This is a genomic window from Algoriphagus sp. (assembly GCF_039969895.1).
GTDB lineage: Bacteria > Bacteroidota > Bacteroidia > Cytophagales > Cyclobacteriaceae > Algoriphagus.
This window is the reverse complement of sequence record NZ_JBDVMZ010000010.1, coordinates 1-115343: the sequence shown is the minus strand read 5'-3', so window position 1 is coordinate 115343 and position 115343 is coordinate 1. Positions and strand designations below refer to the sequence as shown.

The 115343-nt window shown below is 41.2% G+C and carries 104 protein-coding genes, 2 tRNA genes, 1 other RNA gene and 1 pseudogene (1 of these 108 running past the window's edge); 30 read left to right on the top strand and 78 right to left on the bottom strand.

What is annotated here, in order from left to right; genetic code table 11:
- The 4 genes from ABJH64_RS05865 to ABJH64_RS05850 form a co-directional block, all read left to right on the top strand.
- On the top strand, positions 1 to 194 hold the 3' end of the coding sequence (locus ABJH64_RS05865; protein ID WP_348276995.1) for a glycosyltransferase family 4 protein. It extends 832 nt beyond the left edge of the window; the window shows 194 of its 1026 coding nt (coding positions 833-1026); the start codon falls outside the window, past its left edge; the stop codon is at positions 192 to 194.
- Between the two features lie 566 nt (positions 195 to 760).
- A complete protein-coding gene (locus tag ABJH64_RS05860; protein ID WP_348276994.1) occupies positions 761 to 1924 on the top strand; it encodes a dipeptidase in 1164 nt (387 codons plus the stop codon).
- The gene (locus ABJH64_RS05855) at positions 1925 to 2650 is read left to right on the top strand and encodes a VIT1/CCC1 transporter family protein (RefSeq protein WP_348276993.1); all 726 of its coding nucleotides are present in this window, start codon (positions 1925 to 1927) and stop codon (positions 2648 to 2650) included.
- A 4-nt stretch (positions 2651 to 2654) separates the two neighbouring features.
- A complete protein-coding gene (locus ABJH64_RS05850; RefSeq protein ID WP_348276992.1) occupies positions 2655 to 3416 on the top strand; it encodes a DUF5995 family protein in 762 nt (253 codons plus the stop codon).
- A gap of 278 nt (positions 3417 to 3694) precedes the next feature.
- On the opposite strand, the gene ABJH64_RS05845 is transcribed toward ABJH64_RS05850, so the two are convergent.
- Complete coding sequence (locus ABJH64_RS05845; RefSeq protein ID WP_348276991.1) at positions 3695 to 4810, bottom strand: DUF4407 domain-containing protein; 1116 nt, start codon at positions 4808 to 4810, stop codon at positions 3695 to 3697.
- Between the two features lie 303 nt (positions 4811 to 5113).
- Here ABJH64_RS05845 and ABJH64_RS05840 point away from each other — a divergent pair, with 303 nt between their 5' ends.
- A complete protein-coding gene (locus ABJH64_RS05840) occupies positions 5114 to 5770 on the top strand; it encodes a GDSL-type esterase/lipase family protein (protein ID WP_348276990.1) in 657 nt (218 codons plus the stop codon).
- A gap of 10 nt (positions 5771 to 5780) precedes the next feature.
- On the opposite strand, the gene ABJH64_RS05835 is transcribed toward ABJH64_RS05840, so the two are convergent.
- Positions 5781 to 6398 carry an outer membrane beta-barrel protein gene (locus ABJH64_RS05835; protein ID WP_348276989.1) on the bottom strand — a complete coding sequence of 206 codons (618 nt, stop codon included), beginning with the start codon at positions 6396 to 6398 and terminating at the stop codon, positions 5781 to 5783.
- Positions 6399 to 6572: 174 nt separating this feature from the next.
- On the opposite strand from ABJH64_RS05835, the gene msrA reads away from it, so the two are divergent.
- Positions 6573 to 7643, top strand: a complete 1071-nt coding sequence (gene msrA, locus ABJH64_RS05830) for a peptide-methionine (S)-S-oxide reductase MsrA (protein ID WP_348299795.1) — start codon at positions 6573 to 6575, stop codon at positions 7641 to 7643.
- 123 nt (positions 7644 to 7766) lie between these two features.
- A complete protein-coding gene (locus tag ABJH64_RS05825) occupies positions 7767 to 8174 on the top strand; it encodes a hypothetical protein (RefSeq protein ID WP_348276987.1) in 408 nt (135 codons plus the stop codon).
- On the opposite strand, the gene ABJH64_RS05820 is transcribed toward ABJH64_RS05825, so the two are convergent.
- Complete coding sequence (locus ABJH64_RS05820; RefSeq protein WP_348276986.1) at positions 8175 to 8606, bottom strand: Dabb family protein; 432 nt, start codon at positions 8604 to 8606, stop codon at positions 8175 to 8177. It abuts the gene before it with no gap.
- A gap of 397 nt (positions 8607 to 9003) precedes the next feature.
- On the opposite strand from ABJH64_RS05820, the gene ABJH64_RS05815 reads away from it, so the two are divergent.
- Positions 9004 to 10005, top strand: a complete 1002-nt coding sequence (locus ABJH64_RS05815; protein ID WP_348276985.1) for a 2-hydroxyacid dehydrogenase — start codon at positions 9004 to 9006, stop codon at positions 10003 to 10005.
- A 158-nt stretch (positions 10006 to 10163) separates the two neighbouring features.
- Here the strand turns inward: ABJH64_RS05815 and ABJH64_RS05810 are convergent, their stop codons facing one another.
- The 12 genes from ABJH64_RS05810 to trxA all read right to left on the bottom strand — a co-directional run bounded on the left by ABJH64_RS05810 (position 10164) and on the right by trxA (position 21150).
- Entirely contained in the window at positions 10164 to 10358 is a 195-nt protein-coding gene (locus ABJH64_RS05810; RefSeq protein ID WP_086501652.1) for a cold-shock protein, read from the bottom strand.
- A gap of 2 nt (positions 10359 to 10360) precedes the next feature.
- On the bottom strand, positions 10361 to 10651 hold the full coding sequence (locus ABJH64_RS05805) for a cold-shock protein (RefSeq protein ID WP_348276984.1): 291 nt from the start codon (positions 10649 to 10651) through the stop codon (positions 10361 to 10363).
- Positions 10652 to 10660: 9 nt separating this feature from the next.
- Positions 10661 to 11863 carry a DEAD/DEAH box helicase gene (locus tag ABJH64_RS05800; protein ID WP_348276983.1) on the bottom strand — a complete coding sequence of 401 codons (1203 nt, stop codon included), beginning with the start codon at positions 11861 to 11863 and terminating at the stop codon, positions 10661 to 10663.
- 7 nt (positions 11864 to 11870) lie between these two features.
- Positions 11871 to 12863: an acyl-CoA desaturase gene (locus tag ABJH64_RS05795; protein ID WP_348276982.1), complete on the bottom strand. Its 993-nt coding sequence runs from the start codon at positions 12861 to 12863 to the stop codon at positions 11871 to 11873.
- Positions 12864 to 13377: 514 nt separating this feature from the next.
- Complete coding sequence (locus ABJH64_RS05790) at positions 13378 to 14724, bottom strand: hypothetical protein (protein ID WP_348276981.1); 1347 nt, start codon at positions 14722 to 14724, stop codon at positions 13378 to 13380.
- Complete coding sequence (locus tag ABJH64_RS05785; protein ID WP_348276980.1) at positions 14721 to 15767, bottom strand: c-type cytochrome; 1047 nt, start codon at positions 15765 to 15767, stop codon at positions 14721 to 14723. Before ABJH64_RS05785 ends, ABJH64_RS05790 begins: the two co-directional genes overlap by 4 nt.
- Positions 15768 to 15875: 108 nt before the next feature.
- Positions 15876 to 16592, bottom strand: coding sequence for an acyl-ACP thioesterase domain-containing protein (locus tag ABJH64_RS05780; RefSeq protein WP_348276979.1), 717 nt, complete (start codon positions 16590 to 16592; stop codon positions 15876 to 15878).
- Positions 16589 to 17764, bottom strand: a complete 1176-nt coding sequence (locus ABJH64_RS05775; RefSeq protein WP_348276978.1) for an MFS transporter — start codon at positions 17762 to 17764, stop codon at positions 16589 to 16591. Before ABJH64_RS05775 ends, ABJH64_RS05780 begins: the two co-directional genes overlap by 4 nt.
- 262 nt (positions 17765 to 18026) lie before the next feature.
- Positions 18027 to 18512, bottom strand: a complete 486-nt coding sequence (locus tag ABJH64_RS05770) for a DUF6691 family protein (protein ID WP_348276977.1) — start codon at positions 18510 to 18512, stop codon at positions 18027 to 18029.
- Positions 18513 to 18523: 11 nt separating this feature from the next.
- The gene (locus ABJH64_RS05765) at positions 18524 to 19105 is read right to left on the bottom strand and encodes a YeeE/YedE thiosulfate transporter family protein (RefSeq protein ID WP_348276976.1); all 582 of its coding nucleotides are present in this window, start codon (positions 19103 to 19105) and stop codon (positions 18524 to 18526) included.
- A gap of 127 nt (positions 19106 to 19232) precedes the next feature.
- On the bottom strand, positions 19233 to 20654 hold the full coding sequence (locus ABJH64_RS05760; protein WP_348276975.1) for an MBL fold metallo-hydrolase: 1422 nt from the start codon (positions 20652 to 20654) through the stop codon (positions 19233 to 19235).
- Positions 20655 to 20829: 175 nt separating this feature from the next.
- On the bottom strand, positions 20830 to 21150 hold the full coding sequence (gene trxA / locus ABJH64_RS05755) for a thioredoxin (protein WP_348276974.1): 321 nt from the start codon (positions 21148 to 21150) through the stop codon (positions 20830 to 20832).
- A 168-nt stretch (positions 21151 to 21318) separates the two neighbouring features.
- Between trxA and ABJH64_RS05750 the strand changes: the two genes are divergently transcribed.
- Complete coding sequence (locus ABJH64_RS05750) at positions 21319 to 24300, top strand: DUF2723 domain-containing protein (RefSeq protein WP_348276973.1); 2982 nt, start codon at positions 21319 to 21321, stop codon at positions 24298 to 24300.
- Between the two features lie 559 nt (positions 24301 to 24859).
- On the opposite strand, the gene ABJH64_RS05745 is transcribed toward ABJH64_RS05750, so the two are convergent.
- The 21 genes from ABJH64_RS05745 to ABJH64_RS05645 all read right to left on the bottom strand — a co-directional run bounded on the left by ABJH64_RS05745 (position 24860) and on the right by ABJH64_RS05645 (position 51747).
- Positions 24860 to 25054, bottom strand: a complete 195-nt coding sequence (locus ABJH64_RS05745) for a DUF6728 family protein (RefSeq protein WP_348276972.1) — start codon at positions 25052 to 25054, stop codon at positions 24860 to 24862.
- A gap of 121 nt (positions 25055 to 25175) precedes the next feature.
- On the bottom strand, positions 25176 to 27158 hold the full coding sequence (gene ispG, locus ABJH64_RS05740) for a (E)-4-hydroxy-3-methylbut-2-enyl-diphosphate synthase (protein ID WP_348276971.1): 1983 nt from the start codon (positions 27156 to 27158) through the stop codon (positions 25176 to 25178).
- Positions 27159 to 27163: 5 nt separating this feature from the next.
- Positions 27164 to 27868: an SDR family oxidoreductase gene (locus ABJH64_RS05735; RefSeq protein WP_348276970.1), complete on the bottom strand. Its 705-nt coding sequence runs from the start codon at positions 27866 to 27868 to the stop codon at positions 27164 to 27166.
- A gap of 63 nt (positions 27869 to 27931) precedes the next feature.
- A complete protein-coding gene (locus ABJH64_RS05730) occupies positions 27932 to 31396 on the bottom strand; it encodes a hypothetical protein (protein ID WP_348276969.1) in 3465 nt (1154 codons plus the stop codon).
- A gap of 47 nt (positions 31397 to 31443) precedes the next feature.
- The gene (locus ABJH64_RS05725) at positions 31444 to 35148 is read right to left on the bottom strand and encodes a HAMP domain-containing sensor histidine kinase (RefSeq protein WP_348276968.1); all 3705 of its coding nucleotides are present in this window, start codon (positions 35146 to 35148) and stop codon (positions 31444 to 31446) included.
- A gap of 56 nt (positions 35149 to 35204) precedes the next feature.
- Positions 35205 to 35456, bottom strand: a complete 252-nt coding sequence (locus tag ABJH64_RS05720) for a hypothetical protein (protein WP_348276967.1) — start codon at positions 35454 to 35456, stop codon at positions 35205 to 35207.
- Positions 35457 to 35490: 34 nt separating this feature from the next.
- Positions 35491 to 36045: a DUF420 domain-containing protein gene (locus ABJH64_RS05715; RefSeq protein ID WP_348276966.1), complete on the bottom strand. Its 555-nt coding sequence runs from the start codon at positions 36043 to 36045 to the stop codon at positions 35491 to 35493.
- Positions 36026 to 36700 (bottom strand): SCO family protein, encoded by a 675-nt coding sequence (locus ABJH64_RS05710; protein ID WP_348276965.1) that lies wholly within the window; start codon positions 36698 to 36700, stop codon positions 36026 to 36028. The genes ABJH64_RS05715 and ABJH64_RS05710 overlap by 20 nt, the downstream gene beginning before the upstream one ends.
- 79 nt (positions 36701 to 36779) lie before the next feature.
- Entirely contained in the window at positions 36780 to 37112 is a 333-nt protein-coding gene (locus tag ABJH64_RS05705) for a cytochrome C oxidase subunit IV family protein (protein ID WP_348276964.1), read from the bottom strand.
- Between the two features lie 18 nt (positions 37113 to 37130).
- On the bottom strand, positions 37131 to 37907 hold the full coding sequence (locus tag ABJH64_RS05700) for a cytochrome c oxidase subunit 3 (RefSeq protein WP_348276963.1): 777 nt from the start codon (positions 37905 to 37907) through the stop codon (positions 37131 to 37133).
- Positions 37908 to 37934: 27 nt separating this feature from the next.
- Positions 37935 to 38516 carry a cytochrome c oxidase subunit 3 gene (locus ABJH64_RS05695; protein ID WP_348276962.1) on the bottom strand — a complete coding sequence of 194 codons (582 nt, stop codon included), beginning with the start codon at positions 38514 to 38516 and terminating at the stop codon, positions 37935 to 37937.
- Positions 38517 to 38518: 2 nt separating this feature from the next.
- Positions 38519 to 39421, bottom strand: coding sequence for a heme o synthase (gene cyoE / locus ABJH64_RS05690; RefSeq protein WP_348276961.1), 903 nt, complete (start codon positions 39419 to 39421; stop codon positions 38519 to 38521).
- Between the two features lie 2 nt (positions 39422 to 39423).
- Positions 39424 to 40500 (bottom strand): COX15/CtaA family protein, encoded by a 1077-nt coding sequence (locus ABJH64_RS05685; RefSeq protein WP_348276960.1) that lies wholly within the window; start codon positions 40498 to 40500, stop codon positions 39424 to 39426.
- Positions 40484 to 42367 (bottom strand): cbb3-type cytochrome c oxidase subunit I, encoded by a 1884-nt coding sequence (locus tag ABJH64_RS05680; RefSeq protein ID WP_348276959.1) that lies wholly within the window; start codon positions 42365 to 42367, stop codon positions 40484 to 40486. The genes ABJH64_RS05685 and ABJH64_RS05680 overlap by 17 nt, the downstream gene beginning before the upstream one ends.
- Before the next feature lie 18 nt (positions 42368 to 42385).
- Positions 42386 to 43417, bottom strand: a complete 1032-nt coding sequence (locus ABJH64_RS05675) for a cytochrome c oxidase subunit II (RefSeq protein ID WP_348276958.1) — start codon at positions 43415 to 43417, stop codon at positions 42386 to 42388.
- Between the two features lie 22 nt (positions 43418 to 43439).
- Positions 43440 to 44732, bottom strand: coding sequence for a quinol:cytochrome C oxidoreductase (locus ABJH64_RS05670; protein ID WP_348276957.1), 1293 nt, complete (start codon positions 44730 to 44732; stop codon positions 43440 to 43442).
- A gap of 2 nt (positions 44733 to 44734) precedes the next feature.
- Entirely contained in the window at positions 44735 to 45433 is a 699-nt protein-coding gene (locus tag ABJH64_RS05665; protein WP_348276956.1) for a cytochrome c, read from the bottom strand.
- Between the two features lie 13 nt (positions 45434 to 45446).
- Complete coding sequence (locus ABJH64_RS05660) at positions 45447 to 45977, bottom strand: DUF3341 domain-containing protein (RefSeq protein ID WP_348276955.1); 531 nt, start codon at positions 45975 to 45977, stop codon at positions 45447 to 45449.
- 2 nt (positions 45978 to 45979) lie between these two features.
- Complete coding sequence (gene nrfD, locus ABJH64_RS05655; RefSeq protein ID WP_348276954.1) at positions 45980 to 47344, bottom strand: NrfD/PsrC family molybdoenzyme membrane anchor subunit; 1365 nt, start codon at positions 47342 to 47344, stop codon at positions 45980 to 45982.
- Positions 47345 to 47361: 17 nt separating this feature from the next.
- Positions 47362 to 50445, bottom strand: coding sequence for a TAT-variant-translocated molybdopterin oxidoreductase (locus tag ABJH64_RS05650; RefSeq protein ID WP_348276953.1), 3084 nt, complete (start codon positions 50443 to 50445; stop codon positions 47362 to 47364).
- A 39-nt stretch (positions 50446 to 50484) separates the two neighbouring features.
- Positions 50485 to 51747 (bottom strand): c-type cytochrome, encoded by a 1263-nt coding sequence (locus ABJH64_RS05645; RefSeq protein ID WP_348276952.1) that lies wholly within the window; start codon positions 51745 to 51747, stop codon positions 50485 to 50487.
- A gap of 365 nt (positions 51748 to 52112) precedes the next feature.
- Between ABJH64_RS05645 and ABJH64_RS05640 the strand changes: the two genes are divergently transcribed.
- Positions 52113 to 52183, top strand: a tRNA-Cys gene (locus ABJH64_RS05640).
- Positions 52184 to 52259: 76 nt separating this feature from the next.
- Here the strand turns inward: ABJH64_RS05640 and ABJH64_RS05635 are convergent.
- Positions 52260 to 52859 carry an outer membrane beta-barrel protein gene (locus ABJH64_RS05635; protein ID WP_348276951.1) on the bottom strand — a complete coding sequence of 200 codons (600 nt, stop codon included), beginning with the start codon at positions 52857 to 52859 and terminating at the stop codon, positions 52260 to 52262.
- Between the two features lie 258 nt (positions 52860 to 53117).
- Positions 53118 to 54890 carry a 30S ribosomal protein S1 gene (gene rpsA / locus ABJH64_RS05630; RefSeq protein ID WP_348276950.1) on the bottom strand — a complete coding sequence of 591 codons (1773 nt, stop codon included), beginning with the start codon at positions 54888 to 54890 and terminating at the stop codon, positions 53118 to 53120.
- A 388-nt stretch (positions 54891 to 55278) separates the two neighbouring features.
- On the opposite strand from rpsA, the gene ABJH64_RS05625 reads away from it, so the two are divergent.
- Entirely contained in the window at positions 55279 to 57309 is a 2031-nt protein-coding gene (locus ABJH64_RS05625; RefSeq protein WP_348276949.1) for a S9 family peptidase, read from the top strand.
- Between the two features lie 23 nt (positions 57310 to 57332).
- On the opposite strand, the gene ABJH64_RS05620 is transcribed toward ABJH64_RS05625, so the two are convergent.
- The 7 genes from ABJH64_RS05620 to ABJH64_RS05590 all read right to left on the bottom strand — a co-directional run bounded on the left by ABJH64_RS05620 (position 57333) and on the right by ABJH64_RS05590 (position 67026).
- On the bottom strand, positions 57333 to 59753 hold the full coding sequence (locus ABJH64_RS05620) for a hypothetical protein (RefSeq protein ID WP_348276948.1): 2421 nt from the start codon (positions 59751 to 59753) through the stop codon (positions 57333 to 57335).
- Between the two features lie 237 nt (positions 59754 to 59990).
- Positions 59991 to 60818, bottom strand: a complete 828-nt coding sequence (locus ABJH64_RS05615; RefSeq protein WP_348276947.1) for a GLPGLI family protein — start codon at positions 60816 to 60818, stop codon at positions 59991 to 59993.
- 159 nt (positions 60819 to 60977) lie between these two features.
- Positions 60978 to 61133, bottom strand: coding sequence for a hypothetical protein (locus ABJH64_RS05610; RefSeq protein WP_348299571.1), 156 nt, complete (start codon positions 61131 to 61133; stop codon positions 60978 to 60980).
- 298 nt (positions 61134 to 61431) lie between these two features.
- Positions 61432 to 61581: a hypothetical protein gene (locus ABJH64_RS05605; RefSeq protein ID WP_348276945.1), complete on the bottom strand. Its 150-nt coding sequence runs from the start codon at positions 61579 to 61581 to the stop codon at positions 61432 to 61434.
- 449 nt (positions 61582 to 62030) lie between these two features.
- The gene (locus ABJH64_RS05600; protein WP_348276944.1) at positions 62031 to 62582 is read right to left on the bottom strand and encodes a hypothetical protein; all 552 of its coding nucleotides are present in this window, start codon (positions 62580 to 62582) and stop codon (positions 62031 to 62033) included.
- Between the two features lie 307 nt (positions 62583 to 62889).
- Positions 62890 to 63264: a GxxExxY protein gene (locus ABJH64_RS05595; protein WP_348276943.1), complete on the bottom strand. Its 375-nt coding sequence runs from the start codon at positions 63262 to 63264 to the stop codon at positions 62890 to 62892.
- Positions 63265 to 63720: 456 nt separating this feature from the next.
- The gene (locus ABJH64_RS05590; protein WP_348276942.1) at positions 63721 to 67026 is read right to left on the bottom strand and encodes a S41 family peptidase; all 3306 of its coding nucleotides are present in this window, start codon (positions 67024 to 67026) and stop codon (positions 63721 to 63723) included.
- Between the two features lie 1012 nt (positions 67027 to 68038).
- Here ABJH64_RS05590 and ABJH64_RS05585 point away from each other — a divergent pair.
- From ABJH64_RS05585 to ABJH64_RS05565, 5 genes are all read left to right on the top strand, one after another.
- The gene (locus ABJH64_RS05585) at positions 68039 to 68443 is read left to right on the top strand and encodes a DUF418 domain-containing protein (protein WP_348276941.1); all 405 of its coding nucleotides are present in this window, start codon (positions 68039 to 68041) and stop codon (positions 68441 to 68443) included.
- A gap of 35 nt (positions 68444 to 68478) precedes the next feature.
- Positions 68479 to 69336, top strand: coding sequence for an SDR family oxidoreductase (locus tag ABJH64_RS05580; RefSeq protein ID WP_348276940.1), 858 nt, complete (start codon positions 68479 to 68481; stop codon positions 69334 to 69336).
- A gap of 55 nt (positions 69337 to 69391) precedes the next feature.
- On the top strand, positions 69392 to 70396 hold the full coding sequence (locus ABJH64_RS05575; RefSeq protein ID WP_348276939.1) for an NAD(P)-dependent alcohol dehydrogenase: 1005 nt from the start codon (positions 69392 to 69394) through the stop codon (positions 70394 to 70396).
- A gap of 89 nt (positions 70397 to 70485) precedes the next feature.
- Positions 70486 to 70878, top strand: a complete 393-nt coding sequence (locus ABJH64_RS05570; RefSeq protein ID WP_348276938.1) for a RidA family protein — start codon at positions 70486 to 70488, stop codon at positions 70876 to 70878.
- A 185-nt stretch (positions 70879 to 71063) separates the two neighbouring features.
- On the top strand, positions 71064 to 71465 hold the full coding sequence (locus ABJH64_RS05565; RefSeq protein ID WP_348276937.1) for a nuclear transport factor 2 family protein: 402 nt from the start codon (positions 71064 to 71066) through the stop codon (positions 71463 to 71465).
- 142 nt (positions 71466 to 71607) lie between these two features.
- Here ABJH64_RS05565 and ABJH64_RS05560 read toward each other — a convergent pair whose 3' ends face one another.
- Together ABJH64_RS05560 and ABJH64_RS05555 are read right to left on the bottom strand one after the other, a co-directional pair.
- Complete coding sequence (locus ABJH64_RS05560) at positions 71608 to 72339, bottom strand: response regulator (protein ID WP_348276936.1); 732 nt, start codon at positions 72337 to 72339, stop codon at positions 71608 to 71610.
- Entirely contained in the window at positions 72336 to 74282 is a 1947-nt protein-coding gene (locus tag ABJH64_RS05555) for a tetratricopeptide repeat protein (RefSeq protein WP_348276935.1), read from the bottom strand. The genes ABJH64_RS05560 and ABJH64_RS05555 overlap by 4 nt, the downstream gene beginning before the upstream one ends.
- Before the next feature lie 196 nt (positions 74283 to 74478).
- On the opposite strand from ABJH64_RS05555, the gene ABJH64_RS05550 reads away from it, so the two are divergent.
- Positions 74479 to 74997, top strand: coding sequence for a nuclear transport factor 2 family protein (locus ABJH64_RS05550; RefSeq protein ID WP_348276934.1), 519 nt, complete (start codon positions 74479 to 74481; stop codon positions 74995 to 74997).
- Positions 74998 to 75090: 93 nt separating this feature from the next.
- On the opposite strand, the gene ABJH64_RS05545 is transcribed toward ABJH64_RS05550, so the two are convergent.
- From ABJH64_RS05545 to ABJH64_RS05505, 9 genes are all read right to left on the bottom strand, one after another.
- Positions 75091 to 76110: a bifunctional 3-deoxy-7-phosphoheptulonate synthase/chorismate mutase gene (locus tag ABJH64_RS05545; protein WP_348276933.1), complete on the bottom strand. Its 1020-nt coding sequence runs from the start codon at positions 76108 to 76110 to the stop codon at positions 75091 to 75093.
- An 88-nt stretch (positions 76111 to 76198) separates the two neighbouring features.
- On the bottom strand, positions 76199 to 76972 hold the full coding sequence (trpA, locus tag ABJH64_RS05540; RefSeq protein ID WP_348276932.1) for a tryptophan synthase subunit alpha: 774 nt from the start codon (positions 76970 to 76972) through the stop codon (positions 76199 to 76201).
- 187 nt (positions 76973 to 77159) lie between these two features.
- A complete protein-coding gene (trpB, locus tag ABJH64_RS05535; protein ID WP_348276931.1) occupies positions 77160 to 78338 on the bottom strand; it encodes a tryptophan synthase subunit beta in 1179 nt (392 codons plus the stop codon).
- A gap of 46 nt (positions 78339 to 78384) precedes the next feature.
- The gene (locus ABJH64_RS05530) at positions 78385 to 79011 is read right to left on the bottom strand and encodes a phosphoribosylanthranilate isomerase (protein ID WP_348276930.1); all 627 of its coding nucleotides are present in this window, start codon (positions 79009 to 79011) and stop codon (positions 78385 to 78387) included.
- Positions 79011 to 79829 (bottom strand): indole-3-glycerol phosphate synthase TrpC, encoded by an 819-nt coding sequence (gene trpC / locus ABJH64_RS05525; protein ID WP_348277029.1) that lies wholly within the window; start codon positions 79827 to 79829, stop codon positions 79011 to 79013. Before trpC ends, ABJH64_RS05530 begins: the two co-directional genes overlap by 1 nt.
- Positions 79830 to 79835: 6 nt before the next feature.
- The gene (gene trpD / locus ABJH64_RS05520; RefSeq protein ID WP_348276929.1) at positions 79836 to 80846 is read right to left on the bottom strand and encodes an anthranilate phosphoribosyltransferase; all 1011 of its coding nucleotides are present in this window, start codon (positions 80844 to 80846) and stop codon (positions 79836 to 79838) included.
- A gap of 31 nt (positions 80847 to 80877) precedes the next feature.
- Positions 80878 to 81444 carry an aminodeoxychorismate/anthranilate synthase component II gene (locus ABJH64_RS05515; RefSeq protein WP_348276928.1) on the bottom strand — a complete coding sequence of 189 codons (567 nt, stop codon included), beginning with the start codon at positions 81442 to 81444 and terminating at the stop codon, positions 80878 to 80880.
- 44 nt (positions 81445 to 81488) lie between these two features.
- Positions 81489 to 81884 (bottom strand): four helix bundle protein, encoded by a 396-nt coding sequence (locus ABJH64_RS05510; protein ID WP_348276927.1) that lies wholly within the window; start codon positions 81882 to 81884, stop codon positions 81489 to 81491.
- Positions 81885 to 82079: 195 nt separating this feature from the next.
- Complete coding sequence (locus tag ABJH64_RS05505) at positions 82080 to 83492, bottom strand: chorismate-binding protein (RefSeq protein ID WP_348276926.1); 1413 nt, start codon at positions 83490 to 83492, stop codon at positions 82080 to 82082.
- 247 nt (positions 83493 to 83739) lie between these two features.
- Here ABJH64_RS05505 and ABJH64_RS05500 point away from each other — a divergent pair, with 247 nt between their 5' ends.
- The 6 genes from ABJH64_RS05500 to ABJH64_RS05475 all read left to right on the top strand — a co-directional run bounded on the left by ABJH64_RS05500 (position 83740) and on the right by ABJH64_RS05475 (position 87445).
- Positions 83740 to 83970 carry a hypothetical protein gene (locus ABJH64_RS05500; protein ID WP_348299569.1) on the top strand — a complete coding sequence of 77 codons (231 nt, stop codon included), beginning with the start codon at positions 83740 to 83742 and terminating at the stop codon, positions 83968 to 83970.
- A gap of 117 nt (positions 83971 to 84087) precedes the next feature.
- Positions 84088 to 84178, top strand: an RNA gene (gene ffs / locus ABJH64_RS05495) — signal recognition particle sRNA small type.
- Positions 84179 to 84362: 184 nt separating this feature from the next.
- Entirely contained in the window at positions 84363 to 85022 is a 660-nt protein-coding gene (gene fsa, locus ABJH64_RS05490) for a fructose-6-phosphate aldolase (protein ID WP_348274300.1), read from the top strand.
- 45 nt (positions 85023 to 85067) lie between these two features.
- Positions 85068 to 85271 carry a fructose-6-phosphate aldolase gene (locus ABJH64_RS05485; RefSeq protein WP_348274299.1) on the top strand — a complete coding sequence of 68 codons (204 nt, stop codon included), beginning with the start codon at positions 85068 to 85070 and terminating at the stop codon, positions 85269 to 85271.
- Positions 85272 to 85273: 2 nt separating this feature from the next.
- Positions 85274 to 85984: an ATP-binding cassette domain-containing protein gene (locus ABJH64_RS05480; protein ID WP_348274298.1), complete on the top strand. Its 711-nt coding sequence runs from the start codon at positions 85274 to 85276 to the stop codon at positions 85982 to 85984.
- Positions 85985 to 86050: 66 nt separating this feature from the next.
- The gene (locus ABJH64_RS05475; protein ID WP_348274297.1) at positions 86051 to 87445 is read left to right on the top strand and encodes a S41 family peptidase; all 1395 of its coding nucleotides are present in this window, start codon (positions 86051 to 86053) and stop codon (positions 87443 to 87445) included.
- 499 nt (positions 87446 to 87944) lie between these two features.
- On the opposite strand, the gene ABJH64_RS05470 is transcribed toward ABJH64_RS05475, so the two are convergent.
- The 4 genes from ABJH64_RS05470 to ABJH64_RS05455 form a co-directional block, all read right to left on the bottom strand.
- Complete coding sequence (locus ABJH64_RS05470; RefSeq protein WP_348274296.1) at positions 87945 to 88655, bottom strand: tetratricopeptide repeat protein; 711 nt, start codon at positions 88653 to 88655, stop codon at positions 87945 to 87947.
- 22 nt (positions 88656 to 88677) lie between these two features.
- Positions 88678 to 90111 carry an HD domain-containing protein gene (locus ABJH64_RS05465; RefSeq protein ID WP_348274295.1) on the bottom strand — a complete coding sequence of 478 codons (1434 nt, stop codon included), beginning with the start codon at positions 90109 to 90111 and terminating at the stop codon, positions 88678 to 88680.
- On the bottom strand, positions 90108 to 90596 hold the full coding sequence (locus ABJH64_RS05460; RefSeq protein WP_348274294.1) for a hypothetical protein: 489 nt from the start codon (positions 90594 to 90596) through the stop codon (positions 90108 to 90110). The genes ABJH64_RS05465 and ABJH64_RS05460 overlap by 4 nt, the downstream gene beginning before the upstream one ends.
- A gap of 100 nt (positions 90597 to 90696) precedes the next feature.
- The gene (locus tag ABJH64_RS05455; RefSeq protein ID WP_348274293.1) at positions 90697 to 91038 is read right to left on the bottom strand and encodes a DUF6249 domain-containing protein; all 342 of its coding nucleotides are present in this window, start codon (positions 91036 to 91038) and stop codon (positions 90697 to 90699) included.
- A 105-nt stretch (positions 91039 to 91143) separates the two neighbouring features.
- Between ABJH64_RS05455 and ABJH64_RS05450 the strand changes: the two genes are divergently transcribed.
- Complete coding sequence (locus ABJH64_RS05450; RefSeq protein ID WP_348274292.1) at positions 91144 to 91719, top strand: sigma-70 family RNA polymerase sigma factor; 576 nt, start codon at positions 91144 to 91146, stop codon at positions 91717 to 91719.
- Positions 91716 to 92123: a hypothetical protein gene (locus ABJH64_RS05445; RefSeq protein WP_348274291.1), complete on the top strand. Its 408-nt coding sequence runs from the start codon at positions 91716 to 91718 to the stop codon at positions 92121 to 92123. The genes ABJH64_RS05450 and ABJH64_RS05445 overlap by 4 nt, the downstream gene beginning before the upstream one ends.
- A gap of 63 nt (positions 92124 to 92186) precedes the next feature.
- Here ABJH64_RS05445 and ABJH64_RS05440 read toward each other — a convergent pair whose 3' ends face one another.
- Positions 92187 to 92591 carry a hypothetical protein gene (locus ABJH64_RS05440; RefSeq protein ID WP_348274290.1) on the bottom strand — a complete coding sequence of 135 codons (405 nt, stop codon included), beginning with the start codon at positions 92589 to 92591 and terminating at the stop codon, positions 92187 to 92189.
- 933 nt (positions 92592 to 93524) lie between these two features.
- On the opposite strand from ABJH64_RS05440, the gene ABJH64_RS05435 reads away from it, so the two are divergent.
- From ABJH64_RS05435 to ABJH64_RS05425, 3 genes are all read left to right on the top strand, one after another.
- A complete protein-coding gene (locus ABJH64_RS05435; protein WP_348274289.1) occupies positions 93525 to 95141 on the top strand; it encodes a CTP synthase in 1617 nt (538 codons plus the stop codon).
- A 40-nt stretch (positions 95142 to 95181) separates the two neighbouring features.
- Positions 95182 to 96990 (top strand): membrane protein insertase YidC, encoded by a 1809-nt coding sequence (gene yidC / locus ABJH64_RS05430; RefSeq protein WP_348274288.1) that lies wholly within the window; start codon positions 95182 to 95184, stop codon positions 96988 to 96990.
- Between the two features lie 95 nt (positions 96991 to 97085).
- Positions 97086 to 98465 carry a glycoside hydrolase family 140 protein gene (locus tag ABJH64_RS05425; RefSeq protein ID WP_348274287.1) on the top strand — a complete coding sequence of 460 codons (1380 nt, stop codon included), beginning with the start codon at positions 97086 to 97088 and terminating at the stop codon, positions 98463 to 98465.
- Here the strand turns inward: ABJH64_RS05425 and ABJH64_RS05420 are convergent.
- Both ABJH64_RS05420 and ABJH64_RS05415 read right to left on the bottom strand, forming a co-directional pair.
- Positions 98462 to 98707 carry a hypothetical protein gene (locus ABJH64_RS05420; RefSeq protein WP_348274286.1) on the bottom strand — a complete coding sequence of 82 codons (246 nt, stop codon included), beginning with the start codon at positions 98705 to 98707 and terminating at the stop codon, positions 98462 to 98464. The genes ABJH64_RS05425 and ABJH64_RS05420 overlap by 4 nt on opposite strands.
- 259 nt (positions 98708 to 98966) lie before the next feature.
- Positions 98967 to 99040, bottom strand: a tRNA-Arg gene (locus ABJH64_RS05415).
- Positions 99041 to 99221: 181 nt separating this feature from the next.
- Here ABJH64_RS05415 and ABJH64_RS05410 point away from each other — a divergent pair.
- Positions 99222 to 99977 carry a porin family protein gene (locus tag ABJH64_RS05410; RefSeq protein WP_348274285.1) on the top strand — a complete coding sequence of 252 codons (756 nt, stop codon included), beginning with the start codon at positions 99222 to 99224 and terminating at the stop codon, positions 99975 to 99977.
- A 46-nt stretch (positions 99978 to 100023) separates the two neighbouring features.
- Here ABJH64_RS05410 and ABJH64_RS05405 read toward each other — a convergent pair whose 3' ends face one another.
- Together ABJH64_RS05405 and rpoN are read right to left on the bottom strand one after the other, a co-directional pair.
- Positions 100024 to 100581, bottom strand: a complete 558-nt coding sequence (locus tag ABJH64_RS05405) for a PA-phosphatase (RefSeq protein ID WP_348337707.1) — start codon at positions 100579 to 100581, stop codon at positions 100024 to 100026.
- A gap of 62 nt (positions 100582 to 100643) precedes the next feature.
- Positions 100644 to 102098 carry an RNA polymerase factor sigma-54 gene (gene rpoN / locus ABJH64_RS05400; protein WP_348299033.1) on the bottom strand — a complete coding sequence of 485 codons (1455 nt, stop codon included), beginning with the start codon at positions 102096 to 102098 and terminating at the stop codon, positions 100644 to 100646.
- Positions 102099 to 102274: 176 nt separating this feature from the next.
- Between rpoN and asnS the strand changes: the two genes are divergently transcribed.
- The gene (gene asnS, locus ABJH64_RS05395; RefSeq protein WP_348276661.1) at positions 102275 to 103726 is read left to right on the top strand and encodes an asparagine--tRNA ligase; all 1452 of its coding nucleotides are present in this window, start codon (positions 102275 to 102277) and stop codon (positions 103724 to 103726) included.
- A 38-nt stretch (positions 103727 to 103764) separates the two neighbouring features.
- On the opposite strand, the gene ABJH64_RS05390 is transcribed toward asnS, so the two are convergent.
- The 13 genes and pseudogenes from ABJH64_RS05390 to ABJH64_RS05330 form a co-directional block, all read right to left on the bottom strand.
- Positions 103765 to 104952, bottom strand: a complete 1188-nt coding sequence (locus ABJH64_RS05390) for an MFS transporter (protein ID WP_348299035.1) — start codon at positions 104950 to 104952, stop codon at positions 103765 to 103767.
- A 62-nt stretch (positions 104953 to 105014) separates the two neighbouring features.
- Positions 105015 to 106484 carry an NAD(P)H-hydrate dehydratase gene (locus tag ABJH64_RS05385; RefSeq protein ID WP_348275981.1) on the bottom strand — a complete coding sequence of 490 codons (1470 nt, stop codon included), beginning with the start codon at positions 106482 to 106484 and terminating at the stop codon, positions 105015 to 105017.
- Between the two features lie 2 nt (positions 106485 to 106486).
- Complete coding sequence (locus ABJH64_RS05380) at positions 106487 to 107800, bottom strand: MFS transporter (RefSeq protein WP_348275980.1); 1314 nt, start codon at positions 107798 to 107800, stop codon at positions 106487 to 106489.
- A gap of 59 nt (positions 107801 to 107859) precedes the next feature.
- Positions 107860 to 108321 carry a biopolymer transporter ExbD gene (locus ABJH64_RS05375; protein ID WP_348275979.1) on the bottom strand — a complete coding sequence of 154 codons (462 nt, stop codon included), beginning with the start codon at positions 108319 to 108321 and terminating at the stop codon, positions 107860 to 107862.
- A 1-nt stretch (position 108322) separates the two neighbouring features.
- Positions 108323 to 108958, bottom strand: coding sequence for a biopolymer transporter ExbD (locus tag ABJH64_RS05370; protein WP_348275978.1), 636 nt, complete (start codon positions 108956 to 108958; stop codon positions 108323 to 108325).
- 1 nt (position 108959) lies between these two features.
- The gene (locus ABJH64_RS05365) at positions 108960 to 109289 is read right to left on the bottom strand and encodes a hypothetical protein (protein WP_348275977.1); all 330 of its coding nucleotides are present in this window, start codon (positions 109287 to 109289) and stop codon (positions 108960 to 108962) included.
- A 51-nt stretch (positions 109290 to 109340) separates the two neighbouring features.
- Positions 109341 to 110147 (bottom strand): MotA/TolQ/ExbB proton channel family protein, encoded by an 807-nt coding sequence (locus tag ABJH64_RS05360; protein ID WP_348275976.1) that lies wholly within the window; start codon positions 110145 to 110147, stop codon positions 109341 to 109343.
- Positions 110148 to 110772: 625 nt separating this feature from the next.
- The gene (locus ABJH64_RS05355; protein ID WP_348275975.1) at positions 110773 to 111549 is read right to left on the bottom strand and encodes a LytTR family DNA-binding domain-containing protein; all 777 of its coding nucleotides are present in this window, start codon (positions 111547 to 111549) and stop codon (positions 110773 to 110775) included.
- Entirely contained in the window at positions 111546 to 112583 is a 1038-nt protein-coding gene (locus ABJH64_RS05350) for a histidine kinase (protein ID WP_348275974.1), read from the bottom strand. The genes ABJH64_RS05355 and ABJH64_RS05350 overlap by 4 nt, the downstream gene beginning before the upstream one ends.
- A 46-nt stretch (positions 112584 to 112629) precedes the next feature.
- Positions 112630 to 113370, bottom strand: coding sequence for a hypothetical protein (locus ABJH64_RS05345; RefSeq protein WP_348275973.1), 741 nt, complete (start codon positions 113368 to 113370; stop codon positions 112630 to 112632).
- 345 nt (positions 113371 to 113715) lie between these two features.
- Complete coding sequence (locus ABJH64_RS05340; RefSeq protein WP_348275972.1) at positions 113716 to 114006, bottom strand: STAS-like domain-containing protein; 291 nt, start codon at positions 114004 to 114006, stop codon at positions 113716 to 113718.
- 16 nt (positions 114007 to 114022) lie between these two features.
- Complete coding sequence (locus ABJH64_RS05335; protein ID WP_348275971.1) at positions 114023 to 114889, bottom strand: hypothetical protein; 867 nt, start codon at positions 114887 to 114889, stop codon at positions 114023 to 114025.
- A 346-nt stretch (positions 114890 to 115235) separates the two neighbouring features.
- Positions 115236 to 115343: pseudogene (locus tag ABJH64_RS05330) on the bottom strand (DDE transposase); the annotation flags it as partial.

The window sequence follows — 115343 nt, the reverse complement described above, 5'->3', positions numbered from 1 at the left end:
GAGCAATTCCGGAAATAATAGGGAGCGAAGAGTTAATTCTTAACCATAAAAACTATTTGGAACTTGAAAAATTGCTTTTGAAGCTAACTGAAGCTAAGTTGTTAATAATCAGACAGAATACACGTCAGAAAATACATAGCATCTTTCCATTTTCTGGCAGAAAAAATAAACTATTGGAAGTTCTCAAGTCCTGATTTCAAGTTCACTCTAGGTTCGATCGAATGAAATCCCTATAAAAACCTCCTCAGTATTTTCATTTTCGAAAATATCCTTTTCCGAATTTTCAGAATGGCTATTTACCAATTGCCAAATTTCTCATTCATTACACTCTACCAAATGATTCAAACTTAATTAAACCAGATTTTCAAATCGCAACAGATTTTTGATCTAAATCAAAGTTTTTTTAAACCACTTTTTGAGATTTTAACAAAATGTTAAAATATATAGACATAAAAAAAGGGGGCTTTTATGGAAAAAGCCCCCAAGAGTGGGTCTATTGTCAATCATCTAAAACCAAATATACTTTTGTAATCCTTGCTGTGTATTTGTTTTTTTGATCTTTATACTTCTCTAAACATAGGGAAAATGTTTTAAACCGCCCAAAAACAAACATTTATTTTTTCTCCAAATTTCAATAATCGAAGCCAAATTCTAATTTTTCAGTTAATAAGTTTAGCAAAAAGTAACCCTATCTCGGGTCAAAAGGACTTCACTGAGTATATCTCATTTTTCAGTATCTTCAAATGTCTTATCATTTATTATGAAGAAAAGTCTATTCGCGCTCGGAATTGTAGCCATTATATGTTTTGCTGCGACCCAATTCGTGCCACCCTATATTGAATCCCAGAGAAACCCTGTTAAAATCCCACCACCCTATTCTGTTTCTGCTGACGCCCAAGCGATGTATGATCGACTGGATTTTATCGCAGATTTGCATTGCGATGCCTTGCTCTGGGGCAGGGATCTAACCAAAAAAGGAAGCCGTGGACAAGTTGATTTCCCTAGAATGCGGCAAGCTAATGTAGCTTTGGAGATGTTCACCATTGTATCAAAATCGCCTGCAGGGCAAAATATGCAAAGTAACAGCTCGGATGCATTTGACAACATCACGCCACTAACGATAGCGAAAGGAGAATCCCCTTTAAACTGGTTTAGCTTGATCAACAGAACACTTTCTCAATCTCAAAACTTAAATGATTTCATAGAAGAGGAAGGAAGGAAGGCGATTTTTGTCAAAAGCAAAGCAGACCTGAATCAACTTATTTCAGCAAGGAAAAGTGATAAATCCGTCATCGGCGGGATGCTTGGAATAGAAGGTGCACATGCGCTGGAAGGTGAAATTGCCAATTTGGATCGTGTCTATGAGGCTGGAGTACGGATGATTGGTCTCACGCATTTTTTCGACAATGAACTGGGAGGATCGGCTCACGGCAAAAGTCAAGCAGGATTGACTGATTTTGGAAAAGAAGTGGTGAGAAAGATGAATGAGCTTGGAATATTTGTGGACCTGGCACATTGCTCACCAGCGATTGTTGACGATGTTTTGGCCATGACTGACAAACCTGTAATGGTATCTCATACTGGCGTAAGAGGAATTCTAGACTCTCAGCGAAACTTGAGTGACACACAAATACAGAAAATCGCGGCAAACGGTGGGATTATTGGCATTGCATTTTTCGATGAAGCAGTGGGCTTACCCGAACTACCAAATATCATTTCATCAATTAAGCACGTCCGTGATTTAGTCGGGATAGAGTTTGTTGCGCTGGGCTCGGATTATGATGGATCTGTGGCAGTACCCTTTGACATTACCGGATTTCCACTTTTGGTAGAAGGTATGCTTCATGAGGGTTTTACTGAAACAGAGATTAAATCAGTCATGGGCGAAAATGTCAAGAGATTTTTCCTTCAAAACCTTCCGTAAATGAAAGAGTCCCAAATCCATCAAGAGAGTAAGTATTTTCAAAAATTCCAGGAATATCTAGGAGAGTTCGTGTACGGAGGAATAGATGGTGCAGTCACCACTTTTGCCGTAGTGGCAGGAGGATTTGGTGCTAATCTAGACTCTGGGATCATCATTATTTTGGGCTTTGCAAATTTGCTTGCCGATGGTTTTTCCATGTCTGTGGGGGCATATCTTTCTGCCAAAAGCGATAAAGAAAACTTCAAAAAACATGAAGCCATTGAATACTGGGAAATAGAAAACCTCCCCGATATTGAGCGTGAAGAGATCAGAGATATCTACAAAGCGAAGGGCTTTAAAGGAGAGCTATTAGAAAAAGTAGTGGATCAGATCACCTCTAACAAAGAACTCTGGGTAGCCGAAATGATGAAGGATGAGCTAAACTTAATGGAAGAAACGAAAAGCCCATTTAAAATTGGATTTGCTACATTTATCTCCTTTCTCATTGTAGGCTTCATCCCACTTCTCGTCTATTTGTGGACATTTTTCTACCCTACCCCTATCAACATCTTTCTATGGACTAGTGTGCTAACCGGCTTGGCTTTCGTGGTTGTTGGCGCCTTGAAGTCTCTAGTCAATCAAACCTCACTACTTAAAAGCATAGCAGAAACAGTCGCTCTCGGAGCTCTCGCTGCTGTAGTGGCATTTTATGTAGGCGACATTCTTGAACAATTTTTCATCAAATAAATCAATGCAAACTATCGATGATGTACTAGTTCGAATGGATCAAATCGTAGCCGAGTGCAAAAGCAATCAATCACGAATTGGCTACTTTGCTATTCTCTACAGGCAGGTGACACGCAGAATCAGAGTTGGGATTTTGGCACAGGAATTTGAGGACAACCCTAGAATGGAAAAACTCGATGTGCTTTTTGCCGGAAGATTTATCGACGCTTATGATTCTTGGAGAAAGGCTAAAAAACCAACCGAAAGCTGGCTTTTGGCTTTTGAAGCAAGTAACTCCAGCAAGCATCTCGTGCTTCAGCACTTGTTCTTGGGAATAAACGCCCACATTAATCTGGATCTGGGAATCTCAGCAGCTGACACGATGGGCACGGAACCTATAGCGGGTATTCAGAAAGATTTCAATAAGATCAATGCCGTCCTAGCTGAGTTGGTCGATGGAGTCAAAGCTAACATATCCGCTGTTTCGCCGATTTTCGGCTGGCTTATCCCATTAGCTAAAGGCCGTGATGAAATGCTACTGAACTTCTCAATACAGCTTGCCCGGGACGGTGCCTGGAAGTATGCTGGGGAATATTACAGCTGTGATGATCGAGCCACCTCTATCCAAGAACGGGATGCGAACATAGCAAAGCTGGCCAAAAAGCTGATCAATCCTGGGAAATTTCTATTGTTCATGGTGAAAATAGTAAGTTTCGCAGAATGGAAGTCTGTCAGTCGAACCATGGATCAGCTTGATGTAGTTATCAAAAAAGCTCAAACGATTTAGGCGAATTTAAAAATTGTGCCCTTCTCAATAGTTATCTCTGCCCAATACGGGAGTTTTTGAATAGTAGAATCCTCCTGCATACTCCGTAATTACCACTTCGCAATCGCGCGCCATAGCTGAATAATACTTCAATCCATCAGCAAAATTCTGCACCTAACGATTGAAAAGTAGATCCCTAACTGTCTCCTGATCTTCGGGCATCTGCAAGGTTGAACAAGGGGATTTTAAATAGGGACATCATTGCAGATAATCTTAGTTGTTGTTGGCAATATGCTATTCTAAATTTTAAACTTAGATTCAATCTTAGCAATTTCAGCTTCAATTTGAGCTTTATTTTTTCTATTGGTTTTCTCTTTCTGAAGATCCGTAGCATAGAAATGCGTATCCTGAAAGTAGCCTACTCTCGCTTCAGATTCACCTTTGGCGAAGGTCCATTTTTCTCCTTTAAATAGCCGTACCTTATCTTCATGCAGCTCCAGGTATTCATCATAAGGCCCGCGAGGTGATATCAATTTCACAAAGATCGGAGCAGTCTCGATAGCGATAAAAAGCAACATGACAAAGATATTCGCCATGGCCATTGCGGCGCTTTCCTTAGTCAAAGCATCCAGTGCCTCCATTCTTGCGGCGAGCCCATCGAAGCCTTCTATTCCGGGCTGTTGCTTTTCAAACTCCCGCTGACGCAAAGCTACAAACTCACGGATCTGAGCTTCTAAGGTATCGACACGAATTTGATTTCTCAACCTAAGCTCATCCAACGACACTTGCGCTGCATCCAGCTGCTGCTCTTTTTTCTTTGCATTCGTTCCTAATCCTACTATCCCACTCGTACTCCCTGTTTTTTCCCCAAATCGCTCAGCATCATATTCACGTTGAAGCTGATCTCTATACTGTTCAAATTCTAAGACTTCTGCTTTGAATGTGTCGATTTTAGCTTCCAATTCCTGAATCTCAGGAAATCCCTTGGCTAAATTCAGCTTCGATTCAGCAATAAACTCAGTTCTTTTTTCATCTATTTTCCGATCAATCTCCCGCTCAAACATTTTTAATTCCAGTGGTTTGGAAATGACTAGCGCTAGTAAAACCGCCAATACCAACCTTGGAACAGCCAACTTCCATTCCGCCCAGGCACTTTCTCTTTTCCTCATGCTGGAAACTATAAATCGGTCGAGGTTGAAAATCATTAATCCCCAAAGCAATCCAAAAAACATAGCCGGCCATACCGATTGAAAAACTGTAAAAAGAGCATAACCAGAAGCCAATGAAGCTAGCACTCCGGTGAAGAAAACGGTCGCACCGATTCCGATATACTTATTTGATTCAGTAGGTGAGCGTTTGAGTAGAGAGAAGTTAGCACCGCTGCAGAACCAGAAAAAGCGAGTGAATTTTTCCATAAGGGCAAGTAAGATTGATCTGAATAGAGAAATAACGCTAAAACCACTCCAAAGCAGACAGCCAACATATCCATGAGATGTTTTTGGGATGGATTTCCAAAAAAACCAATCTAAACAGCTTTAATTAGATGATTTGCTGTGACGAAAGCTCTGAATAACCTGAAAGCGAACAATATCAGGAAATTGTCCACGCTGTACGTAAATGGACCTTCGCTGATCGGATTCGTAACAACTGTTTTTGGGGAAATAAGAGTTTAAGGGAGCACATCTAGTTTCCTTTAAAATCAGCTAGTATATTTAGACATGAGCAAACTATTATCCTACCTCCTGGTTTTTCTATTCTTCTGTAATTTTCAACCTTCATTCTCGCAAGAAGTCGAGTTCGAAGCAGAAGTAAACAAGCGTGCAAAAGAAATAGATGATCGTGGCTGGGAAAAAGGAAGTGTGGTATTCACCGGCAGCTCCAGTGTGAGAATGTGGAATAATCTACAGGAGCAGTTTCCTGACGTTGCTATCATCAATTCTGCTTTCGGAGGATCTAGAGCTGATCAACTACTTACTCACTTGGACAAAACCGTTTTAAGATTTGAGCCATCAAAAGTCTTTATCTATGAAGGAGATAATGACATCAACTCGGGCCAGGAAGTGTCAGAAATAATCAAAAACTTAAGTGAATTGGTAGCTAGAATTCACGCGGCTAATCCCAATACAATCGTAAATCTAATTGCGGCAAAACCAAGTCCTTCAAGATGGGATAAGAAAACATCTTATTTGGTACTGAATGACCTGATGCGCCAATATGCAACTACTCACAGTAACGTGAATTTTGTGAACGTGTGGGATATAATGCTAGACAAAAGCGGCAAACCGAAAGCTGATATTTTCCTTGAAGACGATCTCCACATGAATAAGAAGGGATATGAACTTTGGAAGGAAATTTTTACTCCATTCCTGAAATGATTAATAGGATCTAAAACTGAAAGGACATTCCCAACACCACTTGTTCAGACCTAAAATCATCCTTTCTTTTAATAAACTGATCAAAATCAAATTCCTGATCATTCAACAATCGCTCGTAGCGAAGATCTAATCCCACAGGCCCGAAGTTTACCCCCAATCCAAATTGATAGCCAAATAGAAACTCCTTATCGGAGGGGCTGTTAAAAACATCTTCGTAGTTATCGTCCAACAAATAATGAAATGAAGGACCACCGACGACACTGATGAATTTGAAAAGGTGCATTCCAACCAGCACGGGAGCATCTAGCCTACTAGTCTTGACCTCTCCGAGTCCAGCGTCAAATTTAGTATGCGTATATACTATCTCCGGACGCAAAAAAATATCGTATGAAGCAAGCTTATAAAAAGCACCCACTTGATACCCCGCCGAGTTTCCCGGATTTTTCCAAATAGACCCCGCATCCTCGAAATATTTACCTGAAGTAGAATAGCCCAATCCTGCTTTGAGGCCAAATCCTGAACCTTTATGCTGGCCATTTACTTGTAGAGATACTAGAAAAAGAATAAATACAGTCAGAAGAAATTTTCCTGAATACGCATAGGAAGTAATTCTAGAGAAATGTTTCATAGCTGACAAACTGATTACGGATTAACTGCGTATTTCAAGGTATTAAAATCTTAAATATGCTAAACTCACCAAACAGAATCCTATAATTTGAGTTTAGTATTCAATGATTTTCAAATCATTCAAAACAAAAAAGGAACCAAAAATATGTTTACTTCAAATAAACTGTTCACGCCCATGATGTCACTGATAGTTGCCTTGATGTTTTCCTGCGGGAATACTTCAATTCAAAACCAAGAATCATCAGCCGATGCCATTAAAGTTTCTGAGTACAAAAGAGAAACAGCGCTTGCCACCTTCGCTGGAGGGTGTTTTTGGTGTGTGGAAGCACCTTTCGAAGGAATAGATGGAGTGATCGCCGTCATCTCAGGCTATGCTGGCGGTAAAGAGAAAAACCCAACCTACGGAGAAGTTTCTGGCGGCAAAACCTCACATAGAGAAGCCGTGCAGATCACTTTCGACCCTGAAGTAATCAGCTATTCAGAGCTAGTAGATATCTTCTGGCAAACATTTGACCCGACAGATGTGGGAGGATCTTTCTATGACAGAGGTTCTCAATACGAATCTGCTATTTGGTACCATGACAGTGAACAGAAAAAAGTTGCGGAAGAGTCAAAGAAACTTTTAGATAAGTCAGGGAAATTTGAAAAGGAAATCGCTACGCCTATTCTTAAGTACACCAATTTCTACCCGGCTGAAGATTATCACCAGGATTATTATAAAAAGAACCCTCAAGAGTATTATTCCTATAGAACTGGATCTGGAAGAGATAAATTTATCAAAAAACACTGGCCGGAATTGTCTGAGAAAAAGTATGTAGCGCCACCCAAAGCAGAACTGAAAAAAACCTTGACTGAGTTACAATATGAGGTCACACAAGAAGACGCAACTGAAATGTCTTTTCAAAATGAATATAATGGAAATAAACAAGAGGGAATCTATGTTGATATCGTATCTGGAGCGCCACTATTTAGTTCTAAAGATAAATACGAATCAGGCTCTGGATGGCCTAGCTTCACCAAGCCAATAGATGCACGTGCATTAGCAAAACCAACAGATAACACTTTGGGGATGCTGAGAGTCGAGGTTCGAAGCAAGTTTGGAGATAGTCACTTGGGTCATGTATTCTACGATGGACCTGAACCCACCAATTTGAGGTATTGCATGAATTCCGCTGCGATGAAATTCATCCCAAAAGAAGAGATGGAAGCAGCAGGTTATGGGGAGTATTTGTGGTTGGTTGATTGAAGAGGAAAGAGGCTACTTTAGGGTAGCCTTTTTTAGTTTTGAAATATAAAAGCTGATTTTTTTTAATCGTTTATTCAATTAAAATCATCGCCCTTTATATATTTAAGTCAAACTTATCCCCTTATGAAAAAATTTGCTTGGATTGCCGGAATCGTTATTGTCGGATTACTAGCCGGTATTTTTTGGTATAAATTTTATTTTGTATTCGGTGAGGGTGTAAAAGCGGGTAGCCTGAATTATTTCGTCAAAAAAGGAGTAGTGTTCAAAACCTATGAAGGGCGTGTAGTCCAGGAAGGTTTTCAAAGCCCTACAGCAGGCGGGTTACAAAGCAATGAATTCAGATTCAGTGTAGTGGATAACGACATCGCAGAGCAGCTAGAAAGAGCTTCCGGGAAGTTTGTAGAGCTCCGCTATAAAGAATACAACGGAATGCTCCCATGGCGTGGTACTAGTAATTTTGTTGTGACTGAGGTCCTCACTGCAAACAATGCGGGCAAAACTGACGGATCAACTTTGCCCTTTGATCAATAATCAAGGACGAGACCAGTAGTCAATAACGGTAACCTTATCCAAGTGCGGCCCTAGTATTTCACCAAAAGCAGCATGGGCAGGATGAGGCAAGTACGCATCGCGAGCTGCATCTGAGTGAAAGGTAAGCACAAACGCATGCGTCAAGCCTTGATCAAGACCCTCAGGGCTAGAATTTACCCCGTACTCAAAGTGCTCAATCCCATCAATTTCATTTTGCAGATTCCTAAATGCTGTAATTACTCTCTCTATATCTTCTGGAGAAGAGGTCTCTTTGAAGCTGAAAAAAACATTGTGTCTCAGTACTGAATCCGGTTTTGTAGCCATTGTTTCTTGGTGATTTTCATCGCTCATTTCATTTTGGGAATGGTTTTCCTCCTTTTCTGCACAAGAAAACGCCAAAACAAGAGGAATAAAATAGAATAACTTTTTCATAGGTTTTAGATTTTAAACCAATCTAAGGAGATTCGATCTATAATTCTAAATCTATAGAGTTTTGTCCCTTCTTTTTATGACATCCTAGTTTTCTAAGAAACTAGCTAGTAACAAAACATAAGTAGATCTACGAAAACACTTGAAATCAATATCCTTCTTAAAGGCATCTTGTGTTTTGCTACTATAGGCTCATTTAACAGCTGCACTTCTCAAAACGATGATTCCAACACTAGCAAGGCAGTGAGCTATAAGCTTACCAAAATAAAGCTGTCAAGATCAACCGGAAACATTCCCTTTCTCTGTCCTACAACAAAACATTAGTCCAAGAGCTTGAAAATACTGAAATTGAGTAAGAGATAACACGATCTTCCATCTATCACTAGTAAACCGACTAAACATGAAAGTTGCTTTTTTCAGCACCAAATCCTACGACAAAGACAGTTTTGATGCATATATCCCACAGCATAACCACGAGTTCACTTTTTTTGAAGCCAAACTAGAGAATAGTACAGTGGCTTTGGCCAAAGGTTTTGATGTAGTATGTTCCTTCGTTAACGATCATTTGGACAAAAACAACTTGTCAAAGTTGGCGGAAATGGGTATAAATAAGATCGTATTACGCTGTGCCGGTTACAATCAAGTCGATTTAGAGAAGGCTTCAAAATTAGGCTTTAAAATCTGCCGAGTACCGGCCTATAGTCCTGAAGCAGTAGCTGAATATGCGCTGGCTCTCTTGCTTACATTGAGTAGAAAAACGCATAAGGCATATAATCGGGTGCGGGAAAACAATTATTCTTTAGAAGGCCTAACTGGGTTCAATATTCATGGTAAAACAGTTGGAGTCGTTGGTACAGGAGCTATTGGAAGGGCATTTTGCAAAATCATGCTTGGGATGGGCTGTAACGTTCTCGCTCATGACATCTATGAAGATGATGAGCTGAAAAAACTAGGCGTTGTCTATCTTCCCATCGAAGAATTATTTTCTCAAAGTGATATTATCTCTCTTCATTGCCCTTTGACAACTGATACCTTTCACCTAGTCAATGCCAAATCTTTGCAACTGATGAAAGAGGGAGTGGCTTTAATCAATACGAGTCGGGGTGCACTGATAGAAACAAAAGCAGTGATCAAAGCACTCAAAAGCAGGAAAGTAGGAAACTTGGGAATTGATGTTTATGAGCAGGAAGAGGACTTATTTTTTCAAAACCTGTCGGAAGAGATCTTACTCGACGAGGACATTGCCCGGTTGATGAGTTTCCCCAATGTCCTGATCACAGGCCATCAAGCCTTCCTGACGCACGAAGCCTTAGCACAGATTGCCCAGGTCACCCTCCAGAATCTGGATGAGCTGGAAGCTGGGATCGAATTGACCAATGAAATAAAGTATAAATCTGTGTAGCCGTGAGATCAGACCAAATTCTCCTTCTTGGGTAAATCTGAAAAGACTAGGTTAAAGAGTCAGCCTTTGGCTGGATTTTAAACAAAAAAATGCCTGCAAATCATAGATCTGCAGGCATCGAACTTTGTATTTCTTAATTGGGCAAAGCCCGATTGGAATTACTTAGCCACTTTCACATTCACAGCGTTAACGCCTTTTTTACCTTGAACTACGTCATAAGTAACGTGATCATTCTCACGGATTTCGTGTACTAGACCTGAGTGGTGTACAAATACATCTTCACTGTTGTCTGCTGGTGTAATAAAACCAAAACCTTTGGTTGTGTTAAAGAATTTTACTGTTCCTTCATTCATGATTACTCGTTTTTAAATTTGGTGTTTCTATTATTTTGTTGTTGTGCATTGTTGGGATATTCTCTTCTAGGAGTACCTTCCTTTCTTTGCGGGTTTTCTTTTTTAGGGGGTTCTGGTTCTGGCGGCGTGTCTGAGATGTTACCAAACTCATCCACGTACGCAATCATATCATCCAGATCTCCACTTTTCGGCTGATCCTTACGGGCGGCCATTTTTTCTTGCTTTTCTCTCTTCTTTCTCTTTTTGAGTTCTGCTTTTTGCTTTTTAATGAATGTGTTCTGGTTTTTAGACATATCGCGATTTTAATTGACAAATGTTATGGCCCGTCCGGTTTTTCCGGCTCGACCTGTCCGACCAATCCTGTGAATATAACTATCCATAGTCATGGGAAGCTGATAATTGATCACATGAGTTACATCAGCAACATCGATTCCTCTAGCTGCCACGTCTGTAGCTACTAGTACTCGAGTAAGTCCGCTTTTGAACTCGTCAATAGTTCTATTACGGAAATTCTGTGATTTGTTACCATGAATCAATCCAGACTTAATTCCGGACTGATTTAGTTGCTTACTTAACTTATCCGCAAGTCGTTTAGTTTCAGTGAAAATAATCACCTTCTCCAATTCATCTCCCTTAAATAAGTCAGCAAGTAGTGCAAACTTGTCCTTTCCCTCAGGAACACGGACAATTTCTTGATCTACGTTTTCGCTGGTTGTTCCGCCAGTATTCACTTTAATTACCACAGGATTGTCGAGCAATCCGTCGATAAGTGCTTTCTGACTTGGTTCTAAAGTCGCAGAGAAAAGCATTGTCTGGCTTCTCTTCGTCATTAAATTTACGAGTTTTTTCACATCGTGAACAAACCCCATATCTAACATTCTGTCAAACTCATCCAATACAAGCGTATTTACTCGGTTGAGATGCAACAGTTTACGATTTGAAAGATCCAGTAGCCTACCAGGTGTACCTACGATGACGTGGAGCTTTCTACTTAGCGCTTTAAAATCAGAATTGATATTCGTCCCTCCTATGAAGGTATTGGAATACAAATTCATCCCTTTGCTCAAGCTCTTGAATTCTTCTTCGATCTGTAATGCCAACTCACGAGTAGGTGTTACGATCAAAGCGGTAAAATTCTGAGGATCTAGTTTGGCGTGCTCAATGATAGGAATCAAAAACGCACCAGTTTTTCCTGAGCCAGTATTCGATATCCCAAGCAGGTCTCTCCTCTCCATCAAGGAAGGAATGGCCTGCTCCTGAATATTGGTCATGCTCTCATACCCTTTTGCTGAAATATTCCTCAGCAACGAGGCGTTCAAATTCACGCTTGTGAAGGGAGTCTCCGATCTAAAACCTTCCTGACCACTAGGCTGGGCCTTTTTGACCAATAAATTTGGATCGAGTTTAGACTCTTTCTTTTTATTCTGACCTGGCTTTCCAGCGGGACGTGCATTACGTCTTTGGTTGGCGGCTGGTCTTGTATTACTTTTTCTATTACTATTCATAATTAAATTAGGCTTTCACTGGCTTCACTACAGGGCTATTCCCTAATAGATAAAGCATTTTAAAATGGTCCAATACAGCCATCAAAAAATGTGGTTTTGAATAATAAGGCACATGGAACTCTTCCGCTGTAGCCTTCACTATAGGCGCTATATCCTTATAATGCACATGGCATATATCCGGAAATAAATGATGCTCAACTTGGAAATTTAACCCTCCTACAAACCAGAACAGTATCCTAGAATTAGGGGCAAAATTACAAGTGGTTGCCAACTGATGCAGTATTCTTTCTCCTTCCACCACTCCATCCGTATCGGCCTTAGGAAAATCTACAACCTCTACGATATGAGCGATCTGAAAAACCATGGTGATCACAAACCCAGTGACAAAATGCATCATCACAAAAGCCAAAAGGATCATTCCTAACGAAAAGGGAGAGAAAATAAGTGGCAAACCTATTACTACAGTGAAGTAAAGAAGCTTCAGAACCACCAATTTCATGATGCCCTTTTTGTAAGCCTTTTCACCACCTTTTACCAAGCCTTTATTATAGTATCTTGTAAATCTGATGAAATCTTTCGCAGTCACCCATGAAAGTGTAGATAGAGAGTAAAAGAACCAGGCATACAAATGTTGGTATTTGTGCAATGGGCTCTTTTCTGCATTGGGAGAAAATCTTAAAAAGAAAGGTGCATTGATGTCGTCATCGTGCTCATGAATATTCGTGTAGCTGTGATGTAGGACATTGTGCTGCAGGTGCCATACCATAGAACTGGCTCCCACCATATCCAAAGTATAGCCTATCCAGGTATTTACTTTCTTATTTTTGGAATAGGAGCCGTGAATAGCATCGTGCATGACGCCCATTCCTACCCCAGCCATTCCGAAAGCGGAAAGCAGATAACAAGCAAACAATTGAAATGTAGTGGAGGCAACGCCTGTAATCACCAAGGCAATAGGTAGCACATACAAAGAAATCAGCAAGATAGACTTGATGATCATCCCGGTAGTTGCATACTTGGATTTGTTCGTGGACTTAAAATGTCCATAAACCCTAGCTCTTAGTGTTTGAGAGAATTCAGATAATTCTGATTCTGAGAACCTTACTGTCTTAATAGCACTGAAATTAAATTATAAATACTAATGTTTCCTGTGGGATTTTCTCTGCAGATTTTAATTCGAAGAATGGACTTGACCAATTCTCATAAATTAAAAAAGTAGAAAGATGAAGAATTAAAACCTTGCGAGGGGAAACTCTAGAAATTGCTACTTGGGCAGGTTGATAATCAACGCATACTTTTTTTCAAGTAAAAAGGAATATCCTTGGACAGCGCCTTTATGCGTACAAAGGTGGGGAGAAGATTCTGCATATCCTAATCCACTCGCATTTAACGTCTTTTACGCTCAATTAATTTAAATGACAGATTCAAAAACTAGCTAGCAGTTTTGAGCTTCCTGCACCAAAACGAAACCTAAGGACTGACTCCCTTTGAAAATTCCTTTCCTATAAACTCAACTAATTCCAACGCCAATTCACAATACCATTCACATGCATCATACCTACTTTATTGTATTCCTGTGAAGGACTTAGACCAGGATTCCCGAGGGCTTCCTTATTCATCATTAAGACCTGAAAATCAAACTTTGGCATTGACCTGGGAGAATATTTCATCCCTATGTTGAGCTGCCGATAGGAAGGCATATTGTATTTGTTCTCAGCAGGCGAGTTGAGTGGAGGCAGCCAATGAAATCCCAAATGAATAAAAGCTTTTAAGTCAGTATTCTTGATGGAATATTCCGCAAACGCCGTTACCGCATCTAAGGAACTGAATCCCTCATTCCTTTCTCTAGGAATAAATGTGTACCAGGCATCCTTCCCCCACTCCCTGGGGCTTAGCCAGATCCCCTGTCCACCTGTTTTGGTATAATTCAAATTCACAGCCCATGATTTTTTTTGAAAATCAATTCTCGTAGATAAAGCCCAATTTCTATCCTTAGGATTCTTGTATTGAAAGAGCGGATTCTCATTGCCACCATTCCCCAGTCCTGATTGAAAACCTGCCTGTACACCCCAAAGCCAAGTAATCCCTGATTCTTCTGATTTCCACTTTTTCTCCACCCGAGACCAAAGTGTATTTGAAATATTTTGAGCCACTGTGTTTGATACATTCAGGGTAATCCCCTCCCAAACTTTAGATACTTCCACTAGCGCTATCCAATCACTAGTGGTATAGCCTGCGTATTGAGAGGCTTCACCATTTGTATTTCTACCCGTAGGAAACACACCAATACTTTCCCCCACAGACAGCCAATCGCTTGTCCCGCGAACGCTCATCCGACTGATACCCCAGCCCGTAAAACCCCATTTATTTTCCGTAGCGTACCAAGCTTTGGCTCCCTCGATACCCGTAGGAGAAAGCCGCCCATCCTGTGGATTGATCCAATCTTCATTAATCGCCATTCGTCCCACCGATATCCCCCAGTTCGATTTAGAATAGGTAAGCGACAAATTTTCCAACTTTCCGAAAAATCGATCTTCTAAATCAAGCAAATCAAACAAGCCCACCTCATACCTATTCGTGCCACCACTTACTGGATCTGCTGCGGTCAAATCACTACTCCAAAGGTTAGCAAAAATCCGGTAACCTACCCTAAAACCCCAGTGATCCGCATAGTTGAGCTTCGTCCCAAGATTCAGACTTGTTCCCAGCGCATAATCATCCTTGTAAGTAGCTGGATAGGTAGTGCTCATCCAAAACATTCGGAAATGTACGTCTGGAGAAACTTCAATTTTTTTTTCTTCTTGCTGCGCAAAAACCACTAAAGGCATGCAAATGATGATTCCTAAGATGAAATTTCTCATTTACCCGATGCTGCTTTGATTGCTTGGAAAGGACCAAACTTATGTTGTTCCTCAGAAAACCCATCCGAATATGGCCCAAATGGATGATCCATAGGCTTTTTGGAAATATCAGGCCAATCGTGAGGAAAATCACGCGCTGGCCTATCCAGACTATTTACGTAAGCTGCCACATCCCATGCTTCTTCATCGGTAAGCATTGGGTTTTCATAAGTAACACCAAAAGGCATGTTCGCTTTCACACACCCAGCAAATCTCGATATACGAAAAAGACCTGCACGCTGATTGTAACTGTGCTCTCCCCAAAGTGGAGGATAAATGTAACCAGTCCCATTCCCCTTCATCACTCCCTGTCCATCCGCCAGATGGCAGCTCACACATTGTTTTTCATAGATGCTTTTCCCTTTGATGGGATCTGCTGCTCTGTCGAGCAAAGGAAGCTCATAGATTCCAGCCCCCTTTGGTACTTCTCCTTTTGGCACATCCTTCCCTAGCCACTCCATATAGGCTACTATGGCCTTCATTTCTTTACCATCATTAGCTAAAGCTTCCCCATTTAGACTTCGCTGAAAACAACCATTGATTCTCATCTGAATATCTTCGGACTTTCCAGATCGGCCGCGAACCTTGGGATAGGTGCTTTTAGCAGCTGAATAATTATTGCCCAAAGGTGCAGTCCCAGCCTGCAAATGACAATTTTGGCAATTCAATCCATTAGAAATTCTCATCACTTTGCCCTGTGGGCCAAGGTATTCCGAAGTATTGACGATAAGCTCACGGCCATATTTGATATCCTCTGCATTGGGCTCTGCTTCCACAGACGCCCAGTCCGGCGCAATCCACATTCCCACAGGATCCATCAAGGCGGTGGACTCTGGTGTCGTCTGAGCTGGGATGACTTGCGCAACTTTCACCGTAGGAGTTTCTATCCCTACATGATCTAGAAATAATATCCCACCAATCAACCCAACCAGAAGGCTAATCGTCACCAGCAAAACGAGGATCAACGGAAAAAGCTGAGAAATAGAAGTTGCAGTCTTATTCATAATTACCTGATCAAGCTACAAAATTGGGGGTAATCATCCTCGAAGCATGTGATGAAGATCACGCAGGGAAGGATAAATACGCTTTTTCCTAAAGAAAAAAAGATGTGCTCATTTGGCTACAGCCAAAAAAACCTGTTTATCCTCTACCAACCCTTCGACTAAAAAATCTTGCTCGTGACGATACAAATTAATGTCTAACACATCCCCCATGCCACATTCAGCCAAGTAATTGATCAAAAAGCGAGGTGTGTCGCAGCCATTTTCGCGAAGAATATTCTCCACCCAACGCACATAACTGGTGTTATTGACATGATTGTTCAGATCAAGATCTGAATACCTCACCCTCAGCCGCTCAGTTTTGAGAAGGTCCCCTGCCAATTTAACTTTTGCTGGTTGCCATTCTGGTCTCTCGTTTGGATTAAAAAGTTCAGGTGGCAAAACGCTCTCAGGTCTAAATATCCGTTTGGTCTGCACATTCATAAGCACCCAAGAACTCATCCCCTGTGCAAGTGTTTTCCCCTCAAAGTCAGTAATCAAAAACTCACGAAAAGCAAAGAGCTTGTCTTGCCCCCTTCCGGCAGTAAAAACTTTGATGGCATCACCCCAGGAAGGAAGGTGCTCACATTTGATATCCATTCGAGCCATCACCCAGGACAGTTGCTGTTCCTGCAGATTCCTCCCAAAATCAGCAGAATCTGCATGTCTCCAGGCAATTTCCTGAAACAAATTAGACAAGGCTGTCAAGCTCAGCTTCCCGTCAGGATCAACCTGATAGGAACGAACTTCAAAATCTTTGTAAAACTGAAAGGAAGAGCTGAAAATCATTTAGTCCGACTAGGGGAAGGCTTTATTGGGATGAGGAAAACAGCCTTTCTGACACTCGAAAGTACTGTAATCCCCAAGCCAGCAACAGCGATTAGGGCAAAAGACACTTTCAAATTAAATAATTCTGCGATAAAACCGATCAAAGGAGGACCAAGTAAAAATCCAAAAAATGAAATGGTGGAAACTATCGCCAACGCTACGCTGGGTGAATACAACTTAGACCTGCCAGCTATACTATAAGAAAGCGGGATGATCGATGCCACGCCTAAACCCACTAACAGAAATCCGGAGGTAGCCACTTCTACAGTGGGGAACATCACCGCTAAGCTGAGTCCAATAAAGATTAAAATTCCACTCACCTGAATCACCTCCACTTTGGTAAATCTGGCAGCGACTTTATCCGTAATAAATCTACCTGCAGCCATTGACCCCATAAAAGCCACATAACCCAAGGCAACTAAAGATGGATCGGATTGGATCACTTTTTTGAAATAAACCCCTGACCAATCAAACATACATCCTTCGGCCATCATGCCTAGAAAAGCTATTAAGCTAATCCTCAGCAAAAGTGCATCGGGCTTCTTCATCACCAATCCACCTCCACCTTCCGATGCTTTCCTTTCTTTGACAATATAACCTTGAGCGGATAGGATGAGCACGATAGAAATCGCCATCACCAGGAAGTAATGCTGCGCCGGAGAAAATCCGATAAAAATCATCAATGCTCCTAAGCCCGCACCTGAAAAACCCGCCAAACTCCACAAGCCATGGAAGGAAGCCAGAATACTTTTCCCCATCTCATCTTCTAATGCCAACGCCTGAGTATTCAGTGAGATATTCATCACATTCCCAAGCATTCCATACAGGATCAGCACAGGAATCAACAGCCAAGTAGTAGGAGCTAAACCAATCAGAGGTAAGGTCAATGCATACGCAAATGCTCCAAACATAACCACAGCTCTGCTTCCAAACTGATGCACAGCCCAGCCTGCGAGCGGCAAACCTATGACAGAACCAAGCGGCAAAAACAATAAAAGTGTCCCTAACTGTCCTTCGGAAAGATCAAACTTGGACTGAATATCTGGAATTCGTGCTGCCCAGGAGGCGAAGCAAAGACCTACGAAAAAGAAAAATGCCCCTAGGGCAACTCGTCTTTTGGAAAGTGTGTTCATCAACTAACTAGGTTTAAGAGGCTCACAAAAGTACAGAACATAAGTTCAAAATCATGGGGAACCTCGAACATTGACATTGCAAACCAGTTACCTTAGTCACACCTACCTTATCTGAAAATTCATGGAATTGGTCATAGCAGCAGCCGTAATCGTTACCGCCATATTTATAATCCGCTTTATCATCAAAAAAGTTTTTGATTAAAAAAACCACTTCATTTTCAGAAAGTGGTTTCAAATTCCAATTTGATAAGATTTCAGCTTATTAGTTCGGAAGCTTATCTGAGAATTTTCCATACACCCAAGTCCCGGCAATAGCCGAAAGTAGCGTTATTATCACTACGGTAAACCCAGACCCAATCTGCGCAAATAGCGGCCCAGGGCAAGCTCCGGTAATCGCCCAACCTAGACCAAAGATAAACCCTCCAAAGATCTGTCCCTTACGGAATTCTTTTTTCGGGATTATGATTTCCTCACCAGCGATGGATTTGATCTTCAATCGCTTGATCAATTGTATAGAAATAATCCCAGTGACTATCGCCGAACCAATCACGCCATACATATGAAATGAATCCAATCGGAACATTTCCTGTATCCTAAACCAGGAGATGATCTCGGCCTTCACAAACACGATTCCGAACAAAATCCCCAGAATCAAATACTTCACCAATGCCAAACCTTTCTCTCCCGACTCTTGGGAATTTGGCGCGTCACAGACTGCCTCCGATATCATTCTTTCTTGAACTTTCATCTCTTATTAATTTAAAATCCTACCCAACTCATCAAAGGAGCTAAAAACACCTGAGTCATTAAAAAGCCACCGATCATAAAGAAAATGGTAGCGACCAAAGATGGCCATTGAAGGGAACTGATCCCCATGATCGCATGGCCGGAAGTGCATCCGCCAGCGTAGCGTGTACCAAAACCAACTAAAAACCCACCAAGAACAAAGAATAGCAATCCTTTGGTCGTGAATAGATTCTCCCAGGAGAAAATATCAGATGGCATCAAGCCAGAGAAATCTGTGATTCCCATGGCGGATAAATCTGCCTGAGTCTGTGCAGCTATCACGATTTCATCAGGATTAGAAACAAACGTGGTAGCCACAAAGCCTCCCACCAAAACTCCTAGAACAAACACCAGATTCCACATTTCCTTCCTCCAGTTGTAATTGAAAAAGGGGATGCCAGCCGGAATACATATCGCACAAGCATGACGAAGTGATGAAGAGATTCCAAAGCTCTTATTTCCCAAAATGAGAAGTGCCGGTACGGTAAGGCCAATCAATGGGCCAGCCACATACCAAGGCCAGGGCTGGGAAACCCAGTCTATAAATTGATTCATATTTTTTAGGTTAGGGAAATTATAAAACAAGTGGTCTGTGAAGACACAGACCACGGAGATAATCTTATATCATATTTTTGACTACTGTACTCTTGAATATGACGTCTTAGATCTTGATCCTTACTACTTATAGTAAAGTAGTTGGGCAAACGTAATCAGTAACCTTAAACTTCTCTGATTCTTTGATGTCTTTGAATCCACCTTTGACATCGATCAGGTTATCATACCCTCTTGCTCTCAAGATAGAATTGAAGACCATTGATCTATAGCCACCAGCACAATGCACGAAATAGGTCTTGTCTTTATCGATTTTTAGCATGCTCTCATTGATGTAGTCAAGCGGTGCATTTTCTGCATTCTCCACGTGCTCGGAAAGAAACTCACTCTCTTTTCTAACATCCAAAATATTGATTCCTGGGTCTTCTGCTTGCTTTTGAGCCAGCTCATCCGCCGAAATGGATTGGATCTGATCTACTTCATTTCCAGAATTCTTCCAAGCTTCCATGCCGCCATCCAAGTAGCCAATCGCAAAATCATACCCCACTCGAGCTAATCGAGTAATCACCTCTTCTTCTCTACCTTGCTCGGCTACCACGAGAATTTCTTGCTTCAAATCCGGGATCATCGCGCCAACCCATACCGCAAAGCTTCCGTCGATTCCGATATTTATTGAGTTTGGAACAAAGCCCTGGGCAAACACCTGTGGGGCACGCGTATCCAAGATCAGAGCGCCTGTTTCATTAGCTGCTGCTTCAAACTCCGCTGGACTCAATGGCTTCACCCCTCTTTCCAAAACAGCATCTATGCTATCGTATCCTTCGATATTCATCATGACATTTTGAGGAAAATAAGCTGGAGGTGGAGTCAAACCTGTGATCACCTCTTTGATAAATTGCTCCTTAGTCATCTCCTGAAGCGCATAATTCGTTTTCTTTTGGTTGCCCAACGTATCAGATGTCTCCTTACTCATATTTTTGCCGCAGGCGGATCCTGCCCCGTGAGCCGGATACACGATCAAATCATCTGAAAGAGGCATTATTTTATTTCGAAGAGACTCATATAGATGCCCAGCAAGAATATCCTGAGTCAAATCCGCGATAACTTTTTGTGCTAAATCCGGTCTTCCCACATCTCCGATGAACAATGTATCTCCAGTGAAAATCGCTTCTGCTTTGCCTTCTTCATTGAAAAGCAAATAGCAGGAACTTTCCATCGTGTGGCCTGGTGTATGAATCAATTTGATTTTTGCTTTTCCAATCTGAAACTCTTCCCCGTCTTTTGCTACGTGAGCGTCAAAACCCAACTTCATTCCCGTAGGACCATATACGATCTCGGCACCGGTTTTTTTCGCCAAATCCACATGACCCGACACGAAGTCTGCATGAAAATGCGTCTCAAATACATACTTGATTTTAGCATTTCTTCGCTCAGCTTTTTCGATGTAGGGCTGAACTTCTCTCAGTGGGTCGATCACAGCTGCTTCGCCGTCTGACTCAATGTAGTAAGCACCTTGTGCTAAGCATCCGGTATAAATTTGTTCGATTTTCATAGTTATTAAGTTTCTTATGTTACGTTTTCTTTTTTTGGAAAAAGAGATAAATCCCTGTAGAAAGTACGAATGCGTCCGGGCTTTAATTCCGACACCTTCGTTTCTCAGTTCTATAATCTTTTCTCAAAATTAGGCCTTCTAGATATTCCTCTACATGACTTTTGTCACAGAAGCCTTAGACGATATCCTTGATGTTAGTTTTCAGCGTATTCACCAACTGATGAGCGGGGACCACGCCAGATTCTCTCCAGAGGATTTTGCCCTTCTGAAACAGGATCAAGGTAGGCACGCCACGCACTTGGAATTTGCTGGCAGCCAATTGATTTTTGTCCACATCTACTTTCAGAATTTTCACTTTGTCTCCCAACTGCTTGGCAGTATCTTCCAATATGGGCTGCATCATCTTACATGGACCGCACCAGGTGGCGAAAAAATCCACCAATACTGCTTGATCTCCATCTATTAGTTCTTGAAATGTTTTGGCTTTGGTAGGCATGATTTCAGCGTTTTTTGTCAGAACAAAAGTAGAAGCAAAATCAGTTCAACACAGTAATTATTGTCACATAGCCACTCACGCAGAAATGGCCAAAGTTTTAAAATACCTAAAATAGCCCCATTTGGCATTTATTTTTTTTATTTTCGCCAGTCAAATTCCACTCATTACATGCTCAATTACAAGCAAATCAATAATCTGACCGGTTGGGTCGTTTTTGCGGTAGCTACTTTGGTTTACGTTCTTACAGTCGAACAAACAGCTAGCTTCTGGGATCCAGGAGAATTCATAGCCGTAGCGTACAAACTACAAGTACCCCACCCTCCAGGAGCTCCATTCTTTCTACTAGTGTATCGTATGTTCAGTTTCTTCGCTTTCGGAGATCCTTTGCAGGTAGCTTATTGGATGAATATCGGCAGTGCGCTATTCTCTGGCTTCTCTATTTTATTTCTTTTTTGGTCTATCACTTTATTTGGGAAAAAACTTTTCAAAGTTGTAGAAGGGCAAGAAAGCAAAGGAGAAACGATTACCTTGATGGGTGCTGGAATCGTCGGCGCGTTGGTTTATACTTTCTCCGATAGTTTCTGGTATTCGGCTGTAGAGTCGGAAGTTTATGCCATGTCCTCGTTTTTCACGGCCATCGTGATCTGGGCATTCTTGAAATGGGATGTGATCAAAGATCCTCGTGAAGAGAACAAATGGATGATTTTCATCGCTTACCTGGTGGGACTTTCTATAGGCGTTCACTTGCTGAACTTGGTGACTCTGCCAGCATTGGCGTTGATTTACTACTTCAAAAAGTATGAAAAGCCAACGCTCAAAGGTGGTTTTATTGCGATGTTCCTTGGCGGGGTGGCGCTGATCATCATCAATAACTTGATAATCCCTGGACTTCCTAGCTTGGCTGGATCGATGGAGATTTTCTTTGTCAATAGCATAGGTTTGCCATTCGGATCTGGGATCGTCGTATTTATGCTGCTGTTTTTCGCAGGGGTATTCTTTGCTTATAAGTATTCTCGCAAAAAGGGAAATGCCATCCTAAATACTGTTCTTCTATCTTTCATCTTTATTTTGATTGGGTATTCGAGTTACACGCTGATTGTAGTTCGTGCTAACCAAGATCCTATCATCAATGAAAATGCGCCAAAAGACATCATCAGCTACGTGTCCTATCTCAAGCGCGAGCAATATGGTTATAGACCTTTGCTTCATGGGCAGTATTTCACCGCTCAATTAGTGGCGCAGGACGAAGGTGCTCCTGTGTATATGAAGGGTAAAGACAAGTATGAAATCGTAGATTATTCGTTGGAAAACACCTACGATCCTACAAAAACGACGATTTTACCACGAATTTATTCTACTCAGGAAAGTCACAAACGACTATATCGACAAAAGCTTGGGCTAAGAGAAGGCCAAGATCCTACTTTCGCTGACAACATCTATTTTATGTTTTCTCATCAGCTAGGGAAAATGTACTGGCGCTATTTTATGTGGAATTTTTCTGGAAAAGAATCTGATTTCAGCGATGCCCCTTGGGTAGGAATTACGGATGCTTTCAAGGATTACCCAGAATACATCACCGAAAACAAAGGGCACAATAATTACCTGATGTTGCCATTATTACTGGGAATCATCGGTTTATTTTTCCAAGCCAAGGTAGATCCTAAGTCATTCTATGTGAACCTGATGCTATTCCTGATGATGGGTGTGGTGCTGGTTCTTTACCTGAATTCTCCTCCGGTGGAGCCTAGAGAGCGAGATTATATCTATGTGGGTAGTTTCTATGCATTTGCTATTTGGGTCGGCATTGGGGTGATGGCAATCGCCCATATGCTAGGTAGAGCTACGAAGAATATGGCAACTGCCGGAATCATCGCTACACTACTCACTTTGCCAGTAGCAGGACTAATGGGCGCGCAAAACTGGAATGATCACAATAGAAAAGGCAGATACTTCTCCGTAGATTCTGCTAGAAACTTCCTGGCCTCTTGTGCTCCAAACGCAATCTTATTTACTGGTGGAGACAACGATACTTTCCCGCTTTGGTACGTGCAAGAAGTAGAAGGATTCCGTACCGATGTACGGGTGATCGTTTTGAGTTACTTCGATACAGATTGGTATGTAGAGCAAATGACCCGACCAGTGAATGAATCTGAAGCGTTGCCATTCAGTCTGGATGCTAATCGCTATCAGAAAGGCACAAATGATGTGCTTTATGTCATGGAAAGAGAAGGCATGAATGCCATTTCAGCAAAAGAATATCTGAAGCTGCTGAACTCAGGATCTGAGCTGCTGAAAATGGAAACCGGTGGTAAATCCGTAGCCAACATGGTTCCTTCAAGAAACTTGATTTTGGAAGTTGACAGTACCGCTGTTGCCAATAAGGATATTATTCCTGAAGAGTTTGTTCCACTTTTTGCTTCGCAAATGAACCTTCAGGTAACTGGCAACTACGTAACCAAGGGAACATTGATGCTGATTGATTTGATCGTATCTAACAATTGGGAAAGGCCAATCTACTTCAATAACACCTCTCTAGCTACTATCGGAATCAATGTTCAGGATCACGTCGTGATGGAGGGTTTGACTTACCGCTTACTGCCGGTGAGAAAGCCTGATTATGTTCGCGAGGACCTCGTCAATGCTGATTTGGCCTACGAAAATTACATGAACAATTTTGCTTTCCGAGGCATGAACAATCCTGATGCATATTTGGATGAGGAATACAGAAGGTTTGCCTCCAACCATAGAAGTGCGCTGAATAGCATTGTGATTGCTCTATTGGACAACAACGACATGGAGAAAGCTGCGACATTGCTCAACTATGGTTTGGAAGTGATGCCAAACAAGGCCATTCCTTATGATCTTTCTAGTGGGCAATCAGTTCCTCTTTTCTTCGAAGTGGGTGAGGATGAAAAAGCGCTGGATATCATCGACAAAGTATCAAAGAAATCTCTGGATATGATCGAGTTTTACACCCGTGAAAACAGAGAATACGATAGAGAAATGATGATTTCTGTGGAAATGATCAAGTATTTCATTCCTTTATTGGAAGAAAGGGGCTATCAGGAAAAAGCTCAGGAGCTCAAGCTAAGAATGGAACAATTCCTCGGTCCCCAGCAAAGTGGCAGTGGGGTTTTGGATAGACGGTAAGCTTTTGTAATTAAGAGCATTGAGGTATTTAGTAATCAATGCCTTGATCAATTGGATAGAGGACCAAAGTCGGTTGACCGAAGTGGCCTCAACCTTAGGTGTCTTTTGATCTACTTAATAGCACTTTTATTGAAAAGGGATTCGACAATGATTCGGATCCCTTTTTTTGTGGAATCTACCTAAGGTAAACGCAGAGATTTTGCAGAGGAGGCAGCTGATTAAGATTGGTAAATGAATAAATAGGGTAAGTCAACCTAGAAGACATCAGAATCTCAACTTGTGATTTGATGGTTTTCTACCCTATAGTCACTTAGATTTCATAGGAAACATAAAAAATAGAAGCCCTGCGAATCTATAATACCTAGGTGTGTTTGCGGTTTTATCTTTGAATTGCTTTATAGATGGAGCAATTTTCCCCATTTTTTGAACTACAGATAAAGCAAAATGACAAGGATAAAAGCTCTAGTGTTAACAAGAAATATCAAATAGTCTGGATTCGAAAAACCAATACTTATTATCTTCTCCGCGAAAAAATCAGGGACCACCGCAGTTAAATCCCTCAAATAAAACGCTTCACCACCCACACAATAATCGCCAGCAAAAACACAACAATCGAGATCTTATTGATTCCGTGCATCATTCGCAGGTTGAAATTTGATTTTTGGTCGGGATCAGGCTTTTGAAAAACTCTTACGAAGTAGTTTCCAAAATCTCCCATATTGAAGAATCCTTTTATTTTTTTGCTTTCGGACATAACTTAGGTTTATTGGGTAAACAGGTAGAATTGGAGAATGGTTTATTTATCGATCAAACCTGCCTCTGTAGAAGCAGGTTATCATCCTACGTGAACCTCCGGGGTTTCAAATACACCAAGGTTAAAGTGATTCCGGCTCGTTCCACATGCCGTCTTCTTTGATGATTTCTATCAATTTATCTACGGCTTTTTCAGAAGGCACGGATCGCTTCATTACTTCCTTGCCTTTGTAGAGGGTGATTTTTCCTTTTCCAGAACCTACATAGCCGTAATCAGCATCAGCCATTTCTCCCGGCCCATTTACGATACAACCCATGATGCCAATCTTCACACCCTTCAAGTGATCAGTTCGCTTACGGATCATAGCTGTAGTTTCTTGAAGATCAAATAAAGTTCTACCACAGGAAGGACAGGAAATGTATTCTGTTTTGGACATCCGCGTTCTTGCTGCCTGCAAGACCCCAAAGCCTACAGAATTATGAAGCTTAATCTGCGCTAGCACTTCCTCCCGGGTATGCTCGTGCTCCTTTTCCAAGGAAATAAATATCCCATCGCCCAAGCCATCGATCAACAATCCCCCTACGTCCGTTGCGGCGTAAAGCATCGTTTCATCCTGAGTTTGATCCGGATAACTCACTTTCACGATCACTGGAATCTCCGACTTTGCCTCAAGCAAACTCACAAAAGCTCGTCGCATGGCCGGCATGGCATGTTTGTTTTCAGTCTTGAGGATTAATACAGTGTCTTTTCGTCCTGTAATAAGCGAGATGGCTTTAGTAATCTCAAGATCACTAACTTCAAGGAAATTCAGTTCGGAATGAAATTTTTCAGATGTAGAAAAACTCACCAGATCGAACAAAGGAAATTTGTTTTGCTGATCTTCACCTGCCGTCCAAACAGCAGCATCTTGGATTTCCTTCATGCCATTTGGAAGCATAAAAGGAATAGGATTCGCTCCTGAATACACAAAGTCACATCCCTGATCATTCATTTTCCACTTGTCCAATTCCGGCAAATAAAAGTGGCCGACTGACTTCATTTCCTTCTCGGTGATATTTTGAATCTTGGAAATATCTGTAATCACCCGGGGCACATTGTGATCTCCAAAGTTATAAACCTCTTTACTGTGACGCTTGAAATGCTCGTATGGATTGACTGGATAAGTCTCAATAGATTTTATCTCCGCATGTCCTGAACGATGAGCGTAGCGGTCAATCAACGCTTTCGCAACTGGCGCTTCAAACTCTGGATCTTCAGTTAAAGAAACACGAACTGTATCTCCAAGCCCATCTTCCAGTAAAGTTCCGATTCCAACTGCCGACTTAATCCTACCGTCTTCTGCTTCCCCAGCTTCCGTCACTCCAAGGTGCAAAGGATAAGGTTTGAAACCGCCTTCATCTAACTTCTGAACCAGCATCCGATAAGCCTGAACCATTACTTGAGTATTGGAAGACTTCATCGAGATAACGATGTCGTGGTAATTTTCATCCTCACAAATCCTCAAAAACTCAAGTGCTGACTCCACCATTCCCAGCGGGGTGTCGCCATATCTACTCATGATTCGGTCAGAAAGAGAACCGTGATTGGTTCCGATTCGCATCGCCGTTCCGTGTTCTTTACAGATTTTCACCAAAGGCAAAAACCGCTCACGAATCCTATCCAACTCATCCTGATAGGTCGCATCTGTGTATTCAATTACTTCAAATTTCTTCTTGTCCGCATAATTCCCCGGGTTCACGCGCACTTTTTCCACAATCCTAGCAGCTACTTCAGCCGCATTGGGTGTAAAGTGAATATCCGCAACCAAGGGTGTTTTATAACCTCTTTTGCGAAGCCCATCTTTAATGTGGCGTAAGTTCTCTGCTTCTTTAATACTTGGAGCAGTGATTCTGACCAATTCACAACCCGCCTCTATCATCCGAATACTTTGCTCTATGGAGCCTTCAGTATCCATGGTATCGACCGTGGTCATGGACTGCACCACGATGGGATTGTCACCACCGATGATGACATCTCCGATCCTAACCGGGATAGTTTTTCTCCTCGAATAACGCGTCAAGCTATCGCAGTAAAGTTGATCTAATGATTTGATAATGTGCTCCATGTGGGTTATATATCTCCTAATTGAGGTCGGATTACTAGTTCTTCAACAACAGACTGAGGCGAAAGGTTATAAGCAGCCCAAACTGACTCGGCTACATCGCTCGCTTTCATAAAACGTTCGATCGGCAAATCCACACCTTCCCAGCTCGACGTATAAGTCGCTCCTGCGAGGATGGAAGTCACTTTGATCTGATGCGGTTTTAATTCTTCACGCAGACATTTAGTCATGCCCAACATCGCCCATTTGGAAACGGCATAAGTCCCGCCGTTTGGATAGGCTGTCAATCCAGCCACTGAACCCATCGTAAAAATATGTCCGGATTTCTTCGCAATCATTTCATTAACAAAACCACGGGTCAGGTAATAAGCCGAATACAAATTGGTTTGCATCATCAGTTCAAAATTCCCTTCTGGCTCATCATGAATTGCCCCCGGGAGAAAAACACCGGTGTTATTTACCAATACATCTGGAATTCCAACTGCTTTGACCTGATCAACAAACTTGCTCACTTCTTCCTTTTTGGAAAGGTCAGCCTGAATCGCAAGGATGTTGATGGAAGGGTAGTTGCTTTGCAAAAAAGCCTCCAGTTCAGCCAAGTCTTCCTTATTCCTGGCACAGGTAAAGACATCAAAACCTTCTCCCGCAAAGCGCTCAACAATCGCTCTTCCTATTCCTTTGGTGCCTCCGGTGACGAGGATACTTTTGCTCATTTGATTCGTAGTTTAATAGTTAGTATGACAACTATTTAGCTTGGGCAAAGTTACACGTTTTTATCAAAATAGAGCGGAAACTTGCATTCTCCCCACGTGAACTATCCTATCCAAACCCTGAGAATTTCGACCTTCATATACCAGGTTCAACTGAAGACCCTCCCCTATTTTTTGCAGCCAATTCACATTCCAAGTCACGTTGGTTCCAGGCGTCAAGGCCTGTAACATTTCGTAGCCTACCGGCGAATTGACCACGCCGTTGTAGTCGATCTGAATCAATTTGACAGTGGAGGTAAGTGTTGTTTTCACGGCGCGGGAAAATCGGAGATCTAAGCCCAATTGATTTAGCAGGGCTTTTTCCTTAAACTCAATGTTAGCGGTATTCACTTTTCCAGTAAAAGAATAAGTGGCAGAAGTCCTGAAATAAGGTGTGGGTTGCCATGAAAACTCAGGGCCGATTTGTTTGTGGGAGATAGTATAATTCCTGTTATCCAAGAAATCTGAAGCTGAAGTCCGATTGCCTGTTCCAGCAATAATCCTTAAAGTAGTCTGTCCAGAAAAATTATAGCGTGTATTCAACTTCCAGTCCTTTTGAATTAAATCCTCAAAACCTCCGGAGAGCAACTGCTTATATTGGGAATCAAAATAAGATAGGTCAAACCCATAGTTGGCAGAAGCCCGATTGAAGAAAAAACTGGAACGAATCACCTGTCGAAGCGACAAAATATCCTCCCGGTTGATCCCTCCAACAAAGGGATTGATCCGATCTAGGAAGTCGTCCGAAGTCACTTTTTTCTCCACACTTAGGCTAGTGGTATTAGAAAAACGATGCAGAAATGCCCGCAAGCCTCCGCTATCCTTCCACGTTTCAGGGAATTTCGCCTGTAGCCTATAATTCAAAATACTCGTGTAGGCCTGAGTATAAGTGTCTGTTGGTACAAAAATCTTAATGTATTCCTTTTCCTCCGGGTTGATTGCGATATAGAATTCATTGAGTTGCTGCACTCCATCGCCGTTGTCGTCTCTCCAGGTATGCGTCCCGTCACCATTAGGAGCTGGTAAAAAGACAAATTCCCGCTGTAGCTCTCGCCCATTTCCGATAGCATAGGATATTTCATTTCTGAGTAGATTTTTCCCCAAACTCCCCTGATAATCCAGCTTGCCCATTACGGTGAGTTCTGAAGGTAGATCACGTTGCAAATATTCAATCTCTCGATAGGTGAAAGTGCTGCTGAGACTATGCTGAGTCCATTGCTTGCGAAAGGTGAAATTGGATGTAAAAGCTCGGGTGTCGTCAAGTAATTTACCTGCAAAAGGAGCCTTGTCTTCACGCCAGGCAGCGTCAGCGAGAAAAGAATAGCTCAGCGTGTCATTGCTTCGCAAATAGACCAAATGTTGTTGAAAATTCATGGCTGTGCTCAAGACAGAGTCTGTCTCTGCGCTTTTTAGCGCATTTCTATCAACTGAAAATTGATACCCCGGAACGAAAATTTTTGAAGTATAACTCACATCTCCCAAGTAGCGAATCCAGTCTGAATTGAGGGAATCCTGCTTGGAGTTCAGGCGAAAAAACTCCTGTTTCAACCTGATTTTATCTCCCAGCTGAAGATTCCAATTGGCAGCATGCTGCATTCCATTCAGTACATTTTGCCTATTTCGGAGGTGAAAAAGGTAATCAAATCGATTAAGCGCATCTTTTTCAAAACCAATCCCTGCTCTAAAGAATTGCTCTGCTGCTGCATTTTCGAGTGCTTGCTGACTCAAACCCCAATCCCGATCAAACTCGATGTAGCGGAAACGATCAATAAAATTGAAATTGGTCGAATTGTATTCGTATTCCGTCTGACCCTTCATGATATAGCCTTTGAAAAGAGAAGATTCTCGACCTTCAGATTGCAAGCCAACTTTCACCCCCACCCCTTGATTATCATCATCGTCCAACTCAGAAAAGAGATTCTGATCTTGGGAAGAAAGCGCAAATTCCGTGTAAACTTTCTCGTGTTCATTCAGCTTAATCCTAGTTCCCGCAGTCACCATACGCTTGCTATCGGGTAGCGGGAGTTGGGACAAAATGGAATAATCTCCCTGGGCCTGTCCGTTCAGTCTTGGAACATATTCATAGACCGTTCCATTTGACAACTGACTAGAACGGCGATAATCTCCCCGTCCAGCTCCGACTTGAGAGAAGCCCAATTCGTAATGAGCAGTCAAAGGGTTGGTGGAATAGGCATAGTAAACTAAATCATTCCCCTGCTCATCCGTCTCGGTGATTTTCTCATACAAAATCCTGTTCTGATCAAAGGCCACGCTGTCAATCCTTGGAATCCTCGCCAACTCAGCACTATCGCCCACGGAAGCCATGAGCCCCAATTCTTGCTGGTTAAAATCTGTGAAAAGTGGTCGGTTTCTATTGTCCTTCTCTTGGTAATAATTCATATAAAAATCCACCTTCCCATTGGTTTGACTATGATTTGCTCCAATGATGGATCGGGAATAGTTCCTCTCGGCATACTCGAAATCCACCCGCACGCGTGAATATTGAGTAATCAGCACTTTGGGAGTAAAGGTGATTTCTGCCTGATTGTAATCGATCACATAATCCTCATTAAATCCACGCTTGAGCTGTTTCCCATCCAGAAATACACGTTCAGAATTGGCCATGATGATCACAAATCGCTCATTATTCGGACCACTTACGCGATATGGGCCCAGCACTCCTTCCAAAATCGGAAGTTGAATAGAAGCGAATTTCCCTTTGGCTATCGAGGCAAAAACTTGAGAACTAGCTGTCCACATATCGCTCATTTTGTAATTGGAAGTAAACTGAAGACCCTGTACATTTTTGTAGTAGCGGAGAAACTCAGACTGACGTTGCTGAAGAACCACATCACCGGCAGTAAGGCTAAAGTCATCGTTATACAACTCAATCAACACATTATCAAAGTCCTGAATTTGCTGCGTATTTCCTTCGGGTTGAAAGGGCACATTTTGATCGGTGATGCTTGCACGGATTTTTAGTTTCTCAGCTATATCACCTTCCAGCTGAAGATTGAGTGCAGAGTTCACGAAGACATTCTGCGTATTTCCAAAAGAAATGCCGCGGGTGAGACTTCCTGATTTGTATAGATTGGTGGTAGGAAAAAGCTCCTCGCGGAAGTCAAAGGCTGGCAATTCTGCCATTCTAGTATCCTTGAATCGAGCCGTAGAATCATATTCTTCCAAGAGCGTCCTCCGGGCAATCGGCTGATCAAATCGGATAGTAAAAGTCTGATAGCAAAGTAAAACTGAATCAGGCTTGGCGCCGGATTGAAAGATAACTTGTAGCGTATTCGAGCTTAGCTCGTAGTTAAATCCGTAGATTTTCCCGCTTTCATCCGAAACCTTAATCGTCTCTTCAAGCAGTGAAAGTGAGTCGGGGACGGTTGGAAGGGTGAAGGTTTCGGAGTTCACCCATCGGCATTTCTCTTGGGCTTCTACAGAAGTAAATCCCCCAAGTAATGAAACCCAGAAAAGTAGCCAAACGCGCATGCTCAGTCCGAAATGCCTTTTGATTTTGAAGGTACTAAAAAGATGATTTATCCTATCAATGGAAAGGTAAGATAGAAGGTAGTCCCTTTGCCCAGTTCAGTTTCAAACCAGATTTTGCCGCCAGCCGTTTCTACTCCGCTTTTTGCGATAGCTAGCCCCAAGCCTGAGCCGGTAGATTTGGTGGAAAAGTTTGGGATGAAAATCTTGTCTTTGAGATCTTCAGAGATCCCTTTTCCATTATCTGAAATCTCTAAGAAAACCGCCTGATCTGTCATCCAGAGCCATATTTTTATCACTGGCTTCACGCCTGGCTCTACTGCTTGCACTCCGTTTATGATCAGGTTGGAGATCACCCTTCCGAAAAGCTTATCGTCTCCCATGATCGGTATGTCATTCGTGAAGGAATCATCCTGAAAGATTAACTTCATCTGCTGATCACCACTGAATAGCTCCAAGACTTTATTCAACACGGATTTGAAGTTCATCAATTCGTTATTCGGAAGTGGCATTTTTGCAAAAGTGGAAAAAGAGGATGCAATTCCACTCAGTGCATCTACCTGATGGATTAAGGTTTCTAGGGATCTTTTCAGCTTCTCTGCGTCGTCTAATCTTCCCGCATCCTGAAGTCTGATCAGATGCTGCAAGGTGAGTTTCATCGGCGTCAGGGGATTCTTAATCTCATGTGCGACTTGCTTTGCCATCTCACGCCAAGCAGATTCTTTCTCGGTGGAAGCGAGCACTTTTTTAGAGTTTTCCAGCTTAAAAAGCATGTTATTATACTCGTTCACCAAAAGGCCAATTTCATCTTTGGAACCCCAATACATGGGTTCGTTATCTTCCAGATTGGTAGCTTTTAGCTTTTGCGTCAGCAGTTTGAAAGGAAATGTAAGGTTGGTTGACACAAAATAGGAAACGAACAAAAAGAGGATGAAGATCACCACAAAAGCGTTGAAGATATTGCTTAAAACGTCAGCGATAAGTGTGTTGAGTTCTGCTTCCGACTCGAAAAACGGCACAGCCAAAATCCCTAGGTTTTCCTGAGTTGCTGTGGCAGGAATGGAAAGATAGACCGTTTTGTAGTTCAGTTTTCCGATTTGTTCCTCCGCTAAGTACTGGCTTTGACCCATTTCTTGGATCTCCGCAATCGCCTTTGGATTGATCAGAGGCGATAGGATTTTCTTATCAAATATATTAGGACGATTGGTCGATTCCAGTGTGCCTTCAGAGCTATAGACATGGATGTCACTTGCAGTGGTATTTGCCAGCTCATTGACCTCCTCGTTGAGCAGGTCTTTGTCCACATTTTCAGGTTTCTGGTTATTTAGAAAGCTACCAAGATTACCTCTGATCAGGGCGGCTTTTTGGATGTACTGACGATCTAGGTCATTTCTATAGCTATTTGCCAACAAACCAATCGTGATGATACTGATAATGAGGATAGGGAAGAAAAAGGCAAAATTGAGGTAAAGTTGAAGCTTGGTAGAATAGTTAAATTCAAACTTTTTGATCCCAGTGATGAGCGTATTGATCAAAATAGTCATGAAAGTCATGATCACGAAGAGGACGAAGAACAGAGAAATATTTCCCAAAAAATGAGCGACTGAGATGTTCCTCGAAGAAACAATGATCAATTCATCGCCATTTCTAATCCCGAAATGATGATAGCCACTTTGATGCACCCCATCCGTCAGCAAAGCCTGACGAGATAGAACCCGATCAAATTGTTTGTTTAGGTAATTGTAAGAACCTGAATTACGAATTAAATCCTTGTCCTTGAAAACGGCATAGTCATAAAGTACAGGATCAAGCTTATCGTTGTATTTTTTATCCAACAGCAATTTAGGATAGACGCTGGTAGGCTGTACACGTAGCTGTCTGAGCTCTAGAAAAACTGTCCCAAGTAAGGTCCCGTCCTTATTTAGGGGTACAAAAGCGATAAAGCGATTGCCTGTGTTAGACTCATTTGCTCTAATGAAATATAAATCCTTTACACTCGTAGCGTAATCACTTTTGATAAACTCCAGCTGGATATCCTTAAGATTTGGAGAGGCTGAATTCCCTAGTATTTGTTGACCGGAAGAGGAAAAAATACGCACCTGTACTTCAAATTGATCAAAGTAATTATCCAGGTAGATTCTTCTGATTTTGGTTTCTATAGGTTCTTTGGAGAAAAGTGGATCTGCTATTCTATTTTGAATGAACAAATCACTTTTGATACGAGTGAAGATTTCACCTAGAAAAAATTCCGTCATCACATCATTTTCGATGAGGTTTTGATTTGCAAATCGAGTTTTCGATTGGATCAATTCGCTTTTTTCAGCCTGAAAAATACTAATACCGCAGATAATCGCCGTAACCAGGCAGGCGAAGAAAAAAGTCAGAAATGTATCCAAGCCAAGTTTAAAGGCATTCTTGAATAATTCAAGTCGGATAATTGCCACCAAAAATCCTACATGTATAAGCCACACCATGCCTCCCCAAACCGTGAAAAAAAACAAAACCCCAGCTACTGGAATCCCGATGATGCTTAGCCACTTGTAGTAGCTTTTTTTGCGTGGATTGATTTCTAGTAGCAAACTAAACATAGTCAGCGACATCAAAACATAAACTGCTCCCCACAGAAATAGCATGAGGAAGCTTATACCCATAAACCAATCAAAAGACGGTATAGAACTAATGTCTAAGCCCCACTGTGAATTGAGCATGAGATCTCGAGGAAGCGACCAGACTAGATATACTCCAATGGAACTGACTATAAGCGAAAAAAAGAAAAATGATAAAAACTCATTGGGTGATTTCAAAACCCTAATCTTATCATGCATGATTTTAGATGCCAGTTGATAAATAACCATACCCAAAATCAATACAGCACAGAGGGTATTGATCAGCAAATCCCCCAAACTAGGGTTAAACCAAGAAGAAGCATAATTAGAGGAATTGAAGAGAGAAAGATTAAGATAGCTACTAGGAAAATCAAGCAGCAACATCATCAAACGGAATGCCCCCAAGACAAAAATAGCATACCCAATAGCTTGCCATCTTCTACCCTTTTTCCACTTACTCAACACAAAATCAGAACTCAAAAGGAAATAGAGTAGGAAAATAGAAGTAAAGAAAATCAAGATGGCGGGATTCACCAATCTCCCCGAAGGACTATAGCCGAAGAGGAAATTGATTCCGAAAAGTGGGATTCCCGCAGGATTAGTAACTACCGAGGATCCCTCCTCAGGATTGGTGAAAAGCTCAAACCGATCATTACCAAAGATCTCGGGATTGGGACCAGTAATCAGGCAATTATTCTCAATATTCCCTGGCCAAATCAAACGAAGCACATGAATCACCACATATTCAGCTCCATTCCTTTTGACCTTCCGGATCTTCAGCAGAAGCGTCCCGAAGGGATCTTCGAGAAGCTGATATTCTCTGGAAAGATCTACTTGAGAAAAATCTAAAGTCAGTGTGAAATCAGACCAGTACAGAAGTTCCTTTCCTGCATTGAGAATAAAGAAAGGGTGACGATGAACTGGTGTGCTTATTTGCCCAAAACTCAAAGAATCAGCTGGCCTGACATCCATAAGGATCTGAATAAAATCCTCATCAAATTCCTTGTCCACAGCTTGCACGCGATCCTGTAAAGCCATCAAAAAAGTATCCTGATCTTTTTTCTGGAAGAAAAAGAAATTCAGAATCAAGACAGCAAGAAGAGAGAAAATACTGATCAAGATGATCAGGCGGCGGGAATCGTGCTTCATTTAAGTGTAAAATAAAAAAAGCAAAGTCTTCGATCAAACTTTGCTCTTCTTATCCTTTATTGAAAGGTTATTTTGGACTTTCTTTTTTTAGCGTTTTTGTACCAAAAATAGCCTAGCGCCATAGCAATAAGATAGGGCATGACAAAAAGGTACATAATTCCAAGGTTCAGTCCAGCCGCAACACTCGTGTCACCGTTGGCCACATTATTCTCCACAGAAGCTCTACACATGGCGCACTGCGCAAAACTTGCTGTGTGTACCAGCAGTCCGAGCAGCGACAGAAATCCTATTTTTAAAACTTTTACCATACTGTTTCCTACGTCTTGTTAAGACCGCAGGTTTTTAATGTACATAATAAGGACTGATCATTAAATAAACTATCACACCAGTAACAGTCACATAAAGCCAGATTGGATACGCGAATTTAACAATTTTACGATGCTTCTCTCGCTGATCGGTTAATCCATAGTAATATGCAAAAAGAATAGGCAAAAGAGCGACGGCCGCCAAGACGATGTGAGAAAATAAAACGGCGAAGTAAACACTACGCACAAAGCCTTCCCCACCAAATGAAGTGCTTTCGGCAGCTGCATGATAGATCACATACGAAACCAGGAATATGGCTCCTAACCCAAAGGCAACAGTCATTGATGCTCGATGATATGCAATCTTCCCATTTTTAATAAACACAAGACCTGCAATCAACGCCAAAGTAGCAGCAGAATTGATCACGGCATTCAAGTGAGGCAGGAAATAAACCCACTCCACACCCAAATCAAGTTTGGCTGGCATAAAGATAAGTATCGCAACTACAACAGGAATTAGTACAGAAATAGCAATTATCCAGCCCTTCACTTTTCCCTCGTTTTTCAAATGACTAGTCTCTTTCGCTTGCATGCAACAATATTTTAGTCTCTAACATTAATAAATCGACATCCTCACGTGAGGTACCACTGTAATAGCCTCTAATTCTACCCAGTTCATCCACCAAGACAAATTTGTCACTATGAACAAAATCGTCTGGAATCCCTAGCCCGTCAACAGTTGGGATCATAAAGCCGCATTTGGCTAAGCTGTAAATCTGATCAACATCCCCCGTGAGAAAGTCCCATTTGCCAGCTAGGCCGTTGTGTTTCTGAGCGTATTTTTCAAGTATTTCTGGAGAATCATAGGTAGGATCTATGCTGATAGACATAATCTGAACCTTCTCATCATTCCGAAACATATCATTCACCCGTTCCATTTCAGAGGACATTTTGGGGCATATACTAGGACAGGAAGTAAAGAAAAAGTCAACTATGGTGATTTTCCCTTCCATATCATCTCTGCCTACCGTATTGCCCTTCTGATTTGTAAGAGAAAAATCTGGGATAAAATGCTGCGAACTGTCAGAGTTTCCACATTCAGCGAAAATACTATCCACTCCATTTTCGTAGTAAACAGGAATATCGTAAGTATTTCTACCAAAGCCTTTCAAGAACAGAAAGATCAAGATTGGAACCAATAGAATGCAGACTAAAACAAAACCCTGCAAAATTCTTAAACTTCTCATACCAATGTTTTAACAAAAAAAGAAGGTCGAAGTTTTCAAACTTCAACCTTCTTTGAAAATAAATAAGATTAAGCTGAGACTAAAACCATCTTAAATCGAATATATCTGCTCCTTCTTTCACAAGAACGATAATGAGCCAGAAAAGAAAGATGATAGGGACCAAAATAGAATAGATCAATGGCTTCACTTCGTCACCTAAGTGCATGAATTCCATGATGATGTATTTAGCCTTCCATACAGTCAATGCCATAAATAACACATAAAGCAAAATACCACGAGGCAAGGTGAAGGCCATCACGAATTCAGCAGCAGTAATTAGCAACAGAATAAGCGCTGTCTTCCAAATTTTCTTAATCTTATCGGTGTTTCTAGGTACCACCGATAGTGTAGATTTATTTTCTTGAATTTCCATAATTCTAATTATTACAGGTTAGATCAGATAGAATAAAGTAAATACAAAGACCCATACTAGATCTACAAAGTGCCAATACAAACCTACTTTTTCAACCATTTCATAATGGCCTCTTCTATCGTAAACCCCAACGGCTGCTTGGTAAAAGACCATGAATAAAAGGATAACTCCTATGGTCACGTGAAAGCCGTGGAATCCTGTAATGAAGAAAAAGAGATTAGCAAAGGAAGCTGGCCCATATTCGTTCACAAGCAGATTTGCGCCATAAACTGTTTCAGTTACATTTTGGCTAAGTCCATTGATGAAATTCATCACTGATCCTGTTTCGGTGCCATGAATAAAGTGATTCCACTCCCACGCTTGACAGCTCAAAAAAGTAACACCACCAAGCAAAGTCCAAAGCATCCATTTCACCACATCGTTTCTGTCATTACGATGTCCTGCTTCTACGGCAAGTACCATGGTAACAGAACTAGCAATCAAAATGAAGGTCATCAAACCTACGAAAACAAGCGGAAGGTGAACACCATGCACTAAAGGAATAGCATCAAATACCAATTCAGGTATTGGCCAATATTCATTTGATCCAACAAATTCAGTCGCTGGACCGGCATAAGCAGGATAGCTTACCCGAATAGCGATATAGGTGATCAAAAAAGCAGCAAATGTAAAGATATCCGAAAGGAGGAAAAACCACATCATGAGTTTTCCATAGCTAGCTTTGAGAGGTTCGTTACCACCTCCCCAAACGCCTCTTTTCGAACTTACTCCTATAGCAGTAGAATGCGCAGACATAAGAAATTGATTTGTACTTGGTTAATTTTAATGATTCAAAAGCAAAAACATAAATAGATATAACCACAATGCAGCGAGAAAATGCCAAAATGTAGTTGCCATTTCAAGCGTGTCTAACGACTTGGAATGCACTTTATATCTGAATGTCGAAATTAATACAATAATCAGAAATATCACACCGCTGATTAAGTGAACAGCATGTAATCCTGTGAAAACATAGAGAAATGATCCAGAGGGATTGCCTACGAAAAAGACATTTTCGTCAACCAGCGCTACCCAGCTGAACCATTGACTGACCAAGAAGCCTAACCCGAATAGGACCGCTAATGATATGCCTATTCGTAAACCAAGTAGATTATCTTTTTTCGCAGAGACATAGGCAAATTGAAGGAATACGCTACTGATTATCACGATAGCAGAAGAGAACCAAAAGATAGATGGCAACTCATATTCTAGCCAATTACCTTCAGACTGTCTAACGATATAGGCACTGGTTAGACCAGCAAAAACCATGACTATGGTCACTAAGAACAGCCAAAGCCCAAATTTCTTAGGATGCATAGCAATTGGCTGCTCTACCATATCGACGTATTTTATTTCTTTTTCCATCGTTAAGGTAGTTTATCTAGCAGGTAAGCGATTTGTACTATTGGCAAATACAAGAATGAACCAAACATGATTCTAAGAGCAGATTTACGAGAACAGTCTTTCATTAATGAGAAAGTCTGAGCCAGAAATAAAACTCCACAAATTGTGGCTACTATTCCGGAAGTCATCCCGGTGAGTCCAAAATATGTTGGGAGTAAACCGAGTGGTAGTAAGAACAAGGTATAAATCATGATTTGAATAGCAGTATTCAGATCTTTTCCACCACCGCTAGGAAGCAATTTGAATCCCGCAGCTTTATAATCTTCATCACCTACCCAAGCAATCGCCCAGAAGTGAGGGAATTGCCAAATAAATTGAATTCCAAATATGATCAACGCTTCATGAGTAATAGAACCTGTTGCCGCTGTCCATCCTAAAAGCGGAGGCAGAGCTCCAGGTATTGCACCCACAAATACGGCAATCGGACCTACTCGTTTTAAGGGTGTGTAAACAAAAACATACAACACCATACTTAATATCCCCAACCAGGTAGTCAAGGGGTTAGTGAAGTACCAAAGTAAGCCTACTCCCACTATGGCAACTATGGAAGTCACCCATAAGGCTTCTTGTAAAGAAATCAATTTTAAAGGCAGAGGACGGTTTTGGGTACGCTTCATGAGCTTATCCAAATCACGCTCTAAGATTTCATTTGCAGCACAGGATGCACCGCTGATTAAGAATCCTCCTAATGCTAATCCCAGGAAACCTGCCCAACCGAAACTAACTCCTCTATCGCCAAGTATATATCCAAATACTGCGGAGAAAGTAACCAAAGCAGAAAGTCTCAACTTAATCAATTCAGAGTAAGCTTTAACCTTACTTATCACAAGGCTACTAATATGGTCAGTTACTTCAACTGTCCTCATGATCAATTTGTATTTAATCGAAACTGAATGTTTTCTCTGATTTCTAGTAGCAAGAGCACTTGAACACCTATAATCAAAGTACCAAATAAGAGATGAATAGGCTGAAGAAATGCAGGGATACCAAAGTATGCCATTGCCACTCCAGTAGCTATTTCAAATAGGATCAGAATCATCAGAATCTGAGACCAAAGATTCACATGCGATCTTCTCAGCGTGTACTTGAAAGCCCAAAAGAAGTACAACACATGAATCCCGACTAGAACAAGTGAGAAGGAACGGTGAATGAGAAAGGTAAGCCCTATTCTGCCTATCCACTCATCTCTGAGCATATTTCCTAGGGCAGATGAGATAATATCAATTTGCTCTCGGACTTGGGTTCCAAGTACAATCTGAACAAGCATTAAGAACGTACCTACAGCTAATACCAGTTCTATTCTTCTAGGGATATCCATCTTTACACCTTTACTTTGAATCAGTCTGCCAGATCTATGATATACATAAATCAAAAGCGAAACCAAAAGTAAAGCAAGTAACATATGGAAGGTGATCATCCAATGAAGCAGATTTGTCGAGACTACAATAGAGCCTATCCATCCTATAAATATCACCAACACAAGGTTGAAAACAGATAGAATAGGAATCAAACGATCATACTTACCTAGAGGAAATGATTTCCATACCGTAAGGACGATCAATAAACCAATGACCACACCAGCCAAGCGATTCAGATATTCAATCCAGGTTTTAACTGGGTTAAATTCTTCTTCAACAAGAATTGATTTGTCGTTTGCTATCTCGTTAGCTTTTCCCGTGAATCCAAGTTTTTCAAGTGTAGCCACAAACCTTTCGTTTTTGGCTATTCTTTTATTTAGATAAATCTCTTGGTAGTCAGGGGGAAGTTGATCTACACTAGTGGGGGGAACAAAACTACCAAAGCATTTCGGCCAATCAGGGCAGCCCATTCCGGAACCAGTGCTTCTTACAATTCCACCAATAAGAATTAGTAAATAAACAGCTATCACCGTAATTACACTTATCCGGCGAAAGCTGTTTAAATGACTATTAGTGCTTCTCTGCATTTGCGAACAAGACTTCCTCCTCTTCCTTCATAATCTCTAACTCTAACTTAACCAACTCTTGCTCATGTGGAAGATTTGATTCAGGGGTTGCGGACAAAGGAACCGTTTGTGGAATAAAGTCTTCTTCAGCACCTGGCTTCGAATAATCATATGGCCATCTGTACACTGCAGGAATTTCACCAGGCCAGTTTCCATGACCAGGTTCAATAGGCGTAGTCCACTCAAGTGTATTTGATCTCCAAGGGTTCATAGTAGCTTTTCTACCTCTATACATAGAGTAGAAGAAGTTGAACAAGAAGATAAATTGTCCTGCGAAGGTGATAATTGCAGCCACTGACACAAACATATTTAAATCAGTGTACATATTGGCAAACTCAAAGCTTGTCCAGCTATAGTATCTTCTAGGGAAACCCGCGATACCAATGTAGTGCATTGGGAAAAAGACCAAGTAAACACCAACAAATGAAAGCCAGAAGTGAATATAGCCCAACTTGGCATCCATCATTCTTCCAAACATCTTAGGGAACCAGTGGTAAACACCCGCTACCATACCGAAGAAGGAGGCAGCGCCCATTACAAGGTGAAAATGAGCTACAACAAAGTAAGTATCGTGCAATTGAATATCAATAGCGGAATTACCTAAGAAAATACCTGTCAATCCACCAGAAATAAAGAATGAAACTAGACCAATCGAGAACAGCATAGCTGGAGTGAAGATCAAATTCCCTCTCCATAAAGTGGTGAGGTAGTTAAATACCTTCACAGCAGAAGGAATAGCAATGATCAGGGTCAAGAACATAAAGATCGATCCTAGGAATGGATTCATCCCTGATACGAACATATGATGAGCCCATACCACAAAAGAAAGGACGGTAATACCAAGCAAAGAAATAATCATCGCTTTGTAACCAAAGATTGGTTTTCTCGAGTTAGTGGAGATTACCTCTGAAGTGATACCCAAAGCAGGAAGTAATACTATGTACACCTCAGGGTGACCTAAGAACCAAAACAAATGCTGGTAAAGTACTGGACTACCACCTGTATTTGGAAGAGCCTCACCGCCAATATAAATATCAGAAAGGTAAAATGACGTGCCAAAGCTTCTGTCAAATACCAATAACAACGCTGCTGCGAATAGAACCGGGAAGGACAAAAGTCCAATAACAGCTGTCAAGAAGAAAGCCCAAATAGTCAAAGGTAGTTTGGAGAATGACATCCCCTTCGTCCTCAAGTTAATTACTGTAGTAATGTAATTGATACCTCCCATCAGTGAGGACGCGATAAAGAAGGTCATCGCAACTAACCATAAAGTCATTCCTAGACCTGAACCTGGAATTGCCTGCTCCAAAGCAGATAGCGGCGGATAAACTACCCAACCACCGGCGGCAGGACCTGTTTTAAGAAAGAGAGAGATAAACATGATCACCCCAGAAAGGAAGAACAGCCAATAAGAAAGCATGTTCATAAATCCAGAAGCCATATCTCTTGCTCCAATCTGAAGCGGGATCAAGAAGTTAGAGAATGTACCACTCAAGCCTGCCGTCAATACAAAGAATACCATGATGGTACCGTGCATCGTCACTAAGGCCAAATAGAACGTAGGATCTAACTTACCTGCTTCATCTATCCATCCACCTAGAATAGGGCGAAGGAAAGACATATCCATGTCCGGAAAACCTAATTGTAATCTAAACAGGATGGAAAGGAATCCCCCAATCAGAGCCCAAAACATACCTGTAACCAGGTATTGCTTTGCGATCATCTTATGATCTTGGGAGAAAATATATTTTGTTACAAAATTATCATGGTGCTCATGGTCGTGATGATCGTGTGCTGCGTCATGATTTGCGACAGATGCTGTTGACATAATCTATAATTTTGTTAGTTACTTTTCGCTTAATTGAACTTCTGCAACTTCTTTGACCTCAACTGAACTACCTGCTGCTAATGCGGGATTCATTTGAATAAAAGACTTTTGTTCTGCATACCACTTTTGATATTCAGCTGGCTCTACTACTTCGATGATTTTTCTCATAGAGAAATGACCACGTCCGCAAATTTCTGTACAAGCAATCTCGTAATTGAACTCTGGATTTCCTGTCTCTTCTCTCATCTCCGCAGTAGTCTTGGTAGGTACAAACCAGAAACGAGTTGGCATACCTGGAACCGCATCCATCTTCAATCTCATATGCGGAGCAAATACTGAGTGGAGTACATCTCTCGCTCTGATTTTGAATAATACAGGCTCTCCTTTAGGAATCACTACTACAGGCGAAGGAAAGTCATCAACAGAATTCTTATCTGCGAAGTCAATCCCATGGGCATTAGTGGCAGTAATCATTCGATAATCATAGTCTCCGAGTACGTTGTCTTTACCCGCATATCTGATGTCCCATTGAAACTGTGACCCCATGATTTCCACTATATGCGCATTCTCAGGGGCGGGAGCAGTGATGTCTGACCAGGCCATCCATCCCGATATCACCAAACCTGCAAGTACGACACCAGGAACGGCTGTCCAAATTACCTCAAGCTTATTATTGTGTGGATAAAACGAAGCTTTTCTGTCTTCCTTATACTGGTATTTATAAGGGAAAATGAACAACAAAACATGCGTGATTAGGAATACAATACCAGTCACGGCCATCGTCACCCAAAACAACTGATCTGTTACCACACCGTGTTCAGATGCAACTGGCAAATCATAGTTGTCAAATTCCTTTATAGAATACCAAAACAATAAAATGCTTGATCCTATTAAGAAAACCACAAACAACATTGCGTTAATCTTATTACTCCCTGAAGCGATCTTTTTATCAGATCCTTTTACAACAGAGACCAACGTTTGGATTCGATACACCATCCAGATGATGGAAAATATCAATAGAACCCCTACTCCAATCAGAAATCCGTACATACCTTAATTATTTCGGCTATTATTAAATATGATGATGATAGCTTTCCTCAAGCATTGGGTGGTTTTTAGGAACCAAGTTCCCTTTAGCCAATCCTGAAAGAACCACAAATGTAAATGCTGCTCCATAAACCAAGAACATACCTACTTCTATTAACCCAACGCCACCGTTATGACCTAGTGTACCAGGCTGAACCATTAAGAAGAAATCAACCCAATGTCCTGCTACGATCATGGCGCAAACTAATTTCAAGAACACTCCGTGTCTCTTAGAATCTCTTGTCATTAGTAACAAGAAAGGAAGCACAAAGTTCATGGCTAAGTTCACAAAAATATAAGGACCATAAATATCACTTGATAGTCTCTCTACGAAGTAAACGGACTCTTCTGGGATGTTGGCATAATAGATCAACAAGAACTGAGAAAACCATAAGTAAGTCCAGAAGATGGTAAACCCAAAGATAAACTTACCTAAGTCATGGACATGATTTTCGTTTACCATCTCAAGTAATCCTCTTCCCTTTAGGAACATTACAAGTAAAGTAATAGCTGACAAGCCAGCTACAAACCAAGAGGAGAATACATACCATCCAAACAAGGTAGAGAACCAGTGCGTGTCTATGGACATTACCCAATCCCAAGCTGCTATAGAGGAAGATACTGCGAAGAAAATCAAGAAAAAAGCTGACCAAGTTCTGATTTTATACCAAGAGGTTGTACCGCCTATAAGGTCTTCATTGTAGGTAAGCGATTGCAATTTTTTGAAGAAAAACACCCAAAACCCAAAGAATAGTACCATTCTAAGAATGTAAAATATTGGGAAGGTTCCCTTTTCCATAGGCCAGTAAAAGAAAGCTCCTTTACCATCAATGATGCTATCGTATTCTGGAGAAGACTTATCAAATAAATAAGCATGCGTCCAGTGAAACAAATCATGGTTCGCGATAAAGAAAGTAACTATCATTAGTACTCCTGCGATTGGCAGCCAGTTACCCAATGAAAGCATAACTCTAACGATGGCGGAAGACCAACCAGCTTGCGCTGCATATTGTATTGCAAAGAAGAATACTCCAATGATAGCTATACCAGTGAAATAAACATTGTTGATCCAAAGGTTAGCGTAAAGGCGTTCATACCAATGAAATGCATGCCCTTCAGCTTCAGCCACTTCGTGATGGCCACCCCCAAACATTGCCATTACAATACCAATGATGAGTAATACTGCCCCAATCCCTAAAACCGTAAATACGCTTTTTTTGGTCGCAGCTGTAAAATCAAATTTTTGATCCAGATTATAGTGTTGTACGTCGTGAGCCATAATTAATTAGCTGGAGTTTCTACTGGTGTTACATCTTGGTCAACTGATTCTGCTACAGCATTATCAGCATTTTGACCTCCTTGGAGATCTTGCTTCACATAGTGAACAATTTTCCATCTATTCTCAGGAGTGATCTGAGAACCGTGAGCTCCCATTCTTCCTTTGCCTTTAGTGATTACATGGTAGATATGACCTTCTGAAAGACCAAGATACGCCCCACCTTTGAGGTTGGCTACACCACCGATAATATTACCCACAGTACCGTCACCTTCACCACCTGCTCCGTGACATGGAGTACAATAAAGTTGATACAATCTTTTTCCTTCAATCAAAACTTCATCGTTTAGTTGAACAGGGTTCTTAACAGTGGAAGCTTCTTCTACTTCAAAAGCTTTATACCGATGTGGCAGGTAACCATTTTTATTTCTAGGAACAGTATTGGCAACCGGCTCACGCATATTCATGTTGTGAGGATTGTTAATGTTACTGTTAAAATATTCGCCTTTACCATCTTCTCTTGTGGAGATTAGGTCGCCTTTTGTTTCAGAATCGGTAATTTGAGTCAAAGGCTCATAAGCTACCGAATGATACATTTGAGGGGCAAACTCTAAGCCTTGATCCTCTCCTCCAGCTCCACAGCTTACAAGGACAAGCCCGGCTGCGGTAATCCCTAAAATACCTAGTGTTTTAGCAATCTTCATAGTTCCAGATTTACTAGTCAAAACTTTTTTTATTTACCTCTGATGCTCCAGAAGATTTCAAAATCTCTTCAATTTTAGCCAATTCAATAGCTGAATTATTCGCTATATCTATTGCCATCACATGCTTATCGTCGGTAATTCTCAAATCGAAAATCCTAGGCTGTGCCCAAGGCTTGAGATCTGTACTTACCATGAATACGCCTACCATACCGAATGAAGCCAATAAAACTGTCAATTCGAAAGTAACTGGGATAAAGTCAGGAAAAGCCCCGAAATCTTTACCACCTATAATCATTGGCCAATCAAATGCCATCATGTAAAACTGCATGGTCAATGCCAAGGTAGTACCCAGTAACCCAAACAGGAATGCTGCGATTGGCAACTTGCTTCGCTTATAACCTAGGTAATCATCTATCCCGTGAACTGGGTAAGGTGAATAGACCTCATGGATCTTGATGCCTGAGGATCTTACTTGCTTTATAGCTTGAAGTAAAACATCCTCATCTTCAAAAACTCCAGTAACAAAATGTGTATCTCTTTCCATGATTATTTATGCACTTTATCAGATGAAGATTTCAATACCGACTTCACTTCAGCCATGTTGATTACCGGGAAGAACTTGGCAAACAAGAAGAACAAAGTGAAGAACAAACCAAAGGTGAATAGGTAAATACCTATATCAGACAAGGTAGGATAGAACATCGCCCATGAGGACGGTAGGTAATCTCTGTGTAGGGAGGTTACGATAATTACAAATCTTTCGAACCACATACCGATGTTTACCACGATAGACAAAGCGAAAGTTGCTACGATGGAAGTACGGATTTTTTTGAACCAGAATAACTGAGGAGATATCACGTTACAAGTCATCATTGACCAGTATGCCCACCAGTAAGGTCCAGTAGCACGGTTGATAAAAGCATATTGCTCAGCCTCTACTCCTGAGTACCATGCGATGAAGAATTCAGTGATGTAAGCAATACCTACTATAGACCCCGTAATGATAATTACTATGTTCATCAATTCGATGTGTCCTATGGTAATGTAATCCTCCAGATTGTAAACTTTCCGAGTGACAATCATCAAGGTCAATACCATGGCAAAACCAGAGAAAATCGCACCTGCCACAAAGTATGGAGGGAAGATAGTCGTATGCCATCCAGGGATTACAGATGTTGCAAAGTCCATGGACACAATCGTGTGTACAGAAAGTACAAGTGGTGTAGCAAGACCTGCAAGGATCAAAGAAACTGACTCGTATCTGCTCCAAGATTTCGCAGCGCCATCCCATCCAAATGAAAGCGCTCCGTAAATAACTTTTCTGAGACCAGTGGCTCTATCTCTAATAGTGGCGAAATCAGGAATCAAACCAATGTACCAGAATACTAGTGATACGGAGAAGTAAGTCGAGATCGCAAATACGTCCCACAAAAGTGGAGAATTAAAGTTTACCCAAAGTGATCCGAAAACGTTTGGAAGAGGAAGTGCCCAGTAAGCTCCAAGCCATGGACGCCCCATGTGAAGTACCGGGAACATCGCTGCACAAATAACTGCGAAAATGGTCATCGCTTCAGCAGCTCTGTTAATGGATGTTCTCCACTTCTGTCTGAAAAGCAATAATACTGCGGAGATAAGAGTACCGGCGTGACCAATACCTACCCACCAAACGAAGTTGGTAATATCCCAAGCCCAGCCTACGGTTTTATTTAGGCCCCACATACCAATTCCTTCCCAGAGAGTGGCAATAACGGCTATGGATCCTAAAGCTAAAACACCGGCAGAGGTAAGGAAAGCTAGAAACCATCTGATATTTGGTTTTGCTTCTACATGGCGTGCCACATCATTTGTGACGTCATGGTAGGATTTACCCCCGGTAACTAACGGATCGCGTACGGATGAAGTAACCTGCATAGTTTAATAAATTTTGATTACGCTTCGTTTAAGTCTTTATTTCTGATTTTGGTAAAGTACCAAACGTTTGGACTCACGTTGATCTCTTCCAATACATGGTATGCTCTTTCCTCATTCACTTCCTTCAATGCTGAAGTAGAATTCTCTTTGATTTTAAGAAGTTGAGAAACCTTAGAATTCGAATCATTCATGTCTCCGAATACCAAAGCATCTGTAGGACAAGCTACAGCACACGCTACATTTATGTCTCCATCCTTCACTTTACGCTTCTCACGCTTAGCCTCAAGCTTACCTGCTTGAATTCTCTGAACACACATAGAGCATTTTTCCATCACACCACGTGCACGCACGGTAACATCTGGATTTAGGACCATTTTACCCAAATCATCGTTCTGAGCAATATTAACTCCTGCGAAGTCTTTGTTGTCGTGGTATTTGAACCAGTTGAATCGACGTACTTTATACGGACAGTTGTTTGCACAATATCTTGTACCAATACATCTGTTGTAAGTCATCTGATTCAATCCTTCAGAAGAGTGGGTAGTAGCTGCTACAGGACAAACAGTCTCACAAGGAGCGTTGTTGCACTGCTGACACATCATTGGTTGGAATGTAACCTCTGGATTCTGAGATGCGACTTCCATTGCACTCAAATCGTCAGCAGGGGCATCGGAGGAATAGTAGCGATCAATTCTGATCCAAGCCATTTCTCTTCTATTCAATACTTCCTGCTTACCTACTACGGCCACATTGTTTTCAACCTGACAAGCAATAGAACATGCTGAGCAACCGATACAGGAATTCATGTCAATAGCTAAGCCCCAGTGATGCTGAGAATATTGGTGCCCTGACCAAAGAGAAATCTTAGAAGGTTTTACAAACTCACCATCTTTATAAATCTGTGGATGATATCTTCCTGCGGAAGCATCCTTTTTGTATTCGCTCAAAACAGACTCTTGGATGACGTTTTCACGTCCCATGAATGTCTGGTGAGTTTGAGTACGAGCTATTCTGTAAGAATCACCAGTAGCAGAGACATCTACTCCAGTGGTTATATCAAAATTCACAAAACCTTTGGAAACATCCAGCAATTCGTAAGCGTTAACCCCTACTCCATTAGCCACCCGGCCAGCTTTTGTTCTACCGTAACCCACTGCCAAACCAAAAGTACCTTCGGCCTGACCTGGTTGAATTAAAATAGGAACGATTAATGATTTACCATTTACTGAGATCGAAGCCTTACTAGTTTCTCCTTCATTCATAGTCACACCGTTATCGGAAGCCCATTTTTGAGAAACAGTCAGGTAGTTATCCCAAGTTGCCTTAGAGATAGGATCTGACATTTCTTGAAGCCAAGGGTTATTTGCATAGGTTCCGTTACCGATACCTACTTTAGTGTAAACAACCAATTCCGCAGTAGCATTGTCAGCAGAGTAAGATTTCGCCACAGCAGCGGCAGCAGCGCTTACTTCGCCCACTGGAGCTAAAGCTGGAGCAGTAGAGCTGATCGCTAAGACACCATTATAAAGTGTTTGATCCCAAAACTCCTGGAACGTTCCACCAGTTTCTACCTGAGTGAAGACATCACCCTGCCAGTTATTCTGAAGGAAATCGTAATAAGAAGTAGAATCACCAGCCCAAACCAAAAAGGACTCTTGAGCTTGCCTAGTATCAAAAAGTGGTGTAATTGTAGGCTGTGCCAAGGAGAAGTGGCCTTTTTTAGGCTCAAAGTCATTCCAAGACTCCAAGAAGTGATGGTCAGGAGCGATTATTTGTACCAAAGAAGAAGTTTCATCTAAAGTGCCATTGGTTGCTACTGATACTTTTGCTTTTGAAATACCAGCTGCAATTTCTGCACCTCTTGCGAAATCATACACAGGATTACAGTTGTAGAAAATAACTCCCCCAACTCTGCCAGCATTCAAATCAGTCACAAACTGATTCATTTTAGCATCATCTCCTTTTCTATAGTAGGCAGGATTTGCGAAATCTACTGTAGTCCCATTGCTACCAAGCAATTCATTGATTGCATTGATTACCACTTGAACATTAGGATCGTTTGATCCAGAAATAACTAAAGAAGCGCCTTTGCTGGCCCAAAGATCAGCAGCAGCTTTTTCCAAGTGAGCAATTTCAACTGCCGGAGCAGATACAGTAGCTGCCCCAGCTTTTTTCGCTAATGCATTGTAAAGGGCAAGTACCGCCAAACCGCTTTGAGAAGCTCTGATAGGCGTTCTGTAATCAGCGTTTGCTCCTGCTAGAGATAGTGTAGATTCAAACTGATAATGTCTGGACATTTCAGGTTTTTCCTTGCTGATTTTTCTTGTTTGAGCGTATTGACGAGCAAATTCAATTGGTGAAATCCATGATCCTAAGAAGTCAGCTCCGAAGGAGACAATTGTTTTTGCTTTGTCAAATGAATAAGAAGGAAGGACTGAAGTACCATAATAGATCTCAGAAGCCTTAGTAATACCATAATTAGAAAGTGGATCATACATGATCACTTCTACATTACCATTGGCATCAGCAAACTGCTGGATAGCGCGCATGGTGGATGGAGAGATAATCGTATTTGCGATCACTTTGACTGCTCCAGCTGAAGCCAAGGCCGATTTTGCCTGTGCATCTACCGTTTTCCAATCGGATGGTTGGCCACCACTATATGGAACTGCTAATCTTTCTTTATCATATAAAGAGAGTACAGAAGCCTCTACGATAGCATTTACTTTTCCTTTGTTGATAGGAGAAAGATCGTTTCCGTCGATTTTAATCGGACGGCCTTCTCTAGTTTTTACGACAATAGAAGCATAATCGCCTCCAGTAGCGTAAGTAGAGGCATAATAGTTAGGAATAGATGGGTTGATATCAACCGGTTTATTCACATAAGGAATCATCTTTCTGACTGGAGCTTCACAGGCTGCCAAAGAAGCTGCTGCTAAGCTGAATCCCATTACTTTCAGAAAATCTCTTCTGGAAGAACCGCCGTCTTCGTTTAGTACGGATGGAAGTTCAGGAAATTCACCTTGGGAGTTTTTGACAAACTCGGGGTCGTTGCTCAACTGCTCAAGCCCTTTCCAGTACGTTTTTTTATTTTCCTTCATTTTATGATATAAGAATGAATTTGCGAAAAGAATAATGAATTAATAGTGACACTTAGCGCACTCCAAACCACCGATGTCTTTGACTTTCAAAGCATCTTTGGAATCTGAATGAACCTGCACCAACTTATCATAGTAAGCATTGCCTTCGGTGGTAATCTCAGTCTGTCTGTGACAGTCGATACACCAGCCCATGGTAAGCGAACTATGCTGTCCGACTACTTCCATTTCTTGTATAGGTCCATGGCAAGTCTGACATTCTACCTCACCTACCACTACGTGCTGTGAGTGATTGAAATAAGCCAGATCAGGTAGGTTGTGAACTCTTACCCACTCAATTGGCTGATTATTATCTACTGCATCGTAGATTTTCTGAATTTCTGGGGACACACCTTCTTTGCCTTGTACATTTTGGACATGCGTATGGCAATTCATACAGATGTTTGCAGAAGGAATATTTGCTGACTTACCGATCTCCACACCCGTATGGCAATACTGACATTCGATTTCTAATGTACCAGCGTGCAAAGCGTGAGAGTAGGCTATTGGCTGAGTAGGAGCATATCCCTGCTGAACACCTACAGAGTAAAGTCCATCAAGCGCAGTCTTGGCCACCAAAGCAACAACAAGAGCAGTTACGATGACTATGAACATATCGCTTTTAAATACCTTACCAACATTCGTTTTTTGGTTAACAAACTCTTGATCATCTTCATCAAGATCTTGCTTAGAGAGGTATTTGGTCAATACGGAAATGATCAATCCCAAGACAACAAGGATCAGAAGAAGAACTACGACCAATACACCCAGAATAATAGTTAGGTACTCGTTAGGTATTCCACCTCCTGCTGCTACAGCACCTCCCTCTGCACCTTCGGTAGCTGCCGCTGCCGCTGGATCTACTTTATCACCATATTCAACATAGGAGAGTAGGTTATTGAGGTCATCATCAGAGAGGAACTCATGCGCCGGCATGGCAAGATTGTTATACTCCTTATACAGCGCATTGTAATAGGCATCTCCGGATGCAATTACTACTGCAGGATTTTTTATAAACTTTTTGACATTCTCAAAAGGCGACCGGTCTGTTGCGCCTCTAAGAGCAGGACCTACCAACTTCTGATCTAATCTGTGACAAGTTTTGCAATTCGTGTTGAAAAGAGCCTTCCCCGCGGCCACTGCTTCTTCGCTGTCGCTCACTGCAGGATCTGCGGCAAACGCCTGCATTCCTATCAGCATAAAAAACAGCATTGCCAGCGTATGGAAATTCAATCGAACCCCTACTAACGAGCGTTTAGATAACATATTATAGCTAATTAAATAGTTTATGTGGTTTTTTATAACCCTTGCAAAGGTACTACCCGAAGCCAATTTTTCAAACTTGCAGTGATAGATGGTAATGCCTGTAGCTGCGATCAATTTGATTTCATATAGCATTGTATTACAACGATTTAAGATCATAATTTGACAATAAAAATAATTTAGAATCGATATAAATAGAATGAATTTCACCTCTAAATAATACTGATCATGAAAACTCCGTAAAACATCCCTTTGTTCATAGATTTTTAAGCAGGGATCTGCTTTGGATCCTTTCAAAAATTTAAATTATTTGAAAGCATAATTGCACATAAGAAGATAATAACTACATTTGCATTCCAATTACGAATGGTCGAGTGGCCGAGTGGCTAGGCAGAGGTCTGCAAAACCTCGTACAGCGGTTCGAATCCGCTCTCGACCTCACCAAAAAAGCATCCCGAATCCGGGATGCTTTTTTTATGTGCTATTATTTAGAAACCTATTTGATTTGCAGAAAATCAAAAACTGTAACCAACTCCAAGCTGAACTCCCAGCTCTTGCATGAGTTGTTTGTAGTTTCCTTCTTTTTCAAAAGGAATCACGTTATGCCTTTTGTAGTTGGGGAAAATAGAAAAGAAAAACCTCTCAGTATCCAACTTTGCTCCAAGACCTACTAAATAGCCAACCCCACTTTGGTCAGAGAAATTATTCCCTTCTGAAAGTTGAACATCTAAGACCGGCCCAGCTGATACATAAAAAATCTTCCCCAAGGAATATTCTGCAGAGATAGGAATAGAAAGCATGGAAAAGTCCTGATTATGTGCATAAAAAGTGTTTTCTGGAGAGCAATCAAAACAGTTGGGAGGGTTAAACTCCACGATAGCAAAGGAATAATTCAGGCCTCCACTCAATGAGAGTTTATCACTAATACTTTTTGAAAGTAAAACACCCACTTCTTTAAATCTTTCTATATCCACAGAGCTAGCCCCGTCCAGATTTTCATTCCAATTGACCAAAGCTCCGGACATTCCAAAATACCCTTTCACTTCAAAACCTGATTGCGCAGTGACCGAAAAACTAATTAGAAGGATAAAGCAAAGAAAATATGCGTTTTTCATAAGGTCGAAATTAATGATAAAACTAGTTTAGCCATAATGAAAGAAGTGGCACGTGTGCTACAAATTAATTTCACGAAGAATCTTTTCTATAAGCAAGTCCAGCATATGGAGAAGCAGGATAACCAATAAAACTGCGCTCTTTGCGCTTTCTCAGTGATCTTTGCGGTTCAGAATTTTCAAAAAAAAAACGCCGACTTTTCAGCCGGCGTTTTCAATATAGTGAGTAAGTCTTGATTCTAAAATCTAGAACCTAACGTCTTACTTCTTTCCTTCCATTTGCTCTTTCAATTGAGTCAAAGCGTCCAAGTCACCAAGTGTTGACTTCTCAGCTGGAGCTGAAGATGAAGTAGAAGCAGAACCTGAATCAGATTTCTTCTTCGCTTCTTTCTTAGCTGGCTTCGCTTCTTCTCTGAACATAGCAGTGTGAGAAAGTACGATTCTCTTATCGTCTTTAGAGAATTCAGTTACTTTGAAATCCAAAGCTTCACCAACTTCTACCTGAGATCCGTCTTCTTTCTCCAAGTTTTTCACTGTAGCGAATCCTTCAAGACCGTAAGGCAATTCAAGAACTGCACCTTTGTCATTTTTGGAAACTACAGTACACTTATGCTCTGATCCGATTGGGAATACAGATTCGAAAGTATCCCATGGATTTTCTTCCAATTGCTTATGACCAAGAGCCAATCTTCTGTTGTCCACATCAAGCTCAAGAACAGCTACTGCTAGCTCGTCTCCTACTTTCACAAACTCAGATGGATGCTTGATTTTCTTAGTCCAAGAAAGGTCAGATACGTGAACTAGACCGTCGATACCTTCTTCCAATTCAAGGAATAAACCGAAGTTAGTCAAGTTTCTTACCACACCTGTGTGCTTAGAACCTACCGCGTACTTAGTACCCATGTCGTTCTTAGTCCAAGGATCTTCAGTCAGTTGCTTGATTCCAAGAGACATTTTTCTCTCATCCTTATCAAGAGTCAATACTACAGCTTCGATTTCGTCACCTACTTTCACAAAGTCAGCAGGGTTTCTCAAATGCTGTGACCAGCTCATTTCAGACACGTGGATCAAACCTTCAACACCTGGAGCAAGCTCAAGGAACGCACCATAGTCAGCTACGTTTACGATCTTACCCTTCACTCTAGATCCAATTTCAAGGCTAGACGCCAAAGAATCCCATGGATGAGCAGTAAGCTGCTTCATACCCAAAGAAATTCTCTTCTTATCATCATCAAAGTCAAGAACCACAATCTGAACTTTCTGATCAAGCTGCAATACTTCTTCTGGATGATTGATACGTCCCCAAGAGATATCTGTAATGTGAAGAAGACCATCTACACCACCTAGATCGATGAATACACCGAAGTTGGTCATGTTCTTGATCACACCTTCCAATACTTGACCTTTCTCAAGGTTGTTAAGAATCTCAGCTTTTTGCTTCTCAAGATCTTTCTCGATCAACACTTTGTGAGATACTACTACGTTATCATTTGCGTGGTTGATTTTCACCACTTTCACTTCCATTTTCTTACCTACATAGATATCGAAATCTCTGATAGGCTTCACGTCGATCTGAGAACCTGGTAAGAATGCTTCTACACCGTAGATATCTACGATTAGACCACCCTTTGTTCTTCTTTTCACTAGACCTTCGATCACGTTGTCAAACTCAAGAGCATCCTCGATGTCTTTCCATGCACGTACGATCTTAGCTTTCTTACGAGAAAGGATCAATTGACCCAATGCGTTTTCTTGCTCTTCGATGAATACTTCTACCGTATCACCTACGTTGATAGACTCAAGGTCTCTAAATTCAGAACGAGGTACCAATCCGTCAGACTTGAACCCTACGTTGATGATGACATCCTTATCATTCACACCTACTACTGTGCCTTTGATAACTTCTTTTTCAGTGATCGTACCTAATGTATCTTCATACATTGCGGCCATTTGCTCACGCTGCTCCTTGGAATAACCTTCACCAAAACCTTTGGTTTCGAAATTGTCCCAGTTAAAATCTTCTTGTTTTGACATAATGTAAAAACCCTGAATAGCAATAGTCCGCGGGTCAAAAGACTATCGTTTTTAGTTGTAAATCAGTGCATTAGACTACGCAAACACACGCCATTCACTCGAACGGATTGCAAAGGTAGGGAAATATTAATAAAGGAGGAATTCTTAGCAACTATTTGGTTTGAAAAGTTGGAGTAAGCAAACCGTGAAATAAGTTGATTAACCTAGTTAGCTCAACTTTCCCCTTTGTAAACGTACCTCATCACTACCCATTCCTTAGTCTAAATCACTTTTTAAAGAAGAACAAAACCCATGGACTTCTATTTCAACCATATGGATAGTGGAGATCATTTGCTACCTTTTGACTACTTCAGAAATAGAAACAGCTCGCCAAAAATTCAATAAACTCATGAAAAACAGATTTTTACTCCTTATAGCACTGGTTTTCTTTGCGCAGCTAGAAGCCCAAGCCCAACAAAAAACAAACCTCCAACTCACCGATCTATTTGATCTCGAGTACATCTCGGATCCGCAGATTTCTCCTGATGGGAGTAAGGTGATCTACGTCCGTAATTTCAAAGACATCATGACGGATCGTGACTATGGTAATCTCTGGATGGTTAATATAGATGGAACTCAAAATCGTCCATTGACGCAGGGAAATCAGCGAGATTCTGATCCAGTTTGGTCACCAGACGGCAGCAAAGTAGCCTATCGATCCAATGGACAAGACGAAAAAACGAAGCTTTTCGTGCTATACCTGGACACGAAAATTTCAGTTGCTTTGACTAATTCAGCTAATACCCCAGGCTCTCCTACTTGGTCGCCCGATGGGCAAAGCTTAGCTTTTACTCAATTTGTGCCTAAAGCAAAGAAATCCATACTGTCTATACCCGCCAAACCTGAAGGAGCGGAGTGGAATGCAGCACCAATCTTCATCGACGAAATGAATTATCGTGGAGATGGTAGCGGATATTTACGGAGTGGAAAAAGCCAGATTTTCACGATAGGGATTTCTGGTGGCACGGCTCGGCAGCGAACTTTTGAAGATAAGAACTATGGCGCACCGATCTGGTCTGAAGACGGCAAATCGCTGTTCTTCTCTGCCAATCTGAATGAAGACCTAATCGCTCAGCCAAACAACTCTGAAATCCATCAACTCAATCTTACAACCGGAAGCATAAAAGCACTAACGGATCGTTTTGGTCCAGACGCTAATCCTATGCTTTCTCCTGACGGTCAACTGATCGCTTACACTGGAAATGACGATACCTTCCAAGGATACCAAGTGACTAATCTCTATGTAATGAATGTTGATGGAACAGGGGTAAAAAACCTAACTGCTGACCTTGATCGCGATGCTGGAAACCCACAATGGGAAGCCAATAGCAAAGGAATTTATTTTCAATACGATGAAAAGGGCGATACCAAAATCGGTCATGTGGCGTTTACCGGCAAAATTCGTACGGTAGTGGAAGGACTGGGCGGATTGGATCTCGGCAGACCTTATAATGCCGGAGCTTATTCCGTTTCTAATAACAACCGATTTGCCTATACCCTGGGCGGTGGAGATCACCCCGCAGACTTGGCGGTTTGGGTAGATGGGAATATGAAGCGGATTACGGCTGTGAATGATGATGTTTTTTCCTATCGGGAAATTGGAAAAGTGGAAGAAATCTGGTGGAAATCTTCCTTCGACGGAATCGACGTTCAAGGCTGGATCGTAACTCCGCCAAATTTTGACCCAAGCAAAAAGTATCCAATGATCCTCGAGATTCATGGTGGGCCCTTTGCCATGTATGGAAATTCCTTTTCCTACGAAGTTCAAGCCTATGCGGCGGCTGGTTATGTCGTGCTATACACCAATCCTCGAGGGAGTACGGGTTATGGACAGGATTTCGGCAATTCGATTCATCACGACTATCCAAATCACGACTACGAAGATCTGATATCTGGTGTAGATGCGGTGATCGCCAAAGGCTATATTGATACCGCTAATTTATTTGTAACTGGAGGCTCTGGCGGTGGTGTACTGACTGCTTGGATCGTTGGCAAAACCGATCGATTTAAGGCAGCTGTAGTCGCTAAGCCAGTAATCAACTGGACCTCCTTTGTCCTGCATGCAGATTCTCCGGCATTTTTTGCCAAGTATTGGTTTGGAGCCATGCCTTGGGAAGATATTGAGAATTATTGGCGAAGATCTCCACTTTCACTGGTGGGAAATGTAAAAACTCCAACCATGCTCCTCACTGGTGAGCAGGATTTCCGCACCCCCATTTCTGAGTCTGAGCAGTATTATGCAGCATTGAAACTTAATGGCGTAGAATCAGCGATGGTTAGAATCCCCAATGCTTCGCACGGACTAGTCAATCGCCCAAGTATGCTGATGAGTAAGTCAGCTTCGATCTTGAGTTGGTTTGATTATTATCGAAATCAGTAATAAAACTGGTAATTCTCCTTTCTTCAAAATGAAAAACTCACCTTTAACAAAAACTGTCTAGGTCGCAAAGGCAACTCTTGAGCTCCTAAAATAAATCCGCTCGAAAAATAACTTCTATAGATACTAGCATCCAAAATATTAGCACATATCATACTGAAATCTACTCTTGATTTGGGGGGAGTAAACCGGTAGCTAATATCTAAAAAACTACTGCTTTGAGGTGAATCACTACCCTTTATCTCATTCGAAACAAATTCGAAATCAGCCCTCAACAAATGATTCTTAATAGGAAAAACATCAACACCTACTACTGCGCTGACTTGTCTAATTCTTGCTATTCCACTTTCACTACTCTTCGTGTTAATCAGATTAAGACTAGTTTTTGCATCAATTCCCAGGTAAGCTTTTGGCTTTATTGCTAACTCAAAAGCAGATGTATTTATTCTATTTACATAATCGAGAAGAACATCGTTTGTTATCTGGGGGAAATTTTGATACTGAATCGTACTGCTAACAGTCATCGTAGTAAAAAGATTACTCAAATACTTACTCGCTCGGAAGCTCAAGGCTCTTCGCTTAGTCTCATTTTTAATATCCTCTAATGACCTAGCTGATCCACCAAACTCAGCGAGTGAATACTGAGCAATTACGTTATTGTCAATCTTGGAATAGGAAGCAGACAAATCAAAAAATAATCCATTTACTGGATTTTTATAGTTCAAACCATAATTGAAAACCAACTTAACAGCCTCAGGAATGCTACTATTATTGATTTCAATATTCCTATAACTTGTCACTATCCGATTGGGAAAAAAATCTTCACCAGTTCCAAACTCATTTGTTTTCGAAAATGAAATAGAAGTTGCAATCATCCCACTAATCTGATATCTAAAATTAAGATAGGGCTCAAAATAGACTCTCGAGAAGCTAGAAAATTTTCTATTCATAAGGTTTTCTCTGTCAATTTGTGCTACATAAAATGGAATTTCAGCTTTTACCTGAAACCCACTCTTCTTGTATTCAAACGAATTTTTGATAAAAGTTGAAAGATTTGTAAAATCCGTACTATTCCTTCCCACTGCCAACAATTGATCATTAGCAAGAGAATCAATCGATAAGTTACTACCCAGCTTATCCATCAATACACTGACCCCAAAAGAAGATTGGATAGTTATTGCGTTTCTTGTTTTGAATGTCAATCCAATGGAATTAGTTGTGGAGAATCTCTGGAAATCGATGGATTGCATGAGGAAATCGTACGGCTGACCTGCATTGCCGACACCATCAATTGTCGAAGGAATTAGATTTAACTCCTGCTGGGTTTTCTGAAAAGAAACGGTTGACCGAATATCGAAGAGCCTATTTTTTATGGGAGTTAGCAGCTTCAGCTTATTTTCCATTCGAAGCATAGGCATGGATGCCGTCTCGTTGATTGGTCTTTGATTAAAAAACACATTGCCGTCTACCTCATTTTTGACAACTGCAAAAGATGTCGTGTTATCAAAATAACTACGTGCCGCGTTTCTATTCCAGTTCAATCCTCCTGAAAGTTTTCTTCTAGTATTCTCCACCCTGGTATTTTCTACGAAGGAAATTGTATCCGCATCAGGCAAAAAATAAGAGGTAGAACTATTCTTTTCTTGAGATAAATTCTCTTGGTAAAAATCTATATTCAGCCTAAACTCAGTTCCGCTTTGATTCTTTGACAACACATTTGCAGATCCAAGCAAACTTTCATTTAATCTTGCTCTTTCCTTTGGTAAGCCCGACATCTCCAGCCCTGGAAATGTAAACCACTCTTTTATGGCTCTGTTATTCAACAAATCTAGAAGGCCATCTATTGTCAACGTTTTCTGTTGATCTTCCAAAGTCTCCCCCGCGTTATTACCCTGAACAGTAAATAAGGCTTGTATATCAGTTCTAAAAACCATGGGAGAAAATTTACCATCACCTAGAAATGGACTACCTCCTACCCCAGCATGTCCTGTTCCAATCCAAGTATTTTTACGTTTTAAATTGATGTTTAATGCCGCTCTGTCAGAAAACACCAAGGAATCCAAAACCTTAATAGGCTGATGGTTTTCCAACACATCTACAGATTCTATGGCATCTATTGGGAGATTATTATTTGCTAGATTGTATCTTCCTTGTAATAAATCTAGCCCTTCTATATAGAATTTAACCAAAGGTCTTCCTTGATATTGAATCATCCCATTGCTCATCACCTCAATTCCAGGAAGACGCTTCAACACATCACTCAGAACTCGATCATTAACTGTAGAAAACCCACCTATATCATACGAAATCGTGTCATTTCTTTGAGTTACCGGATTCTTTATGCCTCCTACAGTGACTTCTTTTAAATCCAATGAGGAACTTGTAACTTCAATGACAACTGGTATCCCATTAGTGGAAAGTGCAATATTTTTCTTTTGGATAGTCATTGCGTTAACTATTAAAAAAACGCTATCCAATTCTGAATTGAATGCTATTTCGAATCCCCCTACCTCATTAGTAAAACCAAAGGCAATGGTAGCAGAATCCAGCGGACTTTTGACGAGTATATTTACCCCAAATACTGGAGTTTTTTTTTAATTCTTCAATGATTTTACCTCGAACTAAGGACTGAGAAAAACAGACCGCTTCTGACAGCAGAAAAAATACGCCCAAGAATACTACCTTCATTTCTCCACCACCAATTCCAATGGATTATTGGATTGATCATATCGAGCTTGTACGCTTCTAATATCCTCATCAGAAACTGAAGCAGCAGGCTTTCCAAGTAAAGCCTTGCGGACATCCTTTAAAAGTGCTTTTTTAGTTAAAAAGTATTGTTCTTTTGAAAGGGTAATTGAATTTGGGAGTACTCTTTCAGTCATTTCTACAGAAGAATTTTGAATGCCTACCAATTCAAAACTATAATGATTCTGAACGTCTCTAACTTCCAAAATGAGTCCAGGAAGTCCATTGAAAACATACGGACCATCACTCATTGGAATCTCCTCTGTAAACCATGCAATAAAATCACGGCCGGCATAGGCTATGGAAGCTTTTTGACAGTTAAAACCTAAAATATCCTTGAATTCCTTTTCGATTTTCCATCCATTCATTTTTAGAGGCTGAGAATACACATAGTTATCAAAAAACAGATTCTGGTAAAAAGTAATCTGCTCATCCTTCCATGATTTATGAATTCTATATTTGTAGCTAGGCTTTTTCATAGACAAAACAGACCCTATTAAGGCATCCAAATTCACATCCTTCGGATTAGTACTTTTAGACGATGCAGCAGCTTGAACAGAATCAATTCGGTATCCATAATAACTCTCAAAAACGCTGTGGTTATCTCCTGCCCACAAAACCATGTAATCAGACCCCTTATAAGTGGAATTTGTGGAGTCAGGAGTGGATGTCGCAGAGTAATAAAAGGCTTGATTGCTTACTTGTCCATGAATATCCATGGCCGAACTCGCTAACAGAAGGAATATTAGTAGGAGAAGTTGTTTCATATTATTGACTTAAAATTTGAAAATAGGAAAAAGGGAGCAAAGGCCCCCTTTGGTAATATACTATACTTCCGGAGGACCTAAAGGTCCACAATGAAATTCTTCCCAGTTTATGACGTCTGCAATAATTTCCGCAGTAGTACAGCCCGATGCAACCGCAGGCTATCCACAACTTGTATTAAAGAGAATAAAAATATGTTCCTCAGGAGGGCATTGTCTTTTATTCTCAGTGGTTTCAGAAATTTTGTTTTCAGAAACAGAAGTTTCAGCGACTGCAAATCCTGAAATTAAAAAGCAGCCTAGAATTAATTTGTTCATAACAATTTTGTTTAGGTAAATGAATAAGAAAAAATAGCGGCAGCCACTTTGCTATCTGATTACGAGCAAGATATAAATATAAAAGTCAAACTATTTATTAAAAAAGTTTAAATACTTAATCATATATCTATAATTCAATTTTATTAATTTAAAAGACTTTAAAAATTAACAAAGCTTTAATTTTCAATACTTTAAGTAAACAAAAAACCATCTTAATTCAGTTAAAATATTTTCAAATTAAACGTAATGAGTGACAAATACACCGCTTCCCATAGTTGAAATTTTACTTATTGTCAAACTAATCCCCTTGCTCCCAAACAGGTCTCACCGACGTCTCATCGATGGAATAGCTCATCAGAAAATTCAGTTGAACGTAAATTTTGGCTGCATCAAAATCAAAAATCCCATCCATGCCATCGGCAGTTTGATGGAATAGTTGGCGCGCCAAGTTTTGATAAAAGCATCCACATCGAATTCTGGAATATAGCTTCTGTTGCCAAACTTAATTTGCAGGGCTTGTATTCCATTTGCCACAAATCTAAACCAACCCCACGCACAAAGCTATTTTACTCTGACTCGTGATCCAATTACACAGAGTGCACCACCTATTCATTTTTTAATTTTGGATCTGTACCTGGAATCAGGTCTATCACATTTTCACTTTCAATCTCTGAGTAGCTCTTCGTGTAGCTTGAGCTAAGCGAAAAAGGGAAATTGGATAGAGTAATTCTTACGAGGTTAGATGGCAATTATGGTCTCTGATAGACTTTTTCCTGAGTTCAAATAGAGTTAGAAAGACATTCGTCGAAGTCAAGGCAAAACCTAGATTTCCATTGGAACCACGGCTGAAAGCTACCGTCTTGTCTGGATTCATACCGACGGTCGATTGAATGGGTTCTAATCCCGGAATGATTGCATCGGATAAATTAGAATAGCTCCTTTTGAACCCTTTTCTGCGGCGGTATTCAGCTTATTTCCTGCGCTTCCAAAATGCGAAACTAACGTAGAAGCAGGCAAAACATCTTGAACACCGGCTAAAAACACAACCACTTTTCCTTTGACATCCACTCCAAAATATTCCGAATAGATCCCAGGCGCATCCACTCCATAATTTACGAAATCTAACTTTCCATGCCCAGCAGCATTAGCCATTAGCGGATGAGCATAAGGAAGAAAATCATGTCTAAAAGCTAGAGAATCAACATTTCCATTGGAATCAAATAAATAGGCCTTGGAACTCTTATAAACGACTTTGCTAGATCTCAAGATCAATTTCTGTGTGAATTGACCCGGATCGCCAGCGGGTGGATTTCCCATAGCTTTGAACTCCTTGACCACATAGTCCACGGCCATCTGACAGCCTTCGGTGCCGGGTTTTCTACCCAGCAATCGGTCATCCGCCAGGCAGGCAATGTGATTTCGAATCGTTATCGTATCGACCTGATCCATGGTTTTTTTGACGGAGCCTGGGATGCTGATTTTTTACGCAAAAGCATTTGCAATAATCATGCAAAGCAAAAAAAGAGTGTTTTTTTATATTGGAATATTAATAAGCCTTGAAATATAAAAGTATAAGGGATGAAGGCACCAATGGAAAATTATTTTAATACCAACTATTTCGAAGTCAAATTAATCCTCGGTGAAACCTCTGTGTACGCTGTGCCTCTGTGTTAAGAATACTTTTTTTTCAACACAGAGACACCGAGAACACGAAGAATACCACAGAGAAATGAAGGTTTTTAAAAAAATACAACTTTCAACCATTAACAACTCTTTTCAAACCATCTACAAGCTTTGGTACACTAAAATTGATAAGCAACCCTAGTCTTAAACCTCCCAACCGCAAATAAGTAAGCGTTTGAGCTAAATGAATATTGGCAAGTTCCTCTACAGCCTTTATCTCCACAATGACAGTTTTTTCTACTAGCAAATCCAAACGATAACCAGCTTCTAATTTCACACCCATGAATACCACCGGTAAAACAATCTGGGATTCCACATTCAAACCTTGAGTCTTTAGCTCGTGTGCCAAACAAATCTCATAGGCACTTTCCAATAAGCCTGGACCAAGTTGCTTATGAACCTCTATTGCAGCTCCAATAATTTTCGATGTGATTTCATCTTCCTTCATCTCTATTTTGCTTAACTATCAATATAAGAATTTTGAAGATTTATAGTTAAAACCTATATTAAAAAGTACTCCGTGAAACCTCTGTGTACTCTGTGCCTCTGTGTTAAGAATCTTTTTTTCAACACGAAGAATACCATAGAAAAACAATATGCTTTACATTTTCAAAAAATCTCCGTGAAACCTCTGTGTACTCTGTGCCTCTGTGGTAAAAATATTTTTTTCAACACCTAGACACGGAAAATACCATAGAGAAACAACATGCTTTACATTTTCAAAAAATCTCCGTGAAACCTCTGTGTACTCTGTGCCTCTGTGTTAAGAATACTTTTTTTTCAACACAGAGACACCGAGAACACGGAGAATACCATAGAGTATATTTTTAAAGGAAAAAGGTGAGCACAGTTTTTCTGAAACCATCCGCAAAACAAAAAAACCTGCTTTCGCAGGCTTTTCACATCAATTCTTTCCATTCTTAAAACTCTTATCTGGATAGGCCGGCGGCTGAGGAACAGGCCGAGGATCGGATTTGATCAATCCTTTTAAATGCTCGATTGCCGCATCCAATTGAGCATCGCCACCATCAAAAGTCGCCTTGGGCATATTAATCACTTCGATATCTGGAATAAAACCAACTCCCTCGATCAACCATTCAACTTCTTCGCCTTGGTTGGTGTCCCCATCAACCAACTTCGTTCCATAAACTCCATTCATCGGAGCCCTGGCAATTCCATTATCGGAAAGCGTATTTGAGCCAGAAAGCCAAACTTCCCCTCCCCAAGTTCTCGCACCTATAGCTTTGCCCATACCCAATCTCCGGAAGCCTTCGGCAAAAGCTTCTCCATCGGAGGCGGTGAACTCATCCACCAGCAAGACCAGATGTCCACGGAAAGCATACGGCATATTCCAATACGGTTCGCCGGTTCTTCCTTTCCAATAAATGAACACTTCTCGCATCAATTTTTCCAAAATAAAAGAATCGATATTTCCTCCACGATTTTGGCGCACATCGATGACTAAGCCCTTTTTCTTAAACTGAGGATAAAAATCACGGTACCATTGGTTGATATCAGTTTGAGTCATCGCTCGAAGATGAACGTACCCCATGTCTCCACCCGATTTTTCTTCGACTTCCTTTCTTCGAGTCCATTCCCATTCGTTGTAGCGAAGGTTGGCTTCAGCTCTTGAAGTCATCGGCTTGAGGATACGATCTTCTTTTGCTTTGCCATCAGCTGACAACAAGGAAACTCTAACTTGATTTCCCGCTTTGTCACGCAAGAGCGAATAAATATCAGGCACCTCCATCACGCCAACTCCATCTATATGTGTGATCACATCACCTTTAGAAATGTTGACATCCGGATGCGAAAGTGGCGATTGTTCATCTGGATAATCTGGATCGGACTGGTAGATATGCGAAACAGTATAACCTTTCATCTTGTCATTTCTGGTCAATTGCGCACCGAGCATTCCCATACTGATATCATCTTCCCCATCTCGAAGATCTCCGCCTCGCACTGAAGTGTGCAAGACCGAGAGTTCACCCACCATCTCACCAATCACATCCGAAAGTTCGGCTCTGGTAGTCACGCGATCTACCAGCGGCAAATACTTCGCATGCATCGCATCCCAATCAACGCCATGCATGCCGGGATCGTAGAAATAATCCCGCTCCATACGCCAAGCATCGGTATAGATCTGCTTCCAGTCTTCCCGAGGATCTATGGAAAATTTCACCCCTGAGAAATCCACTTTGGTTTTGGCAAGGTCAGAAACAGGTGAAGTTCCTAGTTCCACCACTGAATAATTCGATCCGCTGCGAACCAAGATGTATTTGTTGTTTTGTGAGACGGTATAGTTGCGCACATTGTCGATGAAAGCCTTGGGCTCAGGAGTATTGGAAATGGCTGCCATCATCAATGGGGCTTTTTCATTTCCACTCGCGCCACCACCGTAGAAAACCCCCATTCCCGGGCCGATCTCATGGTAATACAATGCTTTGTCGGTTACGATAAGATTGGTGTAATTTCCTGCTGGAATCGGCACCTCTCGAAGTCTCTCCAGCAACTTCTCTTCCTCGATCGTCACTGTTACTTTTTCTGGCGCCTTCTCTTTTTCTTTCGCTTTGGGCTCTTCTAGCTCATTGGCAAAGAAGAAGGGCGAAGTCAAACCCGGCTTCAGCCCTATTTGGTAGATCTTCATCTGTTTTTCCCAAAAAGGCTCCGGCTGTCGCTGTCCCCATGGACTTCCAATGACAGTTTGGAAATTGCGATCTGAGAGAAAATAGAGCCAATTTCCGTCTGGACTCCACTGCGGACTGAGGCTATTTGCCCGATCAGAGGTCATGGTGATTCGCTTTTTACTTTCCACATTATAGACATGGATTTGGGAAAAAGTATTAGATGCCGCTTGAGCGTAGGCAAGCCATTTTCCATCGGGAGACCAGGCCATGCTGGAAGTGATGTTTTCGTCGGAATCTGTGACTTTAATCTGCGAGCCCCCTGACCTATCCATGATCCATATCACGCTATTCAAATCTCGGTAAGCGATCTTTGACCCGTCTGGAGAAGGAAGCATGTCAAATTTCAGAGTAGTTCCTTCCTTGGAAAGTTGCTTACCCTGATCCATCCCCAGGCTGTTGTATTCGTGAATTTCAAATTCAGAACTTTCGTCCGAGAAGGTCAAAATTGATTTTCCGTCAGGAGAAAAAACCGCATCCCTGTAGCGCACACCATCTTTCCGACTGAGACGAACAGTCCTTCCTTCTTTTACTGGCACAGAGAAAACTCTTCCTCTAGTAGTTAGCACCACTCGTTCACCGTCATTGCTGACAGCTGCTCCAGTCATGTTCTCCATAGGGTTGTCCACCCATTTTTCTCTCAACTGATCAAAATCCGAGACCAACGCGATAGCTAAGGTCTGAGCAGAATTGCCAGTTAAAGGCATCAGCTTCAAATCCGCCCCTACTCGGTAAACCAATTGATTTCCAGAAACAGAAAACTCACGCACATCAAAGCTCGATTCCTTGGTGACTTGACTCATTGCGCCGCCATTCTCATCCATCATCCAGACATTGACGATGCCATCTCGGGAGGAAAGGAAATAGACCTTGTCCTGATGAGCTACCGGATGATGATCCTCACCTGTGTAGTCTTTGGTGAGTTTGATCGCTTCCTCGGTGCCTTCAGTAAACTTCCATATCTGGCGAGCAGTGCCACCTTCATAGCGTTTGGTAACATTGTTATGAAAAGTTGGTCGGACGAAAAAATAGGTTTTTCCATCTTCAGAAAAGCTTCCTTCGGCGGCCATTTCCAGCGGAATCATGCTTTTCTTTCCAGTTTCCACATGTACAGTCAGCGTCATGAGCTTTGGAAGTGTCGCATATTGATTCGTGACGTAAGCGACTTCTTTAGGCGACTTCCAATCTGTGGGTATGGAAGCTGCAGGCTCGTAAGTCAATCGCTTAGGAAGTCCACCGGCCATGGGCATCACATAGACTTCGGTGGGGCCTTCGTAGCTGGCAGCATATGCCACCCATTTTCCATCAGGAGAAATCTTCGGATCGGATTCATCACCGGGATGAGAAGTCAAGCGAATCGCTTGCCCACCAGCAGTAGTGACTTTCCAAATGTCACCTTCGGAAACGAAGACGATTTGATCCGCATTTACATCCGGATGCATGAAATAGCCCGGCTGGGTCTGCGCATTACTGAGGACTACACTGAAGGTAAGTGTGAACAGGGAAAGGAGGTTTTTAACATTCATTTTTTTAGTAGTTAGATTCAAAAAATGGAATTTTTAAAGCATTTTGAATTGAAACCCCTTGTTTTCAAGCAATAAGGTTTTTGTTGAAATAGTAAGGTTTTTAGTTGGTATGCAAATTTCTAGAATCGCTATTCCTCATTTACGATTCAGCCATGAATCAAAGCAATCCTAATTTACATTCACCCGAATTTAACCTGCTTGATCTAATTCGACAACTTCCCGATTTCTAGGCACCATCTATCTTACTTTTCTCCTCTTGTGCTACTCGTAGTGGAACCCATGGAAACTCAGGCCCAGGATGGCTGGATCAAAACCATCTCTATCTCCAAAGGGCTAGCATAGCCGTGAGTAAAGGACCTGAAGCAAGATAGCTACGGACTGATCTGGCTCGCAACCGGAAATGGTATTCAACGAAAGGACGGCTACCGCTGGAAAACCTGTCGAAACATCAAAAAAAATCAATTGGTCCGTTTTAGCTAAAATGTAATCAGGAGAAGCCTCCAGTCCTAGAATGCCTCTTGGGGAAAATTGAGCAACCCTCGGACATTACTAGCTGTCATTCGTCCCATTCAGTTTTTAATTCTTAAGATCATTCTGGTTCTTTTCACTGTGGTTTAAGACAGACTTCTGAACTTCAATAAAGAACAGAAGGATTCAAAATATATCGTAAGGTTTATATTATTCGCTTAGTCAAAGGCGCGGTATTGAATGTCAAAACTTAACGAATTTTTTCAACAAGGGTGATTACATTTTTCGATCAATGCTAGTTAGAAATTGGAAAATTTCAACTGGCATTGATTTTTTATGCACTCCACTAAACGCCTATTCATTCCACAAGATTCTTGCTTTTCAATTGGGTTTTTGTTCACAACCCGGAAGCATGCTGGGAGAAAAAAAACCAGCTTCGGACACTAGTTTGATGTATCCGTCCAAGAACTTTTTCTAAGGGACTTTAAATACCCTAGATTTTCCCTCCTGCAAGGTCAAGCAAATTGCGGGAAGAGAATAAACTATGGAACAGATCCTCAATTATGAACTAATTCCTACAAAGCAATGGGACCGCATACTCTTCTTGGATGTAATGCGCGGAACGGTACTTTTTGGGATCTTATGGATGGTTATCAAAATGTGGCTTTTAGGAGATTCGCTTCGGTCTAGTGCTACAAAACCTTTGATACTATCGACTTTCTTCCTTTTTAGCCTAGGTACGCTTTGGGAATATATTGACTATCGAAATGATAAAAAAGGGTGGACAGAGGTGACCGAAGCAAAGGTCATACTCGACACAGGCAAGGAAATCTTTGTCGGCCCCATTTGGCTTCCACACTTCCTCTATGGTCCGATGGAGTGGCGGTGGAGAAACCTCAGTTATCAGAAAGCTCACGCTCTGCGAAAAGTGCTATCACAAACTGATTGATATTACAAAGTTCAAGAAAACAAAAAAGATTTTTTATGAAAAAAGTACTCGTCACCGGATCCAGTAGGGGAATAGGTTTAGAAATCGCCCTGGCCTTTGCCAGAGCAGGTTATCGGGTTTTCGCCACCATGCGAAAACCTGCCAAAGCATTAGAACTTTCTAAAGTCATCACAAACGAATCTCTTCCTATCACCATGCACAAAATGTATGTGAATTCGGACATATCAGTCAAATCCGTGATGGATGAACTCCTACTGGAGCATGGAAGTATAGATATAATAGTCAATAACGCTGGCATTGGCCTGAACGGATCTATCGAAGAAATGCCTATCTCTGATTATAGAGCCGTTTTTGAGACAAATGTGCTCGGTTCTGTCCGTTGTATTCAAGCGGTACTTCCCACTATGCGAGAACAGAAAAGTGGATGCATCATCAATATCACTTCAGTTTCTGGCCGGCTGACTTCATCTCCTCTGGGCTGCTATTCAGCAAGCAAGTTTGCCTTAGAAGCTATCAGTGAAGCCCTAGCCCAAGAAGTCAAACCCTTCAATGTCCGAGTTGGAATCATTGAGCCAGGAATCATTGATACGGATATGGCTCATGAGATCGAAAGCGCATCCTCATCCATTTACCCTACTTCCAAACGGATGTCAGATCTCTTCCATGCTTCCTTGAAGAATCCAACTCCTCCTACCCTCGTTGCTGATAAAGTACTTGAATTCGCATCTGGAAACTCTTGGACCCTTCGCCACCCAATAGGCCCAGACGCAGTTCCATTCATCCAGTGGCGTCAATCCATGAGTGATGAAGAATGGATTGATAGAAGTGCGGTGTCTGATGAAGACTGGTACGATGCAGTAGAACGGGATTTTGGTCTGAATGCCAGAAGGTAATTTCATCAAGACCGATCATTAACAACTTTAATTTATACATCTAAACTCAACTTATATGAAAGTATCGGCATACGCGGCCAAAGGCCCTCGCGAAAAATTAGAAGCATTTAGTTATGAGCTGGGTCCCCTCGGATCCGAGCAAGTAGATGTTAAAGTAATCAACTGTGGTATCTGTCACTCAGACCTCAGTATGATCAACAACGATTGGGGCATGTCTGCATTTCCCATAGTACCAGGTCATGAGATAATCGGTGAAGTCATAGCAGCAGGCGATGCAGTCAAAAACATCCAAGTAGGTGACAAGGTAGGGATAGGATGGTATTCAGGATCATGCATGTCCTGTCATGAGTGTATGGACGGGTCTCATCACTTATGCGCATCTGCTGAACACACCATTGGCGGGCGACATGGAGGTTTCGCTGACTATGTACGCAGCCATTGGTCATGGGCTATCCCGCTTCCCGAAGGAATCAAGTTGGATAAAGCTGGGCCTTTACTTTGTGGAGGTATCACCGTTTTCAATCCCATAATTCTAGCTGAGGTAAAAGCCACGGACAAAGTGGGCGTAATCGGAATAGGCGGCTTAGGTCACATGGCGCTTAAATTCCTCAATAAATGGGGTTGTGAAGTTGTTGCTTTCAGTTCCAATCCCGCAAAAAAACAAGCCATTCTAGCCATGGGAGCGACTAGAGTCATAGACTCGACGAATCCAGAAGAACTTGCCAAAATAGCCGGTAGTTTGAATTTTATCCTCAACACTACCAATGTGACGCTCGATTGGAATTCTTACTTAGTCGCCTTGGCGCCCAAAGGCAAATTCCATAACGTGGGAGCTGTACTCGAGCCTATGGCCATTCCCACTTTCACTTTGCTGACAGGACAAAAATCTGTGGCTTCGAGCCCGCTAGGCAGTCCTGCATTGACGAGAACTATGCTCGAGTTCTGTGTGCGCCATGATATCTATCCCATTACGGAGGAATATCCTATGACTCAGGCAAATGAGGCTTTGGCACATTTGGAATCAGGTAAAGCGCGGTATAGAATAGTGCTGAAAAATTAAAACTCCCCACCTAAGAATATTCTAGAAAGTGATCTGTGAGAACACAGGCCATGGAATGAAAAACGTAAAACCATTTAATCCAATAATCTATGAATTCAGAAAAACCAATGTATTTCTGCCTAAGGCCTGAAATAGAAAAAGCCTATGGATACAGCCATGCCGTGAAGATTGGAAATAGTATCAAAATATCAGGAGCTGTAAGTATGGATGACGAAGGGGCACCTTCTGCAGTAGGTGATTTTCTTCAGCAAATGAAAAACTGCTATGCTGATCTGGAGAAAGTGTTGGCGCATTACGGCTGCACCTTTGACGACGTGGTGGTGGAAAACGTATTTACTACTGATATGCCAGCTTTTCTGGAACACGCAGAATACCGGGCGAGCATTTATACACAACATTTTCCTACAGGATCATGGCTAGAAGTCAAAGGCTTGGCATTGCCGGAATTTCTGATCGAGATCGAATTGGAAGTCCATAAATGATAGATTACGCTAGTGGGAAAGTATGCCATTAACCTGAGCTTCTTTGCTAATCAAGTTGGAAGACGAGAGACCGATACGACTTCAAACTTAAAGTGGATCTTGATTCACACTGTCTTTATATCGTCGCCGTCGGCCAAGCGCTTAATCATATAATCAATTCACATAATCTTTTAACTACTAATAACATGACAACTACGAACATGTCTATCATAGATGGACTTTACAAAGCATTTGCTGTGGGTGATGTGCCCGCAGTCTTAGGAAGAATGGATCCCAACATAGTTTGGAATGAAGCTGAGGGAAACGCCTATTCCGATGGCAATCCGTACATCGGGCCCGAAGCTGTATTAAATGGCGTATTCGGCCGGATAATGGCCGACCACGAGTATTTCAACTTAAAGGACATAGAACTCCATGAAATGCACAACGACAAGGTATTTGCCACTTTACGCTATGATGCCAAACACAAAAATGGAAATAATTACGATGCGCAAGTTGGCCATTTCTGGACACTGAAAGACGGAAAAATTGTGACTTTCCAACAATATGTTGATACCAAAAAATTGCATGAGGCAACGGAAAAGTAACTCAACTTTATAAGATTAGCTGAGCAAGAATTCGCATTATTCCCTCATACTTATCTAATGGAAATCTATAGTTAGGATTCGAGACAACCCCTATCACTTTGATGAAAGTAAAAACAAGCATAAGATAGCTTCATAAAGTAAGCTATACCTTGTTCATCAATTTAAATAAATCCTCCTTGTATTGCTTGCCGATGGGAATCAGTTTGCTTTTAAGCTCTACGTGAGAATCGGCTACAGCCTCTAGTTTGGAAAAATTGACCATGAAAGATCGATGGATTCTCACAAAGCGCTTTTGGTCGATTCTTTCGCAAAGCTTGTTTAGCGGACTGACTATCGTATAGGCCTGCTGATTGGTGATGATTTTGCAATAGTTCCGTTCTGCCTCCACCCAGAGAATGTCATCTAGCATTACCTTGATCAACTTGTTTTGATTTCGAATGAAAATTCTATCCTCCCGTGAATCTATCGCTGTTTCGAAGGAGGAAATGTTTGCCGGATTTTCTTTAATTCTTTCCTCCACTAAGGCAATTGTTCTTTCTAGGTTCTGTTTGGTAAATGGCTTGGCAATAAAAGCAAAAGGATGCGTCTCTTTGGCTTTTTCAAATGTGGCATCGTCCGCATTTGCAGTAAGGAAAATCAGCGGAATACTCAGAAACTTACGAATCTCATGAGCGGCTTCTATGCCGGTTATTTTGCCCCTGAGATGTATATCCATCAGAATTATATCAGGCTTGGTCTCCAAGGCATGGTGAATAGCCTCTTCTCCTTTGGTCTCTATCCCTGTGACTTCATAGCCAAGATTGCTCAGTTGCAAACTGATATTTGCAGCGATGATCATGTCATCTTCGACGATCAAAATTCTAGTTGCACTCATGCGGCTTTGTTTAGTATGAATTCAAAATTGTACGCTGTGCCTGACTCATTCAGCAGGGTCATTTTCCCATCCAACTGGCGGGTCAATAGGCTCACCAGCTCGCTCCCGAAGCCTGTTCCCTGCACGGAGGCATTTTCCATGATTCCTATTCCATCGTCCGATACACTCAAGCAAAGGCTTCCTTCCTTTTCGACTAAGCTGACGCAAATTTGCCCGGTTTGCTGATCAGGGAAGGCATATTTGAGAGAATTGGATATTAATTCATTGACAATAAGCCCTATAGGGATTGCCACATCCACGTCCAATTCGAGCGCTTCCATCGGAATAGAAAAATCAATTCGGTCAGATGCATCAAATGTATCCAGAATAAATCTGGCCAAATCCTCAAAAAACTCCTTCATTTTCACCTCTTTCAAATTGCCTTCCTTATAGAGACTCAGATGAATCATACCCATACTTTGGACTCTGGTGTAGGTCTCCTCCATCATCTGTTTGAACTTAGCATCTTCAATTTTTGAAATCTGCAGCGTAAGTAAGCTAGAAATCGTCTCCAGGTTATTTTTGACCCGATGATGAATTTCTTTCAGTAGAAACTCTTTCTCTTGATTCTTTTTTTCCAACAGCACGCTGTACTTTTTCTTCCTCAAGAAAACCCGATAAAGTATAAATAGAAAAACAACCAAAACCCCGGCTAGCGTGAGATAAAAAGCCTGCAAAATCCGCTGACGATCCAGCTTGGCTTCTTGCAGATTGATCGTATTTTCCTTCTGAGCCACTTCCATCTGTGTATGGAGTAAAGCTATTTTCTCTTCAGCTTCAGTGGTAAAAACTTCTCTTCGCAACTGGTCGGATTTTCTAGAGGCTTCCAGGGCTAGTTGAAATGCACCGTAACCTTCGTAGGATTTGCTCAACTCCTCATAGACTAAACTCAAATAAAATTTATCACCAAAATTTTCCGTGGCTTCAACGATACTGGTTTCCAAATATTCAGCTGCTTGGACAAAATCTCTAGATTCATTATTCACCTTCCCCAATGCCATGTAGGAACGCATGATCATAAATTCATTCTCCAGTAGCTTGGCGTAGCGAAGTGCTTCTAATCCAGACTGCTGAGCCTCAGAATAATCACCTAATTTGGCTTGTACATTAGCCAACGCAATAAATGTATCGCTGAGGTTATTGTAAAAGCCATAACGCTCACCGAGCTCAACCGACCGCTGAAAATAGGGTAGTGCTCGCTCAGGTCTATCCAAATCAACAAGGAATTGACCTACCAAATGGAGCGTAAAGTCATAGTCCAAGTCATTTAATCCGCGTTTTTCAAAAATATCGAGAGACTTTAATCCATAATTTAACGCAGGGTCAAATTTGCCTTGCTTCCAAAAAAGATTGCTCATATCCGAATAAGCCATGGCTGTAGCTTTGTCATCGCCATACTTTTCACCTATTTCCAGTGTCTTGGAAGCAAATACAAAGGCATCTCCCAGCATACCTTTTCTCTCATACACATAGCCCAAATTGGTATAAAGTAACCAAGCTTCGCTTTCTGGGATCAATAGGATCGCATCTCTCAACACCTGCTCTGCTTGTTCTAACTTCTCCATTCTGAGTAAAATTGCTCCTTGGGAAACCATCAGGTGCCCTTCCCAATACGCATCATTTCGCTCTCTGGCTTCGTCCAACCCTAGTTCAATGTATTCAAGCGCCAAGTTGAGGTTGCGGGTGTGAAAATAATATCCAAGATCGTTGAGAACCTGCAATCTAAGTGGGGAAGTTTTGGGAAGATCGTAGGCTGCCTTTTCTAGTTTTTCAAGGTAGTCTGCCTGAAAATCATCCGTTTCGACAAATACTTCTTGGTATTGAAATAATCCATTTTCTACCTGCACTTGCGCTAGCACATGGCCAGAAATCAAAAATAAGGTGATCAAAAAAAAATTCTTCATTCACTAAATGTAAGCAATAGAATGGATTGAACTTCAGTTTTTTGTGTTTAAAAAGCTCTTTGGGAAGTAATACGCGCTATCTGGAAAGTAAAAGACACGGTTGGTACCTGATCACTTTGCCCCTTGCTTGGATTAATCCAACTTCAATCCATCAAATACCAGGTTTTAGAATTTCACGCATTAACTTCCTTCACTTATGAAAACTGTAATTTTTCTGGGAGTCCTTTTGACTACCCTAGGCTGTACTAGTACCACGCGATACACGCAGCAATCCCCAGAGATAGACCTTGTCAAATCTGGGATTTCTAATTATGTCAATGGAGAATGGGAAGACTATTCAAGCAATTATGCTGATGGTGCCAGCATTTTCTTCAATGTCACAGAGGAAAGCCCCGCTACTATTCAGGAAACTATAGCTAGCCAAAAACTCTCTGTAGAACCTTTCTCTACCTATGCTTTCGACAGAGAAAAGGACGAATATGAAATGGTGGTCACTGACAAGGGAGAAACTTGGGTGAATTTCTGGGGAACCTGGAAAGGGACACTTGCGGCTACCGGGGAGGAGTTTGTGATTCCAGTCCACCTTACCTATCAGTTTGTCGATGGAAAAATCGTCAAAGCCTTCGGCTACTGGAACAACGCTGAAATTCAAATGACACTCACAGAACTAGCGAAAGAGGCTGAAGAAATAGCAGCAAATCAAACCAGCGACTAAAAATCATAAGGACACTTTTACATTCCAGGAAGAGCTTCAATGCAGCATTGAGCATTCTTCCTGGATTATTTTTATACAGCAGATTTGATACTGCTACAACAGATCAAATCCTTTTCGCATCGCGAAACTCTCTCGAATCCAGCTAGCTAATCTTGCGCTTTGTGCAAAATCAAGTGTTTGCTGTCCATCGGAATACGCTTTCTCAGGAACTGCATGAGACTCGTAGATGATTCCATCTGCTCCTGACATCACTCCTGCTAGTGCCATCTGAGGTACATAAGCCCTGATTCCGATTCCATGCGAAGGATCTACAATCACTGGCAAATGGGACTTGGCCTTCAAAATCGGAATTGCATTCAGATCCAGCGTGTTGCGCGAAGCTCTTTCATACGTTCTGATTCCTCTTTCGCAAAGAATCAGCTTTTCATTACCTCCCGAGAACACATATTCCGCAGACTGCAAAAGTTCTTCGATCGTACCGGAAATCCCTCTCTTGATCATCACCGCTTTATCTACTTTCCCGAGTTCGTCAAGCAAGTTGAAGTTCTGCGAATTCCTCGCGCCCACCTGATACACATCCACGTAAGGATACATTTCTTCGATTTGGGAGGTTTGCATTACTTCTGTGACGATTTTGATTCCCGCCTCACTGGCGATCTCATGCCAAAGTTTCAACCCATCCAATCCCAATCCTCGAAAAGCATAAGGGCTAGACCGAGGTTTGAATACACCGCCGCGCATCATTTTGATGTCGTTCTCTACGCAGTGTGCTACCACAGCTCGGATTTGCTCTTCAGTTTCTATGGAGCAAGGACCAGTGATCACTGCCATTTCCCCTTCTTTGATGAAGATATTATCGCCTAGATCGATAGATGTTGGCTTGGCTTTCCATTTGCGGGACACCAATTTGTACTCGTCGGATACGATATGGATATCGACAATCCCGTCCATCTGACCGATTTTCCGAATATCGAATTCCTTTTTCCCTATCCCGATGAGGTAGGATCCCAATTGCGTTTTAACTTCGGTCGTTTGATAGCCTGTTTCATTGACCTTTTGGATCAAGCTTTCCTTTTGGCTAGGAGAAATATCGGGTTGTAATTGGATGATCATTTTGAAGTATGATTTATGAATCAGAAAATAAGCAATTCCTGAATGTGGAGACTACTAGTTATGATGAGGAGTGAGTTTTGGGGATTTTTCAATTTATCACCGATTGTATGTACGATTGTATATCCTCATTCAGGTTTTTAGAATTTTTCACGGTTTTGATGAAGGCAGAACCTATGATCGCACCATTGCTATTTTCAGAGGCTTTGGAGAAAGTCTCAGCGTCCGAAATCCCAAAACCTATCAATCGTGGGTTTTTCAAGTTCATAGCCTGGACTCTCTCAAAATAAGAGATTTGCTCGGCTGTGATTCCAGATTTGGCACCTGTGACACCATGTGAGGAAACCATGTAAATGAATCCGCTGGAATGCTCGTCAATTTGTCGAATTCGCTTTTCGGTAGTTTGGGGAGAAATCAAGAAAGTATTCACTAAGCCATATTGCTCGAATAGCTCTTTGTAGTCATCCAAGTATTGCTGCATAGGCAAATCCGGAAGAATCAACCCATCTATTCCCACTTCCTGACATTTCTTGCAAAAAGCCTCCATTCCGTATTGCAGGATAGGGTTCAAATAGCCCATCATCACGACAGGTACATGTATTTTGGCACGGAATCCCCTCAGCTGCTCAAAGAGTTTTTTCAAACTCATCCCATTTTCCAAAGCAACCATATTACTTTCTTGAATGGTAGGGCCGTCTGCGATAGGATCAGAATACGGTACACCAATCTCAATAATATCTGCCCCACCAGCCTGGATCGCCTCCATTACTGGAACGGTATCTTCCAAAGCCGGAAAACCCGCTGTGAAGTAAATGGAGAGAACTCTATCCTTTTTAGTAGTAAATAAATTATGTATTCGGTTCATTTTTTCGTTATTGAAAAATTGGAAAAATTAGTTGGAAGAAGGGAAAGTAATAAGGCTGGAAGGTTTAGAGACTTCAGCATTCATTATTCGATTTTTTAATTTGAAATTAAAGTTTCAAATTCTCGATTCTTTAAATCATGCTTGAACTTCAGAATACCCTCGTAAATCCATTATCAAACATTCGAAATCAATAGCCACCCCATTTGATGTAAGTTTCCAGATCCTTGTCTCCCCTTCCAGAAAGGTTGATAATAATCACATCGTCTTTGGAATACTCGATCATATTCAATGCATGAAGCGCATGAGCAGACTCAATGGCAGGAATTATCCCTTCCAATTGACTCAGTTCCACGCCAGCCATCATCGCGTCTTTATCTTCTACCGCTACAAATTCTCCCCTGCCCACATCAAACAAATGCGCATGAACTGGGCCGATTCCCGGATAATCCAATCCAGCAGAAATAGAGTGTGGTTCTACCACTTGTCCATCTTCGGTTTGCATCAGGATAGTTTTGGATCCATGCAAAATCCCAGGAGTTCCCAGCGCTGTGGTAGCAGCTGATTTTCCAGAAGACACCCCTAAACCAGCCGCTTCGGCAGCCACCAATCTCACTTCAGGGGTATTGTAATAATGATAGAATGCTCCTGCAGCATTTGAACCTCCACCTACACAAGCGATAACGATAGCTGGGTTTTCTGTTCCTTCTTTCTCCTTCAATTGCCATTTCATTTCCTCAGAAATAACGGACTGGAATCTTGCCACCATCTCTGGATATGGATGAGGCCCAACCACCGAACCGATGATATAATGTGTGCCAACGGGATCATTGATCCAAGCACGCATAGCTTCGTTGGTTGCATCTTTGAGCGTTTTGGAGCCGGATGTCGCCGGAACAACTTTAGCACCCAAGATCTTCATCCGCTCCACATTGGGGTGCTGACGAGCGATATCTATCTCTCCCATATAAACGGTGCAGTCCATTCCCATCAGCGCACAAACTGTCGCTGTGGCCACTCCATGCTGACCAGCACCCGTCTCGGCTATGATTCGTTTCTTCCCAAGCTTTTTGGCGAGGATGATCTGACCAATGGTATTATTCACTTTGTGAGCTCCTGTATGACAAAGATCTTCCCGCTTGAGATAGATCTTTGCGCCATGCTTCTCGGAAAGTCTGGAGGCAAAATAAAGAGGCGTAGGGCGACCTACATAATCTTTGAGCAAGCCTCTGAACTCATCCTGAAACTCCTGCGAAGCTAGGATTGCTTCATAGTTCTCAGTCAGTTCCTCGATATTGGGATGTAGCATTTCGGGAATATAAGCTCCACCAAACTTGCCGTAAAAACCCTTTTCATCTACTTTGATCATAATTCTATAGTTGATAGCTGATAGACCATGGACTATGGCCTCTCAACTATGGCCTGATTTTATTCTTAAAACTCTTCAACTTTTCAATATTCTTTGCTGCAGGTGCATCCTCAAATTTGGAATTCAAGTCCACTCCTACTAGCTGAGGCAGACGATCAGCCAGTAACAACACCTCATCAGCACTTTCCCCATCTATCCCGCCACTCAGCAAGAAACCCCTTTCGAAGGGATAACTTTCAAGTACCTGCCAGTTGAACTTCTTGCCAGATCCACCATGTGACTCAGTAGCGGTATCAAACAGAAAGTACTCTACCAAACTCTCGTAATCCCTCAATGTTTCCCAATCAATTGAATCTCCTACAGCTACTACTTTCCATAGTTTCTTACCTGTTTTCAACTTCAATTCTCGCACATACTCTGGCGATTCTTCCCCGTGAAGCTGAATGACTGACAGGTTAAACTCTTCCACTTCCTCAAGAACAAAGTCTATGGATTCATTCACAAAAACCCCGACTTTTGGGACTTCGATCCCGCTTAGATTAGGTGCAAAATCCGCTGAGACAAACCGTGGGGATTTGGAGTAGAAAATCAATCCCATCCAGTCAGGCTTAACTTCCTGTATAAGATTTTGAATATTCTCAGGATCCCGCATCCCACAGACTTTGATTTTCATCAGACGCTTACTTGAGTTTTTTGAGCTAGGAGCTTTTTGTACTCTTTCATGAACAGATAAGCTGCTTGTTCTGGACGAGAGGACTTCATGAAGTTCTCACCGATCAAGAAACCATCGAAACCTGCTTCTTTCAAGGAAATCAACGTAGCAGGATCAGAAATTCCAGATTCGGAAATCTTCACAAAATCAGACGGAATCTTATCTACCAAGTCTATTGAAGTCTGTAAAGAGACGTCGAAAGTCTTCAGGTTTCTGTTGTTGACCCCCACCAAATCCAGGTCATCACAGAGACTTCTTTCCAGTTCTTCTCCATCGTGAACCTCCATCAGCACTTCCAATCCGAGGCTTTTTGCGAAAGCAGCCAGCTCTTTTAATCTAGCCGACTTGAGTGCTGCAGCTATCAAAAGAATGCAGTCAGCACCTATGGATTTTGCTTCTAGTAATTGGTATTCATCCACCACAAAATCCTTTCTCAGAATAGGGCAAAAATTGAATTTTCGTGCTGCTATTAAGTCAGCATTGGTTCCGCCAAAGAAATCTGTGTCTGTCAGAATCGACAAAGCAGACGCTCCAGCCTGCATATACCCAATACTCACCGTTTCAACAGCCGATGCACCATTGATCAATCCTTTGGAAGGAGACTTTCTTTTGAACTCCGCAATGATCCCAGACTTCTCGCGGTCAAGCACATACTTTTTCATAGAAACTACTTTTCCTTCGAAAAATGTACTTTTTTCCAAAAGTTTGACAGGCACCAAACTGCTTCTTTCAGTTACTTCTATGTGCTTTTGGGCAATTATTTTATCTAATATGTTCATCATAACTTAAGCTAAAGAGACTGTTGTTTTTGGATTGACTAATCCATTAAATGCATAAAGAGCTTTTTGGCTCAACAAACTTTCCTCTGCCATCCCTACCGCATCTATGAAGGAAAGCCCCTCATGAGCAGTTACCAGTGCAGCCGCTGAATTGGCAATCACTACTGCATTTTGACTTTTCGTCCCTTTCCCTTTCAGGATATTTTCAAATATTTTGGCTGATTCTTGAATGGTATTTCCCCCTGCAATAGAAGAAGCGCTGAGAAGAGGCAAGCCTAGGTTTTCGGGAGAATATACTTTTTCTCCTGTAGTAGAAATCATTTTAAAATCACCCGTGAGTGAGATCTCATCGTACCCATCCAAGGCATGAAGTATAGAAAATCTGCCCTCCATGTCCTGGTAGAGGTAGCCGTACAAACGAGCCAATTCTAAGCTAAATACCCCTACTAATTGTTTTCGGGGAAAACTTGGGTTGACCATAGGCCCCAGCATGTTGAAGAAAGTCTTCACGCCCAAGTCCTTTCGGATAGGCCCTACATGCTTCATTGCGGGGTGAAAAAGTGGCGCATGCAAGAAGCAGATGCCCACTTCATCCAAGCTTTGACGGATTTTCGCTAGATCACTGGTGAATTCATAGCCAAAATAAGCGAGCAGGTTAGATGATCCACAGATGGATGAAACCCCGGTATTCCCATGCTTGGCGACGTTCTGGCCTGTTCCAGCTACTATGAAAGAAGAAAGAGTAGAAATATTAAAAGTATCCTTACCATCTCCCCCTGTACCGCATAGATCCATCGCATCGTATTCTGAGATTTCCACAGGAATACATCGCTCTAGCATCGCTTCCCGAAAGCCAGATAATTCCTCTACGGTGATACTCCGCATCAGATAAACGGTCATAAAAGCAGCGATCTGGCTGGTGTTATAATTTCCGGCGGTGATGTTTTTCAAAACCTCCTTGGCATCCTCTCTGGTGAGTGTTCGGTGCTCAATGAGGTGATTTAATATTTCTTTCATACTATGGGTGTTATGGGGGTGGTTTTAGATGTTAATTCTCCATCCAGTTCTTCAAAATCTGAATACCGTTTTCGGTAAGAATGCTCTCTGGGTGAAATTGCATTCCACGCACATCGTACTTTTTGTGTCGGATGGCCATGATTTGATTGTCCGGCGTACGGCCGATCACTTCCAAGTCAGATGACAGGGTATTTTCATTGACGACCCAGGAGTGATATCTGCCAATACTAAAAGTATCGGGAACGCCTTTGAAAAGCAAATCTTCTTCAACTTTCACCGTAGAAGCTACTCCATGAAGAACCTCGGATAAATTGATTAGGTCGCCGCCGAAGGCTTCTCCAATGGCCTGATGCCCCAGGCATACACCCAAAATAGATTTGGTTGCACTGTACTTTTTCAGAAGCTCGGGCATAATCCCTGCGTCTTTTGGAACCCCTGGACCTGGAGAAAGGATGATTTTGTCGTATTGAGCGACATCTTCCAGCGCTATTTTATCATTTCGGAATACATCCATCTGAGCTCCATAGCCAAGTTGACGAACAATATAGACTAGGTTGTAGGTGAAGGAATCGTAATTGTCTAGGACGAGAATTTTCATTTTAATTAATTGAAATATTGGAATATTGAAAAATTGGAAGATTCCTATGAATCATCATTCTTTCTTTTTCTATTCTCAAATTCATTTAGGTATTTGATTAAACCTTTTAATTCACTGGATAAATCAACCAAATCCAGGTAGTTTTCTTGGTAAGCACTTTCATCTAATTTTCCAGCGGAAAGCAATAAGAAAAACTGACTTCGGAGCTCACCTGCAGATCCTTTGGATATTTCAAGATATCGGATGAACTGCCGATTTCTATTATATTCAAATCCCTCTGCTATATTGTTAGAAATAGAAATTGCAGACCCTATTAACTGATCTTTTGCTCTATAATCTTTAGCTAGTTTTTCTGACTCAACTAATTGATAGATCCTCACTCCTATTTTGATAGCGTGTTGCCAAACGGGTAAATCCTCAAATCGCTCATATTTTGCCATAATCTTTCTGATAAAATTGTAAGATTGAAAATTTTGAAAATTCGAAGATTACTTAACCATCTAACTTCTTACTATTCTCAAATTCATTTTCATTTTTAATTAATCAATTTAACTATCTAGACAAACCATCTAATTGAAGAACTATTCGAGTCGTTTATCCTAATTTTTCAATATTAAAATCTTTCAATTTTCCAATCATATTCCCTCCGCCGCTCTCAGTGCTACTCTCAACGCTTCCAATTTATTCGCGACTTCTTGCAATTCGGATGGGATAGTAGATTTGGCGACGACTCCGGCTCCTGCCTGGAATCGCAGCTCATTGTTTTCAGAGACAAAGGAACGGATCAGAATCGCGTGGTTGAAGTCCCCATTGAACCCTAAATAGCCTATTGCTCCGCCGTAGAATGTTCGTGAGACATTCTCCAATTCATCGATTAGTTGCATTGCTCTATATTTTGGAGCTCCGGAAAGTGTGCCTGCCGGAAAGGTATCGGCGACTAGCTGCAGTGGATTGGCAGTATCCGGCAACTCCCCCGTCACTTTGGATACCAAATGGATGACATGTGAATAGTATTGAATCTCTTTGAAAACCTCTACGGTGACTTTCTCGGAAGATCTGCTCAAATCATTTCTTGCTAAGTCCACTAGCATCACATGCTCCGAGTTCTCCTTAGGATCATCGTAGAGCTGACGGGCAAGGAGTGCATCTTCTTGATCATTTCCCGTTCTCCGGAATGTCCCTGCAATGGGGTAAATAGTAGCCTTTTTGTTATTTACCACAATCTGAGCCTCAGGAGAACTACCGAAAACTTTAAAAGAACCGTAATCAAAATAGAATAGATACGGAGAAGGATTTACAGATCGCAAGGCGCGATATACATTGAATTCGTCGCCTTTGAAAGCCGTCCGGAATCGACGAGATAAAACTATCTGAAACACATCACCCTTAAAGCAATGCTCCCTTCCTTGATTTAAAATCTTCAGGAACTCCTCATCTGTGTAGTTAGATTCCTCTTCTCCTACACGCTGAAAAGAGTAGCTCGGGATATTCTTGTTGTGTAGAAGACGTTCGATTTCCTCCATCCTTGCTGGCTGATCTGCTCCAGCCACTCTGTGCTCCAGCAGATGCAATTCATTTTTGTAGTGATCTACCACGATTACATTCTGATAGACCGCATAGTGCATCATTGGCACATCTGTGGGACTGGTATTTTGAAGAGTAATGTCCTCAAAGTAGGCCACAGTATCGTATTGAATATAACCGAAGAGCCCATTCGAACTAAACTTAAAATTATCAGTTGCGACATCAAATTTATTCCCGAAAGCTCGTAGAGACTGCATGAGCTTCTGCTCTGAGTTCACTACATAAGTTTCTTTCTGTCCAGAAGGCAAGCTTTCTACTACCTTTCCAGCATTGAAAGAAAAAGTCGCCAAGGGATTAAAACAGATGTAGGAATAACTGTTCTCCTGACCATGGTAATCAGAACTCTCCAAGAGTATGGGATTGGCAAATCGATCCCGTATCTGCAGATAAATACTGACCGGTGTGATCGTATCAGCCAATCGCTTTTGGTAGGTAGTCTGAATTGAGAATTTTACTTGAGTCATTTGATGTTAATTTTTCATGAAAAAAGGCTTACCGGAAATCCAGTAAGCCTTTTATACTATGTCGTAACGCAAAATTAAATGCAGGGGCTTTCTAAACTTCCTTTTGGAAAGAGTAAGAATGCCACCACCAGTATTTGTTTGCGATTGTTTTCATAAGAATGAGAGCAAATTTAGAAAGGGATTATTAAGTACAAAGCATATTTTCAATTATTTCGATATAATTTTATAAAAACATCCAAAGAGTATCATGGCAAAAGCATTCCCACAATATTTCAAGCGAGTTTTTGACGATTATCAGGTTTTGGTTCAGGTGAATCCAGATGATTTCTCAGGAATAGAACTAATCGTTCATCCTGATGGTAAAATCGAAAAAACAGAGATGACCTTTGATGAGGAGATTTTTGAAGATCTGGCAGAAGATGAATTCACTCCCTGCAATGTGTTGGAGTTCCAGATGCACCTGGCGAAAAGTAAGTAATCTCAAATTTGAAATTTCTAAGTTGAAATTAATCCCCCTCACAGTCAGCGCTAAAAGCACTTGATTTGTCAATCCTGATATAGATTATTGTACAGAATGAATTTCTCCTTACTTTTGCACCGGCGGCACGACCAGCTCCTGCTGAATCCCCCAGGTCCGGAAGGAAGCAAGGGTAGGTGGTTGAGCGGTGCGATGCCGCTTCTTTTTTGCCCTATTTTTTCTCGGGCAATACCAATCAGGTTCCAAATCTTGATTAATCTTCTAACTTTGTTTCCTACAAACAAATCCATTTGGAATCACCCTGAGGATGGCATTTGCGCAGTTTTCAATTTAAAGACTAGAAAAACAAAGCTATAGAAAGGTGGTTTCCATACCTATTAAACAATCCAACCATGAAATTCTTTATTGACACAGCCAATCTTGCAGACATTCGTGAAGCCTATGACCTGGGCGTACTAGATGGCGTAACTACCAACCCTTCCCTGATGGCCAAAGAAGGCATCAGTGGAGACGAAAAAGTAAGAGCGCACTATAAAGCAATCTGCGATATTGTAGATGATAAAGTAAGTGCTGAGGTGATTTCGACTGATTATGAGGGAATGGTAAAAGAGGGAAAAGAGCTAGCAAAAATCGATGATAAAATTGTGGTGAAAATCCCAATGATCAAAGATGGTCTCAAAGCACTCAAGTACTTCCAAAGTGAGGGAATTCGTACAAATTGTACCCTTATTTTCTCAGCTGGTCAAGCACTCCTCGCTGCCAAAGCTGGCGCTTCCTATGTATCTCCATTTATTGGACGACTTGACGATATTTCCTTCGACGGAATGGAGTTGATCGCCCAGATCGTACATATCTACGGTAATTATGGGTTCGAGACGGAAGTCCTCGCAGCATCTGTGAGACACAGCATGCACCTATTGAAATGTGCTGAAGTGGGCGCAGACGTGGTCACCTGTCCGCTGAAAGTAATCACCAGCTTATTAAATCATCCATTAACCGATTCTGGTTTGGCAACGTTTTTGGCAGACCATGCCAAAGCAGCCGGAAAATAACAAGTAAAAGACTGGCGTTCGTCAGTCTTTTTTTCATCTCCCCTTATGTATATTATCAAAGTAAAAGGAAAAGCAAAAATCCCTGACTATATCCAAATCAGAGATGAAAATTTTGTCTTGGTGGCTTATTTTAGAGCAGACAGACCCTTGAAAAACGTAGAAAAGTTTGGCTTGGAAGGAAAAGAAGAAGAACTAGAGAACTTAATCAAAAGTCTGCCTTTTGGAAAATTGCAAAAACTAGAACTATAAGAATGGATTTCAGTACACAGCCTGTACTTCAGGTAAATCAGGCAACGATCTTTCAGGGAATAGACCCTATACTGACCAATGTCAATTTTTCAGTAGAGCAACATGAGTTTGTATTCTTAATCGGTAGAACAGGAAGTGGAAAAAGCTCCTTGCTAAAAACACTTTACGCTGATTTAGAGTTAAAAAGCGGGACGGCAGAAGTGGCAGGATTCAGTCTGGAAAATATCAAAACCAAAGAAATTCCATTTCTGAGAAGAAAAATAGGGATCATCTTCCAAGACTTCCAACTATTCAATGATAGGTCGGTAGCCGAAAACCTTGCCTTCGTGATGAGAGCAACCGGCTGGAAAGATAAAGTAAAAATCAACGAAAGAATGGCCGAAGTGCTTCTTCTGGTAGGTTTGAATAATGCATCAAGCAAAATGCCGCACCAACTATCGGGGGGTGAACAGCAGCGTGTAGTTATTGCACGAGCTTTACTCAACGAGCCTTCGATTTTGCTTGCTGATGAGCCTACAGGAAACCTAGATCCAGATGTGGCGGACGGAATCTTCAAGCTTTTCCAAGAGATCAATAAAAAGGGAACAGCCATCTTGATGGCAACCCACAATTATGATTTACTTCGTAAGTATCCTTATCGTGTGCTAAAATGTGAAAACGGAGAACTGCAGGATAGTAAAACCCATGATGTATCCTATGGCTCTGGGTATTAAATAAATTTGGCACTATTCATCCAGAATTATAACTGATACGTTTGTAATCTTCCAAACATATAAACTATGAAACTTAATCAACTGTATAAGATCTCCCTTTTAGTCGTCCTCACGGGATTACTTTGGAGCTGCAAGGACGATGAGCCAGACCCTGTATTAGAGCCTGAGCTTACGCTGGAAGAAGAAATCAATAGCTGGATTTATGATGTAATGGATGAGGTGTATTATTGGAGACTTAATCTCAGAACACCAATTGCAGCCACGTCAGATCCTTCGGATTATTTCAATTCACTTTTGAATAAGCCTACAGATAGGTTTTCGGTGATTTACCCTGATTATCAAGTATTGATTAATTCTCTACAGGGGGTTTCTCTAGATCCGGGGTATGAGTTTCAATTATATAGAATTGCTAACTCCAACGATATTTTCGCTGAAGTCCTCTATGTAAAGAAAAACAGCCCAGCTTCACAGCTGGATTTAGGTCGTGGGGACAGAATCCTCTCTATCAATGGAACTCCCCTTACTATAGATAATTACCGCAGTTTGCTGAGCCAAACTTCCAGCACACACACTATTTCTTATTTGAGATATGATGAAGAAGCGAATGGATACAAAGCCATGCCTGTCGGATCTATTACGCCAGTAGAATTTCCAGAGGACCCAAATTTTCTTGACTCCATCTATACCATTGGAAATCAGAAAATCGGATATGTAGTTTATAACTTCTTTGCGCCTGGTACTACCGGAGACAATACTAAGTATGACAAAGAGATGGATGCAATCTTTGCCAAAATGAAAGCCGCTAATATCAACAACTTAGTTTTAGATTTAAGATATAACGGAGGTGGCTTTGTGAGCTCCGCCGTAAACCTAGCGAGCTTGATAGGCCCTGGAGTGACAAGCTCAGATATCTTCTCAAGAACTAAATACAACAATTTCTTAGCATCAAATGTACCCTCATTGAGTAGTGTTAAAACATCATTTCTTAACAAAGCAGAGAATCTAGGCAATACACTACAGGGAAATCGCCTTTACGTTTTGACTTCCGGAGGAACGGCGTCAGCTTCAGAGCTAATCATTAATGGACTTCGCCCTTACATGGATGTTTTTCTGATCGGTGATGTCACTTTCGGGAAGAATGTAGGCTCTATCGCCATAGAGGATGAGGAAAATCCAGATAATTCCTATGGCCTTCTACCTATCGTCACCCAGAGCTTTAACAGTTTGGATCAGTCCGATTATAGCAATGGATTTACTCCTAACATTTCTGTTCTCGAAAACACAGAAAGACTAAAAGCGCTCGGAGACGTAAACGAAATCATGCTCAGAACTGCCATAGCCCAAATAACTGGGCAACCTTCCTCTGGTAGATTTGAGAAATTCGAACGAGAAGTGATCGTAACCACGCTGCAAGAAAAAATTCGTATGGGAAAAATGATTGAGTCACCCATAATTCACTAATTTAAATCAGCCTCGAGATTTCTCGGGGCTTTTTTTGGGCTTGCTCATTATCAAATTGTTAAGTTTCCAGATCACATGAGTTTTGGCTTGAATTGCTTTTAAATTTAGAATTCAATCTTACTCTTATGGAAACAGCTGCAAGCCTTCTACTTATCTTTTCAATTTATTTCCTAGGATGTCTTGCTTTGGTTCAGGAGATCATCAAACCGAGCAGGCATTTCGCCATTCAAGGGACCAACAAAGTGAATCAAATCAGCAACCACGCCAAAATCTTATCTCTTAGTGGCGGTATCTCCTTAGTAACGACCTTTCTCGCGTACTTTCTATTTCTTAGCTAAACGGCTTCTTTTCATAAAAAAGGCTGCCATTACACATGCAATGGCAGCCTTTTATTTAATAAACTGAGTTTTCTGAAGACGCTAAATTCTGTTCTACTCATTCAGAATCTGCTACTAGTCAAATAATACGGAATATTCATTCCGATTCCTGCTTGTTTTGATTAATTAGTTTTGGCAAGGTTCTCCTTGGCAAGGTCAAATGCAGGATCCAAAGATATTGCCTCTTGAAAAGCAGCTTTGGCTTCAGTTTTAGAACCTTGATCCAAGTAAATCATTCCTTTCAGGTTAAGAGCAGCAGCTTTCATACTCACTTCCTGCGTCTCTACTTGGGATTTAGGAAAGCCTACTTTCTCATCTGGCTTGGCATTCTTTACCAGCATATTCATGGAGTTCAATGCCTCTGGATATTTTTTCAAGCTATACTGAATATACCCAGATTTGTAAAGACTGAAATTATCTCCACTTAACAGATAAAGTGACTCAAAATACGGAAGAGATTTTTCCAGAGCTCCCACTTGCTCGAGGGAGTTAGCAGCTATCTCCAGGGAAGTGATACTTTTATCATTTATTTTCAAAACTTCCATAGATACTAAAGCAGCAGACATGGATTGTCCTGCTTCGTAATAAACTGACGCTAGCATCTCTATATAGCGGATATCCTCTGGATTTCTCACGATGAGGTTATACAGTGCATTTTTGGCGGCAGCCATATCACTGAATCGTAAGGCCAACTGATAAGCAGCCTGATCAGCTATATTGAGTGATTGTTTTAGTTTTGGGTCGAGTCTCGCTACGTTGGTCGAATCCTTCGTCTGGGCAATAGTTGTGCTGGCGCAAAAGGCCATAAGCAGCATGAATAAAACGCGCTTCATTTGAGTTGAATTTTGATTTAGATTATGATTTTGGGTGATTTTCCACCGGAGACAATCCTTTGGATTTAGCTATCTCCAGCATCAATTCACGTGCCTGTGTAGGGTTGTTGTGAATTTTGCCCTCCAATATAGCTTCTTTAATTTCTTCTTTAATATCTCCTATGATTTTTGAAGGCTTCAGTCCGAATATTTCCATAATTTCCTCTCCTGAAATGGGAGGTTGGAAATTCCTAACTTGATCCTTCGCTTCTACTTCGACGAACTTCTGCGCTACTTTGTCAAAATTCTCTAAGTACCGCTTTACTTTCTTATTGTTTTTAGAAGTAATATCTGCTCTGCATAGCTTCATTAGATCATCGATGTCATCTCCAGCTTCGAATAACAGCCTTCTCATCGCCGAGTCAGTGACCTCATCCTTTACCAGAGCGATAGGACGAAGGTGAAGCTTGACTAGCTTTTGCACATATTTCATGCGCTCATCCATAGGTAGCTTCAACCTGCGAAAAATCTCCGGAGTCATGCGTGCCCCCTTGTCCTCATGGCCATGAAATGTCCAGCCCACTTTCTTATTGAAGCGCTTAGTAGCTGGCTTAGCTATATCATGAAGAATAGCCGCCCAGCGAAGCCACAAGTCATCACTCACTTGGCAGACATTATCCAGCACTTGAAGTGTGTGATAAAAATTATCCTTGTGGGACTTGTCATCTACAGAATCTACGCCTTGCAAATCCACCATTTCTTGAAAAAACTCATGCAGTAATTTCCCTGCAAAAAGTAGTTTAAAGCCATAGGAAGGCTTTTTAACCAGAATAATTTTGTTCAGCTCTACAATTATACGTTCTGCGGAAATTATTTTAAGTCGTGGCGCATTTTCACTCAAGGCATGAAATGTGTCTCCATCAATATCGAAATCCAACTGCGCTGCAAACCGAACAGCGCGTAGCATGCGCAAGGGATCATCCGAAAAGGTGACATTGGAGTCAAGTGGAGTGCGAATAAGTTTTTTCTTAATATCGACCAGCCCTTCAAAAGGATCAATCAAATCTCCGTAATTGGCAGCATTGAGTGAGATGGCCATAGCGTTGATCGTGAAATCCCTGCGTTCCAAATCTTCCTGTAGCGTCCCTATTTCCACGGTGGGGTTTCTAGATTCCGCACGATAAGACTCCTTGCGAGCTCCCACAAATTCCAACTCCATGTCTTCCAACTTAAGCATAGCTGTGCCGAAATTCTTAAAAACCGATAGCGGGACATGCCCATCATATTGCTTTCCTACCTCCTTGGCGAGTTCAATACCATTCCCAACACAGGTAAAGTCAATATCCTTACATTCCCGATTCAGAATCAAATCTCTCACATACCCGCCCACCACATAAGTTTCTATCCCTAGGTTGGCAGCAGCATCTGCTACTTTCTTAAAGACCTCGAATTTGTCTAGATGTGATTTGAAATTCATCCTTTGATAATTTTGACATCCCCATCCGGACCCAAAAACATCTCTTTGGTACTAGGACTCAAAAGTGGAAATAGCAAGGGAGTTTGATATGCGTTAGATTCTTTGGAGTCAATTTTCACCAACACAGGTTGGGAGATCTGAAACAATAGTTTGTTCCAAATCGGCTCCATGATCAGACTGAATTTCAATACGCCATCGATCATAGGTCCATCTTTAACGATTCGATTTGCAGGACTATGATACACCGTCGGCTTATTGGCATATTCTATAATATCCAATGAAACTTCTGAAAAAGGCTCGCAAATCGACCGGATTTGAAATAAATCAAACAATAAAAATATCCAGTCATGTCCCATTTCAGGCTTCCAAAGATCAGGCTTTAGGAGCGTGAGTACTTTCCCATTTCCTTCTTTTATATGCAAAACTCCTTTATCTCTAAAAGCAGCTACTAGTTGTGAGTGATCCAATGCGATTAATTTTTTCACAAAAATAATCATAAAAATGAGAGCAGCTGACAAAAGCGTAGAAACCAAAAAACCTCGCCTTCGGAAAGGAGAGGTTTAGATACGCAGTAAAGAGGCGAGTCTATAGCTCTTTTACGGCAAGTTTTCTATTCAGGAAGAAACTCGCCAAAAGCCCAATTCCACCGAAAATAAAGATACAGGAAGTATAGGCCACTCCATCTTCGAGTCCGCCATGGGTGAATAATGCTCCCACCAACACACCTACCCCAACTCCGATGGCGAGTAAAGCTAGATTCAGGATAAATTGGCCAAAGCTGTATTTTTGGCCAGAATTGAAGAGTTTTGCATCCGCACCATTTTCGATGAGTGCGAGCCTTTCCTTATTTCTGGTAGTCAAAAAGGTGAAAATGACCCCGAAAATACTGGAGAAAATAATGAGAACAACTAGAATAGTTTCTGCCATGGTATGTTTGTTTTTTCTTCTTGGATGTCATCACTCCATAAAAAGGTTACAAGTATGTGCTAAAAAAATGTAACTTTTTTTAGCATCCGTGCATCCAATGTAAAAATGCGATTTCAGGAAGACGACCAGTATATAGAGAAAACTTTACGAGGGAATTTGAATGCTTATGGACAATTGATTCTTAAGCATGAAAAATTTGCGTTTACACTAGCCCTGCGTCTATTGAAAAATAGAGAAGAGGCGGAGGAAGCTACTCAGGACGCATTCATGAAAGCTTTCCATTCTCTTAAAACCTTCGAGGGAAATGCAAAGTTTACTACCTGGCTGTACAAGATAGTCTATAACGAAGCATTGGGCAGACTGAGAAAAACGAAAAGCTACAGTGTAAGTTTGGAGCAGGTTGTAGAAAACGCTGACGAATCCTCAGTTTATTTGGACGGATTGAAATCTCTGCAATTGAACGAGAGAAAAGAACTTTTACAACAAGGCCTTGACTGCTTGAAGCCTGCAGAGTCGGCGGTGTTGACGTTGTTCTATCTAGAAGAACAAAGTATAAAAGAAATCGAGGAGATTATGAGCTTGACCAGCTCTAATATCAAAATCCTGTTGCATAGAGGAAGAAAGAATCTTTTGGAATCTATACAGAGGATTACTAAAAGTGAAATAATTCATCTGCTATGAAAAACCAAAGCAAAGAAGACTACTATATCCGGGAAGTTATGATGGAACTAGGCCCTGACTCGCCATCAGCAAACTTCCAGCAAACGATTCTAAGTAAACTTCGCGCGGAACGAACAATCTCTGTATATAACCCTGTAATCTCTTCCCTAGGGTGGAAATTAATCGGAGGTGCAATAGCCACGCTAGTAATAGCTGTTTTATTTTTCTTACCCTCAGGCGATAGCGCTACTCCCCTATTCAATCAACTTCCAACTATAACTATTCCAAAAGCAGGGATTAAATTCCCAATAATATCATTGGCTAGCATAGATATATCAGTAATAGCAATTCAATCTTTAGTGATTTTCTCGTTATTCGCATTGGTATCAATTGTTTTTACCCTTAGAAAATGGCAAACATCCTAAGCTAATCATCATAAAAAAAGGCAGCCGATCAGCTGCCTTTTTTTATGTATTATTGACTAGGAATTAACCTCTCAACCAGTTGATAAACGTCTGATATCCAACTCCAATCTCTCTAGCAAACGCCGCTTTAGTTTTCTTTCCTGCAGCTTCTACTTTCTTCCACTCTTCTACAATTTTGCTTTTCTCAGAGTCAGTAAATGTTCTTCTTTTAGAGCTTTTGGTAGTGACACCGTTTCCAGTTACCAATGAAATTAACTCGTTCAATTCGTTCAAGAACTTCGCATCGTTCAGATGAAGACCAGCATCTTCCAGCTTCTTGATCACTTGATTTTTTGGATTCACAGGAGTTACCGCGATGCCTTTGCTAGCTGCTTCGTGCAAGTCAATCTTGTTTCCGTCGGCTGTTACATAAATAAAACCATCACCTTTTTTAAGGTCGGCAATTGCTTCTCTAATTAATTCTCTCATATTCCTTTTTCGTTTAAACTTAGTTGTAGTAATAATTTGACGCAATATAACAGAAATATAAAATTTGCTAATAAAAAAGATAATAAAATAATACATTTTAACATCCTTCTAAAACATGTCAAATGTAGAATGAATTAAAACACTAAGGCAAAATTGACTAAACACACCATCAAATTAGGTTCCAGCGCCATATTGTAAAACAAATCCAAGCTAACGTACAATAATTCCACTAGTAAATTCTACTCGCCTAATTCTGGAGTAGTGTGAATACATCAGCTTGTAATCAGCCATCCCATGTAATACAGTACTTGTCACATCTTCAATACTACTCTAACCCAAATTTGTCATGATTTCAAGAATCACTTTGTAGCTACTAATTAAATTTCAGGATCGCAGATCAAGAAATTATAAACTCAATCCTCAAGCTATTTTATGTAGTTGAAAAAACCTCGGAATGGGCAAATAGTCTCTGTACTTCCATAAGATTTTGAGAATTCTGTACGAATTGTAATTAATACCTAACAGAGATTATTGTTCAATCCTTAATCATTAACCATTGCCACTAAGAATTTCAGCCATGCTCTAGCACTTGACCAATGCTAGATAGTTTTCACACAAAACTACCACCTTCTTTAGATCAATCTTCTGTAAATAAAGCCAACGAAAAAAACATAATCACCAAACTTCACTAGGAAACAAACACGCCCTATTCAGAAACAGAGAATTGCTCTGCTGCCTATGAAAAATCACCAAAACAAGTGACAAATCAACATCTCAGCTGGACAGCTTTTGTCGATTGACTAGCTAGGTGAGTCAAAGAAGATTCCGAGAAAGCTCTTGTATTTCTTAACCGAAAAGCCAATAATCGGGAATTTTTCCATAATTTTGAGCCCCATAAGAATCCAACCAATTTACCATCCTCCCCCCATTCTTATGGCTTCAAGCACCAAATACATATTTATTACCGGAGGTGTTACTTCCTCTCTCGGCAAAGGCATTATCGCAGCCTCACTAGGCAAGTTGCTACAAGCCAGAGGGTTCAAAGTAACCATCCAGAAGTTTGACCCCTATCTCAATATCGATCCAGGGACTTTGAATCCATACGAACATGGCGAATGCTATGTGACAGATGATGGAGCTGAGACTGATTTGGACTTGGGACATTATGAGCGGTTTTTGAATATCCCTACTTCGCAGGACAACAATATCACTACGGGTAGGATCTATAATAATGTGATTACCAAGGAGCGGAAAGGCGAATTCCTAGGCAAAACTGTCCAAGTAATTCCTCATATCACAGACGAAATAAAAGCTAATTTTTACAAACTCGGCGAAGAGGGGAAGTATGACGTGGTGATCACCGAAATCGGTGGCTGTGTCGGTGACATCGAATCTCTGCCATTTATAGAAGCTGTTCGTCAGGCAAAATGGGACCTTAGTCCTAACAACTTTTTGGTTATTCACTTGACTTTGATCCCATATCTCAAAGCTGCCAAAGAATTAAAAACAAAACCAACCCAGCATTCAGTCAAGCAACTCCTGGAAGCAGGAATTCAACCTGATATTTTGGTTTGTCGAACAGAGCATCACCTCCCTTCAGATGTGAAGAAAAAGTTGGCGCTTTTCTGCAACGTACAGCTAAACAGCGTCATCGAAGCTATGGATGCTGACTCTATCTATGACGTTCCATTACTAATGAAAAAGGAAAAGCTAGATGAGCGGGTGATGACGAAGTTGAAGCTTTCTTCCAAAGAAAATACTGACCTAGAAAACTGGAAGGACTTTCTAGGAAAGCTTAAGAATCCCACCCAAGAAGTCAACATTGGGCTCGTAGGCAAATACGTTTCACTTCCTGACTCTTATAAGTCAATCATAGAATCCTTCACTCACGCAGGCGGTTCAATCGAATGTGAAGTAAACCTCCGTTTGATTTCTTCGGAAGAAATCAATTCAGACAATATCGCTTCCAAATTGAAAGATTTGGACGGAATCGTGGTTGCACCAGGTTTTGGAGAAAGAGGATTTGAGGGTAAAATAGAAACTGTCAAATTCGCCAGAGAACATAACATTCCTTTCTTGGGAATATGCCTTGGGATGCAGGTAGCTGTGATCGAATACGCCAGAAACGTACTCCATCTGAAAGATGCAAACAGCACTGAGATGGATCCCAGTACTACCAACCCAGTTATTGGATTGATGGAAGAGCAGAAAAATATCGATCAAATGGGGGGAACTATGCGACTAGGCTCTTATGCTTGTGACCTCAAAAAAGGCAGCAAATCCTATCAAGCCTATGGAAAAACAAAAATCCAAGAGCGTCACCGTCACCGCTACGAATTTAATAATGAGTACCTACAGTTAATGGAGGAAAACGGCATGATTGCCACAGGAAAAAACCCAGAAACAGGCTTGGTAGAAATCGTCGAAATCAAAAATCATCCTTGGTTTGTTGGTGTACAGTTTCACCCAGAATATAAAAGCACCGTACTTACCCCACAGCCACTTTTCGTGAAATTCATCCAAGCGGCAGTGGACAAAAAAATTAAATAAACTCCCCGAAGCAACATTTTCGGGTTTACGATTAATATTTATGGACAGAAATCAAGCAACGGGTTTGATTCTTTTTGCAGCAGTAATCTTAGTCTATTCGTTTTTCTTTGCGAGTACTCCTGAGATTCCTGAAGTGGAAACACCCACAACCACTCAGACAGAATCAACTCCATCATCTACTGCCGATCAACAGACTATTGCCGAGTCTATTTCTGAAAACGACAGTACTCTAGATGCTGCACGGGTAGCCAAATATGGCGTGCTGGCAACTCTTACAGTAGGAGAAGAAGAAACTCTTACCTTAGAAAATGAGCTGATTCAGGTGAAAATCTCATCTAGAGGCGCACAGGTAAAAGAAGTAATTCTAAAAGAATACAAAAATTGGAATATGGAGCCATTGGAACTTCTCAACGAGGAGAGTTCAAAAATGGACTTCACCATAGAAAGTGCAAATGGACCCCTCACGCTAAGTGATCTTTATTTCACTTCATCCATAGAAAGCATCCAAGATGAAGAAGGCGTGAGCTCCCAAGTGTTGACTTTAACTGCCGGAACGGAAAGTGGGAAAATCACCCAGACTTTCACATTGGCAGATGATAGCTATCAAGTACACAAATCAGTCGAAATCGATCGATACCAGGGGGTATTAACAGGCAATGAACTAGCATTCTCTTGGGAGGATCAAGTGATCGCTCAAGAAAGCAATTTGGCTGAATCTAGAAGACAAGCGAGGTTAAACTACTATACTGCTGAGGGCTCTTTTGATAACTTAGGTGCTGGAGATGACCTTGAGCAGGAATCGATAGCCGAACCAGTGAAATGGGTAGGATTTAGTCAGCGATTCTTTACTGCAGCGCTAATAGCAGATACTGACTTTCAAAATGTATCTATCACCCAAAGTACTCCTGTGGAAGATAGTACAATCGTACGCACGATGGCCACCACTCTCTCTATTCCACTTCAGGAGGGTAAAGCTGGCTTCACTTATTACTTCGGTCCGGATAAATACAAAACTCTGAAAAGGGTAACCGATGGATTTGAAGATAATGTGGACATGGGGTACTTCTTCGTCAGCTGGGTGAATAAGTACATCATTGTTAATCTTTTTGCTTTCCTGGAGAAATTCTTCACGAACTACGGTGTAATCATTATCATCATCGTTTTCCTGATCAAACTGGCTCTTTTTCCACTAACCTACAAGTCGTACATAGGAATGGCCAAAATGCGTGTGATCAAGCCTGAGATCGATGAACTGAAGGAAAAATACGGAGACGACGCAACGAAGATGCAGCAGGAACAAATGAAGCTCTTCTCGAAGCTGGGAGTAAGCCCGATTTCGGGTTGTCTTCCGATGGTATTGCAGATGCCATTCCTCTTTGCAATGTTCTTTTTCTTCCCAAATGCTATCGAACTTCGTCAGGAGTCCTTCCTTTGGGCCACTGATCTATCTACCTACGATACGTTCTTCAAGCTACCGTTCACTATTCCATTCTATGGATCACATGTAAGTATGTTTACCTTGCTGATGACCGTGTCGCAGATCATTTACACGCATTTCAATAATCAGCTTACCACGGCTACTGGCCCAATGAAAAACCTGGGTTACATCATGCCGGTGATGTTCATGTTTATTTTGAACTCCTATCCAGCTGGATTGAGCTTTTACTACTTCGTATCCAACATGGTGACTTTTGGGCAGCAGGCGTTGATCAAGCTATTTGTAGATGATGAAAAAATCCGCGCTAAAGTGGAAGAAAGCAAAGCGAAAAACGTGAATAAGAAAAAATCAAAATTCCAGCAGAAATTGGAAGATGCGATGAAAGCAAGTGAATCTAGCCGTAAAAAGTAACACATTAAAAAGAGCCCAACTAGGGTTCTTTTTTTGCTTTCGTTTTTCAAAATAACCAATTTGGCTTAAGCTTCAACTTACTTTATCCGATCAAAATGAAGATTTCATTCAGCTTTTGGATTTTTCAGTTATGTCTGATTCAGACTTTATTTGCGCAGCAGATCACTGGCCCCATAAGAATTCACCCGAATCAGCGATATTTCATGGATGCTGAAGGACAACCCTTTTTCTGGACGGCAGATACTGCTTGGGAGTTATTTCACCGTCTCAATCAGGAAGAAACAAAGATGTACTTCACTAAGCGAGCGGATCAAGGATTTAATGTAATCCAAGCTGTAGTACTCGCCGAAGAAAATGGGCTCAACGATCCAAATACCAATGGGGACAAACCATTTCTGGATGAGCAGTACACCCAGCCCAATGAAGCGTATTTCCGGCATGTCGATCAGGTCATGGATATGGCGTTGGAGCGAGGCCTTCACATTGCGTTGCTACCCACGTGGGGTGACAAAGTAGCATTGGATAATTGGGGACAGGGTCCGGTGATATTTGATGAAGCTTCTGCCTATGCTTACGGCAAATGGATAGGCAACCGGTACCGGAATCAAAAGAACCTGATATGGGTGCTAGGCGGAGATCGCAACCCTCGTAAAAACTCCAACGATAGAGCGATCTGGAATGAAATGGCCCGGGGAATCATGGAACAACAAAATCCCGAAAACCGACAGCTGATGACCTTTCACCCGCAGCCTACAGCCCCAGGCGGAAGTTCAAATTGGTTTCATTCGGAAGACTGGTTGGACTTTAACATGCATCAGACCGGTCATTGTCCTAATCAGGCGACTTACCAGAAAATCCATCACGATCTAGCCTTGAATCCTGCAAAACCAACTATCGACGCCGAGCCTATGTATGAAGAGCACCCAAAATGCTTTGACGCCAAAAATCAGGGTTACAGTGAAGCAACGGACATTCGTAAAATTATGTACTGGAATGTATTTGCCGGAGCAGCAGGTCAGACCTATGGATGCCATGCAGTGTGGCAGATGTTCGATCTGGACAAAAAACCGGTAAATGCCCCCCTTAAGCCTTGGCATCAATCTTTGGATCTGGAGGCCGCTAACCAGATGAAACACCTGAAAAAACTTATGATCAGCCGGCCATATTTTGAGCGAATACCTGATCAAAGTATGATCGTGGAGCAACAGCTAGATGATGAAACCTATGTGTCAGCTACCCGCGACAAAAAAGGAAGTTATGGGTTTTTCTATTTCCCTGACGGAAAATCAATCTCAATTAATTTGGAGAATCTCACAGGCACCGCATTTAAAGTCACTTGGTTTGATCCACGTACAGGAGTTGAATTTCCTGGAAATGGAGGTTCCCCCCTCTCAAAAGAAACGAGTTTACCGATTCGCACTCCTAGTTCGGGAAGAGGAAATGACTGGGTATTGATCGTAGATTCTATCGATTAATTGCAAGAATAGCTACTGTAATCCTCGACAAAAAGCGACCAAAGTTTATTCGCTTCATCCCGGTAGGTAATTGTCTTAGTAGTCTTACTGATTTCTATATTTCCACTGCTTACCACACTGGTTCCATCTATTAGAATCATGGTGCATGGCCCGTTTATTTCCTCAATATCCACCAGTTTGGTATCCTCAAAAAGACTACAGCCAGCCAAAAATAAAACTAGGAAAGGGAAGCACTTTTTCATTGGAGAGATCTTGACTTGGGTAAAAATAGTAATTGCGCTAGCATTACGATCCATTAGAGCTGAAAATTTAATTGATTTAGAATGATCCACAACCTGGCAAGTACCCAAAATAACTATGTTTCTCCAGACAGAAGACGAAAATCAAACTTGATACTTTTCCCAGTTCTATTCAGTAAGCACTAATCAATTGATTTCCAGCTTCTCTACCAATCCCAAAACACCTAAAATAAAAAAAGCCCAACCGTGAAGTTGAGCTTTGTGACCTCGTCAAGATTCAAACTTGAAACCTCCTGAGCCGTAATCAGGTGCTCTATTCAGTTGAGCTACGAAGCCGAATTGGAATGCAAAGGTATCCAAAATTCGATTTTATCCAAATACCCCACAATAAGAAATTCACAATTTTATAAATATAGCTTCGTTTCTCCTTAAGAATAATTAAGATCAAAAAAGGGGTAAATCCTCTGAGATTCCCTATTTTTGCCCGCATTGAGTGCATTTTAAGTAAACCAATTTGATGAAAAAAATATACACCTTCCTACTTGCCTTTGCTTTGATCCAAACGGCTTTCGCTCAGGACAGCCTACAAATTGCTAAAAAGTCAAAGAGTCCCGTCGGCGGAAGACCAAACATACCAAGTGATTTGAAGTTTGAGTTTGGATTCAATCAGCTCAATAACAGATCTGAGGACATGAGCATCAATTTCTTTGCTTCTAGAACTTTTAATGTCTATTACCAATATCCAGTTGCGATTTTTGGCGAAGCCTCAGGCTTTACGATGGACATTGGAATCGGAATAGGCACAGATAAATACGCCTTCAAAGACGATCAAACGCTTTACAACAATCCTGCACTTGGTCCCGAGTCCAGCGTTTTGAAAGACATTACGGATGTATTGGGAGACGATATCAATATTAAGAAAAATGTGGTGGCGGCTAATTATTTTGACATCCCGATAGACATCACTTACCATTTCAACAAAACCAACTACACTAAAGGATTCCAAGTCAGTGTAGGTGGTAAACTAGGCTACTTATACGAGGCCCATACTAAAGTAAGGTATGAAGACTCGTCAGATCTAAAAAGACAGATTAAAGACTCTCAAAATTATGGTTTCGAAAAATTCCGCTATGGAATATCAGTCAAAGCAGGTTCTCCTGGGTTTTATGCCTGGAGTTACTTTGGACTGAATCAAGTATTCCAGAAAGGTCTTGGACCAAATGGATCAGAAGCAACGCAAATCAACTTTGGTGTTGCTGTGAACGTTTTCTAAGAAGATTCTTAATGAAATAAAAAACCGGGCTTATGTTCGGTTTTTTTTATGCCCAAATCCAGCTAAACCCTACAAAACAGAGGACAAACCCAAATATTAAACCCACATAAATCTCCATTGGTTTATGAGCATCGAGATAAAGTCTAACTGTCCCTACTAGGCCTGCTAATACCAATGACCCCAATAAAAAATAGAGCGGTTGAAATGTGGGGAATTTCAACCCAAGAACTAGCACTGCAGCGATCAGTCCACCCATGCCTGTCATGTGCGCAGACATTTTCCAGAAGAAAGAAACTAACGTCAGAATCACAATAGCTACTGTGATGACCGCTAGAACCTCCCCTAGAATGGGATCCAATTCTTTTATCTGCATCAAAAAGTAAACTGTAAGAATATAATATATACTAGTAATAGTGAACGGAATAGCCCTATCCTTCATCTCAGCCATATGAATACTTTTCAGCGATCCGCTTAACCGTAATCCGAAAATAGTAATCATGGGAATAGCTAAAGTGGATAGCGAAATGAGATAAAATATCCTTGGCTTAAATGATTCGGGAATTGAAGTAGCCTCTGGAACTACAAATAAGGCTAATGCAGCCACCAGAGATGGGATGACCAGCGGTTGTAATACAACTGAAATTATCAACGAAAAAACCCTCCCCACTATAATTCTTTTCTTAGCCTAGCAACAGGTATTTGTAGCTGCTCGCGGTACTTAGCCACCGTTCTTCTGGCGATGTTATACCCCTTATTGTTGAGCATTTTGACAAGTTTGTCGTCCGAGAGCGGTTTCTTTTTATCCTCAGCGTCCACCATACTTTGAAGTACAGACTTCACCTCACGGTTACTCACATCTTCCCCACTATCCGTAGCGATACCTTCGGAAAAGAAATACTTGAGCGGATAGACACCGAACTCCGTCTGGATCGCCTTACTATTCGCCACTCTAGATACAGTGGATATGTCCATATCGATTTTTTCAGCAATATCTTTTAGGATCATCGGCCGAAGATTTGTCTCATCTCCATCGACAAAAAACTCCTTTTGGTACTGAAGTATAGCTTCCATTGTTCTCAAAAGCGTGTTTTGCCTTTGCTTTATCGCATCGATGAACCATTTGGCGGCATCTAGCTTCTGCTTTACAAAAGTTACCGTTTCCTTCAGCTTTTTGTCTTTCTTATCACTCTTGTCGTAAGCATCAAACATCTCCGAATAGGATCTGGAGATTCTCAATTCAGGCGCATTTTTAGAGTTCAGACTGATTTCAAATTTGCCAGCAGTATTGGTCAGCATGAAGTCAGGGATGATATATTGGGTTCTAACCAATCCATCAGCCACTCCTCCCGGTTTAGGGTTAAGCTTAGTAATTAAATTTACAGCTTCCTTAGTCTCCTCATCACTGAGGTCGCAGCGCTTCTGGATTTTGGAGTAATGCTTCTTCGTAAATTCATCGAAGCAATCATTCATGATCTTCAGCGCATTCTGAACGGTAGGATCATCCGGATGCTCCTTACGCTCTAGCTGAATAGTGAGACATTCCTGTAGGTTTCTGGAAGCTATTCCTGCCGGATCAAAGGTTTGGATTTTGCGGAGGATTTCTTCCAATTCATCGACATCCGTTTCAATATTTTGGCTGAAAGCTAGGTCATTGATGATTGCTTCGAGATCTCTTCGGATGTAGCCGTCATTCTCAATGCTTCCGATCAGTTGCTCACCGATGATTTTTTTCCTTTCATCCAGTCGGAGAAAATTCAACTGCGAAACAAGCTGCTCATGGAGTGAAGTTTGACTTGAAATCGGAATTTCTCGATCCTCTTCGTCAGCATTATAGTTGCCGTCACCTTGCATTTTATATCCGCCATACTCATCATCCAAATAGTCGTCGATATTTACGTCGCGATCATCCTGTGGCGATTCCTCTTCATAACTTTCCTCAAAGTCGTCATCGGCACTTTCTTTTTCTTCCGTCTTGCCCTCTTCCAAAGCTGGATTAATCTCGAGTTCCTCTTCGATTCTTGTGTCCAATTCAGCTGTAGGGACCTGCAGCAACTTGATAAATTGGATCTGCTGAGGTGAAAGCTTCTGGGAAAGTGATTGGCTAAGATTTAACTTTTGCATTCAATATGGGGTAAAACCTGCTGTTTGGGTTCAAAAAAGGCCTTTTCCTCGGAAAAAGCCCTTATGCCAAAGTTAGGAAAAAGGAGCAATCTTTTGATAAAAAGCTTATTTAATCGTTTTTTTGCATTCCTTTTAACTATCCGCAGGATTTTAAAACTGCATTAACTAATCACCAAATGGCATTTAATAAACGAGTCAAAATCAAGACCATCCTGGATACGCATCCGATTGGTACAGAAGTGACGCTCATGGGCTGGGTTCGCACAAAAAGAGGAAACAAAAATGTTTCTTTCATTGCGCTGAATGATGGCTCAATCATTACCAATTACCAAGTGGTGGCTGATCCGAACTTGATTTCAGAGGAAATTCTAAAAAAATGTACTACCGGAGCTTGTCTGAAAGTGACGGGAAATGTGGTTGAATCACAAGGTGCAGGACAAAGTTCTGAATTAAATGCTACCGCTATTGAAGTTCTCGGCGAAGCAGATCCAGAAAAATATCCTTTGCAACCAAAGAAGCACTCGATGGAGTTCCTTCGGGAAAATGCGCACCTGAGAATGCGGACCAATACCTTCAGCGCTGTATTTAGAGTAAGACATGCGTTGGCATTTGCAGTTCATAAGTACTTCAACGACAAGGGCTTTTTCTATATACATACACCTATCATCACCGCTTCGGATGCTGAAGGTGCTGGAGAGACGTTTAAAGTAACAACGCTAGACTTAAAAAACCCTCCAAGGACTACCGAGGGAGCTATAGATTACAAGCAAGATTTCTTCGAAAGAGAAACCAACCTGACAGTTTCCGGCCAATTAGAAGGTGAATTGGCAGCGATGGCATTGGCTGATATCTATACGTTTGGCCCTACTTTCCGTGCAGAGAATTCCAATACGACACGTCACCTTGCTGAATTCTGGATGATTGAGCCTGAAATGGCGTTTTACGATGCAGAAGATAATGCGAACTTGGCTGAAGATTTCTTGAAATATGTAATCAGATATGCGCTAGACACCTGTGCTGAGGATTTGGCTTTCCTAGACTCAAGACTTCAAGAGGAAGAAAAGATAAAACCAGCTGATCAGAGAAGTGAAATGAGCCTGATGGATAAGCTGAGATTTGTCGTTGATAATGACTTTGTAAGAATCACCTACACGGAGGCAATTGATATTTTGAGGAATTCCAACCTGAATAAGAAAAAGAAATTCTCCTATCTGATCGATGCATGGGGAGCCGATCTTCAATCAGAGCACGAGCGTTATTTGGTTGAGAAGCATTTCAAAAAACCGGTGATCCTTACTGATTACCCAAAAGACATCAAGTCCTTCTACATGCGTCAAAATGACGACGGAAAAACTGTAGCTGCTATGGATATTCTTTTCCCTGGAATAGGTGAAATAGTCGGAGGTTCTCAGCGTGAAGAGCGTATGGACGTGCTTACCGCAAGAATGGAGGAAATGAATATCCCACAGGAGGAGATGTGGTGGTACTTAGACACCAGAAGATTTGGATCTACGCCGCACGCCGGCTTCGGATTGGGCTTTGAGCGGATGGTACTCTTCGTCACAGGAATGGGAAATATCAGAGATGTGATCGCTTTTCCAAGAACACCTGGAAACGCAGAGTTCTAAAAATATACACGAAAGCCCGTCAGAAATGTCGGGCTTTTTTAGCTCACCACTTTAATTCTCTTGGCAAGTGGAATACATACCAAACTACATGCAATGGCGATGTAACCGACGAGATTGTAATTAGTCAATTCTCCTGCAGCATTTTCACCGATAATTAGCCCTGCCAGCAAAGAGGCGGCGCCAGTAGCCAATTGTTGCACAGCTGAATTGAAACTCAAAAAACTCCCCCTATTCTCTGGCTTAGCCGTTCCTGTGACAATCGCAGCAGCAGGGACATATCTGCCGTTAGAAGTGACAAAGAACAGCGTAGAAACCATCAGCACAAAAGGAATGGGCGTAACTCCCAGATGGGTAATGATGGCAATAGGAATCAGATTAAGAAGCATGAAAATGATAAAGATTTTTTGCTTGCCATACTTATCGGATAGCTTCCCAACCCATGGCGAAGTAAAGATCGTAAAAGCCCCTCCCGCCATATAAATGTAGGTAAGCTGAAGTTCAGTGAAGCCGACGTTGGAAACCGTATAAGGACTCAAAAACGGGATTATCATAAACTGCCCAAACATCATCATGACCGAGAGTGTGATCGCCCTCATTTGATTGGAATCATTAGTCACTCTTCTAATAACTTCTAAAGGATTAGGCCTTTTGATGTCATTTTGAAGATGCTCAGTGATGTTTGGGATGTAGTTAATAATCATTCCCAAAGCCAAAATTGACAATCCTGTGAGAATAAAAAACGGAGTATGCCAATCGGACAAACTAGCTAAAAACAAGCCTAGCGGAACACCTAAAACCGACGCTACAGAAAACGCTGCCATCACCAGTCCCATTGCTCTTCCCCTTCGGGAATCAGGAATTACATCACCGATTATAGCCAAAATCAATGCAGAGGTCAAGCCTCCAAATAAACCGGAAATCACTCGTGCAACCAATAAAAACGAATAGCTAGGGGATAATGCACAACCTAAAGTAGCAATCGCAAACCCTACATATACCCACACTAGGATCTTCTTTCGATCGAATCGATCCAACACGAATGCACCAAAAAAACTAGATATTCCCGCGCTGAAGGTATAGCATGAAACTAATAAGCCAAATTCTCTAGGAGAAATATCAAACAATCTCATGAGCTGAGGGCCCAAAGGCATCAAGATCATGAAATCTACTATATGGATAAAATTAATTGCTGCCAGAGTCCAAAGCAGAAGTTTTTCTTTGTTCATAATAAAAATAGATAGGCTATGAACTTCAGATAAGCCTGGATAGTTTGCCTAGATGGGACAGGTCAGGAAATATTTAATTGTATATATGTCTCCGCAATGGCGTCAATGATATCACTCGCTATCATGGCTCTTCTTTTGGATTTGGAAGCAATTTCTCCAGCCAATCCATGATGAAAAACTCCACAAAGAGCCGCATTCTCTGGAGAATAACCCATCCCCAAAAAAGATGTAATCATTCCAGTAAGCACATCTCCAGACCCTCCGGAAGCCATGTATTTAGTCCCTGAGGAGTTTACCACTTGGCGTCCATCAGGCAAGCTTATAACAGTGTTTGCTCCTTTGAGCACTAAGATTAACTCATTCTCTACAGCAAACTTTTTGGCCATTTCAAGGCGCTCCAAATGATCATGAGCCTTGCCTGCCAATCGGGTGAATTCACCTATATGAGGAGTTAGTATTGAATTTTTGGGTAATAGACTGAGTAAATCTGGACTGTTAGCCAGAAGATTCAATGCGTCAGCATCTACTACAATTGGTTTTTTGTAAGCCTCTAAGAATTTCCTTAAAAAATCCTCGCGATCCTTCTTTCCCCAACCTGGCCCAATACCAACGGCATCATACTGTTCTGGATCGTTCAGAAATCCCCAAATAACCATAGCCTCTGGTAAGTTAGTCTGAACAATAAATCTTTCTTTAATATCCAGATGGCAGGTTACTAAGCCAGAACCTGTTCGCAAAGCGCTTTTGGAAGTAAGAACCAAAGCTCCCATTTTACCCATACTGCCGCCGATCAGTAAAACCTTGCCCAAATCACCTTTATGGCTGAATCTGTTAAATGTTTTATGTAACTGAGGAATATCTTGAGCCTCTAGGAAATACAACTGTGAATCAAGCGAACGGTAGGCTTCATCGAGGATGCCAATTTTAAGAACAATCAACTCACCTACATACTCCGCATTCTCTGGAAGAATCAATGAAATCTTTGGAAATTCGAAACTAACTGTAAAATCTGCTTTCACGGCAGTTGCCGAGACTATGTCATCCGATGGCAACCCCGAAGGCACATCAACACTTAAAATTGTCCCGGGAAATTCGTTCAGCTGGCAGATAATCTCAGCAGCTTTGGACCGAAGTTCACCTTTCAGTCCGACACCCAAATAGGCGTCAATCAAAATGGACTTTTCTGTAAATATCGACTCATCAAAAGATATAATCTCAACAGAATCAGGAAGAGAGTTGTAATTCAAAAATACATCTTGGCTCAAACTACCAACGGAATCAAAACATGGAAGAATTGAAACAGAAAAAGAATGATGAGTTAAAAGTCTCGCAATCGCTAACCCATCACCCCCATTGTTACCCGCTCCCACCGCAACAAAAATAGCATTGGTAGGAGAAAAGCCTTGGGACAAAAACCAGTTGACAAAAGCATTTGCTGCAGCTTCCATTAGCGCATGACTTGATTTTCCACTCAACTTAATTTGATTGGAATCCAAAACCTTTACCTTTTCCCCAGATAGAATTTTTTGCATCACTAGGCTTCTTTAGTTTCTAACCCTTTTTTAGGGATAGTTATTAAAAGTAGGAAACCTAAACCAACTAGAAAAAAAATACCCAAGGAAAGGGCTGAATTCCGCATACTTCCAGTCAACTGTTCAATTACTCCATAGGAAAAAGTACCCATGACAATCGCCAATTTCTCAGTTACATCATAGAAACTAAAATAAGAAGCATGATCTGTGGTACTCCGTGGGATTAATTTGGAGAATGTGGATCTTGATAGGGATTGAATACCTCCCATCACCAATCCAACAACAAAGGCTAATGCAAAGAACTCATACACAGTATATACAAAATATGCCCCTGCACATATTCCAACCCAAATGAGCACCATAACAACTAAACTTCGCTTATTCCCAAACTTTTTAGAAACATAGGCAAATAAATAGCTACCGGCGATAGCTACTATCTGAATGATTAAAATAGTAATGATCAACTGATCTCCCGGTAATCCCAGCTCTTTATCACCAAACGTAGCGGCTAGGTACATGACCGTCTGAACGCCCATGGAGTAAAAAAAGAAGGAGGCTAAGAAGCGAGACATCACTTTAATATGCTTCACTTCATTCCACACCTTTTTGATTTCTTGATACCCTTTTACTAAAAACTCTTTCTTAATATCCTTTCCAAAAGGATTCTGGGGAAGATTTCTGAACGGAATTTGAGAAAATCCAGCCCACCAAAATCCAGTAATCAAAAAGGAAAACCGTGCTGCCATCCCATCATCTGAAAGCAAAAACCAAGATGGAAATTGGATCATGAGCAAATTAATTATCAGCAGGATCACGCTCCCGATATATCCTAGAGCAAACCCTTTGGCACTTAAAAGATCATATTTGTCTGGGGTAGTAATCTCTGGCAAATAGGCGTTGTAAAAAACTATACTTCCAGCATAGCCAATACTGGCCAAAACACTAAAACATATGCCCCACTCAAGATTATTCCTATCAAAGAAGAATAAAGCTACACAAGATAAAGAACCCATATAAGCAAAGAACTTCATGAACTGAAGCTTTTTACCGCTAGCATCAGCAATACCAGAAAGAATCGGTGAGATCAGCGCAATAATCAGAAATGAAAAAGAAATAGAATAGGAGTACAGGACGGTGTTGATGATCTCAAAACCAAAAAAATCAACCGTATCATTGGCATTGAGCCCTTTAGTGACACTATTAAAATAAACAGGGAAAATGGTGGAAGTAATTACAAGGCTATAGACTGAGTTTGCCCAGTCGTACATGGCCCATGAATTTTGAACCTTCTTAGTGTGTAGTAAAGATGAATCCATAGTACAAAAAAAAGCTATCCCGGTTTACAGGATAGCTTTAGAATAAAATAAACGTAAAATTACTTTTGAACTTTTCCGATTGATGCATAAAGGATTCTTCGTGCATCGGCTTCTCTCAATTCATTCTGAACGTCAGAGATAGGCCCCATTTTTACGTCTCTATCGACCTTCATAGAGATAGTTATACCACCTCTATCTGATTCAGGAAGCATATCACGCTCTTGGTTGACCCATTGCACGATTTCTGGAGTTTGCAAAAGCGCATCATTTGCTTGTACTCTTGGCTCCGTTCCATAAAGCGCTGTATTCTTAGGCTTTCCAATGAAAATATAAGAGATAAGCGTTTTCTTCTGTAACTTTTGCAGCTGAGTAGCTGAAGGTATTTTCTGCTCCACCAATATTTCCTGCTCTCTCAATACGGTAGTCACCATAAAGAAGAACAACAACATAAATACAATGTCTGGAAGTGAGGCAGTGGAAATACCAGGGTCTGCCATTTTCTTTTTCTTAAACTTTGACATATTAATTCCCTCCTATTTTATCAGGTTCTGCAATAGATATCGCCATCGGTATCCCTTCTTTTCCACGATCTATCAGACTTTCCTCTGCATCATTTTTACCGGTCAAAGCTCTGTACTCATCTGTACTCAAGTTAACTCGAGCTGCATAAATATCGAAATATGCTTTCTTAGCTAAGTCAAATACCTCAAGATACTTCTCGTAGCTTGTACCACGGTCAGTCTTAATAGAGATAACAGCTTCTCCTGGATCATCTGAAGACTCCGGAATTCTAGCAGCTAGTGCTTTCAATGAAGCAGGCAGGCCGTTGTATAGAGCAATACCTTCCTCATCTGGTGAACCAAAGTTCAAAATGAATGCCTTCATCTCTTCATCCAGCCCGTCTGTATTTTCTCTATATTCATTTTCAATCAAATACTGATCGTTAGAATTGATTCGAATTACAAAGATATTTCTTTCATTCAAATCAATCTCAGGGGGTGGATTATTCGGGTCCAATTTCGGAGGAAGGACATTCAAAATACCCTTGTCCGATGCAATCGTGGTAGTGACGAGAAAGAAGATCAGTAGCAGGAAAGCAATATCTGCCATAGAGCCTGCATTGACATCCGTACCCATTCTATTTTTCTTTCTAGCCATATTACTTTATCGCTTTAGTCACTTCTGTCAACAAAATGCTACCAAGAGCAAGAATAGACAGAATGTAAGTGGTGATGAGCATTCCACCGACCAACTGCGATCCAGCAGGGGTCAAGTTGAAAGGTGATGCTTCAAATTTAGGAAGTACTTCGTTGCTTGAAATAGAGTAGGCAATGAAGAATAATACAACTATACCGACAATACCTGCAGCAGTCTTAAGCAAGCTTTTAGGATCATCCAAAGACTTGATTAGGGGCAATAAAATCGCAACTGCAGCTCCAAGTATTACTAATAGGTAACTTCCGTATAATAAGATATCATAAGTATCCATAATGTAATTTCTTTGAGGTTAATAATTATTTAAGTAGTACAGTTTGACAGCTTATTTGCCAGTCAGCTTGTGCTTAACTAAGATATCAACCAATGAGATAGAAGCATCTTCCATGTCATTAACCAAAGAATCAATTTTAGATACTAAGTAGTTGTAGAACAATTGAAGGATAATCGCAACGATCAAACCAGCAACTGTAGTCAAAAGGGCGATTTTGATACCACCTGCTACTAGGGAAGGAGAGATATCACCTGCTGCCTCAATAGAGTCGAATGCACCGATCATACCGATTACAGTACCCATGAATCCCAACATTGGAGCAAGAGAGATAAACAAAGAGATCCAAATAAGACCTTTTTCTAATCTACCCATTTCTACTGAACCATAAGCAATAATAGATTTCTCTACCATTTCGATTCCTTCTGAGTATCTCATCAGACCTTGAGTAAAGATCGAAGCTACAGGGCCTTTAGTGCTTTTAGTAAGATCCTTTGCGGCTTCAACTCCTCCTGATTCAAGGGCATCTTCTACTTTGATCAACAATTTCTTAGTGTTGGTCGTAGAAAGGTTCAATGTGATGATTCTTTCCAAAGCAACCGCTAGACCCAAGATCAAACAGATCAATACTGGAGTCATGTAAAGAGGATCACCTTCGATGAATTTCTCTTTTACTACTTGGTGGAAACTTTGCTCCTCTGCGACGATCTCATCATCTACAATGGTGGGAGATGAAGCAGGCTCAACTGCTACTGGGGTTGTTTCTTCTTGTGCTGCAGTCTCTTCTGCCTCTTGTGCGTTAGCAAAAACGGGTGCAAATAGGATGCCTGCAAGCATGAACAAAGCGATTAACTTTCTCATAATGTGGATTTTAAATAGACTTTTGATAAAGGTTAAATGGTTTCTACTATGGAATCGAGTTTTAAAGTTATCATTTTTTAAATTCAAAAAACAAACGACTCTTTTAGAATTTTGTGAAAATTCAGGCTTATATCTTTAGCATAAGCAAGCTTTTACACGAACGGACGTATTTCCTTTTACATCTAAAAAAGAGACAAGCCTTCAAAACTCGCTGGTAAGGTTCTTAATTTTTCTCAGAAAGAAAAATTAAATCGTCTCAGATAGGCCTGCTTTTATTTAATCGTTCAGAATACGTTGACTTAGTGGTTTTTGTATGTTGTACCTAGATCACTTTATTTAAAGTGATTTTTTTCTGATCCCAAGGTTGGCTTCTGAACCGTCAAGTGCTCAAATAAATAGCAGCTAAATTCCTTTTGGTTAAAAATGACCTGATGATCTCCCAAATGATTGCTTCAAAATTTCGTCTGCGTATGTCTAGCTCAAGATAAAAACCTAGTTGGGGTCAATCGTCTAGCTGCCTTGCCGTAGCTGGTCTTTATAGAAAAGTAGGCCTGCGTCTAGTAAACCCTAATTCCAATTCCTTACACAGATTGTAACCTACTGGCTAAATGCAAAATGATTCACCTCAAGCCGTCGTAATCCACTTCATGAAAGCAGGTGTCGCACTTTGGCTACACATCAACAGCTTTTCCGTTCCTTTCATTTTCACGGATACGGCATTTTTGCTGTATCGCTCCATGCCCTCCACATATTTCTGATGGACAAGGTGGCTTCTGCTAATTCGGAAAAACTGCGCTTCGTCCAACTGATTTTCTACCTCTTTGAGCGTAGCTTCCTGTAGCAAATGACGCTTGCCAACTTGATCATGAGCCCAGACCACGCCATTTTCAGCAGAAAAATAACTAATCTCTTCACTAGCTAAAAGATAAGATCCTTTGGCATTGGGAATAATCCATCGGCTCTTATGCACAGGTTTCGCCTCAACTTTTTCTTCCAAAAGTTGCGCTAGTCTCAAAATGGCTTCAGCCTGAAAATCGTTTGATTTAGCTAAAAGCTTAAATTTATTCCAAGCTTTTTGAAAGCGCGCAAAATCAAATGGCTTCAGCAAATACTCGATGCCATTGGACTCAAAGGCTTGCATCCAAAATTGATTGTAGGCCGTGGTAAAAATAATCGGGCAAGAAAGCTTCACCTCCTGAAAGATCTGAAAAGCATTCCCATCCAGGAGTTCAATATCTGATATCAACAGGTCCACCTTCGGATTTTTCTCAAAAAAAGCCAGCGCAAACTCCACCGAATCGCATTCTTCAATGATTTCTATTGAATCTCCCAAATCATTCAGAAAACGCTTAATCTTATTTCTCGCGGGAAGCTCGTCTTCCACTAGTACGACTCTAATCATAAACTTTTTGGCTCGATCAAGGGTAACCTGACCGTAAATAATGTGTCACTTTCTTCTAGTTGTATTCCCTGAGTACTGAGTAATTGAAATTGCTTTTTGAGGTTATCCAATCCTTTGCCATTTCCCTTCTTTTTGTATTTGTAAAGATTTTTTGTGTTGCTGACCGTCAAAAAGGACTCAGACTGACTCACTTTTATAGCGATGGGAAAATCCTTTTTTGCCTGATTGTGAAGCACTGCATTCTCCACTAGGAGCTGCAAACTAAGTGGTGGCAGCTGATACGCCCCACCCTCAATGTCGATTGAGAGCTGGTATCCATTGCCAAACTTTTGACTAAGTAGCCGGAAATAATTTTGAGCAAAATCTGCCTCCTCTTGTAAGCTGACAAGTTTCCGCTCTGAGGTATCTAATGCATAGCGATAGATATCAGCAAAATCATGGAGAAACTGAGAGGCTGCTTTAGGATCTTCCTCGATCAGCTGGTCCAATACATTCAGGTTATTAAATAAGAAATGTGGATTCAGCTGCTGCTTCAGTTGCTGTATAGTCGAGTCCGCAAAGGCTACCTCATATGCCGCGAGCGACTGCTGATGGGATTGAAATTTTTGAAATAATAAATAGGCAAAATAAAAGCCTCCGTAAATAATAAAGTTGAGGATATAGTTAAGATTGGAGCTAATTACCAACTCCGGCAGAAAGTTGCGATCAATCGTTCCAAAAGTCCAAGAGAACAAAAATGCCATCACATTACTTAGCAAAACCCAGCCAACTAAACCTGCAAAAAAACTAAGTCCTCCCCGCTTCCAATTAAATGGAAAATGATCGCCATGAATACGCTTGAAGAAAAAGCGAAGCAATAAGACAATAAGGAAAATATTGAAAATAGCTATAATGACCGCCTCTGGCGTAAAAGTATAGGCATTCACGAGTTGCCCTGGAGCTACTCTGGACTTGATGGAATCCAGGTATGCAAAGGCAACTATAAAAAGTAAAAAACCTGGCGATAATTGTAATCTCTGCAAAAGGTGCTTCATTAGTAAAGAGTAGGCGGTGGGAAGTGGCTCCCACCGCTTGATTACTTTATTTTTCTGGCCAAGTACTTGTCACGTTTCCTTCGGCGTCGAAAGCCTCCAACTTTGGATTATTATCCTTGTCCAAATAAAACATAGCTCTAGGTTTCCCTTGATCGTCAAACAAAAATAGTCCGTTGTTTTGACTTCTAGACTTACCAAGCATAATTCTTGGCGCTCCCCCGATCAATTCCATTTTTTGGTATTCGGCATATTTGTCTTTGAATGCTTCTGGATCTGAAGCACGGAGAGCTGACAGTTCTGCCATGATTTCTCTGGTTTTCTCCTGAGTTTCTTTTGCCGGACGATCATTGAACACCAGACTTGAGCTTACATAGCGCTCATCACCTCGCTGCGAGTCCGTCGTCAAGAGTTGCATCACTTGATCACCATCATACTGGTCAAAAGTCAAGGAAAGCCCCGAGCTATGACCATTTTCCTTTTTCTCCCCATCGTAGATCAAGCCGCCACATTCAATTCCATCTTCATTAAAAAACAGCATTCCCGCACGTTTTTTTCTATCGGCATTGGTGTTTCTACCGTTGATTTGATCAGCGCCATTAGGAAAAAGACCGGCATTGGTCACGATCATTTTGACAGTGCCATCTGCCTCCACGATATTGATTCGCTGCACGTCAATGGTCTCAAAAGTTTGATTTCCATTTTCCCGAAATGACGAAAATAGAAAGGTGGATGTAGCCAATCCAGTAGTGATAGCAAAAGTTCTGAGAAAGATAAGTTCCTTGTTCATGTGAGTAGTGTTTGTTTGAATTGATGCTCAAACCTACTCATGAGTTGGGGCAAGAAGAATTGGATTCAAATAAGCTAAGGAAAATACCAAATGAATGAGTTGAATGTGGCAATGAGCTAGCTATGCTCGATTTCGATTTTGTGTCAAAGTCACCTCCACCACATGCAATAATGTAATGAATGGGCGAGAATCCAACGAGACGGAACCCTACTTCCGATCATCTATACTTTGTAGTGACTTTTCATAAAACGTTTATACTTTTGATATAGGAAAGTCATCAAGGTATAGAAAACAAAAAGGGACTGAGTTTACCTCAATCCCTTTCTAAATATCAAATATTTTAACCTAAGCTTTCATTCCAGAATTAAATGTATTAATGTAATGTCTAAGCATAGACGCTTGAGAATTTGAAATATCTACAGGTTTAATTAGAGCTTTAAATTTTGCTAATCCTAATTCTTCAATCATTGTCCCAAAGGAAGAATTCAAAAATGAAGAGGAAGTAGGAGTCGATCCTAAGAAAGACAATTCAATAGGAGAATTTTGACTCACATAGCCTTTTAACTCAATATACAGCTTATAACCTGCTGAGTTTGAGTAAGTTTCAGTAACAATATCGTTAAGCCTGATTTTCATAGGGTGCAAATTTAGATTAAATATCCCAGTTAAACGAATCCTCAACATTCTTCTCTTCTAAGTTGGAAACTTTTATGGATATTTCAATAATCGTTCCTTTAAAATTTTTAACTGGATTTTCCAAGAATTTGTTGTTAGGAGGACTGGACTCCATTTTCACAGAATCCGAATATAGACTCCATTCCCCTTGAATTGTTTCAAGAAAAGATGCAATTGTATCTAGTCCCCTTCCAGCATTATGAGGCATAGATTGAGTGGTTTTTTTAAATTCAAGCGCCCATTTAATGCTATCTTCTAACGATAAAAGCGGTTTACCACTGCGCTTCATGAATGAATTAACTGAATACGGAATCCCAATTCCCAAATCAGAAACTGCAATAATGATTTCACCATTTGTTGGATAGTATTGGCAGAAAACGTAAGAATCAATTGGAGACTTTGCATGATCATGAACATTATTTATCAATTCCGCCAAAGCAATATTTAAGACACCCAAATCTTTTCCATGGCAAATTGATTCGAAATAAATCTGAGTCTTATTAATGTAATAGTCCATTGTTTCCCTCGTAAGCCTTTTAATTGGCATTGCGGTAAAACTTGGTATTTCATTAATTTCTGTTGATTCTGAATGATTTTTTTGACAAAAACCGAGAAGACCTATAGCTTGAATATACTTCAAAACACCGTCATTTTCAGCCTCTAAATAGACGTCACAATTCTGAGTAAGCTCATGAATAATAAACTGAGTGAGAACTAAGATATCAAACGGAAGTAAGAATTTCTGCTGAAGAATAATTCGAATTTCATTATTAAAAAAATCCTTCCTTATCAAGTCATACAGTTTGGAATAATCAGACCTACTTTTAATTAATAATGTAGTCATTTAAATTTTCATATTGAATCTACGTTCATTGACTTATTCACAGGCGGAATAAAACCGAAGTTAAATAACAACTTTCTAAGTTCTTAAATTGGGAGATGAAATCTCTCGTATCATTACACCCTCCCAAAACACTAGTTAAATCCATAGGTCAATAATCTTACGATTTGTTCTAGCCTCAATTTAAAAAGTTCCAAATAAAACAAATAGGACGATTGAAACTTTACACTGATATACATTCCTCAAAGCCTTACCTATCATATTTTGATTAAATGAAGATTTAATAAACCTATGTACGTTAATTAGAAAAAAAGATGGATCAGTCTGAATATCTGGGGAGCAGGTTTATTCACGCATAGATGTTAGATAGTCTGAACAGGAAGAATTCAATGTTGGTGACTCCTCTGAACTGAGCCCTGAATGCTTTTATTTTTGCATTGAATGATTCTGCTGATGC

What these genes read in the sequence shown, in the direction of transcription:
- ABJH64_RS05860 (WP_348276994.1), top strand. Translation starts at nt 761, where the DNA reads ATGAAGAAAAGTCTATTCGCGCTCGGAATTGTAGCCATTATATGTTTT.
- ABJH64_RS05855 (WP_348276993.1), top strand. Translation starts at nt 1,925, where the DNA reads ATGAAAGAGTCCCAAATCCATCAAGAGAGTAAGTATTTTCAAAAATTC.
- ABJH64_RS05850 (WP_348276992.1), top strand. Translation starts at nt 2,655, where the DNA reads ATGCAAACTATCGATGATGTACTAGTTCGAATGGATCAAATCGTAGCC.
- ABJH64_RS05845 (WP_348276991.1), bottom strand. Translation starts at nt 4,810, where the DNA reads ATGGAAAAATTCACTCGCTTTTTCTGGTTCTGCAGCGGTGCTAACTTC.
- ABJH64_RS05840 (WP_348276990.1), top strand. Translation starts at nt 5,114, where the DNA reads ATGAGCAAACTATTATCCTACCTCCTGGTTTTTCTATTCTTCTGTAAT.
- ABJH64_RS05835 (WP_348276989.1), bottom strand. Translation starts at nt 6,398, where the DNA reads ATGAAACATTTCTCTAGAATTACTTCCTATGCGTATTCAGGAAAATTT.
- msrA (WP_348299795.1), top strand. Translation starts at nt 6,573, where the DNA reads ATGATGTCACTGATAGTTGCCTTGATGTTTTCCTGCGGGAATACTTCA.
- ABJH64_RS05825 (WP_348276987.1), top strand. Translation starts at nt 7,767, where the DNA reads ATGAAAAAATTTGCTTGGATTGCCGGAATCGTTATTGTCGGATTACTA.
- ABJH64_RS05820 (WP_348276986.1), bottom strand. Translation starts at nt 8,606, where the DNA reads ATGAAAAAGTTATTCTATTTTATTCCTCTTGTTTTGGCGTTTTCTTGT.
- ABJH64_RS05815 (WP_348276985.1), top strand. Translation starts at nt 9,004, where the DNA reads ATGAAAGTTGCTTTTTTCAGCACCAAATCCTACGACAAAGACAGTTTT.
- ABJH64_RS05810 (WP_086501652.1), bottom strand. Translation starts at nt 10,358, where the DNA reads ATGAATGAAGGAACAGTAAAATTCTTTAACACAACCAAAGGTTTTGGT.
- ABJH64_RS05805 (WP_348276984.1), bottom strand. Translation starts at nt 10,651, where the DNA reads ATGTCTAAAAACCAGAACACATTCATTAAAAAGCAAAAAGCAGAACTC.
- ABJH64_RS05800 (WP_348276983.1), bottom strand. Translation starts at nt 11,863, where the DNA reads ATGAATAGTAATAGAAAAAGTAATACAAGACCAGCCGCCAACCAAAGA.
- ABJH64_RS05795 (WP_348276982.1), bottom strand. Translation starts at nt 12,863, where the DNA reads ATGATCATCAAGTCTATCTTGCTGATTTCTTTGTATGTGCTACCTATT.
- ABJH64_RS05790 (WP_348276981.1), bottom strand. Translation starts at nt 14,724, where the DNA reads ATGAGAAATTTCATCTTAGGAATCATCATTTGCATGCCTTTAGTGGTT.
- ABJH64_RS05785 (WP_348276980.1), bottom strand. Translation starts at nt 15,767, where the DNA reads ATGAATAAGACTGCAACTTCTATTTCTCAGCTTTTTCCGTTGATCCTC.
- ABJH64_RS05780 (WP_348276979.1), bottom strand. Translation starts at nt 16,592, where the DNA reads ATGATTTTCAGCTCTTCCTTTCAGTTTTACAAAGATTTTGAAGTTCGT.
- ABJH64_RS05775 (WP_348276978.1), bottom strand. Translation starts at nt 17,764, where the DNA reads ATGAACACACTTTCCAAAAGACGAGTTGCCCTAGGGGCATTTTTCTTT.
- ABJH64_RS05770 (WP_348276977.1), bottom strand. Translation starts at nt 18,512, where the DNA reads ATGAAAGTTCAAGAAAGAATGATATCGGAGGCAGTCTGTGACGCGCCA.
- ABJH64_RS05765 (WP_348276976.1), bottom strand. Translation starts at nt 19,105, where the DNA reads ATGAATCAATTTATAGACTGGGTTTCCCAGCCCTGGCCTTGGTATGTG.
- ABJH64_RS05760 (WP_348276975.1), bottom strand. Translation starts at nt 20,654, where the DNA reads ATGAAAATCGAACAAATTTATACCGGATGCTTAGCACAAGGTGCTTAC.
- trxA (WP_348276974.1), bottom strand. Translation starts at nt 21,150, where the DNA reads ATGCCTACCAAAGCCAAAACATTTCAAGAACTAATAGATGGAGATCAA.
- ABJH64_RS05750 (WP_348276973.1), top strand. Translation starts at nt 21,319, where the DNA reads ATGCTCAATTACAAGCAAATCAATAATCTGACCGGTTGGGTCGTTTTT.
- ABJH64_RS05745 (WP_348276972.1), bottom strand. Translation starts at nt 25,054, where the DNA reads ATGTCCGAAAGCAAAAAAATAAAAGGATTCTTCAATATGGGAGATTTT.
- ispG (WP_348276971.1), bottom strand. Translation starts at nt 27,158, where the DNA reads ATGGAGCACATTATCAAATCATTAGATCAACTTTACTGCGATAGCTTG.
- ABJH64_RS05735 (WP_348276970.1), bottom strand. Translation starts at nt 27,868, where the DNA reads ATGAGCAAAAGTATCCTCGTCACCGGAGGCACCAAAGGAATAGGAAGA.
- ABJH64_RS05730 (WP_348276969.1), bottom strand. Translation starts at nt 31,396, where the DNA reads ATGCGCGTTTGGCTACTTTTCTGGGTTTCATTACTTGGGGGATTTACT.
- ABJH64_RS05725 (WP_348276968.1), bottom strand. Translation starts at nt 35,148, where the DNA reads ATGAAGCACGATTCCCGCCGCCTGATCATCTTGATCAGTATTTTCTCT.
- ABJH64_RS05720 (WP_348276967.1), bottom strand. Translation starts at nt 35,456, where the DNA reads ATGGTAAAAGTTTTAAAAATAGGATTTCTGTCGCTGCTCGGACTGCTG.
- ABJH64_RS05715 (WP_348276966.1), bottom strand. Translation starts at nt 36,045, where the DNA reads ATGCAAGCGAAAGAGACTAGTCATTTGAAAAACGAGGGAAAAGTGAAG.
- ABJH64_RS05710 (WP_348276965.1), bottom strand. Translation starts at nt 36,700, where the DNA reads ATGAGAAGTTTAAGAATTTTGCAGGGTTTTGTTTTAGTCTGCATTCTA.
- ABJH64_RS05705 (WP_348276964.1), bottom strand. Translation starts at nt 37,112, where the DNA reads ATGGAAATTCAAGAAAATAAATCTACACTATCGGTGGTACCTAGAAAC.
- ABJH64_RS05700 (WP_348276963.1), bottom strand. Translation starts at nt 37,907, where the DNA reads ATGTCTGCGCATTCTACTGCTATAGGAGTAAGTTCGAAAAGAGGCGTT.
- ABJH64_RS05695 (WP_348276962.1), bottom strand. Translation starts at nt 38,516, where the DNA reads ATGGAAAAAGAAATAAAATACGTCGATATGGTAGAGCAGCCAATTGCT.
- cyoE (WP_348276961.1), bottom strand. Translation starts at nt 39,421, where the DNA reads ATGAGGACAGTTGAAGTAACTGACCATATTAGTAGCCTTGTGATAAGT.
- ABJH64_RS05685 (WP_348276960.1), bottom strand. Translation starts at nt 40,500, where the DNA reads ATGCAGAGAAGCACTAATAGTCATTTAAACAGCTTTCGCCGGATAAGT.
- ABJH64_RS05680 (WP_348276959.1), bottom strand. Translation starts at nt 42,367, where the DNA reads ATGTCAACAGCATCTGTCGCAAATCATGACGCAGCACACGATCATCAC.
- ABJH64_RS05675 (WP_348276958.1), bottom strand. Translation starts at nt 43,417, where the DNA reads ATGTACGGATTTCTGATTGGAGTAGGGGTTCTATTGATATTTTCCATC.
- ABJH64_RS05670 (WP_348276957.1), bottom strand. Translation starts at nt 44,732, where the DNA reads ATGGCTCACGACGTACAACACTATAATCTGGATCAAAAATTTGATTTT.
- ABJH64_RS05665 (WP_348276956.1), bottom strand. Translation starts at nt 45,433, where the DNA reads ATGAAGATTGCTAAAACACTAGGTATTTTAGGGATTACCGCAGCCGGG.
- ABJH64_RS05660 (WP_348276955.1), bottom strand. Translation starts at nt 45,977, where the DNA reads ATGGAAAGAGATACACATTTTGTTACTGGAGTTTTTGAAGATGAGGAT.
- nrfD (WP_348276954.1), bottom strand. Translation starts at nt 47,344, where the DNA reads ATGCAGGTTACTTCATCCGTACGCGATCCGTTAGTTACCGGGGGTAAA.
- ABJH64_RS05650 (WP_348276953.1), bottom strand. Translation starts at nt 50,445, where the DNA reads ATGAAGGAAAATAAAAAAACGTACTGGAAAGGGCTTGAGCAGTTGAGC.
- ABJH64_RS05645 (WP_348276952.1), bottom strand. Translation starts at nt 51,747, where the DNA reads ATGTTATCTAAACGCTCGTTAGTAGGGGTTCGATTGAATTTCCATACG.
- ABJH64_RS05635 (WP_348276951.1), bottom strand. Translation starts at nt 52,859, where the DNA reads ATGAAAAACGCATATTTTCTTTGCTTTATCCTTCTAATTAGTTTTTCG.
- rpsA (WP_348276950.1), bottom strand. Translation starts at nt 54,890, where the DNA reads ATGTCAAAACAAGAAGATTTTAACTGGGACAATTTCGAAACCAAAGGT.
- ABJH64_RS05625 (WP_348276949.1), top strand. Translation starts at nt 55,279, where the DNA reads ATGAAAAACAGATTTTTACTCCTTATAGCACTGGTTTTCTTTGCGCAG.
- ABJH64_RS05620 (WP_348276948.1), bottom strand. Translation starts at nt 59,753, where the DNA reads ATGACTATCCAAAAGAAAAATATTGCACTTTCCACTAATGGGATACCA.
- ABJH64_RS05615 (WP_348276947.1), bottom strand. Translation starts at nt 60,818, where the DNA reads ATGAAACAACTTCTCCTACTAATATTCCTTCTGTTAGCGAGTTCGGCC.
- ABJH64_RS05610 (WP_348299571.1), bottom strand. Translation starts at nt 61,133, where the DNA reads ATGAACAAATTAATTCTAGGCTGCTTTTTAATTTCAGGATTTGCAGTC.
- ABJH64_RS05600 (WP_348276944.1), bottom strand. Translation starts at nt 62,582, where the DNA reads ATGGATCAGGTCGATACGATAACGATTCGAAATCACATTGCCTGCCTG.
- ABJH64_RS05595 (WP_348276943.1), bottom strand. Translation starts at nt 63,264, where the DNA reads ATGAAGGAAGATGAAATCACATCGAAAATTATTGGAGCTGCAATAGAG.
- ABJH64_RS05590 (WP_348276942.1), bottom strand. Translation starts at nt 67,026, where the DNA reads ATGAATGTTAAAAACCTCCTTTCCCTGTTCACACTTACCTTCAGTGTA.
- ABJH64_RS05585 (WP_348276941.1), top strand. Translation starts at nt 68,039, where the DNA reads ATGGAACAGATCCTCAATTATGAACTAATTCCTACAAAGCAATGGGAC.
- ABJH64_RS05580 (WP_348276940.1), top strand. Translation starts at nt 68,479, where the DNA reads ATGAAAAAAGTACTCGTCACCGGATCCAGTAGGGGAATAGGTTTAGAA.
- ABJH64_RS05575 (WP_348276939.1), top strand. Translation starts at nt 69,392, where the DNA reads ATGAAAGTATCGGCATACGCGGCCAAAGGCCCTCGCGAAAAATTAGAA.
- ABJH64_RS05570 (WP_348276938.1), top strand. Translation starts at nt 70,486, where the DNA reads ATGAATTCAGAAAAACCAATGTATTTCTGCCTAAGGCCTGAAATAGAA.
- ABJH64_RS05565 (WP_348276937.1), top strand. Translation starts at nt 71,064, where the DNA reads ATGACAACTACGAACATGTCTATCATAGATGGACTTTACAAAGCATTT.
- ABJH64_RS05560 (WP_348276936.1), bottom strand. Translation starts at nt 72,339, where the DNA reads ATGAGTGCAACTAGAATTTTGATCGTCGAAGATGACATGATCATCGCT.
- ABJH64_RS05555 (WP_348276935.1), bottom strand. Translation starts at nt 74,282, where the DNA reads ATGAAGAATTTTTTTTTGATCACCTTATTTTTGATTTCTGGCCATGTG.
- ABJH64_RS05550 (WP_348276934.1), top strand. Translation starts at nt 74,479, where the DNA reads ATGAAAACTGTAATTTTTCTGGGAGTCCTTTTGACTACCCTAGGCTGT.
- ABJH64_RS05545 (WP_348276933.1), bottom strand. Translation starts at nt 76,110, where the DNA reads ATGATCATCCAATTACAACCCGATATTTCTCCTAGCCAAAAGGAAAGC.
- trpA (WP_348276932.1), bottom strand. Translation starts at nt 76,972, where the DNA reads ATGAACCGAATACATAATTTATTTACTACTAAAAAGGATAGAGTTCTC.
- trpB (WP_348276931.1), bottom strand. Translation starts at nt 78,338, where the DNA reads ATGATCAAAGTAGATGAAAAGGGTTTTTACGGCAAGTTTGGTGGAGCT.
- ABJH64_RS05530 (WP_348276930.1), bottom strand. Translation starts at nt 79,011, where the DNA reads ATGAAAATCAAAGTCTGTGGGATGCGGGATCCTGAGAATATTCAAAAT.
- trpC (WP_348277029.1), bottom strand. Translation starts at nt 79,829, where the DNA reads ATGAACATATTAGATAAAATAATTGCCCAAAAGCACATAGAAGTAACT.
- trpD (WP_348276929.1), bottom strand. Translation starts at nt 80,846, where the DNA reads ATGAAAGAAATATTAAATCACCTCATTGAGCACCGAACACTCACCAGA.
- ABJH64_RS05515 (WP_348276928.1), bottom strand. Translation starts at nt 81,444, where the DNA reads ATGAAAATTCTCGTCCTAGACAATTACGATTCCTTCACCTACAACCTA.
- ABJH64_RS05510 (WP_348276927.1), bottom strand. Translation starts at nt 81,884, where the DNA reads ATGGCAAAATATGAGCGATTTGAGGATTTACCCGTTTGGCAACACGCT.
- ABJH64_RS05505 (WP_348276926.1), bottom strand. Translation starts at nt 83,492, where the DNA reads ATGACTCAAGTAAAATTCTCAATTCAGACTACCTACCAAAAGCGATTG.
- ABJH64_RS05500 (WP_348299569.1), top strand. Translation starts at nt 83,740, where the DNA reads ATGGCAAAAGCATTCCCACAATATTTCAAGCGAGTTTTTGACGATTAT.
- fsa (WP_348274300.1), top strand. Translation starts at nt 84,363, where the DNA reads ATGAAATTCTTTATTGACACAGCCAATCTTGCAGACATTCGTGAAGCC.
- ABJH64_RS05485 (WP_348274299.1), top strand. Translation starts at nt 85,068, where the DNA reads ATGTATATTATCAAAGTAAAAGGAAAAGCAAAAATCCCTGACTATATC.
- ABJH64_RS05480 (WP_348274298.1), top strand. Translation starts at nt 85,274, where the DNA reads ATGGATTTCAGTACACAGCCTGTACTTCAGGTAAATCAGGCAACGATC.
- ABJH64_RS05475 (WP_348274297.1), top strand. Translation starts at nt 86,051, where the DNA reads ATGAAACTTAATCAACTGTATAAGATCTCCCTTTTAGTCGTCCTCACG.
- ABJH64_RS05470 (WP_348274296.1), bottom strand. Translation starts at nt 88,655, where the DNA reads ATGAAGCGCGTTTTATTCATGCTGCTTATGGCCTTTTGCGCCAGCACA.
- ABJH64_RS05465 (WP_348274295.1), bottom strand. Translation starts at nt 90,111, where the DNA reads ATGAATTTCAAATCACATCTAGACAAATTCGAGGTCTTTAAGAAAGTA.
- ABJH64_RS05455 (WP_348274293.1), bottom strand. Translation starts at nt 91,038, where the DNA reads ATGGCAGAAACTATTCTAGTTGTTCTCATTATTTTCTCCAGTATTTTC.
- ABJH64_RS05450 (WP_348274292.1), top strand. Translation starts at nt 91,144, where the DNA reads ATGCGATTTCAGGAAGACGACCAGTATATAGAGAAAACTTTACGAGGG.
- ABJH64_RS05445 (WP_348274291.1), top strand. Translation starts at nt 91,716, where the DNA reads ATGAAAAACCAAAGCAAAGAAGACTACTATATCCGGGAAGTTATGATG.
- ABJH64_RS05440 (WP_348274290.1), bottom strand. Translation starts at nt 92,591, where the DNA reads ATGAGAGAATTAATTAGAGAAGCAATTGCCGACCTTAAAAAAGGTGAT.
- ABJH64_RS05435 (WP_348274289.1), top strand. Translation starts at nt 93,525, where the DNA reads ATGGCTTCAAGCACCAAATACATATTTATTACCGGAGGTGTTACTTCC.
- yidC (WP_348274288.1), top strand. Translation starts at nt 95,182, where the DNA reads ATGGACAGAAATCAAGCAACGGGTTTGATTCTTTTTGCAGCAGTAATC.
- ABJH64_RS05425 (WP_348274287.1), top strand. Translation starts at nt 97,086, where the DNA reads ATGAAGATTTCATTCAGCTTTTGGATTTTTCAGTTATGTCTGATTCAG.
- ABJH64_RS05420 (WP_348274286.1), bottom strand. Translation starts at nt 98,707, where the DNA reads ATGAAAAAGTGCTTCCCTTTCCTAGTTTTATTTTTGGCTGGCTGTAGT.
- ABJH64_RS05410 (WP_348274285.1), top strand. Translation starts at nt 99,222, where the DNA reads ATGAAAAAAATATACACCTTCCTACTTGCCTTTGCTTTGATCCAAACG.
- rpoN (WP_348299033.1), bottom strand. Translation starts at nt 102,098, where the DNA reads ATGCAAAAGTTAAATCTTAGCCAATCACTTTCCCAGAAGCTTTCACCT.
- asnS (WP_348276661.1), top strand. Translation starts at nt 102,275, where the DNA reads ATGGCATTTAATAAACGAGTCAAAATCAAGACCATCCTGGATACGCAT.
- ABJH64_RS05390 (WP_348299035.1), bottom strand. Translation starts at nt 104,952, where the DNA reads ATGAACAAAGAAAAACTTCTGCTTTGGACTCTGGCAGCAATTAATTTT.
- ABJH64_RS05385 (WP_348275981.1), bottom strand. Translation starts at nt 106,484, where the DNA reads ATGCAAAAAATTCTATCTGGGGAAAAGGTAAAGGTTTTGGATTCCAAT.
- ABJH64_RS05380 (WP_348275980.1), bottom strand. Translation starts at nt 107,800, where the DNA reads ATGGATTCATCTTTACTACACACTAAGAAGGTTCAAAATTCATGGGCC.
- ABJH64_RS05375 (WP_348275979.1), bottom strand. Translation starts at nt 108,321, where the DNA reads ATGTCAAAGTTTAAGAAAAAGAAAATGGCAGACCCTGGTATTTCCACT.
- ABJH64_RS05370 (WP_348275978.1), bottom strand. Translation starts at nt 108,958, where the DNA reads ATGGCTAGAAAGAAAAATAGAATGGGTACGGATGTCAATGCAGGCTCT.
- ABJH64_RS05365 (WP_348275977.1), bottom strand. Translation starts at nt 109,289, where the DNA reads ATGGATACTTATGATATCTTATTATACGGAAGTTACCTATTAGTAATA.
- ABJH64_RS05360 (WP_348275976.1), bottom strand. Translation starts at nt 110,147, where the DNA reads ATGAGAAAGTTAATCGCTTTGTTCATGCTTGCAGGCATCCTATTTGCA.
- ABJH64_RS05355 (WP_348275975.1), bottom strand. Translation starts at nt 111,549, where the DNA reads ATGATTAGAGTCGTACTAGTGGAAGACGAGCTTCCCGCGAGAAATAAG.
- ABJH64_RS05350 (WP_348275974.1), bottom strand. Translation starts at nt 112,583, where the DNA reads ATGAAGCACCTTTTGCAGAGATTACAATTATCGCCAGGTTTTTTACTT.
- ABJH64_RS05345 (WP_348275973.1), bottom strand. Translation starts at nt 113,370, where the DNA reads ATGAACAAGGAACTTATCTTTCTCAGAACTTTTGCTATCACTACTGGA.
- ABJH64_RS05340 (WP_348275972.1), bottom strand. Translation starts at nt 114,006, where the DNA reads ATGAAAATCAGGCTTAACGATATTGTTACTGAAACTTACTCAAACTCA.
- ABJH64_RS05335 (WP_348275971.1), bottom strand. Translation starts at nt 114,889, where the DNA reads ATGACTACATTATTAATTAAAAGTAGGTCTGATTATTCCAAACTGTAT.